Genomic DNA, 112,760 nt, shown 5'->3' with positions numbered 1-112,760 from the left:
GGGCGCGGCTGCGGTGCCGCCGTTGCGGGCGGGGACGGCGATGGTGCCGTACTCGAAGCCCGCCTTCTCAGCATTGGCCAGCTGCCAGGTGCCGTTCTCGGCGAAGGCGAAGTCACCGGTGGCGAACTCCTGCCAGCTGGTGGTCTGGGTGTTGTTGATCACCGAGTTCGGGGCGTAGCCCTTCTTGACCCAGCCGGTCCACAGCGACAGCGCGGAGGCGGCGTCGGAGGAGCCGAGGTCGGTGAGCTGGGCGCCGGAGCCCCAGAACCACGGCAGGAACTGGAAGCTGCCCTCCTCGGTGCCGATCGCGGAGAAGGTGATGCCCTTCTTGCCCGTCTTCTTGACCTTGGTCAGGGCGGCAGTGAGCGAGTTCCAGTCCTTGACGGAGGCGATGTCGACGCCGGCCTTCGTCAGGACCTGCTTGTTGTAGTACAGCGCGAGGGTGTTGGCGCCGATCGGCGTCCCGTACACCTTGCCGGAGGTGGTGCCGGCGGCGAGCAGGTTGGGCTCCACCGACGAGGTGTCGAGCTTGTTCTCCGCCGTGGTGGTGAGCACCCCGGCCTCCGCCAGGGTGGAGACCACCGGATTGTCGACGATCAGCACGTCCGGGGAGTTGCCCTGCTGGGCAGCGAGCAGTTCCTTGTTCGTCAGATCGGACGTGTCGAACGCGGTCCGCTTGATCGTGACCCCGGCCCTGCTGCCGCAGCTGTCGATCAGCTTCGCCCAGTCCGAGGTCTTGTCGAACTGCGGGTAGGGGTCCCAGACGGTGTACGTCCCGCCGCCGGCGGAAGAGCTGCTCGTGGGGGAGGCGCTGCACGAGGCGATGCCGCCCACGGCTGCCACAACGGACAGCGACACGGCGATCAGCCGCCGGGGGTACCGCCGCTTGCCGGGGAGGGTGGATCTGTTCATGGTGGATCCCTTCGGTCCCTGCACCGTCGCAGGGCGTGGAGCACACAGGCGCCGTGGACGCCGCTGTGTTGCCGTTCGGTGTCGAACCGGTTCCGCGAACCGGTTCGACAGGACGGTAGGTCCGTCGCCACGCCCGGTCAAGACATATGGCGCGGCAATTTTCCCCTTCTGCCCTGCCAGGGGGTGCCCCGGAGGAGATTCTGATCAGCATGCCGACGTCATCGGTGGGTAGTAGGATGGCGAACCGATTCGAAGCATCGGATACTGCGTACGGTGGTAGCCGGAGGTGTAGGGAGCACATGAACATCGGAGAGATCGCGCGCCGGGCCGGGGTGTCGCGCAGCACCGTCTCGTACACCCTCAGTGGCAAACGTGCCGTCTCCCCGCAGACCCGCAAGCGCATCCAGGACGTCATCGACGAACTCGGTTACCGCCCCAACGCCACGGCTCGCGCCCTCGCCGAGGGCCGCAGTCGCACCATCGGCCTGGTCATCCCCCCGGCCAGCCGGCAGCTCACCCACATGCAGCTCGACTTCGTGGCCAGCGTCGTGGAAGCCGCCGCTCTCGTGGACCTGGACGTACTGCTGTCGCCCTCAGGGGGCGATCACGACCGGTCGTTCGAACGCCTGCTGTCCGAGGGCCGCGTCGACGGGGTGATCCTGATGGAGATCCGCCTGGAGGACTCCCGGGTGAGCCGGCTCCAACAGGCCGGGCTGCCCTTCGTCGGCATCGGGCACACCGCCGCCGACGAGCAGATGTGCTGGATCGACGTGGACTACGCGGGCCTGATCCGCAGTGCCGTCCACCACCTGGCCGACCTGGGGCACACCCACCTGGCCCTCATCAACAGGTCTCCCGAACTCGTCGCCTCGGGCTACGGACCGGGCCACCGGGCCAAACAGGGCTTCACCGACGGGCTGCTGGAACGCGGCCTGCGCGGCGTGGACCAGCCGTGCGGCGACGACGCACGCTCCGGTCAGGCGTGCATGCGCGAACTGCTGCGCGACCAACCGGACATCACCGCGATCGTCACCATCAACGAGGCGGCCCTGCCCGGAATCCAGCACGCCCTGGGCGAGGCCGGCATCCGCGTACCGGAGGACTTCTCCATCACCGGCGTGGCCGCCCGCCGCTGGGCGGAGGACTTCAGACCCCCGCTCACCGCGGCCGACGTACCGGCACACGAGATGGGAGCCAAGGCCGTCACGCTCCTCGGCGAACGCATTCAGGCGCCTTCCACCGAACCCCGGCACATCCTGCTCGCCCCACCCATCTCACTCCGCTCCAGCACCACCCGCGCCCCCTTGCGCCCGCGAACCGGAGCGGGTCGCCCCGCCTCTGCCAGCGCTTCGGACTGAAGACGGCAGGCCCTTCGCGCTGTGCAGACGGACTCGTCATGCAGCAGACCCCCGCGATCGGTGCCGGCCCGCCTGCCTGTCTCGTGATCGATCGATACGGCAACGGACAAGGAATCCCCGAGCAATGACTCTCTACACCGAGCAGGACGGCGTCCTGGAACGGCGCACCCCGTATGAGGTCCTGGTCATTGAGCCGTGGGGGCCGCACGCGGTCCGGGTTCGTGCCCGTGCCCGTGCCCTGCAAGGCCTGGACGACGCGGTCGCCGGGCGCAGCCTCGAGGGCATCGACCCGGCGCTGCCGGGCGCGCTCGACGGCCCGCCGCCGGGCGCCGCCCCGACGGTGAGCGTTCACCCGGACGGGACCGCCCGGATCGTCAACGGGCGGCTCACGGTCGAGGCCGGCGCCGACGGCAGGCTGCGTTTCCTGCGCACCGCCACCGGCCGCGAACTGCTGGCGGACAAGCGCCCCTACACCTGGTATCCGTCGGCCCGCGTGCACGCGCCACTGGGGGAGAGGCGCTACCGGCTCGCGCAGAGCTTCGAGGCTTACCCGGGCGAGCGCTTGCACGGCCTGGGCCAGCACCTGCACGGCCGACTCGACCAGAAGGGACTCGTGGTCGACCTGGTCCAGGGCAACACCGTCGCCGCGATCCCCTTCCTCCACTCCTCCCGCGGCTACGGCCTGCTGTGGAACAACCCGGCCGTGGGCCGCGTCGAACTGGGCGCGGACGCCACCCGCTGGGTCGCCGACGAGGCCCGCCAGATCGACTACTGGATCACCGCGGGCGACACCCCCGCCGAGATCATGGCCTGCTACGCCGACGCGACCGGGCACCCGCCGCTGATCCCCGATTGGGCGTCCGGGTTCTGGCAGTCCAAGCTCCGCTACCGCACCCAGGACGAACTGCTCGCCGTCGCCCGCGAGTACAAGGAGCGGGGGCTGCCGCTCTCCGTCATCGTCTGCGACTTCTTCCACTGGACCCGGATGGGCGACTGGGACTTCGACCCCACCGACTGGCCCGACCCCGAGGCCATGGTCAAGGAACTCGGCGCGCTCGGCGTCCGGCTTGCCGTCTCCGTGTGGCCGACTGTGGAGCCCACCAGCACCAACTACCAGGCGCTGCACGACGCCGGGCACCTCGTAGCCGACAGCCGGGGCGGGCCGCTCACCTTCCCCTGGCCGGCCCGCGGGCACGGGGCCGACCACCAGCCCACCGCCTACCTCGACCCGTCCGTCCCCGCCGCCCGCCGGCACCTGTGGGAACAACTGCGCGCGCACTACCACGGGCTCGGCGTCGCCGCCTTCTGGCTGGACGCCAGCGAACCCGACCTGCCCCCGGAGCTGGCGGCCCGCGCGGTCTACGGCGCCGGCTCCGGCGTAGAGGTCGGCAACCTCTACGGGGTCTGGCAGGCCCGCGCCGTAGCCGAGGGACTGCGGGAGGCCGGAGAGGAGCGGCCGTTCAGCCTGACCCGCTCCGCGTGGGCCGGCAGCCAGCGGTACGGCGCCTCGCTCTGGTCGGGTGACATCGCAACCACCTTCGCGTCGCTGGCCCAGCAGATCCCGGCCGGGCTCAACGTTGCGATGTCCGGGATCCCGTGGTGGAACACCGACATCGGCGGCTTCCAGGGCGGCGACCCCGCCGACCCTCAGTATCAGGAACTGCTGGTCCGCTGGTTTCAGTACGGGACCTTCAGCCCGGTCATGCGCCTGCACGGCGACCGGGCGCCCAACCAGGCCTTCACGGCGGAGATCACCGGAGGCCCCAACGAGGTCTGGTCCTACGGCGAGCAGGCGTACCCGATCCTCAGCGAACACCTCAGGCTCCGCGAACGGCTGCGCCCCTACCTGCACGAGCTGGCGGAGCAGGCGCACCGCGAGGGCGCGCCGGCGATGCGGCCGCTCTTCTTCGGCTTCCCCGACGACGCGCGGGCCTGGGACGTCGAGGACCAGTTCCTGCTTGGCCCCGACGTGCTGGTCGCTCCGGTCACCGAGGCCGGAGCCCGTGCCCGCCCGGTCTACCTGCCAGGTCGCGCCCGCTGGACCGACACCGCCACCGGAGAGGTTCACCCGGGCGGCGTCGAACTCGCCGACGTTCCGGCGCCCTTGGAGCGCATCCCGGTCTTCGTCCGCGAAGGTGCGGCGGTCGCCGCCGCATTCCTGCCCTGACCCGGCGCGCCCGCCACGCTCCACCGTTGCCCCAGCCGACCGCGCGCCGGGACCCCGCGAAGTACGCCCGGCTGGAGCGGGCGAAGGCGACCTGGGACCCGCACAACCTGCTGCGCTCGTTTGTGCGATCAGGCCTGAGACCGTCGTGGGGGCACTTTCGCATCAGCCACACCCGGCTCCCCGGACCAGACCCACTCTGCCCGGCCCCTCAGGACCGCACCTCCTTCTTAAGGCTTTCGTATGCCTGGCTCCGGGGGGAGGCAGACGTCCTCTGATTGCCTCCGATCGCCTCTGCAACCCGTCCTAGCAGGTCACAGCCGGTCCGCCCCGCAGAAGCACAGGTCAGAAAGGTGCGTCAGACGTACCACTGGTTCCTGGCGAAGGCTGTCATGTTAGTCACCAGCGTTGAGTTCCGGCGGCGAAGAGCGGGCTCCGCCGCCGGAACCGGAGCCGGAACCGCTCAGTCGCTCATGGCCTCGCGGACGAGGGCGGTGTCGACGAACTGCTCGAAGCGCACGATGAGCCCGCCGCGTACGACGAAGTGGTGTGCGACGCGGACGTCGATCGGCTTGCCGGTGGCCTTGTTGGACGCGGTGTAGCGGGCGAGGACGACGACGTTCTCGCCGTCGACGACGTAAGTGTCGTCGTGGGCCGCCCAGCCCTCCCAGTCCTGCCCGAGCTTCTCCATGACGTTGGAGGTCACGCCGTCGGGGGTGCGGTAGGTGCCGGCCAGCGGGAAGCCGGCCATCTCCTTCCACTCCACGTCGGGGGCGAGAGTTGCGCGCAGGGCTTCCAGGTCGCCGGCCGCGGAGGCCAGGTACTGGCGTCGTACGACGTCGGCAGGGGCGGTGGAGGTCGCGAAGTCGGTCATGGTCAGCCCCACTTCATCTCGCCCTTGGCGACCTTCGCGCCGATCTGGGCGGCGATCAGCATGCCGTTGTCGGGGTAGCGCTTGACGAGGGCATCGGTCAGGGCGGCGCCGTCGGCGGCCTTGCCGAGTTCCTCCTCGAAGGCGAGGAGGTAGTCGCGGGTGGCGGTGATGGCGGAGGCGTCGGCCGCGGTGTCGGGCAGACGGTGGCCCGGCACGACGAGCTGCGGGTCGAGGGCGGCCATTTCGTCCAGCAGGTCGATCCACGCGGCGCGGTCGCCGGGGGTGGCGGTGTCGGCGACCCAGACGTGCTCCTGCTGGAAGAGCAGGACACCGCCGAGGAGGGCGCGGTGCTCGGCCTGCCACAGGTAGTGGCGGTCGGGCAGGCCGGCCGGGCCGCCCTTGAGCTCGAAGCGGTGGCCCTCCAGGGTGAGGTCGCCGGTCAGCGGCTGCAGGTCGACCAGGCGGGTCGGCAAGTTCGGGCCGAGCGCGGCCCATGCCTTGAGCTTGCCCTCGTAGGAGTGCTGGATGTGCTCGATGACGATCGGGGTGGCGACGAAGACGGCGTCCGGGAAGGCGTCGGCGATGACCTCGGCGCCGAAGTAGAAGTCGGGGTCGGCGTGGCTGACGAAGACGGTGGTGAGCTTCTTGCCCGAGTCGAGGATCTCGGCGGCGAGGCGGTGGCCGTCGGCGCGGGTGAAGGCGGCGTCGACCAGCAGGGCCTCGTTCTCGCCGGTGACGAGGGTGGCGGTCTTGTTCTTGCTGCCGGCCGGGAAGTCCAGGTCGAGGACCTTGAAGGAGAGGGTGCTCATGGATGACTCCTTGAGGGGAGAGGGGGTGGGGACGGGGGAAGTTCAGGGGGTACGAAGGGTCGCCAGCCGTCGGTCGACCTCGTCGGCGGTGGCGTGGCCGTGGGCCAGGGGAGTGACCGAGTGGCCGTCGATGGCCAACAGGGTGGGGAAGCCGGTGACACCCAGCGAGGCGGCCCGGTGGAAGTCGGCGCCCGCCGCCACCCGCACCTCGGACGCCTCGAAGGCGGCGACCACGGCGTCGGCGTCCAGTCCGGCCTGCTCGGCGACCTTCCGGTAGGTCGCCGGGTCGGAGAGGCTGAGGCCGTCCACGTAGAAGGCCCGCTGCAGCGTCGCGGCCAGCTCGGCCGCACGGGCCGGAGCGGCCTGGCGCAGGGCGGCGACACCGCGCGCGGCGGCCTCGGAGTCCATCACGAACGAGCCGTCGGCGATCAGCCGCTCGTACGCCTCGCCGAACTCGGCGCCGGTCAGCTCGGCGATCTTGGCGTTCGCGCCCTGGACGTAGCCGAACTCGCGGATCGGTACGCGACGCGACGCGGTGAACAGGCCGCCGGAGACGACCTCGACCTGCAGTTCGGGGTGGCGGGAGCCGACCTCGCTCAGTGTTTCGGAGAACCCGTGCGACCAGCCGCAGTAGGCGTCGAAGACGTAGACGAGCTTCATGGAAGACCTCGGCAGGGGAGTGGCGCCCGCCTCTTGCGAGCGATTCATCTGACAAAACAGTAACTGACGTGTCAGATATTTCTCCATGCTTGTGAGGTGGGACACACTCCCTGGTCCGCAGCTCAGGGCAGGCGGGGCAGCAGGTCCCGAGCCGTGTGGCTGAGGATCCGGAGATCCTCCGCGAACCGCTTCCGGTCCGCCGCGGGCAGGGGGTCCACGAGGTACCGCTTGATGTTCTCGAGATGCACCCGGGACGCGCGTACGACCGTCTCCTCGCCCACCGCGGTCAGCCGCACCAGCCGCCCGCGCCGGTCGTCCGGATCCTCCGCGCGCTCGACCAGCCCGGCCGCCTCCATGCGGTCCACCAGCCGCGTTGCGCCGCCCGTCGTCAGTACCTGCTCCTGGGCGACGGCTCGCATGGAGAGTCCCGGCTCGCCCGTCCGGCCCAGGATCAGCAGCACCTCGAACATCAGATGGCTGATGCCGCACTCCACCTCGAGGGCCCGGCCGAGGATGTACTCCAGCCGGTTGGCCGCGCCCTGCAGCCGGCCGAAGGCCAGGATGAGTTCGTGGCTTGCGGCTTCCTTCGCCGTCGTGATCTCCGTCTGCTCGCCCATGGTCGCGCCGCCCCTCTGGTCGTCCCGGTACCACCGTACCGATCATGCCTTGGAGGGCCGGTGCGACCGCGGACACAGCTGCTACGCCCCCGGGTGCAGCCCGAGCCAGCCGGGCGTGGGGTCGCCCTTGACCTCGCCGAAGTACAGGGCGAAGGTCTGCTTCCAGCGCTCGACCGCGGCACGGTCGGCCATGAAGCGGGGGAAGCCGTCCACGTGGGCGTTGGGGTACTCCCAGAGCGGCTTCAGGCCCGCCGGTGGGGTGATGTCCGTGCGGACGGACCAGCCGTTGAAGGATCCGTTCTGCATCTCCGTCGACAGTTGCCAGTTGAGGAAGAGCTTGGCGGCCGTGGAGTTCCTGGCCTGATCGAGGATCGCGGTGCGCTGTCCCCAGCCCATGAACGGGTGCCCGGCGCCGATGGCGAACGTGACGGGTGAAGAACCGACCGCGGACCCCGCGGTGCCGACGCCGATCGTCTTCTGTCCGCCGAAGACGGCGTCGCCCGGCGAGTTGCTGCCGCGCCCGAACTGCACGTCCTGCGCCGCGAACCTGGCCACCCAGTCCCAGCCGTACGTGCGGGCGTAGAGCGTGAACAGGTAGAGGACCGCGTCGTCGTCGTGCGGGTAGGCCGAGGCGATCCTGCCCTTCCACTTCGGGTCGACCAGGTCGAGCGGGGTGAGCGGCGTCTTCGAGCCGGCCGTCGCCGTGTCGTACAGGAAGCTGAAGGCGATCGCTCCGGTGGCCACCCAGGCGCCCTGCGGATCCTTGAAGGCGTCGTGGACCTTGGAGAAGCCGGCCGGCTTGTAGTGCAGCAGGCGGCCCTGCTGCTTCCAGCGGTCGAAGTCCTGAAGGGTCTGGAACTGGACGACGTCCGGGACGAGGGTGCCGGTGGCGAACTGGTTGTCGACGCGGACGTCGTGGTACTTGCTGTAGTCCACGATCAGCGTGAGGTCTATCTCCGGGAAGCGGGCCTTGAAGGCCGCCTTGGTGCCGTCCTGCTGGGTGGGGGTGTCGCCGCCGGCATAGACGACGAGCTTGCCGCCCTCCGCGAGTGCGGTCTTGTAGAGCTCGTCGAGCGTACGCGTCTCCTCACGTCCGCCCGCACCGCGGAAACCCGCCGGGGCGGCCGCGGCCGAAGGCGCCGTGGCGCCGAGGGCTCCGACGCCGAGGGCGGCGCCGGTGGCCAGGACATTTCGTCTGCTGAAGCTGGGCACGCTGAGGAGGCCTCTCCGGGTAGGGGGTGGTGGTGAAGCAGCCCGAAACCTGAGCACGGTCATGAGCATCGGGCGCCCCCATCCTGGCGCCGTCACCGTGGATGGGCAACGTTTTCCAAACCTGAAATCCAACATTCAATCGAATGGTTGAACGTCCCCTACGCAGCTCGGCGCTGACGCCTCACTCCGACGGCCGCGCCGTGGACCGGCGCGGCACCAGCGTGGGGGAGAGGATGACCTTGGTCGACGGGCGGCCGCGGTCGGCGATCCGTTCCAGGAGGAGTCGTACGGCGTTTTTGCCCATCTCGTGGCCCGCCTGGTCGACGCTGGTGAGGGAGATCGGGCCGAACGCGGCGAACGTGGTGTTGTCGTAGCCGGCCACCGAGAGGTCGCCGGGAACGGACAGCCCGGCCTCGGCGACCGCCTCGAGTACGCCCATGGCGACGATGTCCGCCCCGGCGAAGACGGCCGTGGGGCGGTCGGCAGCGGGACGGGCCAGCAGCTCGCGCGCGCCCCGGTAACCGCCCTCCTGCGTGTAGCTGGTGGAGATCACGTCGATCCACTCCTCCAGCCCGTGCGCCCGCATGGCCTGCCGATATCCGTCGGCGCGCAGGGCGTTGGGCATCTCCATGAGGCGTGTCGGGTCGGTCTCGTTGTGCTCGATGTGGGCGATCCGACGATGTCCGAGCCCGGCGAAGTGGGCGACGACCAGGGCCGCGCCCTCGATGTCGTCGTCGGCGATGGTGTCGTACACCGGAGAGGTGCCGTGCCGGCCGATGACGACGGTCGGCACCGCGGTGCCGACACTCTCCAGGTGGGCGCGCGACGACACCGGTGCGACCAGGATGATGGCGTCCATGCCGCGGTCGATCATCGCCTCGGTGACGCGGGCCTCCTCCTTCTCGCCGTTGCAGCCCGGCCCCAGGAAGACCTGGTACTCGGTGTTCTCCAGCGAGGCGGTGACGCCGTCGAGGATCTCGGGGAAGAACGGGTTGCGGATGTCGGGCAGCATCACGCCGATGGTGTACGTCTGCCCGCGCAGGCCCCGGGCACCCGCGTGCGGCCGGTAGCCCAGCTCGTCGATCGCACGTCGGACCTTCGTCTGCATCTCCGGGCTGGCTCCGTAGGCGTTGCGCAGCACCTTGGACACGGCGGTCGTCGAGACCCCGGCGTGCTTTGCGACGTCGATGATGGTGACGCGACGAGGCCGTGCCGACGATTCCATCCTGCTCCCTCCCCCTCCGGGAAACGTTGTCGTCGAGTGTACGGACGGACATCGCGGCCCAGCGGGCACTGTCGCAGCCGTGCTTCCCGCACCGTCGTAACAATCGGGCAGTGTGTGCGGCATCTTGACGTCACGCGGGCCGCTCTCTAGGGTCTGGCACACCCGTTGGGCAACGTTACCCACAGGCCATCCCGGGCCGCCCGGACTCGGCGTCGGACCACACCGCCCCATACGCGGAAGTCGGCGGACGGTTCGGCACCACGTCGGTCGAAGCTCTTGTTCAGCGATCTGTTTGAATCGTTTCAAGACAGGAGGCCCGTCGGTGACCCTCGCCCCGCACGAGCAACTCCCGGACCACGACCGGCCTCCGGATCCACAACCGGCGGCTGCACGGGTCCGGCGGGCGCGCACCACCCCGCCCTGGTGGTTCGCGCTGCCCGCGCTGCTGCTGTTCGCCTTCGTCGTCCTGGTGCCGAGCATTCGCGGCGTGTACTACGCGTTCACCGACTGGGACGGTCTGGATCCCCACTTCTCCTTTGTCGGCCTCGGCAACTTCTCGGACATGTTCCGCGACGCCGACGCGGTGCAGGCGGTCTGGCACACGCTGCTGATCGCCGTGTCGATCACGGTCGTCCAGAACGGGGTGGGCCTGTTGCTGGCCCTCGGGGTCAACTCGGCCATCAAGTCCCGCAACGTGCTCCGGGTGTTCCTCTTCGCCCCGGCCGTGATCACCCCGATCGTGACCGCCTACCTCTGGCGCAACCTGCTCGGCCCGGACGGTGCGGTCAACAGCCTGCTGGGCGCGGTTGGTCCGGACGCCTGGCGGCAGGACTGGCTGGGCAGTCCGCGGCTCGCTCTGTGGGCGGTGGTCGGAGTGATCGTCTGGCAGTTCGCGGGCTACTCGATGGTCATCTTCCTGGCCGGGCTGCAGTCGGTGCCCAAGGAGGTCCACGAGGCGGCTGCCATCGACGGTGCGGGTCCCGTACGGCGCTTCTGGTCGGTGACCCGGCCGCTGTTGGCGCCGGCCTTCACCATCAACCTCATGCTGTCGATCATCGGCGGGATCAAGCTGTTCGACCAGGTGTACGCGTTGACGGGAGGCGGGCCGGGGCACGCGACCGACACCCTCTCGACGCTGATCTACAAGGACGCTTTCACGCTCGGCGAGTTCGGCTACAGCATCGCGCTCGCGGTCGTCCTCACGATCGTCGTGGCGGTCTTCTCCACAGGCCAGTACCTCGTACTGTCCCGCAACGAGAGGGCCGCATCATGAACCGCTACCGCCGCCGTACCCTCGTGCTGGAACTGGCGATGATCGCTGTCGCCCTGTTCGTCGGCTTCCCGGTGTACATCCTGGTCAACCTGGCCGTACGGCCGGCGTCGGACACGTCGTCGCCGATCAGTCCGACCACCTCGCCGACTCTGCACAACTTCACCCAGGCCTGGCAACAGGGCGCGCTGGGCGGGGCGTTGGGCAACAGCGTGCTGGTGACGGTGTGCAGTGTCCTTGTCGTGCTGGCCGTCTCGTCGCTGGCGGCGTACCCGCTGGCGCGCGTCACGGCTCGCTGGTCGCGAGGAACATACCTGGGCTTCCTTCTCGGCCTCGTCCTCCCCTTCCAGCTCGCCTCGCTGCCGCTTTACCAGACCATGCGCGACCTCGGCCTGCTCGGCACCCCGTGGGCGCTGGTCCTCTTCTACTCCGGCCTGCAGGTGCCGTTCACCGTCTTCCTCTACGTCGGCTTCCTGCGCGCACTGCCCCGCGACTTCGAGGACGCGGCCCTGATCGACGGCTGCACACCGCTGCAGGGTTTCCGGTACGTGGTCCTGCCGATGCTCAAACCGGTCACGGTGACGGCCCTGGTGCTCAACGCGGTCGCCGTCTGGAACGACTTCTTCACCCCTCTGCTGTACCTCAGCGGCAGCGCCCAGCAGACCATGCCGGTCGCGATCGCCGGCTTCGTCGGCCAGTACGTCACCGACTGGAACCTCATCTTCGCCGCGCTGGTGATCAGCGTCCTGCCGGTCCTGCTCGTCTACTTCCTGCTGCAGCGCAGCATCATCAACGGCTTCGCGGGAGGGCTGCGCGGATGACACGCGAGGCTCACCCGTCCCTCATGCCCGGTGGCTCTTCCCCGAGGGGGACTTCATGAAGACACGCAAACTCCCGGTCCTGGTCGCCGCGGTGACGTCCGTAGCCGTGCTGGCCGCGTGCAGCGGCGGCACAAAGGCGGGCTCGGGCGGTGGCGGTGGCGGTGGCGGTGGCGGTTCCAGGACACTGACGCTGGCCTCGGTCGACCAGGGCTCGGTCGAGGACGTCGTGAAGGCGTTCGAGAAGGCCAACCCGGGTGTCAAGGTCCGCTACACCACCAGCGGTGCCGACCAGTACCAGCAGCAGATCCGCACCCAGTTGTCCTCGGGTACCGCGCCCGACGTGATGTCTGTCTGGCCCGGCAACGGCAACCCCGGCGCCACGTACGTCCTGGCCGGACCGGGGTACTTGCGAGACCTCTCGGATCAGCCCTGGGCTGCCAAAATGCCGGACGCCATCAAGAGCGTCGCCCAGTACGAGGGGAAGACGTACAACGCGATCTTCGGGCAGAACGGCATCGGCGCGGTCTACAACCAGCAGGCCATGGCGAAGGCCGGGCTCACCCCGCCGGACACCTGGACGAAGCTGCTGGCCTTCTGCAAGGCCGCGAAGGCCAAGGGAACCCCGGCCTTCGCGCTGGGCAACCAGGACAACTGGGTGACCCAGCTCGTCCTGTACGCGCTGGTCGCCACGACCGTCTACGGCCACGACCGCGACTTCGACAAGAAGATGCAGGCCGGCCAGGTCACCTTCGGGCAGTCGCCGTGGACCACTGCCCTGGACAAGTACCTGACGATGGAGAGGACAGGCTGCTTCCAGAAGAGCCCGCTGGGCACCAACTACGAAGCCAGCCAGGCACTCGCCGCCACCGGCAGGACGCTCGGCATCGTGCAGGGCAACTGGGTGATCGCCCTGCTCAAGCAGAAGAACCCGAAGGGCACGTTCACCCTCAAGGCGCTGCCCGCCACCGACACTCCGTCCGAGACGCTCATCCCGGCGGCAGCAGGCGCCGGCTACGGCGTCAACGCCAAGGCGAAGAACAAGGACCTGGCGCTGAAGTTCGTGAACTTCGTGATGTCGCCCCAGGGCATGAACCTGTTCGTCAAGAAGCAGGGCGGCCTGCCCTCCCTGCCCGACACGGGCTCTGTGGTGGACCCGTCGCTGGCAGAACTCTCGAAGTTCGTCGGCTCGGACCGCACCGTCCCGTTCATGGACCAGCTCTGGCCCAACGCCAAGGTCCAGCAGACCATGCTCAGCGGCCTCCAGGAGATCTTCAGCGGACAGTCCACGCCCAAGAAACTCCTCGACGAGATGGACGCCGACTACAAGGCCGGTTCCTGACCGCTGCTTGGAACACGTCCGACACCGAAGGGACGAAGGTGTGAGAAATGAGCAAGGCGACGCAGACGGCACGGCCCGCGACGTCCAGAACATTGGACGACCCGGCGGGCATGGCAGGGGAGTCCCCCGGCGCACCGTGGTCGCGGCGACGGCCGGCGCGGCCGTAGTGGCCGGCGCCGTGGGTGGTGGACCAACCGCGCAGGCGGCACCCGCCCGCCATACGGGAGGTGCTGCCGTGGCCGGGCTGACCGTGGAACACCGCACGGATCCCCTCGGTGTGGACGCCGCCCGGCCGCGCTTCGGCTGGCTCATGCGGTCAGCAGCCCGTGGCCGGAGCCAAGGGGCGTACCGGATCCTCGTGGCGAGCTCTCCGGACAGGCTGACCTCTGCCCGCGCGGACGTCTGGAACAGCGGCCTCGTCTCTTCCTCCGACTCGGTGGCCGTCCGCTACGCCGGCAGGCCGCTCGTAGCCTCGACCCGCTATCACTGGACCGTCACCGTCTGGGACGCCGATGGCCGTCCGTCCGGCACCGCATGGTCCTCCTCCTTCTTCGAGACCGGCCTCATGAGCACTGACGGCGTGGCCGGATGGGACGGCGCGCAGTGGATCGGGATGAAGGGGAAGACGCCCGACACGGCCGGGGCGCCGATGCTGCGGAAGGAGGCAGCACTCAAGAGCCGGCGCCAGATTCGCGAGGCGCGGCTGTACGTCTCGGCCCTCGGCGTCTACGAGGCCCACGTCAACGGATGCCGCGTGACCGTTCCGCAGGACGGCGGCACCACGATCGAGCTGCTGGCCCCTGGCTGGACGAACTACGACGCGCGCCTCAACTACCTGACCTACGACGTCACGGACCTGGTGACACGGCAGCCGGCCGTCACCCTTGCCGCAGTCCTGGGCAACGGCTGGTACAACGGCCGCATCTCCGACGGCAGTACCTACTACTCGGAGGACGGCAACGCCTTGGCGCTGAAGGCCAAGCTGCTGATCCGGTATGCCGACGGCACGTCGCAGACGGTCGTCACCAGGCCGGACGGTGGCTGGAAGGCCACCGACACAGGCCCGTACCGCGCCGACGACATCTACGACGGCCAGACCTACGACGCGCGCCAGGAACTCCCGGGCTGGACGGCGCACGGGTTCGACGATGCCGCCTGGTCGGACGTGGAGCGAGTCGCCTTCGAGGACAAGTACCCCGACGTACAACTCCTCGCCTACCCGGGCGAGACCGCACGCTTCATGCACCGCTGGGACCGCCGACCGCAGTCGATCACCGTGGCCACCGGAGTGACCGGACAGGAGGACAGCCCCAACGGCAAGGGCCGCATCGTCGTGGACCCCGCCCGGACGGTTACCGACCCGGCGAAGGCGGCCTCCGCCCCGGTCACGATCGGCAGTGGCGAGACGGCCGTCTTCGACCTCGGCCAGAACATGGTCGGCGTGGCCCGCTACAGCCTGCGCGGCCCGGCCGGCGCCCGGGTCGAGTTCAGGTTCGGCGAGATGCTCAACGACGACAGTGCCGGCGCGGACGGCCCGGTGGGCTCCGTCTACCGGGCCAACCTCCGCAGCGCCAAGGCCACCAGCACGTACATCCTCAAGGGAGACCGGCACGGCGAGACCCACCAGGACTCCCTGACCTTCTACGGCTTCCGCCATGTGTCCGTCACCGCGACGGACACCGTCACGATCACCGGCCTTACCGGAAAGGTCGCCACGTCCGCGATCCGCGAGATCGGCACCGTCACCACCGACGACCCCGACATCAACCAGCTGGCGAGCAACATACGGTGGGGCCAGCGCGGCAACTACCTCTGGGTACCCACCGACTGCCCGCAGCGAGACGAACGCCTCGGCTGGACCGGCGACACGCAGGTCTTCTCCGCGACCGGCCTCTACAACGCCGACGCCGGGGTCTTCCTCAGCCACTTCCAGGACAGTGTCGTCGATTCCCAGACCATCTACGGCATGGACAAAGGACAGTTCACGGGGCTCGCCCCCGGTGGACGGTTCAACTTCCCGGGCGGTGGCAGCGGTTGGGCGGACTGCGGGGTCGTCCTCCCGTGGACGCTGTGGCAGATGACCGGTGACACGACCGTCGTCGAGCGCAGCTGGCCCGCGCTGACCCGCTACCTGGACTGGATCCGGCAGCAGACCGGCGACACCTACGCCGGACAGGGCTCCCTCACCGGCGACTGGCTGGCCCCGCAGAAGACCAGCGCCCAGCTCATGAGCGACGTCTACTACGGCTATGTCGCCCGGCTGATGGCACAACTGGCCCGCGCGATCGGCCGGACCGCGGAGGGGGAGACGTACGACCGGCTCTTCGGACGCATCAAGCAGGCGTTCATCACCAAGTACCTGAGCGCCGACGGCGGCACGGTCACGGTCAAGTCCAGCCTCGGCGACGCCTCCCCGATCGAACCGGGCGCCGACCCGAACCAGAAGACGGAGGACAACAGCCAGACGGCCCTGCTGTGGGTCCTCAAGCTCGGCTTCTACGAGACGGAGGCCCAACGCCGCACACTCGTCGGGCTGTTGGCGGACAACATCGGCAACGACGCGGCCTACAAGGCGGCGCACCCGAACAGCAGCCGGGTCAGATACGCGGAGAACACGCTGTCCGTCGGCTTCCTCGGCGTCAACGTCCTCGCCCCCGTCCTCACCGACCAGGGCCGCGCGGACCTGGCGTACAAGCTGCTCCACCAGGACGCGCTGCCGTCCTGGCTCTTCTCCGTGAAGAACGGTGCCACCACCGTCTGGGAGCGCTGGAACTCGTACTCCAAGGACGCCGGCTTCGGCCCGGTCAGCATGAACTCCTTCAACCACTACGCCTACGGCGCGATCATGGAGTGGATGTACGCCTACATGGCCGGCATCGCCCGCGACCCGGAAAACCCCGGCTTCAAGCGCTTCGTCCTGCAACCCCACATCGATCCCACGGGCAGGATCACGCAGGTCTCGGGCGTCTACGAGTCGCCGTACGGCGAGATCCGAAGCGAGTGGGCACTCGACGAGGCGGGCCGGACCCTGGCGTACGACGCGGTCGTGCCCGCGAACAGCGAGGCGACGCTGCGCCTTCCGGCCGCCTCCGCCGATGCCGTCCGCGAAGGACGAACGCCCCTGTCAGGAGTGGACGGGGTGCGTTTCGTCGGCCACGCGGACGGGGTGTTCTCGTACCGGATCCCGTCCGGCCGGTACCACCTGACCACGCGGCTGCACTGAGCAGCGGGGCGCGATGCAGACGGAGTGACCGGTCTGCGGTACCACTACCGGCAGACCGGTCAGCCGACTCATGCTGCGTCGACCGTGGTTGGCCGCACATCGGCTGTGACGCCGAGTGCGTCGGCGTGCCGGTTTGCCGCTTCGCCATGCCACTTGTCGCCCCCCTGACGCGGGGCTCCGACGTGTCAGGCCTCTTGACGAGGTGCCGGCCGGCCGGTCCGCAGAGGCGCCACGCGCCCGACGGTCAACTCGGCCGGGTGGTAGGGGACGTACGCCGCCCCGTCCAGGCCGAGACCGAGGGCCGCCTTCTGCAGGGCGGCCGGCTGAGTGGCCCCGCCCCAGTGGCCGGTGGTCACGCGCCGCTCGACCGCGTGCAGGGCGGCGACCGTCTCGGCCGTGGTGAACGCGCAGTGGCCCTGCCGTTCGACGTATGCCTGCCGCAGCAGCGAGCCGTCGCCGGACGCCCGTACGCGGTCGGCGAACCGGTTCTCCTGCTCCACCGGTACGAGGTTGTCGGCGGTGGTGTGGATGTCGAGGAGCGGCACGCCGAGCCCCTGCCCGGCAGATGATGTGAGCTGCGCCGTGTGCACCGCCGCCGGGTCCGCGGTGATGTCGGCGCCGTGAGTGAGCACGCGCAGGTCGGCGTGGAGATCGAGCCCCGCGGCCCGGTACAGCGCGCGGACCTGCGGGGCGTGGACCGATTGCGCCAGCTGGGCGCCGTAGTCGATGCCCTGGTTCCAGGAGTTGTTGCCGCCCACGGACTGCTCGATGGCGTACCGGCCGCCTTCGACGAAGGACAGCAGGCCCTGGGCGAGCCACGCGTACTGCTGCTCCTCCTGCCCGGCCCAGTCGTCGGCGGCGGGACGGTCCTGGCCGGGGGCCCAGGTGGGGAGGTTGAGGAAGGCGGCGGCCAGGGCGACGCGGGCCCTGCCCTGCGCGGTGGCCTGGGCGGCGGTGACCGCAGCGGTGAGGCGGCCGGCGGTGGCTGCGGCCTCGGCCTGCGAGGCGAAGTTCACCAGCTTCAGGTCCTCGGCGGGCAGGAGCAGGCGGGCGATCGCGTACTCCGCGTCGAGCTGGTAGTTGTCCAGGTCGGTCGCACCGGCGACCAGGCCGCACAGGCCGAGCGCGCCGTCGACGCGGCCCGCGCCGTCCCGGGCGATCCGCGCGTTGACCAGGCCGCCCATTGACTGCCCGACGGAGTACGTGCGGCGGGGTTTGCCGATCTCAGCCTTGACGGCGTCGAGGGTGGCGAACTGGTCGCGCTCGGCGCTCTCCAGCGCCCACATGGACCCCTTCGGGTCGTACGAGGAACCGGCCAGCGCATAGCCCTCGGCGAGCAGTTCGGTGCGGGCGGCGGCCGAGGGCGCGTCCTGCGCGACGGTCGGGCCGAAGCCGTGGCTGAAGAGGAGCAGCGTGCCGTTCCAGTCGGCCGGGACGTCGGCGATCCAGGTGGCGCCGTCGGTGAGGGTGCCGGTCAGGTGCTGGGTGGTCGTCGTCTCCGCGTGGGCGGCGGGTGCGGTGACGGAGAGGACGACCGCCGCTCCGAGAGCGGCGGAGGTACGGGCCAGGCGGGTGCGTGCGGTCATGTGCTGGGGTTCCGATCTGCGGGCCGATGGGGAGCTCTGCGTACGGATGCTCAGTGCACTTGAACGCCACGGAATGTAGGGCGATTCTGTTACTGCCGTCAATGAATTGCACGACATCGGCTGAGGGTCGGCCTGAACGCGCCGATACGTGCCCCCTCATGAGTTCGACCGCGTCGAGAAGGACGGCGAGCCGTCGACGTGGACCCGGTTGTCTCCTGGATCGAGGCGGCGCGGGCGCACAACCCATCGGGTGTCTGGGATGTCCAACTCATGACCGAAGTTCCATGAGTTGCCGGACAAGGGGGAAAAAGATGCGAATACGACGATGGGGCATCGTGTCGGCCAGCGTGCTGATGGGCGGTGCGGTCCTGAGCGCGGCCGTGCCCGCCGCTGCCGTGGGCACGGCCGCCGGCGCCACGGCGTCCGTCACCGCCTGCCCGACCGGCTGGGGCAGTCTGCCTGAGTCCGCGTCGGCGACGGCGTACGGCGACTCGCTGACCGATATCCGTTCCGGCACCCACGAGTGCTACGACCGCCTGGTGTTCGACGTTCCCGGCGGGGGAACGTCGGTCGGCTACCAGGTGAGTTACGTCAGCAAACTGATCCAGGACGCGTCGGGCGACACGATCCCTGTCTCCGGCGGGGCGATCCTGGAGATCAGGCTGTCCGTTCCGTCCTACGACCCGAACACCGGGACGCCGACGTACCCGGGCGTGTCCGGTCAGCCGTTGCCGGGCATCACCCTGACCGGATACCCGACCTTCCGGGACACCCGGTTCGGATCGAGCTTCGAGGGCGTGACGCAGGTGGGCCTCGGTATAAGGGCCAGGCTGCCGTTCCGGGTGCTGCAGCTCTCCGACCGGGTCGTGGTCGACGTGGCACACACCTGGTGACGGAAGGCGGTGACGGGGGCGACCGGCGTCAGTGCGGCGGCTCGTCCGCGAGCGCGGCGCGGCAGCGGTTGAGGTAGTCCTCCAGGCTGACGCGTTCGCGCTCGCTGAGGGCGCCCAGCATCCGTTCCTCCAGGGCGCCCATGCTCTCGTCGTACGTGGTCAGGAGCTGATGCCCGTCGTCGGTGAGGCTGATCAGCAGCACCCGGCGGTTGTCCGGGTCGCGGCGGCGGGTGATCAGGCCGCGGCGCTCCAGTGTGGTGACCATGTCGGCCATGGACTGGGCGGTGACGAAGGAGTTGCGGGCCAGCTGCGCCGAGCTGAGCCCGTCCCGGCGGCGCAGTACCGTGAGAGCTGTGTACTGCAGGGCCGTGATACCGACCGGCTTGAGCAGCTCGTCCATGTGGGCGCGGGCGGCGAGCTCGACCTGCTTGACGGCGTACATCAACGACGGGTGCGGGGTCGTCCTCGCGGTGCGCGTCGCCACGCGTGGCCTCCGTTGTTCGACATTCAGACTTCCTGATTATGCCCACCCTCTTGCCATCGTGGCCATGGGGCGTAATCATCAGGAAACCTGTTGGTCGCAGTGGCGCGGCCGACATCAGCGCGGTGCGTGTGCCAACGTCGCACCGGGAAGGCGAGCGGGCCATGAGCGTCAGTCGGCCGCACCTCGAGCCTGGCAGGCTCTTCATCGACGGCGAGTGGCGAGAGGCCGGGGCCAAGGGCGTCCGGGACATCACCGACCCCTCCACCGGCAAGGTCGTCACCACGGTCGCCGAGGCGGACGCCTCCGATGTGGACGCGGCGGTCGCGGCCGCCCGCAAGGCCTTCGACGAGGGCCCCTGGTCGCAGACGCCCGGCCGTGAGCGGGCCCGGATCCTGCACCGGGCCGCCGACCTGATCCGCAAGCGCGCGGACGAACTGGTCGCGGTGGAGAGCGTCAACGTCGGCAAGCCCGTGTCCCTGGCCCGCGCCGTGGACGTGTCCACCGCCGCCGAGGAGTACGAGTACTACTCGGCGATGGCGCAGAGCGTCGACGGGTCCAGCCGGCAGATCCCGATCCCCTCGCACGCCTACACCCGCCGCGAGCCGCTCGGCGTCGTCGCCGCCATCACGCCCTTCAACTTCCCGCTCATCCTGAGCAGCTCCAAGCTCGCCCCGGCGCTCGCGGCCGGCAACACCGTGGTCCACAAGCCCGCCGAGGAGACCCCGCTCAGCGCCCTGCTGATGGCCGAGATCCTCGCCGAGGCCGGAGTCCCCGACGGCGTGCTCAACGTGGTCACCGGCGGCGGCGCGGTGGTCGGCGAGGCGCTGCTGACCCACCCCGGGGTCGACAAGATCGCCTTCACCGGCTCCACCGCGATCGGCCGGCACGCCGCCGCCACGGCGGGCGCGGCGCTGAAGCCCGTCACGATGGAACTGGGCGGCAACGCGGCCAACATCGTCTTCGAGGACGCCGACCTGGAGAAGGCGATCGGCGCCATCATCAAGGGCTTCGTCTTCAACACCGGCCAGTTCTGCATGGGCGGCCCCCGTCTGCTGGTCCACAGCTCCCTGCACGACACCGTCCTCGGGATCCTGGAGGGCGCGGTGCCCGGCGTCCCGCTCGGCGACCCCTTCGACCCGGCGACCGTCATCGGCCCGATGGCCGGCCTGCGGCACCTGGAGAAGGTCGAGGAGTACGTGGCCATCGCCAAGGCGGAGGGCGGCAGGATCGTCACCGGCGGCGAGCGGCTGGAGCTCGACGGCGGCTACTACTACAAGCCCACCGTCATCGCGGGGCTCGGCAACGACTCCCGCGCCGTCCAGGAGGAGATCTTCGGCCCCGTCCTCACCGTCCAGCCCTTCGACACCGAGGACGAGGCGATCGCGCTGGCCAACAGCACCCCGTACGGCCTCGCCTCCGGCCTGCAGACCCGGGACCTCGCCCGCGCCCACCGCGTCGCCGCCCGCCTCCAGGCCGGCATCGTCTGGGTCAACGACTGGGCGATGCTCGACCCGGCCATCCCCTTCGGCGGCGTCAAGAACTCCGGCTTCGGCCGCGAGTACGGCCCCGAGGCGCTGGAGTCGTACACCAAGGTCAAGTCCGTCGTCATCTCCCTGGCCTGACGCGGCCCTCGCGGGCGTTCCGGGCGGGGCCACGAGTGCCCGGCATACCCGCCGGAACCGTTCAAACCGCCCGGCGCCCGCCCCGCCTTCCCCCCGGCCGTACCGCCATCCCTCCGCAGGAGCTCGCATGTCTGTCACCACTGCCGCCGCCGTCGTCGAGTCGGCCGGCGCCGGGTTCACCCTGACCGAGGTCGAACTTGCCGACCCCCGCCCGGACGAGGTGGTCGTACGCATCGTCGCCGCAGGCGTCTGTCACACCGACCTCGGCGTCGCCGGCGGCCACCTCCCCTTCCCGCTGCCCGGGGTCCTCGGCCACGAGGGCGCGGGCGTGGTCGAGGCCGTCGGCTCCGCCGTCACCCGGGTCCAGCCCGGGGACCAGGTGCTGCTGTCCTTCACCTCCTGCGGCAAGTGCGCCAACTGCCGCGACGGCCACCCCGCCTACTGCGCCACCTGGCTGCCGCTCAACCTCATCGGCGGCACCCGCGCGGACGGCTCCGCCACGCTCAGCCGGGACGGCGAGAACCTCGGCGGGCACTTCTTCGGGCAGTCCTCCTTCGCCCGGCACGCCCTCGTGGACGAGCGCAGCCTGGTCAAGGTCCCCGCCGACGCCCCGCTCGAGCTGCTCGCCCCGCTGGGCTGCGGTGTCCAGACCGGCGTCGGCGCCGTCTGGAACGTCCTGGAGCCCCGCCCCGGCGACGCCATCGTCGTCACCGGCGCCGGAGCGGTCGGCCTGTCCGCCGTCATGGCCGCCCGTCTCACCCCGGCCACCCGCATCATCGCGGTCGACCGCGTCCCCGAGCGGCTCGCCCTCGCCCGTGAGCTCGGCGCCACCCACACCGTCGACACCACCGACACCGATCTCGCCGAGGCCATCGCCGACATCACCGGCGGCGCCGGCGCCAACGGCGTCGTCGAGACCACCGGCAACACCGGCGTCCTCGCCGCCGCCGTCGGCACCCTCGCCGCCCGTGGCACGGCCGTGATCGTCGGCGCCCCCGCCTTCGGCACCACCGTCCCCATCGACGTCAACTTCATGATCCCCGGCCGCAAGGTCGTCGGCCTCACCCTCGGTGACAGCGAGACCGAATCCCTCATCCCGGTGCTGGTCGACCTCGTCGCGTCCGGACGGCTGCCGGTCGACCGGCTCGTCAAGCACTACAAGTTCGAGGAGATCGGCCAGGCCGTCGCCGACGTCGTGTCGGGCGCCACCATCAAGCCGGTGCTCCGCTTCTGACCGGAGCACCGGAGCACCGGAGCACCGGAGCACCGGAGCACCGGAGCACCGGAGCGCGGTGGTCGTCAACGCGGCTGCAGGACGCCCCAGACGCCGGCGTGGTCCGAAGGCCACAGCCCCGACGGCGTGCGGTCGCCGGGCCGGGCCCCGACCCGGCCGGCGGCCAGGGCGGTGAGGCCACCGCGGAAGAGCAGGTAGTCGATGCGCTGGCGCAGGGTGGAGGCGGTGTTGTGCAGGGAGGCATCCTGACAGCACGTGAAACCGGGGTTGCCGCGGTGCCGGGCGGTCCACGCGTCGGTGAACCCGGCGGCCAGCAGGTCGCCGTAGGTGCGCGTGTCGGTCCTGCCCGGCTCCGCGCCCACGCCCCCGGCGGCGGAGTTGAGGTCGCCGACGAGCACGCTGGGCAGCCGCGTGTTCAGCGGGCCGTCGAGCAGTTCCCTGGCCTGCAGCACCTGGACGGCGGGGCTCAGGGTCTCCAGGTGCGTGCTCACTACGCGGGTGGTGCGGCCGCGTACGGTGGCGTCCACCGCGACCCAGCCGTGCGGGACGACGACGGTGCCGAGCACCGGACTGGTGAGCGTCACCCGCGCGGCGAAGCTCCCGGAGCGCGGCGCGCCGACGGAGAAGTACGCCCGGGGCAGATCCGTACGGGCCAGGAGGACGTCCCGGTCGGTGAGACGCACGTCCTGCAGACCGGACGGGGTGGCTCGCGGGGCCTCGTAGTCGCCGTCGGTGACCGAGGCCACCACCGCGTAGTGCCTGCCCCGGGCGGCCAGCGCACGCAGCAGGATGTCCACGAAGTCGTACTCCACATGGGTGGCGGCGCCCGGTCCCGACGGCGTCTGGCTGCGCCACAGCGCGGCCTCCTGGAGCCCCACCAGCTGCGGGTCCTTTCCTGCGATCTCGCCCGCCAGCGCCAGGGCGCGCTCGGGGAAGTCGGTGTCCTGGACGTTCTTGTACGCAGCCGTCACCGCCTGGACGAGTTCCGTGCCGCTCGTGGCCCTGAACACCGGTGTCAGATCGGCGCCGAAAGAGAGGTTGCGGGTCATCACCTTCAGCGGGGCGGCGGCGGGGCCGTCAGCGACCGCCGGCAGCGCGCCGGGCGCCGCCAGCAGGGCGGTGGCCAGGGCGGACGAGAAGACGGCCCTGGCCCTTCCGTGCCGTCGCCGGCGGCGGGGCGGAGCCGGAAGCTCTGCGGCGGTGGGGGTCTCGGGCATGGCGGTGCGGCCCCTTCGGCTCGGCGAGGACTGAGGGCGGGCGGAGGCCCGTCAGGCGTCAACCTAGGAGGAGCGGCCGGGCTCGGCGACCGGGCGGGGGCCAGGGTGCTGACGTGCCCTTCACGGGAGTCAGCCGCTTGCGGACGCCGGCCGCCAGCCCAGGGTGCGGGAGATGCCCCGCGCGGCGACGCGGACGGCGGGGACCAGGGCCTGGGTCTGGGCGCCGAGCACCGGGACGACGACCGAGACGGCGGCCATCACATCGCCGCGCGGCCCCCGTACGGGTGCGGCCACCGACAGGGCGTCGTCGGTGATCTGGCGGTCGCTGACCGCGCACCCGGTGCGCCGGACGTCCGCGAGCATCCGCCGCAGCCGTTCCGGGTCGGTCACGGTGAAGGGCGTGAAGGCGGTCAGGGTCTGCCCGCAGACCTGCTCCTGCAGGGCCGGGCTGCCGTGGGCGAGCAGGGCCAGCCCGACGCCGGTGGCGTGCAGCGGCCAGCGGGCCCCGACCTGGCTGCGGACGCCCACCGCCGAGCGCCCGGAGAGCCGTTCGATGTAGACGACCTCCAGGCCGTCGCGCACCGCGAGGTGGACGTTCTCGTGGGTGGCCTCGTACAGGTCCTCCAGGAACGGCATCGCGGCTTGCCGCAGCCCGATCCCGCGCGGGGCGAGCGCGGCGAGCTCGTACAGCCGCAGGCCGACGTGGTAGCCGCCGGAGTCGTCGCGCTCCAGGGCGCCCCAGGCGGTCAGGGTGGCGACGAGGCGGTGGGCGGTGGTGAGGGCCAGGTCGGCGCGGTGGGCGATCTCGGTGAGGGAGAGCGTGGGATGCCGGTGGTCGAAGGCGTCGAGTACGGCGAGCAGCCGGTCGGCGGCCGTGCGTACCGTCACGGCTCAGCCCTGGTCGGCGTCGGCCACCCGCTGGAGCAGCGCGTGGAGCGCGTCCCGGTCGGCGGCGTCGAGGGGCGCGAGGAGTTCGTCGGTGACGCGGCGGCCGGCCTTGTCGGTGTCGCGGAGCACGTCGCGGCCCCGGTCGGTGAGGACGACGATCCGGCTGCGGCGGTCGCCGGGGGAGGGGCGGCGCTCGACCAGGCCGAGGCCCTGGAGGTCGTCGACGAGGCTGACGATGGCGCTGGGGTCGTAGCCGAGCCGGGTGCTGAGCTCGCGCTGGAGCGCGCCCTCGACGGTGGCGAGGTAGCGCAGCAGCGCGTAGTGCCGCAGCCGGAGGCCGTACTCCTCAAGGCTGATGTTGAACAGGCGGCCGGACTGGAGTCCGAGCCGGTAGAGGAGATAGCCGGTGTCGGCGTGCAGACCGCGCATCCAGGGCGCGTCCACCTCGGTGTCAGCGATCGTGTGCTCCAGAGTCAGAGTCGGCGTCAGGTTCGGGTCAGATTCGGTGCTGTCTGCCCAAGCATGAGGCATGCCGAGGTCTCGGACAACTATTGACGACAACAATGATTGGTCTTAGCTTCTATTTCAGTCACCCTTCTTCGCCCCCTCTTCACCCCCTCCCGAAGGGACACAAAGTCGTGTCGAACGCCCCCATCGACCTCACCGGCAAGGTGGCCGTCGTCACCGGCAGCGGCCGCGGCCTCGGCCTCGCCTACGCCACCGCGCTGGCGAAGGCCGGCGCCGCCGTGGTCGTCAACGACCTCGACGAGGCCGTGGCCGAGCAGGCCGCCAAGACCATCAACGAGGCGGGCGGCCGCGCGGTCGCCGAGGCCGTCGCCGTGGGCACCACCGAGGCCGCCGAGCGCCTGGTCAACCGCGCCGTGGAGGCCTTCGGCCGGCTGGACATCCTGGTCACCAACGCCGGCATCCTGCGCGACAAGGTGCTGTGGAAGATGACCGACGAGGACTTCGACGCCGTCATCGGCGTCCACCTCAAGGGCACTTTCACGCTCGCCCGGGCCGCCGCCGTGCGGCTGCGCGAGCAGGGCGAAGGCGGCAGCCTGATCCTCGTGGGCTCCCCGGCCGGCCAGCGCGGCAACTTCGGCCAGACCAACTACGCCGCGGCCAAGGCGGGCATCGCGGCGATGACCCGCACGTGGTCCATGGAACTGGGCCGCGCGGGCATCACGGTCAACGCCATCGTGCCCGTCGCCGCCACCGCCATGACCGAGACCATCCCGGCCTTCGCCCCCTACATCGAGGCGCTGAACCGGGGCGAGTCCTTCCCCGACTTCCTCCGCAAGGGCGAGGGCTTCGGCACCCCCGAGGACTGCGCGGCGCTCATCCCCTTCCTCGCCTCCGACGCCGCCCGCGACGTCACCGGCCAGTGCATCGGCATCGGCGGTGACAAGCTCGCCCTGTGGTCGCACCCCCAGGAGGCCTCGGTGGCGTACGCCGACGGCGGCTGGACCCCCGAGACGATCGCCTCCACCTGGCACACCTCGGTCGGCCGCGAGCCGCAGTCCGTCGGCATCCCGGCGCCCAAGTTCCCGGAGGCCTGATCCGTATGACCGCCTCGCCGGCCATCAATGTCGATGAGCTCGTCGCGATCGACGTCCACACCCACGCCGAGGTGTCCTCCAAGGGCCACTCATCCCTGGACGACGACCTGCACGACGCCTCCAGCGCCTATTTCAAGGTCGAGGGCAAGCGCAAGCCCACCCTGGAGGAGACGGCCGCGTACTACCGCGAGCGGAAGATGGCCGCCGTCATCTTCACCGTGGACGCCGAGTCCGCCACCGGCACCGCGCCCGTCCCCAACGAGGAGGTCGCCGAGGCCGCCGCCGCCAACGCCGACGTCCTCATCCCCTTCGCCTCCATCGACCCCTTCCGGGGCCGGGCCGGGGTCAAGCAGGCCCGCCGCCTGGTGGAGGAGTACGGAGTCAAGGGCTTCAAGTTCCACCCCAGCATCCAGGGCTTCTTCCCCAACGACCGTGCGGTGGCATACGAGTTGTACGAGGTCATCGAGGAGACCGGCTGCATCGCGCTGTTCCACACCGGCCAGACCGGCATCGGCGCGGGCGTCCCGGGCGGCGGCGGCATCCGGCTGAAGTACAGCAACCCGCTGCACATCGACGACGTCTCCGCCGACTTCCCGCATATGAAGATCATCCTGGCGCACCCCTCCTTCCCCTGGCAGGACGAGGCGCTGGCGGTGGCCACCCACAAGCCGGGCGTCCACATCGACCTGTCCGGCTGGTCGCCCAAGTACTTCCCGCCGCAGCTGGTGCAGTACGCGAACACGCTGCTCAAGGACAAGGTCCTCTTCGGCTCCGACTACCCCGTCCTCACCCCCGACCGCTGGCTCGCCGACTTCGACAAGCTGCCGATCAAGGACGAGGTCAAGCCGAAGATCCTCAAGGAGAACGCCGCCCGCCTGCTCGGACTCACGAAGGCATAGGGGGCCCCGCTCATGCGCAACGAGGGACTGGGGTCGTGGCCCGCACGCCGGGCCCGCAAGACCCCGCACCGCACGGCCCTGGTCCACCGGTCCACGGCCGTCACCTACGCCGAGCTCCACGCCCGCGTCAACCGGCTCGCGCACTCCCTGCGCGCCGCCGGCATCCGGCGCGGCGACCGGGTCGCCTACCTCGGCCCCAATCACCCCACCTACCTGGAGACGCTCTTCGCCTCCGGTGTCCTCGGGGCCGTCTTCGTCCCCCTGAACACCCGCCTGGCCGGTCCCGAGATCGCCTACCAGCTCAAGGACTCCGGAGCGAAGGCGCTGATCCGCTCCTCCTCGCACGACGCCCTGGTGGACGAACTGCGGGGCACGACCGACATACGGGTGCACGTCACCGTCGGCCCGGAGTACGAGAACCTGCTCGCGGCCGCCTCCGAGGAGCCGATCGACGAGCCGGTCACGCTCGACGACGTCTGCATCATCATGTACACCTCCGGGACCACCGGCCGCCCCAAGGGCGCGATGCTCACCCACGGCAACCTCACCTGGAACGCCTTCAACGTCCTGGTCGACCAGGACCTGATCGCCGACGAGGTCGCCCTGGTCTCCGCGCCGCTGTTCCACACGGCCGGGCTCAACATGCTGACGCTCCCCGTGCTGCTCAAGGGCGGCACCTGCGTGCTCGTCGAGGCCTTCGACCCCGCCGGGTCCTTCGACCTCATCGCGCGGCACCGGATCACCTTCATGTTCGGCGTCCCCGCGATGTTCGACCAGATGGCCCGCCAGCCCGGCTGGGCGGACGCCGACCTGTCGAGCCTGCGCATGCTGTCCTGCGGCGGATCCCCGGTGCCGACCCCGCTGATCGAGACGTACCAGGCCCGGGGCCTGACCTTCCTTCAGGGCTACGGCATGACCGAGGCCTCGCCGGGCGTCCTCTTCCTGGACGCCGAGCACGCGGTGAGCAAGGCCGGCTCGGCCGGGGTGCCGCACTTCTTCAGCGACGTACGCGTCGTGCGCCCCGACCTCACCGCGGTCGCGCCCGGCGAGGCCGGCGAGATCCTGGTGCGCGGGCCGCACGTCATGCCGGGCTACTGGGGGCTGCCGGACGAGAGCGCGGCGGTCTTCGCGGACGGCTGGTTCCGTACCGGGGACGCCGCCCGGACCGACGAGGACGGGTACGTCACCATCGTCGACCGCCTGAAGGACATGATCATCTCGGGCGGCGAGAACGTCTACCCCGCCGAGGTCGAGGACATCCTGCTCGCCCACCCCGACATCGTCGAGGCCGCCGTCATCGGCGTCCCCGACGACAAGTGGGGCGAGGTCGGCCGCGCGGTCGTGGTCCCCCGCGAGGGCGCAGAGCTCGACCCGGACGAGGTGCTGGCCTCGCTGGCCGGGCGGCTCGCCAAGTACAAGATCCCCAAGTCCGTCGTGGTGGTGGACACCCTGCCCCGCACCGCCTCCGGGAAGCTGCTCAAAGCCCGGGTGCGCAAGCTGCACGGCGCCTCCTGACATCCCGTACACCGCAACACAACTGGAGTGGAACCTCATGGGCATTACCGTCAACGGCCTGGACGAGCTGAAGAAGCTGGCCGGCAGCGACCTGGGCACCAGCGGCTGGATCGAGATCACCCAGGAGCGGATCAACACCTTCGCCGACGCCACCGGTGACCACCAGTGGATCCACGTGGACCCCGAGAAGGCCAAGGACGGCCCCTTCGGCGCGCCCATCGCCCACGGTTATCTGACGCTGTCGCTGTTCATCCCCCTCTTCACCGAGCTGCTGGACGTCGAGGGCGTCACCACCAAGGTCAACTACGGCCTGAACAAGGTGCGCTTCCCCTCGCCCGTGAAGGTCGGCGCCCGCATCCGGCTGGTGGCCAAGCTCGCCGAGGTCGAGGAAGTGCCGGGCGGGGTCCAGGTCACCGTCGACGGCGCCATCGAGATCGAGGGCGGCGCCAAGCCGGCCGCCGTGCTGCAGAGCGTCTCGCGCTTCTACGCGTAGTCCGCGCGCCGGCCCCTGACCGCCGCGCTCAGCTCTCCCGGGGCCCGGCGGTCAGGTATGCCACGACCATGTCGGCGAGCATCCGCCGGTAGTGCTCGCGCGTCCCGGCGGCGATCAGGTCGCGGCCGAACAGGGTCCCGAAGGTGTGCCGGTTGGCGACCCGGAAGAAGCAGAACGAGCTGATCATCAGGTGGAGGTCCACGGCGTCCACGTCCGCCGTGAAGACGCCGTCCGCCCGGCCCGCCTCCAGGATCCGGCTGATGACGTCGATCGCCGGGGTGTTGAGCTTGCTGAGCGTGGGGGAGGCCGCCATGTGTGTGGCCTCGTGGATGTTCTCGATGCTGACCAGCCTGATGAAGTCCGGGTGCGCCTCGTGGTGGTCGAAGGTCAGCTCGGCCAGCCGGCGGATCGCGGCGACCGGGTCCAGATGCTCGACGTCGAGCTGCTGCTCCTGGCGGCGGATCTCGGCGTAGGCCCGCTCCAGCACCGCCGTGAAGAGCTGCTCCTTGCCGCCGAAGTAGTAGTAGATCATCCGCTTGGTGGTGCGGGTGCGGGCCGCGATCTCGTCCACCCGCGCTCCCGCGTAACCCTGCCGGGCGAATTCCTCGGTCGCGGCGTCGAGGATCTCGGTCTGCGTCCGTGCCGCGTCGCGCATGCGTCCGGCGGGGCGCGTCGGCGGGGGGACGGCTGACATGCGGCTCCTCGGGTGCGGCTGTTGTGTACGGTCCAGTTTAGGGTGGCGGCGGAGGCTCTCGGCAATCGGGGCTTCACAGAGCGCACTCCGATGGCGTATGACTAACGGACCAGTTCGTACATTACGTGGATGTGAACGATGCCGAACAAGCCTGTGCTCGTCCTCAACGGCCCCAACCTCAACCTGCTGGGTCAGCGCCAGCCCGAGATCTACGGCTCCGACACCCTCGCCGACGTCGAGAAACTCGTCGCCGACGCCGCCGCGCGGCACGGCTTCACCGTGGACTGCCGGCAGAGCAACCACGAGGGGCAGCTCATCGACTGGATCCACGAGGCCCGGCTGAGCCACTGCGCCGTCGTCATCAACCCCGGCGGCTACACCCACACCTCCGTCGCGCTGCGCGACGCGCTCGCCGCCTGCGACGGACTGGCCGTCCTGGAGATCCACATCTCCAACGTCCACAAGCGCGAGGAGTTCCGGCACCACTCCTACGTCTCCGGGGTCGCCGACGGCGTCATCGCAGGCTGCGGGATCCAGGGCTATGCCTTCGCGGTGGACCGCGCGTGCACGCTCGTGAAGGAGCGCGGCTGAGCGACGCGTAATGCGGCGTTTACCGGTTCTGTCAGAAGTATTGACGCGAACATGACCCACGCTTACTTTCTGACCGAAGTTCCGAACTTGGTTCGAGATTTCGGACAGGAGCCGCTTTTCATGGTCCGTTCCCGCAGCACCCGCACCCGCCTCTGGCTGCTCGTCGCCATTGCCCTGCTCACCGCGCTGGTCGCCGCCACCGCACAGCCCGCGACCGCCGCCGACGGCCGGCCGTACACCAACCCCGTCAAGTCGGTGAAGGGCGCCGACCCGTGGCTGGAGTACTACGAGGGCAACTACTACCTCGTCACCACGACCTTCACCGGCATCCTCGCCATCCGTAAGTCCCCCACCCTGGCCGGGCTGTCCACCGCCCCCAGCGTGCAGGTCTGGTCCGACACCACCTCCACCCGCAACACCAACATCTGGGCCCCGGAGCTCCACTTCCTCAACGGGCACTGGTACCTCTACTACTCCGCCGGCGCGAGCGGCGTCGCCTGCTGCGACTCCCAGCGCACCCACGTCCTGGAGAGCGCCGGCACCGATCCGCTGGGCCCGTACACGTACAAGAACAGCCTCACCGGCTCCAACCTCACCCCCAGCGGCTGGCTCATCGACGCCAGCGTCCTCCAGCTGAACGGGCAGCTCTACCTGCTGGGCAGCGGCTTCGTCAACGGCAGCGCCCAGAGCCTGGTCATCGCGCCCATGAGCAATCCGTACACGCTGAGCAGCACCACCTTCAGCGTCATCTCCTCGCCCACCTACAGCTGGGAGACCTCCGGCGCCCCGGTCAACGAGGGGCCGGTCGCACTCCAGCGGAACGGCACCACCTTCATCGTCTACTCCGCCAGCTACTGCCAGACCGCCGACTACAAGCTCGGCATGCTCACCTACACCGGCACCGATCCGCTCAGCGCCTCCTCCTGGACCAAGAAGTCCACCCCCGTCTTCGAGCGCAGCGACGCCAACGGCGTCTACGGCCCCGGCCACAACGGCTTCTTCACCTCGCCCGACGGCACCGAGAGCTGGATCGTCTACCACGCCAACAGCTCCTCCTCCGGCGGCTGCGGCAACGGCCGCACCACCCGCGCCCAGAAGTTCACCTGGAACTCCGACGGCACCCCGAACCTCGGCACCCCCGTCGCCACCGGCACCTCCCTCGCCGGCCCCTCCGGCGAGACCGCGGCCACCCCGACCGCCTACACCATCACCAACCGCAACAGCGGCAAGTGCCTCGACGTCAGCGGCAGCTCGACCGCCGACGGAGCCGACGTCATCCAGTACACCTGCAACGGCGGCGCCAACCAGAAATGGCGCATCGAGGACCAGGCCAACGACACCAGCCGCCTCGTCAACGTCGCCACCGGCAAGGTCCTGGACACCGCGAACTGCGGCACCGCCGACGGCACCAACCTCCAGCAGTGGTCCTGGCTCAACAACAACTGCCAGAAATTCCGGCTCATCTACACCGCCACCGGCGGCTGGGTCCGCATCGTCAACGAGAACAGCGGCAAGGTCGCCGACGTCGCGAACTGCGGCACCGCCGACGGCACCGACGTACGCCAGTGGTCCTGGCTGAGCAACGCCTGCCAGCAGTGGCAGCTCACCCCGGTCGCCTGACTCCACCCTGACCGCCGGGGGCTGCGCCCCCGGGCCCCCGAACGCCCTTCGGGCGTGTCCTCAAGCGCCGGACGGGCTGGGTCGGCCGGTGTGCGCCTGCTGTTGTCGTGGGGTCGGGGCCGCCTGCCGGGACTGCGTCCTCAGCGCTCGCGACTTGGGTCGGCCTGGTTGGTGCCCGGGATCCTCGCTCGTCGCTTCCGGGCGCATCCCTCCACCGTCCCCTTCGGCCGGTTGGCGGCCACCGGCCGGTGAGGGTACGGGTCCTCAGGCCCGGACGGGCTGAGGATGCCCTTCCGGCCGGGCGGGGGCGGTGGAGGGGTTCTCCCGCAGGCGACGAGCGAGGGCCCCGGGCAAGGACAAGGCCGACCAGAGTCGCGAGCGCCGAGGAGAGAGACCCCGGCAGGCGCCCCCGACCCCACGGCCAACCCAGCCCGTCCGGCGATTGAGGACGGAACCACCAACCCCGACCGGGGGCACCCAAACCGCACCGGCGCAGGCGGCACCGTCCGCGACGCCCGTCCGGCGATTGAGGACGGAACCAGCAGCCCCGACCGACGGCACCGCAAGAACGCCGGGCACTCGGTCCGCTCACGTACCGACGGCGAACCGCTCCCCGGCATGCCGGGCCACCTCGACCTCATCCACCACCGCGACCGCGAAGTCCTCCGCCGTGATGAAGCTCGCGCCGTCCGCCCCCACGACGAGGTCGTCCAGCGCGGTGCGGTACGCACCCGTCCGCTCACCCGGCTCGACGGCGGCGGCGGGGCTGACGACGGTCCACCCAACGTCCCGCACCGTGCGGTAGTAGTCGAGCGCGTCGCCGTGAGCGTGCATCATCTGCAGCACGAACTCCGGCAGTCCGGGGGAGTCCCACACCCGCTTGCCGTCCGGCATGCGCAGCGAGCCCGCGCCGCCAACGGCGATAAGGCGCGGCGCCGCGCTGCCCAGCGAGCGCAGCGCCCGTACCAGGGAGCGCGCGGCGGGCTCGATCGTGGCGAGGTGGCCGGGGCCGTCGCCGCCGCCGACCGCGCTGAGGAGTACGTCATGGCCTCGGGCGGCGGCCGCGACCGACCCGGGGTCGAGGACGTCACCGGCGACGACGGCCAGGTTGGCGTGCGGGCCGGCGATGAGCTTGCCGGGGTCGCGGACGACGGCGGTGACGCGGTGGCCGCGGTCCAGCGCCTCGCGCAGAACGCGGCTGCCGATGGTGCCGTTGGCACCGAACAGGGCGATCTCGGCCATGGGGCCCATCCGACACGACCGTGCCGGGCCGCGCCACGCGAGCGCCCCCGGACGGGGCGCCGTACGAACCGGTGCGGAACCGGTACGCTCCGGCCATGCCCACAGCTCTCGTCACCGGCGCGACTGCCGGAATCGGCGCGGCGTTCGCGCGCAGGCTCGCCGCCGACGGCTTCGACCTCGTCCTGCTGGCCCGTGACGCCGCCCGGCTGGCGAAGGCCGCCGAGGAGTACCGCGCTGCGCACGGGGTGACCGTGGAGATCCTCCCGGCGGACCTCGCGACGGAGGAGGGGATCACCGCCGCCGAGATCCGGGCGGCGGAGGGCGTCGACCTGTTGGTGAACAACGCGGGGTTCGGCCAGCACGGCAAGTTCCTGGAGACGGCGCTGGCCGACGAGCTGGACATGCTCAAGGTGCACTGCGAGGCGGTGCTGCGGCTCACCCACGCCGCGCTGCCCGGCATGATCGAACGGGACCGGGGCGGGGTGATCAACGTCGCGTCGGTCGCCGCCTTCTTCTCGCGGGGCACGTACAGCGCGACCAAGATCTGGGTCGTCAACTTCAGCGAGAGCGTCCAGCAGGACATCGCGGGCCGAAGCGGGGGCGTCCACGTCATGGCCCTGTGCCCCGGCTGGGTGCACACCGAGTTCCACGAGCGCTCGAAGATGGACAAGGCCGCCGTGCCGGACTTCATGTGGCTCGACGCGGACACGCTGGTCGCCGCCGCGGTCCGGGACTTCCGGCGCGGCGTCGGGGTCAGCGTGCCCGACGTCAAGTACAAGGCGCTGGTGGGCCTGAGCAAGGCCATCCCGCGCGGGCTGTCCAACCGGATCTCGGCCCGCTCGGGACGGCGCTACAACCAGTAGGCGGGAACGCCTACGGGATCTCGACCCCGCCGGCTTCCGAGATGCGGTCGATCTCCGCGAGCTCGCCCGCGGTGAGCGGCGCGGACTCGATCGCGGCGAGGTTCTGGTCCAGCTGGGACACGCTGCTCGCGCCGATCAGGACCGACACCACCCGGGGGTCGCGCAGCACCCAGGCCAGGGCGAGCTGGGCGAGGGTCTGGCCGCGCTGCTCGGCGATCTTGTTGAGGTCGCGGAGCATGGTGAGCCGCTGCTCGCTGAGGGCGTCGCGCTTGAGGAAGTGGCCGACCGCCATCCGTGAGTCGGCAGGCACCTCGCCACGCAGATAACGGTCCGTCAGCAGTCCCTGGGCGAGCGGGGAGAAGGCGATCAGGCTGGTGCCGGTCTCGCCGATGGCGTCCAGGACGCCGGCCTCCAGGCCGCGGTTGAGCATGCTGTACGCGGACTGGTGGATCAGCAGCGGGGTGCCCAGCTCGCGCAGGATCTCCGCGGCCCGGCGGTGCTGGTCGGCGGGGTAGTTGGAGATTCCGGCGTACAGGGCCTTGCCCTGGCGTACGGCGGTGTCCAGGGCGCCCATGGTCTCTTCGAGCGGGGTGTCCGGGTCGAAGCGGTGGGAGTAGAAGACGTCGACGTAGTCCAGGCCCATGCGGCCGAGCGACTGGTCGAGGCTGGCGAGCAGGTACTTGCGGGATCCCCATTCGCCGTACGGGCCCGGCCACATGTCGTAGCCTGCCTTGGTGGCGATGAACAGCTCGTCGCGGTAGGGGCGCAGGTCGTCGCGGAACAGGGTGCCGAAGTTGGCCTCGGCGGAGCCGTAGGGCGGGCCGTAGTTGTTGGCGAGGTCGAGGTGGACCACGCCCCGGTCGACGGCGCGGCGCAGGACGGCGCGCTGGGTCTCCAGGGGAGCGGTGTCGCCGAAGTTGTGCCAGAGGCCGAGCGATACGGCCGGGAGGCGGACGCCGCTGAGGCCGCAGCGGCGGTATTCCATGGAGTCGTATCGGTCTTCGGCCGCGAGGTAGCTCACGCGAGGGCTCCTGGGTACGTGCTGTGAAAGAAAATGTGCGGGATTGGGAGGCTACAGGCCGCGCCCGGCTGAATCCATCACGTAGCGCAGCCCGCCCAGCAGGTGACGGCGGAAGTCCGGATCGGCGTACGACTGCCGGGAGTGGCCCAGCGCGGTGTAGAAGACCCGGCCGCCGCCGGGGGTGTCGCTCTCGCGGCACCACACCAGGGGGTGGTCGGCGCCCATGCCGCCGCCCTGGTAGGAGGATTCGTCGGCGGACGCGAGCACCCGCACCGAACCCCGGGGGCTGGCCCGGAAGTCGTACCACTCGTCGGTGAACGGCCAGCGCGGGCCCAGGTGCTCGGTGGCGGGGTGGGCGTGGTCCTCGACGGTGACCACGCCCGGCTGGAGGTCGGGGTGGCGGGCGAAGCGGGCGCCGAGCAGGTCGCCGTAGTACGGCCAGTCGTACTCGGTGCAGGCGGCGGCGTGCACCCCCATGAAGCCGCCGCCCGAACCGGTGTACTCCGTCAGGACCTTGCGGCCCGCGGGCGTGAGGACGTCGCCGCTGGTGGAGAGGAAGACCACGGTCCGGTACACGTCCGGGCCCGCCGCGAGGCCGTCGGCGAGGACGTCGGGGTCCTCGGTGGCCTCGACGGCGAAGCCGTTCGCGTCGCCGAGGGAGCGCAGCGCCGCGATCCCGTCGGGGATGGAGTCGTGGCGGTAGGCGGTTGTCCGCGTGAAGACCATGATCCGGGCTGAAGGCGGAGAGATCATGGCCCACACAGTAGAAGACGCTTTCTATCGTGGCCAGACGCAGGGCAGCGCGCGGTGGCCGTGGGAGATGAAGGAGCTGACCGGCTCCAGTTCCTCCGGCGGGACGGCCAGGGCGAGGCCGGGGAACCGCTCGAACAGGGCCGGCAGTGCGATCTCCGCCTCCAGCCGGGCCAGCGGCGCGCCGAGGCAGAAGTGCACGCCGTGGCCGAAGGCCAGGTGCTCCTTGCCGGGCCGGGTGACGTCGAAGCTGTCGGCGTCCTCGCCGTGTCGTCGCGGGTCGCGCCCGGCGGCGGCGTACGAGGCGAGGATCGGGTCGCCCCTGGCGATCGTGACCCCGCCCGCCTCGATGTCCTCCACCGCGTAGCGCAGCGGCAGGTGGGCCAGCGGTGCCTCGGTGCGCAGGGTCTCCTCGATGACGTCGCCCCAGGTGACCCGGCCGGAGCGGACCAGCTCCAGCTGTGCGGGGTGGGTGAGCAGGGCGTGGACGGCGTTGTCGATGAGATTGACGGTGGTCTCGTGCCCGGCGGCGATGATCAGCAGCATGGTGTCGAGCAGCTCGGACTCGCTCAGCGCGGAGCCGTCCGCCCCGTCTTCGGTGTCGCGCGCGGCGATCAGCGCGCTGGTCATGTCGTCGCCGGGCTCGGCCCGCCGCAGGGCCGCCAGCTCGTTGAGGATCGCGTACATCCGGTGGTAGTTCGCCAGTGACTCCTCGGGGGTGATCGAGGTGTCGAAGCCCCGGTCCACGCAGGTGCGCAGGCCCGGGCGCAGGTTCTCCGGGACGCCCATCAGCTCGCTGATCACCTGGATCGGGATCGGATAGGCGTATCCGGCCCGCAGGTCGGCCGGCTGTCCGTCGGGGGTGGCGGCCAGCTCGTCCAGGAGCCCGCCCGCGATCGCCTCGATCCGGGGCCGCAGGGCGGCGGTACGGCGGGCGGTGAAAGCCGGGGCGACCAGCCTGCGCAGCCTGCGGTGGCTGCTGCCGTAGGCGGTGAGCATGCTGGTGACCGCGACCCAGACGAACAGCGGCCAGTCCTGCGGGATCTCGCCCTTGATAAAGGCCGGCCAGTGCTGCCGGGCGTCCTTGGAGACGCGGGGGTCGGTCAGCAACTGCTTGAGTTCCTCCTGGCCGGTCACCGACCAGGCTTGGATCGCGCCGGGCAGTTCGACGCGGGTGACGGGGCCACGTTCCCGTAAACGGCTGCCTTCCGCGTGAATGTCGGTTCCGGCGGGGTCGAGAATCAGCGGAGGTTGCGAAATCGTCATGCACAAAACATGCACCGCGGAGCCGCTTTCCATGCGGCATCGGAGCAGTTAGGGACAAATCGCCCATGCGTGACGGGCGTCACTGGTGAAATACCGTGCGGAGTTCCGCTGTCACCGTGCGTCCATTTCGAGCCCGCCGGGTGACTCCATAAAACGGACAAGTTACGGACAGTCAGTGTTTTGTGTACGCAGAGCGGACACGTCTCACCGAAAGTCATCGAATTCTCATCCCCAGTTGCGGCTTTCTTGATCCTATGTTTGAGCGCCTTGCTCATGCGCGACACCGTCGTTTAGCTTCACAGTCCCGCAGGTCAAATACCCGCGGGATTCTGTCGGGCGGAACGCCTAATCCTGCCGCCGTCCGAGAGCCGGAACCTTTAGCACTTACGGCAGGAGCGGGGGACCCAGGTAATCGCCGTTCCATGAGGTCATGGCACGGCTAGGGGTTAAGTCGCTGCGCACCGACGGTAATTCGGTGTGCCCGCGGCCGGGCATCTCCAGCCCGAACCCGACAGCTTACCTCGCAGGCGTCGGAGAGGAATTCTGCATGCCCGCAAAGGGAAAGCACCGTCGCGTCCGTTCAAGCCGTCTCACCCGATTCGGCGTCGCCGCCGGCACGACCGGTGCGGCCATCGCGCTGCCGATGGTCGGCGCCACCGGCGCCCACGCGGCCTCTGTGAGCACCTGGGACAAGGTCGCCGCGTGCGAGAGCACCAATAACTGGAGTATCAACACGGGCAATGGCTTCTACGGCGGCCTGCAGTTCACGCAGAGCACCTGGGCCGAGTTCGGCGGCCTGAAGTACGCGGCACGCGCCGACCTCGCCACCAAGGCGCAGCAGATCGCCATCGCCGAGAAGGTCCTGGCCGTCCAGGGCCCGGGCGCCTGGCCCGTGTGCGGCCCCAAGGCCGGTCTGACCAAGGCCATGGCCGACACGTCGGGTTCCGCGGCCGCCGCCACGAAGACCACCACCACGACCACCGCGAAGAGCACGCCGAAGGCCACCACCAAGACCTCGTCGTCCGCGGCCTCTTCCTCGAAGAGCACGGGTGCGACCTACAAGGTGGTCAGCGGTGACACCCTCGCCGGGATCGCCGACGACCACGACGTCACCGGTGGCTGGCAGAAGCTGTACGCCGCCAACAAGAGCGTCATCGGCGGCAACCCGAACCTGATCTACCCGAACCAGGTGCTGACCCTCGGTCAGAAGGCCGCGGCGCAGAAGAAGGCGGCCTCCTCGGCCGCGAAGTCCTCCACCTCGACGACTTCGACCACGAAGTCCTCCGCCTCCGCCCAGAGCACCTCCTCCGGCTACACTCGTCCGGTCGACGGCGCCGTCCTGGGCACCGCCTACCACACCGCCGGCTCCATGTGGGCCAGCGGTTACCACACCGGCCAGGACTTCGTCGTCGGCACCGGCACCAAGGTCAAGGCCGTCGCCAACGCCACCGTCGTCTCCGCAGGCTGGGGCGGCGCGTACGGCAACCAGGTCGTCATCAAGCTCGCCGACGGCAAGTACGCGCAGTACGCGCACCTGTCCGTGATCTCGGTCTCGGCCGGCCAGAGCGTGTCCGTGGGCCAGCAGCTCGGTCTGTCGGGCGCGACCGGCAACGTCACCGGCCCGCACCTGCACTTCGAGATCCGCACCACCCCGAACTACGGCTCGGACATCGACCCGCTGGCGTACCTGCGCGCCCACGGCGTCAGCATCTGACACAAGCTGACCTGAGCCGATCTCAGAACGGCAGTCCCAAGGCAAGTGCCTGTCACCGCGGCGGCGGAGACAGGCACTTGCCTTTGTCCTGTGACCGAAACGGACCTCATATTTCCGGTTGTTGTTCCTTCTCGAACTGGCGATCAGTAGCCTCATCACATCAACTGCCGCCGTACGCCTGACGAGCTGGAGACACAGATGGTGGAGCGTCCCGCCTGGGCCCCGCAAGGCATCGACATCTCGGTGCCGAGCGTGTCCCGCATCTACGACTACTACCTGGGCGGTTCGCACAACTTCGAGGTCGACCGCGAGGCGGGGCGGCAGGCGATAGAGGTCTTTCCGGGACTGCCGAAAATCATGCAGGCCAACCGGGCGTTCATGCGCCGCGCCGTCAGATACGCGGTGGACCAGGGCGTCACCCAGTTCCTCGACATCGGCTCCGGCATTCCCACCTTCGGCAACGTCCACGAGGTCGCGCAGGCCGCCAGCCCCGGCGCCCATGTCGTCTACGTCGACCACGACCCGGTCGCCGTCGCGCACAGCCGGGCGGTCCTTGGGGGCAACGGCAGCGCCGACATCCTCGCCGCCGATCTGCGCAAGCCCCGCGACATCCTCGGCAGTGAGCCGGTGGGCCGCCTGCTCGACCTCGGCCGGCCGGTGGCCCTGCTGCTCATCGCCGTACTGCACTTCCTGGAGGACGCCGACGAGCCGCGCAAGGCAGTCGCCGAACTGCGCGACGCGCTGGCCCCCGGCAGCCTGCTGATCCTCACCCACGCCTCCGTCGACGGCGGCCCCCGCCGGCCGGAGCAGGGCGACCGGGTGGAGGGCGTCTACCGCAACATCGGCTCACCGCTGATCATGCGCTCGCGGGCCGAGGTGGAACGGTTCTTCGACGGCTTCGAGATGGTCGACCCGGGACTGGGCCCGATGCCGCTGTGGCGCCCGGACCCCGCGGACGGCGGCGACGAGGAAGCCGATCCTGCCATCTACACCGGTTTCGCGGGCGTCGGGCGCAAGGCGTGAGAGCCGGACAGGCCGACGACGGAGCCGACGGCCTCCGCCGCTTCGCGGCCATCTGGAGCCGCGCGATCTACCCGGCCACCGCCACCTCGATGACCCGCGCGGAGTTCGAGCAGTACCTGGTCCCGCTCGCCCAGGACCTCAGTGACGCGCTGCGGGCCCGCCCCTTCGACCCCAGACCCGCCGTCGGGGTCGGAGCCGCGCTGGTCGCCGCGCACTGCACCGACCCCGAGGCGCTGCCCCGGATCCTCGGCGTCATCGACGCGTACCTGCTGCTCTACTGCCCGCCGGGCGACACCGTCCCCACCGACGAGGCCCGCGCCCACTGCGCCCGCCTCCAGCACTGGACGGCCGCCGGCTTCGCGAGCGCCCTGCGCGAGCGCACCCTCTTCGAGCAGGAGGCCATCTCCCGCGCGGCCATGGCCGCCCGCACCGAGGCCGAGCAGGCGCTGTACGAGAGCGAGGCCCGCTTCCGGGCGGTCTTCGAGGGAGCCTCGATCGGCATCGGCATCGCCGACATGGACGGCAACATACTTGAGGTCAACGACGCCCTCACCCAGATGTTCGGCGGGCTGGAGCAGACCGTGCGCAGCCGCAACGTCAACGAATGGGTCCACCCCGACGACGGTCCCGGCACCTGGGAGATGCAGGGCCGGGTGGCCCGCGGCGAACTCGACCACTACAGCATCGAGAAGCCCTATCTGCGCCCCGACGGCACGGTGCTGTGGACCAACCTCACGGTCTCGCTGCTGCGCGACGCCGCCGGTGCCCCGCGGTACATGCTGGCCCTGATAGAGGACATCACCGAGCAGCGCCTGCTGCGCGAACGGCTGCGCTACGAGGCCACCCACGACGCGCTCACCGGCCTCGCCAACCGCACCCTGTTCTTCGAGCGCCTGGAGGAGGCCCTCGACCCCGCCGACGGGAGCGGCTCCGGCGCCGTCCGGCTCGGCCTGTGCTATCTCGACCTCGACGGCTTCAAGGACGTCAACGACAGCCTCGGCCACGCCACCGGCGACCTGCTGCTGGTGGCCGTCGCGGAACGGCTGCAGGCCTGCGTCACCTCGCCCGGTCAGCTGGTGGCCCGGATCGGCGGCGACGAGTTCGTCGCGCTGATCGTCGACCCGGCGGACCGCAACGAGGTCGCCGCACTGGCGGAGCTCATCCACACCGCGCTAGCCGAGCCGATCAGCGTCGACGGCCGGGATCTGTCCGTACGCTGCAGCATCGGCATCGTCGAGGGCCCGGCCGGCGCGCTCGGCCCGGCCGAGGTGCTGCGCAGCGCCGACATCACCATGTACCGCGCCAAGGCCGCCGGCGGAAACCGCTCCGCGCTGGCCGACCCGGACGCCGACGCCCGCGCCATCACCCGGCACGGGCTCACCAACCGGCTGCCGACCGCCCTGGAGCGCGGCGAGTTCTTCGTCGAGTACCAGCCCCTGGTCCGGCTCTCCGACGGCAGCGTACGAGGCGCCGAGGCCCTGGTCCGATGGCACCACCCGGTGCACGGCAGGCTCGGCCCGGACCGCTTCATCCCGCTGGCCGAGAGCACCGGCCTGATCGTGCCGCTGGGCCGCTGGGTGCTGGCCCAGGCCGCCCAGCAGGCCCACGACTGGCAGCTGCTGCACGCCGACGGCCCCCCGCTGCGGGTCAACGTCAACCTCTCGCCCTCCCAGCTGCACCATCCCGCCCTGGTCCGCGAGACCGTGGCGGCACTGGCCGAGGCCGGGCTCGAACCCTCCGCCATCTGCCTGGAGATCACCGAGAGCGCCCTGATCGGCGCCGACGAGGAACTGCTGCGCCCGCTGCGGCAGTTCGCCGAACTCGGCATGGACATCGCGCTGGACGACTTCGGCACCGGCTACTCCAACCTCGCCTCGCTGCGCCAACTCCCCATCACCACCCTGAAGCTGGACCGCTCCTTCACCCTCGGCATGCAGCACCAGCCGGTCGACCCCGTCGACGTCAAGATCGTCGACGGCATCGTCCAGCTCGCCCACACCCTCGGCCTGTCCGTCACCGTCGAGGGCGTCGAGACCGGGCTCCAGGCCGAGCACCTGCGCGTCCTCGGCTGCGACACCGCCCAGGGCTGGTACTACGCCCGCCCCGGCCCGCCCGACCGGCTGCACGCGCTGTCCCTGGTCGACGCGGGCAGCGCCTGAGCGGCCGTCGGCCGACTGGTTCGTCCCGAAGTTCCCCATTCCTCCGGTTCCGGCCGTGCCGAACGGGAAGGATGGGGAACAGGGTGAACGCCAATGAACAACCGCAACGACGCGACCGGCGGCGTCCCGCCGGACGACCTCGTCGACGAGGCGCGCACGGCCCGCGTCACCGTCGACGACGACGGCACGGTCACCGGCTGGAGCGAGGGGGCCCGGCTCCTGCTGGGCCACCGGGCCGAGGACGTGGTCGGCCTCCCGGCCGCCGCGCTCCTCGCCGGGACATCGACCGAAACCGGGATCGGGGACGTACGCAGCGCCCTCGCCGGCCTCCAGCGCTGGAACGGCACCGTGGGGCTGCTGCACCGCGACGGCCGCCGCCTTCAGGTCCGCCTCCTGGCCCACCACCACATCGGGGACGGCGACGGTGACGGCGGCACCGGCGAGTGGCTGCTGCTGTCGCCGCTCGACGGCGCCGACCCCCGCCCCGGGGACGAGGACCTGGCCCGCCTGGCCTTCGTCCAGTCCCCGTGCTGCGCCATGGCCCTGTACGACACCGGCCTGCGGCTGCGGCGGGCCAACCAGGGCATGGAGCGCGCCATGGCCCTGACCGAGGACGACATGCGCGGCCTGCGGGTCTCCGAGATCGTGGACCACCCCCACAGCGTCCGGACCGAGCGCGCCATGGCCGGCGTGCTCGCCGACGGCGAGCCCCGCTACGTCGAGAACCAGCGGCGCAGGCCCGGCGACAGCGGCGAACGAGCCTGGAACGTCTTCCTTGGCCCGCTCAGGGACCCCGACGGCGCCCTGCGCGGCGTATGCCTGTCCGCCCACGACATGACCGAGCAGTACTGGGCCAGGAAACGACTCCAGCTGCTCAACGACGCCGGGCTGCGCATCGGGACCGCCCTGGACGTCGAGCGGACCGCGCAGGAGGTCGTCGAGGTCGTCGTGCCCACCCTGGCCGACTACGCCAGCGTCGACCTGCTGGAGAGCGTCTACCGGGGCGCGGAACCCAACCTCGGGACGCAGCCGGAATCGGTGCTGCTGCGCAGGCTCGCCCACCACTCGGTGTACGAGGGCACCCCCGAGGCGACGGTCGCCGTGGCCAGTGTCGCGGCCCGCCCGCCCCACTCCCCGCCCGCCGTCGCCCTGGCCACCGGCCGGCCCGTCGTGCAGCGGCTCGACGACCCGGCCGTGCAGAGCTGGATCTCCTCCGAGATCGTCGGCGGGCGGCAGCGGGTCGAGGGATTCGGGACGCACTCGGTGATGGCCGTGCCGATGCGGGCCCGCGGCACCCTGCTCGGCGTACTCGTCCTCGCCCGGCACCGCAGTCCCGAGCCCTTCGGGCAGGACGACATCGTGCTCGCCTCGGAGATCGCCGCCCGGGCCGCCCTGTGCATCGACAACGCCTGCCGCTACACCCGCGAGCGGGCCACCGCCCTGACCCTCCAGCGCAGCCTGCTCCCGCAGGGCACGCCCCGGCAGATGGCCGTCGAGGTGGCCTCCCGCTACCTTCCGGCCGGTTCGGCCGCCGGCGTCGGCGGAGACTGGTTCGACGTGATCGCGCTGTCCGGTGCCCGGGTCGGCCTGGTCGCCGGGGACATCGTCGGCCACGGCATCCAGGCCGCCGCCGCCATGGGCCGGCTGCGCACCGCCGTGCGCACCCTGGCCGACGTCGACCTGCCGCCCGACGAGCTGCTCACCCACCTCGACGACCTGGTCGCCAAGGCCGCCACCGAGGAGGAGGACGGGGACGGGACCGTCGCCGGCATGGGCGGCGCCACCTGTCTGTACGCGGTCTACGACCCGGTGTCCGGCACCTGCACCGCCGCCCGCGCCGGGCATCCCGTACCGGTGGTGGTCAGTCCCGGCGGGGCCGGGCGCGAAGTGCGGTTCCTGGACCTGCCGGCCGGGCCGCCGCTCGGCCTGGGCGGCCTGCCGTTCGAGTCCACCGAGGTGGAGGTGGCGGAGGGCAGCCTGCTGGTGCTCTACACCAATGGACTGGTCGAGGCCCGGGACCGGGACCTCGACCAGGGGCTCGCCGTGCTGAGCGACGTCCTCGGGCGCCCGGACCCGACCCTGGAGGCGACCGTCGAGCGGATCCTGGCCTCCCTGCTGCCGGACCGTCCCACCGACGACGTCGCCCTGCTGGTGGCCCGTACCCGGGTGCTCGACCGCTCCCAGGTGGCCACCTGGGACCTGCCCGCCGAGCCCTCCGTCGTCGCCGACGCCCGCAAGGCGGCCGCCGGGCAGTTGGCCGCCTGGGGCCTTGAGGAGGCCCAGTTCACCACGGAGCTGGTGGTCAGCGAGCTGGTCACCAACGCCATCCGCTACGGCGAGGCTCCCATCCAGCTGCGGCTCATCCACGACCGCACCCTCATCTGCGAGGTCTCCGACGGCAGCAACACCGCCCCCCACCTGCGCCGGGCCAGGGCCTTCGACGAAGGCGGACGCGGGCTGCTCCTGGTCGCCCAGCTCTGCCGGGCCTGGGGGACCCGGCAGTCCTCCCGGGGCAAGACCATCTGGGCCGAACAGGAACTTCCCGTCGTCCTGTGAGCGGCGACGGGAAGTTCCCCGGGTCCAGGCGCTGTCAGCGCTGCGCGCCGAGCAGCGCGTGCAGCGAGGTCGTGCCCGCCGCCTTGGCGGTCCTCGCGGCCGCCGTGGCCGTCAGCGGCTCCGGATCGGGCAGCTTCTGGCAGGTGGCGTCCGCCGCTCGACGACCAGGCTGGAGCGCTTGAGCAGCCTGTGCACGGTGACGCCGCCGCTGTACGGGGTGGCCGCGTCGTCGGTGGCCTGGAAGAGCAGCACCGGCGGCAGCTTGCTGTTGGACACGTCGACCGGCTTGAGCGAGCTGGTCGGCCAGAAGGCGCACGGCGCGTTGTGCCAGGCGTTGTTCCAGGCCAGGAACGGCGCCTTCGCGTACACCTTCTCGGTGTCCCGGTGCCAGGTCTTCCAGTCCCGGGGCCACTTGGCGTCCCGGCACTGGACGGTGGCGTAGATGCTGAAGCCGTTGTCGCCGCCGGCGTCGACGGCCGCGAAGTCCTCGTACAGCGAGACCAGCGCGGCCTCGTCGCCGCTGTTGACGTACGCGGCGAAACCCGCCGCCAGATAGGGCCAGTAGCCGTTGTAGTAGCCTCGCCGCCGGCCGGGTGGGTCCGCAGCTTCTCGTGGACCGCGTACCAGACGTTCTCGATCTTCGCCGGGTCGGTGCCGAGGTGATACGTGGAGTCGTACTTGGCGACCCAGGCCATGAACGCCTTGTGGCGGGCGTCGAACGCGTAGTCCTGGTCGATGTTGTCGTCGTACCAGACCCCCGTCGGATCGACGATGCTGTCCAGCACCAACCGCCGTACGCGCTCGGGGAAGAGCTTGGCGTAGACCGCCCCGAGGTAGGTCCCGTACGAGTAACCGAGGTAGTTGAGCTTCTTCGCGCCCAGCGCAGCGCGGATCGACGATGTCCCGCAGCGCGCTGACGGTGTCGATGTACTTCAGCAGGGACTTGTACTTCGTGCCGAAGGCCTTGGCGAAGGAGGCCGCGCGCTTGACGCTGACCGCCTCCTCGGCCTTGGAGTGCGGTACGGGGTCCGGGCGGACCGGGTCGAAGTATCCGGGCACGCAGTCGAGCGCGGGAGTGCTCTTGCCGACCCCGCGCGGGTCGAAGCCGATGACGTCGTACTGCGCGGCGACCGCCGCCGGCAGCGAGGAGGCCACGACTCCGGCGAGCGTCAGCCCGTTGCCCCCGGGGCCGCCGGGGTTGACCACCAGCGGGCCCTGGTGCGACGTGGTGCTGCAGGCCGTCCAGGCGACGGACGGGCGCGCGGCCGCCGTGGACTGCGCCGTGGTCGGAACGCTGCAGATCCTTCCGCAAATGGCTGACCGGAAGGGGGAGTTCCTGTCGATTGACTGTGTGCCGCGCGGAGCATAGTGCAGAACTGGGCACGTGACGGGGGAAATTGCCACAAGTGCCTCGGACCGGCGCCCCGTTGCTAACGTTCTGTGCCAGCCAACCTACCGAACGTGGTGGCGAAGGGGATATCCGCGTGCCCGGAATTGACGAGTGCCTGACCGAGGCCATGGCCATCCCCGGCGTGCGCGGAGCGAGCCTGGTCGACTGGACCAGCGGGCTCGTCCTGGGCACCGCGGGGGAGGGCCCGGACGGCGACCACGAGGTCGCGGCCGTGGAGACCACCGAAGTGGTCCGGGCGGTGGTGGACGGCGGGTCGTTCACCACGACACAGACCGGCAAGGTCCCCGTCGAGGACATCATCATCACCGGAAGCGGCGGCTACCACCTCATGCGGTTCGTCGACACCTCCTTCGAGAGCAGCGTGTTCCTGTACCTCTGGCTGGACCGGGGTGAGGCCAACCTCGCGGTCGCCCGGTTCCGTCTCCAGGCCCTGGCCGACCGGCTGGTGCTGGTATGACCGCCCCAGGCGTGAGAGATATGACGGCCCGTCGCTTCGACACGGCCCTGGTGGAGCTTGCCGACGACCACGCCACCGGCGCCCTGTACGGCCGGGCGGGCGTGGTCTACCTCTGTGACGGCGTCGTGGTCCATGTCGAGAGCCCCTCGGCGCCCGATCTCGGCGTCCGGCTCATCGCCTGCGGACGACTGGACCCGGAGGTGTGGCGCCGGGCCGTCGCCGAGGCCGGACGCGACCGGCGGGTGGGCGGGTTCCTCGTCGAGCACGGCTGCCTGACCCGCGGCGAGCTCGAACTGTGCCACCTGGGAGCGGTGTTCGACGCCGGCTACTTCACCCTGCTCCCGGAGTCCCGGCCGACCCGCTTCCTCAGCGGCGCCTCCCACTGGCTCGGCCCCGTCAGACCCGTGCGGGCCGAGGTCCTGCGGCGCGAGGCCGGCCGCAGACGGGCGCTGCTCGACCGGGTCTGGCCATGGCCCGCCTCCGACGAGGAGCCGGTGGTGCCCCGCCCGGGCGGCGACGCGCACAGCGGGCACGGCACCGGTCCGACCCGCAGCCAGCGCGACGTACTGGAACTGGCCGACGGCTCGCGGACCCCGGCCCAGATCGCCTGGCTGCTCGGCCGCTCGGCCTTCACCACCGTGCTCGACGTACGCCGCCTGGCCGCGGCCGGTCTCATCGAGACGCCCCGGCAGCGCACCGCCGTACCGACCGCCCAGCGGTCCGCGCAGGACCGGCTGCCGCAGACGACGGCCCCCGACATCTCCCTGCTGATCCGGCTCCGCGACGCACTGGAGGCACTGTGAGCGTGCGGCGGACTCTCAGACAGCTTGCCGGAAGGAGACTGCCCATGACCACCGTGGAGCCCGAGGTGCTCGCCGAGCTCCGCAGCCTGCGCGCCAGAGTGCCGCATCTCACCGGCGGCCTCGTGGCCAGCACCGACGGGCTGGTGATCGCCCATGACACCAGCGGCATCGAACCGGACGGCGTCGCGGCGCTCACCGCCGCGGCGCTGGGCGTCGGTACCCGGCTCACCGACGCCACCGGCCAGGGCGGCTTCCGCGAGCTGATGGCCCGCGGCGACCTCGGTTACGTGGCGACGTACGCGGCGGGCCGGACCGCCACCCTGACCGTCGTGGCGGGCCCCGACACCAACGTGGGCCGCCTCCATTTGGAGGCCCGACGATCCAGCGGGCGCATCGGCGACCTGGTCGACGCCGCGCCCGACCAACAGGAGCGGAAATGACTCCACAACCACCAAGCACCGGACGCGGCCGCGGAACGGCCGGCGCCCGGCAACCAGCAAGGCAACGGAAAGGAAGCGAGACCCTGATGGCCAACACCGAAACCGCGCTCAAGGACCTGATGACCTCTATCGAGGGAGTCATCGGCTGCGCCCTGGTCGACTACAGCAGCGGCATGGCGCTCGGCACCCTCGGCGGCACCAAGGACCTCGACCTCACGGTCGCGGCCGCGGGCAACACCGACGTGGTCAGGGCCAAGATGCGGACCATGGAGATGCTCAACATCAAGGAGGGCATCGAGGACATCCTCATCACCCTCGGCTCCCAGTACCACCTGATCCGGCTCATCACCGGACGGGCGGGCAAGGGCCTCTTCCTGTATCTCGCCCTGGACAGGGAGCGGTCCAACCTGGCGATGGCACGCCACCAGCTCAAGCGCATCGAGGCGGAACTGGACGTCTGAGGCATCTGACCCACCGACCGGTTCGCGCGTGTGGGGCGTGCGTGCCGGACGGGGAGCGGCCGGACGGGGAGCGGTCAGCGGTGTCAGTGCCCGGTGTGGTCCTCCCCGGACTCCACCGATCCGCCGAGTTCCTTCTGCACCGGCGTCAGGGCCTCCGGGTCCGCCTCGACCACCCAGCGGGTGCCGACCAGATACGAGCCGCCGTACGGCTTCGCGTCCGTGAGCCAGGCACGCTGGCCGGACTGGGTGGTGAAGGTGAGCAGGATGTAGGTCGCCTTCGCCGTGGTGCAACTGGCCTGCCGCAGTTCCTCGCTGTCCGTCTGCAGCGACGCCGTGCAGCCGATGGCGCCCGCCATCTTCTTCAGGCCCACCGGTCCGCCGGTCGGGGCTTTCGCGTCCGACCCGGACCCGGATCCGCAGCCGGCCAGCGCGAGCAGGGCCACGGCCGTCGTTGCGGCCAGTCGTACGGTCCGTACGGTCATCGATCGCCCTGTCGAGGCTCCAAGGGTCTGCACCCGGCCGAGGCTAGCCGCTCAGCGGCCCGCGCCGCCGGGCCTGCGGATTTCCCGGTCCTGGGAGCGCACATATGCCAGAATGCGCCCCCGCGCGAGCAGAGACCGCCGATCGGGCACAGTCGTCACGCCGCAGCCCCGGTCAGGCCGCGCCGAGACCCGGCGGGAGAGACCATGGGCAGACGGTGACGACCCACGGCACGCCCGCCCACACCCTGGACGGACGCCGCCGCAGCGCCCGACAGGGAGGAGAGCGCCGCCATGCCCCAGGACGGCCGGCCACCGGTGGACCGACAGCTGCCCGGCGAGGAGGCCCGCGACCTGCTCACGCTCGTACGCGAGCTGGTCCGGCGGGAGATCAGGCCGAGGGCGGCCGAGGAGGAGGACGCGGGCACCTTCCCGCGCGGGCTCTTCGCCCTGATCGGCGAGGCCGGGCTGCTGGGCCTGCCCTATCCGCAGGACCACGGTGGTGGGGGACAGCCCTACGAGGTCTACCTCCAGGTCCTCGAAGAGCTCGCCGCCGCCCGGCTCACCGTCGGACTGGGCGTCAGTGTCCACACCCTCGCCTGCCACGCCGTGGCCCACTTCGGGAGCAAGGAGCAGCAGGCCGAGCACCTGCCCGCGATGCTCGGCGGCGCCCTGCTGGGCGCGTACTGCCTCTCCGAGCCCGCTGCCGGCTCCGACGCCGCCTCCCTGCGCACCCGGGCCGTCCACGAGGGCGGGAACTGGCGCATCGACGGCACAAAGGCGTGGATCACCCACGGCGGCGTCGCCGACTTCTACACCGTGCTCGCCCGCACCGGAGCCGAAGGGCCGCGCGGCATCACCGCGTTCCTCGTCCCCGGGGACGCGCAGGGCCTGCTCGCCGCCCCGCCCGAGAAGAAGATGGGCATGAAGGGCTCGCCCACCGCCCAGGTCCACTTCGACGGCGTCACCGTCCCCGACGACCGGCGCGTCGGGGAGGAGGGCCAGGGCTTCACCATCGCCCTGTCCGCCCTCGACTCCGGCCGGCTCGGCATCGCCGCCTGCGCCATCGGCCTCGCCCAGGGCGCCCTCGACGAGGCGCTCGAATACACCCTCACCCGGCGGCAGTTCGGCCGCCCGCTGGTGGACTTCCAGGGCCTGCGCTTCATGCTCGCCGACATGGCCACCAGGATCGAGGCCGGCCGCGCCCTCTACCTCGCCGCCGCCCGGCTGCGCGATACGGGCCTGGACTTCTCCCGGCAGGCCGCCATGGCCAAGCTCTTCTGCACCGACGCCGCCATGCAGGTGACCACCGACGCCGTGCAACTCCTCGGCGGGTACGGCTACACGGCCGACTTCCCCGTCGAGCGGTACATGCGCGAGGCCAAGGTCCTGCAGATCGTCGAGGGCACCAACCAGATCCAGCGGATGGTGATCGCCCGTCACCTGGCGGGGCCCGAGAGCAAACCGTAGGGCCTCACAGCCCGTCCGGCGATTGAGGACAACCGCCGGACGGGTCCGTACGTACGGTCTACGCGGCCCGCTGCAGCGGCACCCGCAGCGGCCGCGAGCCCGCGCCGCCCACGTGCGAGAAGGGCTGGGTGCGCCAGTCCAGGCCGGCCGGGAGCGTCAGCAGCGAGGCGAGGTCGGACTCGTCGTCGCCGTCGGCCGCACCGGTGGCGGGCGTCGCGTCATGCGCGGCACGGCCGGACCCGGGGCAGACCGTCAGGCCGAAGGGGTTCCACGGCGTCGGGCACAGCGCGTGCTCCGGCAGCACGTCCTCGTCACCGAGGAGCGCGATGGGACGGGCGCAGTCGGGGCAGGCGACCCGGAAGATGTCCAGGTCCTGCGCGTCGTCGTCAAAGCCGTCCTCGGCGTCCTCCGCCTCCGCCGTGACCAGCTCGAACGCCGGGGTGCGTTCGTGCTCCTCCTCGACCGCGGCCAGACCTCGTTCGCCGCCGCGGCTGGACCGTGCATGGGTGCGCATAGATGCATTCCCCCTCAGGATGGGCGCCCTCAGCGGGGCCGGCCGGGCATCTCGGCCCCGGCCATAGCGAGCACTTCCCGCCCGCCGCCCCGGGTAATCACCGGCGTACCTGTGAGCGGGAACACGGGGTGTGGCCTTCGTCACACCGCCCGCCGGGCGGGCCTTTCGCGCCCCCGCGGGCGCCTGTTCGCGCTGTTTGCGCCCTACGTTCCCCGCCCCTACGGCCCGCCCCAACGGGCCAGCGTGCGGGCGGTGTCGGCGCCGAGCGGGGCGGCCGGCCGTGCGGCCCGGCGGGCACGGGGAGCGAGCACCGGGAAGACGCCGCCGGCCGTCTCCACCTCCCAGCCGCCCGGGGACCGGCGCCGCACGGTGTGCGGCTCGGCCGGGCCGAGCGCGGCCAGCGCGGTGACCTCGCGCATCGAGACGTCCAGCAGACACGCCCGCTCGCCGCGCAGCGCCGCCGCGGCGGCCACCGCGGCGTGCACCCCGGTCAGGGGATCGGCCAGGGCGTCGCCGCACGGCAGCACGGCGTCGGCCCCGGCGTCGGCCCCGGCCTCGGCGTCCCGGACGACCAGGCCCGCGGCGGCCGCGACGTCGTCGCCGAAGCCCACGCGGCCTGCCCAGGGACCGGTGCGGCCGTACGCGGTGATGCTCAGCCAGGCGGTGCCCGCCGCGACGGCCTCCTCGGCGTCGATGCCGAGCTGACGAAGCGCCCGGGGACGCGAGGACTCCAGGACGAGATCCGCCTGCCCGATGAGCCGCAGCAGCGCGTCCCGGCCCCCGGGAGACGCGAGATCGAGCGCCACCGAGGCATGGCCGGAGTGCAGCAGGTCGTAGAAGGCGGGCGCTCCGGCCCGGGCGCCGTCCGGCCGGCCGGGGCTCTCGACCTTGATCACCTCGGCCCCGGCCAGGCCCAGCAGCGACGCGCACAGCGGGCCCGCCCACAGCGCCGTCAGATCCACCACGAGCGGGCGTGCCCGGCGGTGCCGGCGCGGCCCGCCGGGGGTGCTCACCAGCCAGCCCGGCCGCTGCTCGGCCTGCTCGTCCCCGGCCTGCTCGTCCCCGGCCGCGCCCGGTGCGGGGGGCACGGCGGCGGCGGGGATGCCGAGCAGCTGCGCCCTGCCGGCCACCGCGGCGGAGGACCGGCCGAGCGCCCAGAAGGCCAGGGCCGTCCATTCCTGGCCCTCCCCGACGGCGCCCTCCACCAGCGCCGGGACGCTCTCGCGGTCGTCCGGGCGGGCCAGCGACACCCCCGCCCAGCCGTCCCGCGTGCGCAGCGCCCGGAAGGAGCCGCCGGCCGACCACGGCCCCTGCCGGGCCAGGCCCATCAGGGCCGCACGCTCACCCAGCAGCCCCGCACCGGGCAGCGCGCGGGCGCCGCTCAGCACACCGAACGCCGCCAGCGCACCGCGCACCGCGCTCGCCGGCGCCCCCGGCGCGGCCAGCGGAGGGCCGCCGGGCCGGCCGGTGAGCGCCATCGCCCCCGACGCCGCCCAGTCCGCCAGCGCACTGCCACCGCCCGGTGCCAGGCCGGGCAGCCGGTCCGGGACCGCCTCGCCCAGCGTGGTGAGCAGCCGCGCCGCGTGCCGCGCCGCCGGACCGTCAGAGATCGGCACAGGCGTCGACCAGACCCCACCGCAGCGCGGTCCGCACATCGACCCGTTCACCGCTCAGCACGAGATACGCCGTCCGCCATCGCCCGATGCGCCGCGTGACGCTCACCGTCCCGCCGGCCCCAGGCACGAGCCCCATGCGCAGCTCGGGAAGCTGGAAGTACGCGTCGCCCCGCGCCTCCACCCGCCCGGCGAACGCGGGGATCTCGATACCCGCGCCGATGCAGGCACCGTGCACCCGGACCCGTACGCGCTCCGCGCAGCGGTGCACCGAGTGCCCGGCGCTGCGCCGCAGCCGGATCAGATGCGCGGCGGTCACGTCCGGGGTGGTCCCGAACTCGTCGAGGTCGCCACCGCTGCAGAAGGACGGACCGTTCCCGCTCACCTCCACGCGCGCCACCGTCGGATCCAGGCGGGCCAGCTCCAGCGCCTCCACGAGCCCGTCGCGCACCCCCCGGCTGAAGGCGTTGTGGCGGGCGGGGCGGTTCAGGGCGACCCGCAGAACCGGGCCCTCCCGGTCCAGCAGCACCGGCTCCTGCCCGGCACCGGCACCGTCATCCGCCGGGCGCCGGGGCGTGCGGGCGCGCCACCGGGCGAACTCGGGACCGGCCAGCAGCATCGAGTAGGCCGTCGACTCCGCGACCAGGCCGTCCGGCACGTCGAGCCGCTCGGTCAGCCGGAGCAGCCCGGTCAGTGTCACGGCCGCGACCGGCGAGGCGTTCGCGTACGCCGCCACGGCGCCGGCGGCCGCCGCAGGGTTCTCCACGCCGACCAGGGCAGCGGAGCGGTCCTCCTCGGCGAGAGGGACAAGAGTGAAGGCCAGAGCTTCGGCGACCGGTGCCAGGGCGGGATCCAGCGGTCCCTTGCCGACTCCGATCAGCACGCGCTGCGCCGTGGTAGCGGCCTGCGCCGCGGCGAGGGCAGCGGCAGGGCTCCCGGGCCCGTCCAGGTCCACGAGGGCCAGCGGCTCCACGGGCTGTCCCACCGGGGACAACTCCAGAGTCCCGGCCCCGTCGGCGAGCTCTTCGAGGGTGATCATGCGTCCTGCCAGACTGCTGAGTTCCCGTACAGTACCCCGGCACTCCCGGACCGGCGCGGAAGGGGCATCGGTGAACCGGATCCTCCTGCGCGACGTCGGGCTACGGGACCGCCGCGCCGATGTGGCCGTCTCCGCCGACGGGCGCATCGCCGCGATCGGCGCCCTCCGCCCCCGCCCCGGCGACCGGGTCGTCGACGGGCACGGAGGCGCGCTGCTGCCCGGCCTGGCCGACCGGCACGTACACCTGATGGCCCTGGCCGCGTCACTGGACTCGGTGGACTGCGGGCCGCCCGCGGTCCGCACGGCCGACCGGCTCGCGGCGGCCCTGCGCGCGCCCACGAACCGGGCGTGGATCCGGGGGGTGGGCTACCACGAGTCGGTGGCCGGCCCGCTGGACCGCGACCGCCTCGACGCCTTCGTGGCCGCCCGCCCGGTCCGCGTCCAGCACCGCAGCGGCGCCCTGTGGACGGTGAACAGCGCCGGCGCCCGCTTCCTCGGCCTCGACGACCCCGGCCCGCCGCTGCCCGCCGGCGTCGAGCGTGATGCCACCGGCCGCGCCACGGGCCGGCTCTGGCGGCTCGACGGCTGGCTGCGCGAGCGCCTGGGCCCCGCCGAGGTCCCCGACCTGGCGGCGGTGGGGCGGCTGTACGCCTCGTACGGCGTGACCGCCCTCCACGACGCCACCCCCGATCTGCCCGACGACACGGCGGCCGAGCTGACCTGCGCCGCCCGCGACGGCCGCCTGCCGCAGCACCTCACGCTGCTCGGCGCCCCGGGCCCGGGGCCGCAGCCGTACAAGCTGCTGCCGTCCGATCACGACCTGTGGCCCTACGACGAACTGCTGCACCGCGTCCGAACGGCCCGGGGGAGCGGCGGCCGCCCGGTCGCCGTGCACTGCGTGACCCGCGAGGCGCTGATCCTGACCCTGGTCGCCCTGCACGAAGCGGGTCCCGTCCCCGGCGACCGGATCGAGCACGCGGCCGTCGTACCCCCCGAACTCCACGCGGACATGCGGGAGCTCGGCGTCCACGTGGTCACCCAGCCGGTCTTCGTCGCCGAGCGCGGCGACACCTATCTCGCCGAGGTGGACCCCGCCGACCTGCCGCACCTCTACCCGTACGCCTCCCTGCTCGCCGCCGGCATCCCGGTCTCCGCCTCCAGCGACGCGCCCTACGGCAGCCCCGACCCCTGGGCCGCCGTACGGGCGGCGCGCGACCGGCGCACCCCCGCCGGCCGGGTGCTTGCGCCCGCCGAGCGGGTCGCGGCGGCGACCGCCCTGACCGGGCTGCTCGCCCGCCCGGCCGTCCGGCCCGGCGACGACGCGGACCTGTGCCTGCTGCACGTGCCCTGGCAGGCGGCTTGCGAGGCCCCCGACGCGGCCCTGGTCCGCATGACACTGCGCCGGGGCGAGACGGCGTACGGCGAAGCCCCTGAGTGACGCATACGACCATGAACCCTGTAGGTTCTTGCGCTGTGGAGGAGCTGGACCGGCACATCGTGGAACTTCTCGTCGCCGACGGGCGCATGAGCTACACCGACCTGGGCAAGGCCACCGGCCTGTCCACCTCGGCGGTGCATCAGCGCGTACGCCGCCTGGAACAGCGCGGGGTGATCCGCGGCTATGCCGCCATCGTCGACCCCGAAGCCGTCGGGCTGTCGCTGACGGCCTTCATCTCCGTAGCGCCCTTCGACCCCAGCGCCCCCGACGACATCGCCGACCGGCTCGCCGAGGTCCCCGAGATCGAGGCCTGCCACAGCGTCGCCGGCGAGGAGAACTACATCCTCAAGGTCCGCGTCTCCACCCCCGGCGAACTCGAGCACCTGCTCGCCAGAATCCGCACCCTCGCCGGAGTCTCCACGAGGACGACGGTCGTCCTGTCGACCCCGTACGAGTCCCGTCCCCCACGCATCTGACGCCCTCCGGTTTGTGGGAAGGCCTTCCGCATGGCGGAACGGGTTGGCACAAACCGGCCACCGGCCCGCAGCCGACAAACAAGGCAGAACCCCATGAGCCAGACCACGTTGCTCCGCAACGGCTTCGTCTACAGCCCCACCGACCCCTTCGCCACCGCGATGGTCGTCGACGGCGACACCGTCGCCTGGATCGGCTCCGAGGGCGCGGCCGACTCCTTCGCCGCCGGGGTGGACGAGGTGACCGACCTCGACGGCGCACTGGTCACCCCCGCCTTCACCGACGCGCACGTCCACACCACCGCCACCGGCCTGGCCCTCACCGGCCTCGACCTGAGCACGGCCGCCTCGCTGCCCGACGCTCTGGCCCGGATCCGCGCCCACGTGGCCGCGCACCCGGGGCAGGAGGTGCTCCTCGGCCACGGCTGGGACGAGACCCGCTGGCCGCAGGGCCGTCCGCCCACCCGCGCGGAACTGGACGAGGCGGCGGGGAACCGCCCGCTGTACCTGAGCCGCACCGACGTGCACTCGGCGCTGGCCACCACCGCCCTCCAGCAGCGGGTCTCGGGCGGCGAACCCACCGACGCCCCCCTCACCGGCGACGCCCACCACGCCGTACGCCGCGCCGCGCACGCCGCCGTGACGCCCGCCCAGCGCGAGGCCGCCCAGCGCGCCGCCCGCCGGCACGCCGCCTCGCTGGGCATCGGCTCCCTCCACGAGTGCGCGGGCCCCGACATCTCCTCCGAGGCCGACCTGACCGCCCTGCTCGCGCTCGCCGCCGCCGAGCCCGGCCCCCGCGTCTTCGGCTACTGGGCCGAGGCCGTGACCGACGCCGCCGGCCTCGACCGCATCCGCGACCTGGGCGCCACCGGCGCCGGGGGAGACCTCTTCGTCGACGGCTCCCTCGGCTCCCACACCGCCTGCCTGCACCAGCCTTATGCCGACTCTTCCCCTGGCTTCGCCGGGGGTACCCCCACCCACTCCGGCACCGCCTACCTGGACGCCGCCGCGATCGCCGACCACGTCGCCCTGTGCACCGAGGCCGGCATCCAGGCCGGCTTCCACGCCATCGGGGACGCCGCCATCACCGCCGTCGCGCAAGGCGTGCGCAAGGCCGCCGAGCGCACGGGCCTCGCCCGGGTCCGCGCCCTACGCCACCGCGTCGAGCACGCCGAGATGATGACGCCCGCCACCATCGCCGACTTCGCCGACCTCGGCCTCGTTGCCTCCGTACAGCCCGCCTTCGACGCCACCTGGGGCGGCGAGGACGGCATGTACGCCCAGCGCCTGGGCGTACGCCGGGCCCGCACCCTCAACCCGTACGCCGCCCTGCTCCGGGCCGGAGTACCGCTCGCCCTCGGCTCCGACAGCCCGGTCACCCCCCTCGACCCCTGGGGCGCGGTGCGGGCCGCCGCCTTCCACCGCACCCCCGCCCACAGCGTCTCCGTACGCGCCGCCTTCACCGCCCACACCCGCGGCGGCTGGCGCGCCGCCGGCCGCGACGACGCGGGCGTCCTGGTCCCCGGCGCCCCGGCCGACTACGCGGTCTGGCGCACCGGCGACCTGGTCGTCCAGGTCCCCGACGAGCGGGTCTCCAACTGGTCCACCGACCCCCGCTCCGGCACCCCCGGCCTGCCCGACCTGACCCCCGGCACCGACGCCCCGACCGCGCTGCGCACCGTCGTGGCCGGACGTACGGTCTTCGCACGGCCGAACGAGTGAGCCGTGCCCCCCGCCATGCGCCCGAACGGTGCGCACTGCGCCGTCCGAACCGGCACCCGCGGCCCCGCACTGACCTGCTGATTCCGGTAATCGGCGCAGGTCAGACGGCTGTTGACAGGCTACGGTCCGGGGCGAGTAGGTTCTGGCGAGTCCACCGCGCAACGTCCGACCGCTGATCCTCCGCCCACCGCCGCGGCGAGGTGCCGCCGGTCGGCAGGTGAGACCCGGGGAGGGACCCGGCGCCCAGTAGACAACGGCCTTGTCGCCGGCCCGCAGCCAGCGGGCCCCAGGTCGGCCCGAAGGGCGTTCCCGGGCCCTCCCCGCAGATGTGGATCACCCCCCACCCCCAGCGCCGCTGCACCCATCCGAGGTACGGTCACCTACATCTGAAAACGTCACCACCTGCAAGGAAGGCCGCGACCGTGCGCGTGCGCGAAACCGTACCGGCCCCGGCGGAAACACCGGAGCCGGACCCAGGGCCGGAGCCGACGCCGGCCGAAGGCCCGAGCCCGGGGCGGCTCCGCCGCATACGCACCGCGGCCCGCGCGGCAGCGCCCCGCACCGCCGTGGCCGCCGTGCTGGGCCTCGCCCTGGCCGCCGCCTTCCCGCCGTACGACCTCTGGCCGCTGTCCCTGGTCTCCGTGGCCGGGCTCGCCCTCCTCGCCCGCGGCCGCACCGCCCGCCAGGGCGCCTGGCTGGGCTTCGCCTTCGGGTTCCCCTTCTTCGTATGGCTGCTGCAGTGGTTGCACGTCGTCGGCTGGGACGCCGTCATCGGCCTGTCCGCCATCGAGGCGGCGTTCATCGCCGTGCTCGGCGCGGGCCTGGCCGTCACCGCCCGCCTCCGCGCCTGGCCGCTGTGGGGCGCCTGCCTGTGGGTCGCCGAGGAACTCGCCCGTGACCGGCTGCCGTTCGGCGGCTTCCCGTGGGGCCGCCTCGCCTTCGCCAACACCGGCTCGCCGTTCACCCCGCTCGCCGCACTCGGCGGCGCCCCCCTGGTGACCTTCGCGGTCGCCCTGTCCGGCGGCCTGCTCGCCGCCGCGGCGCTCGGGGCGTACGGCCTGCGCCAGGGCCCCCGTACGGACCTGCGTACGGCCCTCACCGCCCGCAAGGCGCTGCCGGCCGCCGCGGCCGCCGCCCTGTCCGGCGCGGTGCTCGCCTCCGGCTACGCCGTGCCCGTCCCCACGGACGCCGCCGACTCCGTCCAGGTGGCCGTCGTCCAGGGCAATGTCCAGCAGCCCGGCATGCACTTCCTGGGCCGCCCGATGAAGATCCTCGACAACCATGTCAAGGCCACCCTCAAGCTCGCCGCCGACGTCAAGGCGGGCAAGGTCCCCAAGCCCGACCTGGTCATCTGGCCGGAGAACTCCTCCGACCTCGACCCGTTCAGCTACCCCGAGGCGTACGAGAAGATCACCGGGGCCGTCCAGGCCATCGGCGTCCCCGTCCTCGTCGGCGCCCTCGTCGACGGCCCGGACGCGAAGCACGTACAGAACGAGGGCATCGTCTGGGACCCGGTGACCGGCCCCGGCGCCTCCTACACCAAGCAGCACCCGGTGCCCTTCGGCGAGTACGTGCCCTTCCGCGCGGAGCTCACCAAGGTCATCAGCCGGCTGGACCAGATCCCGCGCGACTTCTACATGGGCAAGAGCACCGGAGTGCTCAAGATCGCCGGTGCGAGGCTGGGCGACGTGATCTGCTTCGAGGTGGCCTACGACGAGATCGTGCGCGACACCGTCAACGCCGGCGCCCGCGCCCTGGTCGTGCAGACCAACAACGCCACCTACGGCCGCACCGGCCAGCCCGAGCAGCAGCTCGCCATGTACCGGCTGCGGGCCGTCGAGCACGGCCGCGCCGTCGTCGCCGCCGCCACCAGCGGGATCAGCGCGGTGATCGCGCCGGACGGCACGGTCGAGCAGAGCAGCAAGGAGTTCACGCAGGACGTCATCAGCGCGAAACTGCCGCTCCGCGACGAGAAGACGGTCGCCGACGGAGTCGGTGACATTCCCGAGTGGACCCTCGCTATGGTTGGCCTTCTGTCCTGCGCTGCGGCCGTCGTGCTCGGCAGGCGGGGGCGGGAACGTACAGTTGCGAAGGGGCAGCAGTGAGCGATGAGGGGCAGCGGGCCTACGGCCCGCTCGGCACGGTGTTGGTGATCATCCCCACCTACAACGAGGCCGACAACATCAAGCCGATCGTCGCCAGGGTCCGGTCGGCCGTGCCCGACGCGCACATCCTGGTGGCCGACGACAACAGCCCGGACGGCACCGGCAAACTCGCCGACGAGATCGCCATCGGCGACGACACCGTGCACGTCCTGCACCGCAAGGGCAAGGAAGGCCTGGGCGCCGCCTACCTGGCGGGCTTCCGCTGGGGCATCGAGCACGGCTACGGCGTACTGGTCGAGATGGACGCCGACGGCTCCCACCAGCCCGAGGAACTGCCCCGGCTGCTCACCGCGCTCAAGGGCGCCGACCTCGTCCTCGGCTCACGCTGGATCCCGGGCGGCCGGGTGGTCAACTGGCCCAAGTCCCGCGAGTTCATCTCCCGGGGCGGCAGCACCTACTCCCGCATCCTCCTGGACGTGCCCATCCGCGACGTCACCGGCGGCTACCGGGCCTTCCGCAAGGAGACCCTGGAAGGCCTGGGCATGGACGAGGTGGCCTCCGCGGGCTACTGCTTCCAGGTCGATCTCGCCTGGCGCGCGGTCAAGGCCGGTTTCCATGTCGTCGAGGTCCCGATCACCTTCGTGGAGCGCGAGCGCGGCGACAGCAAGATGAGCCGCAACATCATCGTCGAGGCCCTGTGGCGGGTCACCGGCTGGGGCATCACCTCCCGCGCCGCCAAGGTCGGCAGGGCCGTCGGCGGAGCCCGCCGCACCTGAGGGCCTGTGTCGGGGTTCGTCGGCGGCACCCGGCACAATTGACCGTATGACGACTTCAGCCATGCCCCCGCAGGCCCCCCAGCAGCGACGCTCGCGCCTCCGCACGATCGTGCCGCTGGCGGTTGCCGCCTGGGCGCTGCTGGAGATATGGCTGCTGACCGTGGTGGCCCGGGCCACCACGGGCCTCACCGTCGTCCTGCTGCTGATAGCGGGCTTCGTCCTCGGCGGGCTCGCGGTCAAACGCGCCGGGCGCAGCGCCTGGCAGAGCCTGGCGGCCTCCTTGCAGGCCCAGCAGCCCGGCGCGGCGCCCACGGCCCCCCAGCCCGCCGAAAACAAGGGCACCGGCCTGGCGATGCTCGGCGGCCTTCTGCTGATGGTGCCCGGCTTCGTCTCCGACGCCGCCGGGCTGCTGCTGCTCTTCCCGCCCACCCGGACGCTGCTGCGCAAGGCCACCGCCCGCTCGCTGGACCGCCGCCGGGCCGCGTACGAGCCGGGGTCGATCGGCGACCTGTTCCAGCAGGCCCGCACCGCCGACGAGCAGCTGCGCATCCACCGCCCGGACGGAAAGGTCATCCAGGGCGAGGTCGTCGTCGACAAGAACGTCGCCCAGGACATCTCTGGGGACGACGAAAACCCCGGGCCGCGGCGCTAGTCAGCGCCCCTTCCCGGGGTCGGGTTACGGAGCCGGGCCCGCCCCTCACGGGCCCGTGCCACGCGTCAGGCGGACTTGCGGTTGTCGCGCGGATGCACCGCGATGTTCATCGCCCCGGAGCGCAGGACAGCGAGGCGCTCGGCCAGCACTTCCTCCAGCTCCTCAAGCGTCCGGCGCTCCATGAGCATGTCCCAGTGCGTTCGCGCGGGCTTGGTCTCTTTCTTCTCCGGGCCCTCTCCGTCCACCAGCAGAGCGATCTGGCCGCAAGCGCGGCATTCCCACTCCGGCGGAATCTCGGCCTCAACCGAGAACGGCATCTCGAATCGATGTCCGTTCCGGCATGCGTACTCAACGGTCTGGCGCGGTGCCAGATCGATGCCGCGGTCGGTCTCGTAGCTTGTCGCCCCGAGTCGCGTGCCGCGGAGAGCTCGCTCACTCATGAATCGTGCCTCCCGGGCTTTGTCGCCCACAGGACAGGTGTCGCTGTCGTCGTCATCCGGTCAACGTCCGGTCGGCGGTGAAGATTCCCGTTTCGGGACATGCGCCCGCCCGTCACCCACCGCCACCCTTAACAGGAGACGCTGTGCGCCGCGCTTTTTCCTTTCGTCGTGCCGCCCCTTTTTGTACCCACCAGCGCCCGTTTTGTCACATCTAACGAGAGATGTCACCCTGCGCCTCCCAGTCCTGGACGCGCAGTAACGGTCCGCCCGGCGGGCCAACGGCGTACACTACCGCTCCGCGGCCCGCACGGCTAAATCGTCTCGGGGACCGGATTGCCCGCCGCCGCCACCGCCCGGCGCACCGGCACCCTCGCCAGCAGGACGAAACCGGCCGCGAAGAACACCACCAGCGAGATGATCGCGTCACGGTAGCTCCCCGTCAGCTGGTACGTCAGGCCGAACATCAGCGGCCCCAGCCAGCTTGTGCCCCGGTCGCTCACCTCGTACACCGAGAAGTACTCGGCCTCCTTGCCGCGCGGCACCATGTGCGAGAACAGCGACCGCGACAGCGCCTGGCTGCCGCCCAGCACCATCCCGATCGCCGCCGCCAGCACGAAGAACCACGCCGGCTCACCCGCCGGCAGGAAGTAACCCGCCCCGATCGTCACCGTCCACGCCACCAGCGAGCCCAAAACGGTGCGCTGCGCCCCGTACCGCGCCGCCAGCCGCCCCAGCAGCAGCGCCCCGGCCACCGCCAGCACCTGCACCAGGAGGATCGCCGCGATCAGCGTCGACTGGCCCAGGCCCAGCTCCTCCGAGCCGTACACCGAGGCCTGCGAGATCACCGTCTGCACGCCGTCGTTGTAGACCAGATACGCCAGCAGGAAGGCCAGCGTCAGCGGATACCGCCGCATGTCCCGGACGGTCTCCGCCAGCTGCCGGAAGCCCTGCCCCAGTGACCCGGACGCCCCGGCTCCGGCTTCCCTCGGGGCCCCGCGCTCGCGCAGCCGCAGCAGCGGCACCACCGTGAAGGCGCCCCACCACAGCCCCGCCGAGGCCAGGCAGATCCGTACCGCCATCCCCTCGGAGACCCCGAACGCGTCGTGCTGCAAAAACAGCACGAGGTTCGCCACCAGCACCACCGAACCGCCCGCATAGCCGAACGCCCAGCCGCGCGAGGACACCGCGTCCCGCTCCTGCGGCTCGGCGATCTGCGGCAGGAACGAGTTGTAGATCACCACCGACGCCGCATACGCGACATTCGCCGTCACCAGCAGCGCCCCGCCCAGCAGATACCGGTCCCCGGACAGGAAGAACATCCCCGTCGTCGCCGCGGCCCCGATGTACGCGAACACGCCCATCAGCGGCTTCTTGCGCCCCGTACGGTCCGCCACCGCACCGGCCAGCGGCATCACCAGCACGGAGAGCAGGACCGAGGCGGAGATCGCGTACGCGAAGTACGACCCGGCCCGGACCGGGATCCCCAGCGGGTGCACATAGCCGTCCGCGTCGGCGGCGGCCTTCGCCACGGTGGTCAGGTACGGCCCGAGGAAGACCGTGATCACGCTGGAGGAGAAGACCGAGTTGGCCCAGTCGTAGAAGTACCAGCCGCGCTGTTCCCTGCGCCGCTCCCGGACCGCGTCGGCGGCCTCCGCCACCTCCGGCCCGTCGGTTGTGCCCTGTGCCTCGCTCGTGCCCAAGGTGCCGCTCCGCTGTTACGCGTGCCGATGTGACCGGCCATGATGCCATCGCCCGCTGTCGGCGCACATGACTGCCCCCGGGCGCCTTGCGGCACCCGGGGGCAGGGCGGGGTCACACCTGATCGCGGAGGTCCGCAACGATCAGGCCTGGCCGCCGTTCATGCGGCGACGGCGCACCATGTAGATGCCGCCACCGGCCACCGCCGCGAGCAGCCCGGTGCCGATCGCCGTCTCGGTGGTGTTCAGGCCGCCGACCGAACCGCCGACACCCGTGTGCGGGCTGCCGGCCGGCCGAGCGGCCAACGTGTCGCAGTCGTCGTTGCCGTTGTTGTTCCAGCTGTTGTTGTCGCCGCGGCCGTGGTCGCCGCCCCAGCCGTCGTCGTCACCCTTGTCGTGCTTCCAGCCGCCACCGTTCTGGCCGCCGTCCCACGAGTCGTCGGTGTTCTTGCCGTCGGCGCCGTCCGCGCTGCCGAAGCCCTCGCTCTCATCCAGGCCGTAGTCCTGCTTGTCCTGCGACTCCTGGCGGCCGCTCTCCCCGCGGTCACCGCGCGGGCGGTCCCCACGGCCGTTCTCACGGTCGTCGTCGCCCTTGTTCCAGCCGCTGTCGCCCCGGCCGCTGTCGCCCCGGCCGCTGTCGCCCCGGCCGTGGTCGCCCCGGCCGTTGTCGCCGCCCCAGCTGTCGTCGTCGCCCCAGCCACTGTCATCGCACGGGTCGAAGCCGCCGCCGTGGTGGTCGCCCCGGCCGTGGTCACCGCGGCCGTTGTCGCCCCGGCCGTTGTCGCCCCGGCCGTGGTCGCCCCGACCGTTGTCACCGCGGCCGTTGTCACCGCGGCCGTGGTCGTCACGCCCGTCGTTGCCGTCATTGCCGCCGTCATTGCCGCCGTCGCCGCCGCCGTTGCGAGGAGGCAGAACCGTGTAGGGCTTGACGCTGGGCGTCAGGTTCCCCGTGTCACAGGCCACCGTGATGCTGTAGGCCCCCGCCATCGTGCCGAAGGGGATCCGAAAGCGTCCTGTCGCTGACGGTGTATTTCCTGAGCCTTCCAGTGTGAGGCTGCCACCGGGGATGATGGGGGAAGTGGCGGTTGCCTTGTTGGCGGGGCAACCGGTGGCGGTGATATCCACGGACTCCCCGGCTCGAGCCTGGGTGGGGGGATCGAGCGTCACGACCGGGGAGTCGGCGAAAGCGCTGGCCGCCGGCATCATCACGGCGGTCGTGGTGAGCACCGCCCCTGCCAGAATGCGTGAAACACGCATGGGTTGAACCTCCTTGCGGACGGGGCAGGCGGGATTGCTTCCCTCGAGTCGAACTGCGACCGCGTCCTTGTGATCAATTGCGCGGGTGCTCCGCCCGTCCCGCATTTCGGGAAGATCTCCTCAGGTCCCCCGAACGGGCCATCAGATCCGCCGCAGTCACCACATACATGCAGGTCAGGCCAGTGGGGGAGCGCCGTAGGAAACTTCTAAAGATCGCGATCGAACGGGTGACGAGCCATCAGCGGGTGTCCGACGGACCGTCAGGAAATCGCGCCCCGCAACGCCCGCGCGATGACCTCCGCGTACAGCCGCGCACCCGACGGCCGGGGGTGCGTGCCGTCGCCCCACAACCTGTCCGGGAAGCGGGAGATGGCCGCGTCCCAGTCCGCCAGCGCAACGCCCCGATGCCGCCGAACGCCCGCCGTGAGCGTTGCGTTGACGTGGGATGCCCAGCTCCGGCGCACATGGACATTGACGAAGATGACGGTCCGTCCGGGACCGGCGATGCGCAGGATCCGCTCGATGGCGGCGTCACCGAAGTCACCGTTCGTGCCGAGCCCCACCACTACGGCCCGCCGCAGTTGTCCGCTCGCCTCAAGTGCCGCCAACACCTCTGGTGCCGACGACATCTGACGCCCCACCACCGCGTCGACGTCAATGCCGGGGAACCGCCGCTCCAGCTCACCCGCCGAGGCCAGCATCACCGAATCGCCGACCGCGGTGATCTCACTCCCGCCCGCCACCCGACGAACGGCATCGTGCCGCACCGCGACGGCCCGCTGCCCGGCGGCGATCTGGGCCGTCAGCCCGCCACCTCCGGAAGGGGCCCGCGATACGCCGACGTACGCCGTGCCGAGCACGGCCGCGCAGGCCAGCGCGATGCCCAGCGCGACCCGGGGCTGACGGACCGCCAGGCTCCTGGCGTGCGCGCTCACGGCCTCGGCCCAGCCGCGCCAGCCGAGTCGCAGCAGCGGCTCCTCGACCAGGCGGTAGGACGCCGCCGCCAGGCCCACCGGAAGCACGAGCTCGACGATCCGGCCCGTCGCCGACCCGGCCGCGAGGCAGGCGTGGACCGGCCAGTGCCACAGGTAGATGCCGTACGAACGCCGACCGAGCCACACCAGCGGCGCCCACCCCAGGGCCCGGCCCATGCGCCCCGGTGAGCAGGCCGCCAAGGTCAGCGCGGCGGCGGCAAGGCATACGCCCGCCAGGCCGCCCCGGTAAAGGAAGGCGCCGGTGCCGCTGACGAGTACCGCGCCGAGGGCAAGCCCTGCCAGACCGGCAGCGCCCAGCGCGTCGATGGCTCGTACGTACCGGGCGCGCCGCAGCGTCCCGGCGCGGGACAGTGGGAGCGTCAGCGCGACGGCGGCGCCGAGCAGCAGGCCGCCGCCGTGGGTGTCGGTGCCGTAGTACACCCGGGAAGGGTCCGAGCCCGGCTCGTAGAGGACCGCCATCGCCACGAACGAGGCGGCGGCCAGGGCGAGGGCGCAAGCGGTCTGCCGCCGCTGCCGCCGCAGCACGGACATGAGGACCCACAGCAGCAGCGGCCAGCCCAGGTAGAACTGCTCCTCGACGGAGAGCGACCACAGGTGCTGGAGCACGGGCAGGGCGAGGCCGTCGAACTGCGTGAAGTACATGTCGTGTTGGGACAGCTGCCACCAGTTGCTGCGGTAGGTGAGGGCCGCGGCGACCGCCCCGCGCAGGCCCCGGTGTGCCTCCCCGCCGGTCAGCGTGGCCGCGCAGGCGGTCACCGCGAGCACGAGCCACAGCAGGGGGAGCAGCCGAAGGGCGCGGCGTTTCCAGAAGGCGCCGAGCCGGATCCGGCCGGATCGCCAGTGGTCGGCGGCGAGCAGACTGGTGATCAGGTAGCCGCTGATGACGAAGAAGAGATCGACTCCGAGGAAGCCGCCCGGCAGCCACGACGCGTGCACGTGATAGACGACGACGCATGCCACGGCCAGTGCCCGCAGCCCGTCCAGGCCTCGGGCGCGCCGGAAGTCCGATCTCATCGGTCCACGGTCGGCCCGGACCGTGGGCGGCGCATCCGGGCCTGCGCCGATTGCCGGACGCCGGGCGGCTGAGCTACCCGATCGGGTGATGCCCCGTTCGCCCGCCTGCGATCGCGGACTGCCGCGGCCGGGCCTACCGTCGGATATGACGGGCCATCACCTGCCGTCGGACCGGCTGTAGCTGAAGGACAGCAAGCACAGTAAGGACAGTGATGCTGCATTCTCCCGGGGACCGCTCTCCCGTACCGGCACGCACCGCAGCCGCCCGTCCTCCCCGCCGCACGGCGGGGGCGCCGCCGCAGCGGCCCCAGGTGCGGCTCACCAAGCGGGGTCGGCGGGTCGTGGTGACGGCGGTGGGTTCGGTGGTGCTGACCGGTCTGGTGATGATGGCCGACGGGCTGGAAGGCACCGACGGCCCGCCCCAGCCGACCGCAGCCTCGGCCGCGCTCCCCGGGGCCGGCGGGGCGGGCGGCGCGCAGGGGGCCGTGGCAGCGCTGCCGGAGTCCCAGCCGCTGCGTATCAAGATCCCCAAGGTCAGCATCGACGCGCCCCTGATGAATGTCGCGCTCGACAAGCAGAAGACCATCGAGACCCCGCCGCCCCAGTACAAGAACCTGGCCGCCTGGTACAAGGGCTCCGTCTCACCGGGCGCCGACGGCACCTCGGTCATCGTCGGCCATGTGGACAACGCGAGCGGCCCCGCCGTCTTCTACGGCCTGGGGGCCCTGAAGAAGGACGCCCGGATCGAGGTGGCCCGCGCCGACGGCACCACCGCGATCTTCACGATCTACGGCATCGAGGTCTTCTCCAAGAAGGACTTCCCCGCCAAGCGGGTCTATGGCGACACCGCCCGCCCCGAGCTGCGGGTCATCACCTGCGGCGGCACCTACACCAAGGCCAACGGCTACTCCGGCAACGTCGTCGTCTTCGCCCGTATGACCGGCCGGAAGTGACGGACCGTCGAACGCGAACAGACGCAGGAAGAACTGCGCCAGCGGCCCGATGGCCAGCGCGTACGCCACCGTGCCCACCCCCACCGACCCGCCGAGCGCGAAGCCGACCGCCAGCACGGTGACCTCGATCCCGGTGCGCACCAGCCTGATGGACCGCCTGGTGCGCGCGTGCAGCCCGGTCATCAGCCCGTCGCGCGGGCCGGGCCCGAACCGCGCGGTGATGTAGAGGCCGGTGGCCACGCCGCTGAGCACGATCCCGGCGGCCAGCAGCGGGACGCGTACGCCGAGGCCGTGCGGCTGCGGCAGCAGCCACAGGGTGGCGTCCATGGACAGCCCGACGATGAAGACGTTCGACACCGTGCCCAGGCCCGGACGCTGACGCAGCGGCCACCACAGCAGCAGTACCAGCGCGCCCACCACGATGGAGACGGTGCCGATGCTCAGCCCGGTGTGCTCCGAGACGCCCTGGTGGAACACGTCCCACGGATCCAGTCCCAGCCCGGACCGGACCTGCAGAGCTGCACTGGCACCGTAGAGCGCCAGCCCGGTGTAGAGATGAACGATCCTTCTGCGGAATTGGCCCTGCACCTGAACCCCCACTGGTCATCACCGCAATGTTCGTGCCACTCTGTGGCCTGAAGGTACGATCGAAACATGGCCAATACGCGGAAGGTGGACTGGAAACGATGTCCCAGTGGACCGCATCCGTAGGAGCACCCCATCTGGCCCGGCTGCTCGACCCCAGGCCGCAGCGGGCGGGCGGCCGCCGGGTTCCCGCCTACCGGGGGCTGGCCGACGGCATCCGGGTGCTTGTCCTGGAGGGCCGGATCCCCGTCGCGGCCCGGCTGCCCGCCGAGCGCGAACTGGCGCTGGCGCTCGGCATCAGCCGCACCACCGCGGCCGCCGCGTACGAGGCGCTGCGCGCCGAGGGCTTCGCCCGCTCCCGTCGCGGCGCCGGCACCTGGACCGCCGTGCCCGAGGGCGACGCCCTGCCCACCCGGGGCCTGGAACCGCTGCCCCCGGACGCCGCCAGCAGCGTCATCGACCTCGGCTGCGCCGCCCTCCCGGCCCCCGAGCCCTGGCTCTCGCGCGCCGTCCAGGGCGCCCTGGCCGACCTGCCCGCCTACGCCGCCACCCACGGCGACTTCCCGGCCGGCCTGCCCGTGCTCCGCGAGGCCATCGCCGAGCGCTACACCGCCCGGGGCATCCCCACCCGCCCCGAGCAGATCATGGTCACCACCGGTGCGATGGGTGCCATCGCCGCCGCGGCCCGCCGCCTCACCACCCCCGGCGAGCGCGTCGCCGTCGAGTCACCCAGCTACGCCAACGTCCTGGACCTCTTCCGCGACAGCGGCTCCCGGCTCGTCCCCGTCGCCATGCGCGAGGCCCTCGCCGGCTGGGACCTCGACGCCTGGAAACGCGTCCTGCGCGACGCCGCGCCCCGCATGGCCTACGTCATGCCCGACTACCACAACCCCACCGGCACCCTCGTCGACGACGACCAGCGCCGCGCCCTCGTCGACACCGCCCGCGCCGCCGGCACCGTCATCGTCGCCGACGAGTCCATGGCCGAACTCACCCTCGAACCCCACCCGCAGGACGCCCCGCCCCGCCCCATGGCCGCCTTCGACCGCGGCGGCAGCGTCATCAGCGTCGGTTCCGCCAGCAAGGCCATCTGGGCCGGGCTGCGCATCGGCTGGGTCCGCGCCGCCCCCGACGTCGTACGCCGTCTGGTCACCGCCCGCGCCTACCTCGACATCGGCTCCCCGGTCGTCGACCAGCTCGCCGTCGCCTGGCTGCTGCGCACCGGCGGCTGGGACGAGGCCGTCGCCACCCGCCGCGAACGCGCCCGCGAATACCGCGACGACCTCGTCGCCGCCCTGCGCGACCAGCTCCCCGACTGGGAGTTCGCCGTCCCCTCCGGCGGCATGACCATGTGGGTGCGCACCGCCGACGTCTCCGGCTCCCGCCTCGCCGTCGCCGGCGAACGCCTCGGCGTCCGCGTCCCCTCCGGCCCCCGCTTCGGCATCGACGGCGCCTTCGAGTCCTACGTACGACTGCCCTTCACCGTCGGCGGAGCCGTCGCCCGCGACGCGGTCGCCCGCCTCGCGGCGGCTGCGCAGGCCGTGCGGCACGGGGGGGGATCGGAAGGCGAGGGCGCGGGCCTGTTCGTGGCGTGATCTTGTGATCCCCGGCCCCGTCAGTGCTCCAGCTCGAGGTCGGCCTTGTGCATGTGCAGCTTCTCGGCCTCCGGCGCCTCCGCCATCGGGAGCAGCGAAAGCACCGCCCGCCGCTGCGCCTCCGGCGTCTCCTCGTCATACGGGTCCGGCGTCGCGGGCACCTGCAGCCGCAGCACCGGCCCGGCGCCCAGGCGCACATACCCGCGCCCCGGCGGCACCACGGCAGCCGGCGTCGCGCACTGCGGAGCGCCCAGCACCAGCCGGGTCTCCTCGCCCGAGACCGCGCCGAGCACGACGCGCGCCCGGGTGTGCGCGACCACCACACCGGCCAGGGCCTCGGCCGAGTCGAGCGAGTCCGCCACCGCCACCGTGACCCCGGCTGCCCGGCCGTGCCGCAGCGGCACGTCGAGGAGCTCCTGCGGGTCCTGGCGGCCCTCGGCGTGGGCGAGCTGCGTGAGGGCGGTCGGGCGGTCCGCCAGGACCCACAAGGGCCGCCGGGTGTCCTCGGGCGCGGGCCGGCCCGCCTGGCGGGCGCGGTTGACGGCGATGAGCCGCCGCTCCGTCTCGTGCGCCGCCCACTCCAGCGTGGCCAGCGTCCCGGCGAGCCCGCTCTCCACGGCCAGCACGCCGGGGCGGCCGGACAGGCACGCGTACTCACCTGTGCCGCCGCCGTCGATCACGACCACGTCGCCGTGGGCCAGGGCCTGCAGGGCGAGGGAGCGCAGCAGCGTGGTCGTGCCTGTTCCCGGCCGGCCCAGCGCCAGCAGATGCGGCTCCGCCGAGCGCGGTCCGGTGCGCCACACGACCGGCGGGGCGTCCCGGAGCTCCTCGCCGTCGGCGACGGGCACGGTGCGCTGCACGGCGTCGGGGTCGGTGAAGCCGAGTACCGTCTCGCCGGGGGCGGTGACGAAGCGCTGGGCGGCGATGCCGGTGGGCAGTGCGGGCAGAGCCGTGAGACCGAGCAGGTTCTCCTCCTCGTCCCAGTCGAAGCGGTACTCCCGGCCCCGGCCGGTCTTGGCGTGCAGTACCTGCTCCACGCGCATCCGTGACTCGGCCTCGCCGTCGGTGAAGTACGCCGGGTAGCGCAGGTGCAGCCGGACCAGCCGGCCGTCCTCGAACTCGTACGCGCCGAAGGCCTCCGTCCAGTCGCCCTCGTACGCGTAGAGCGGGCTCGGGTCGCCGGGGTCGGACAGATACGGCACCAGCGCGTCGTACAGCGATTTGAGCCGGGCGCTCTCGGCGTCACTGGGCCCGGCCGGCGCCGGGGTGCTGCGGTCGCGGCCCATCCAGGCGGCCGAGCCCATCAGCGCGGTCAGCGCCAGGTAGGGACCGTAGGGGAACATCACGACGACCAGGCCGATCGCGGCCACCAGGAGCAGCGCGGGACCGCGGCGGTCCTTGGGGGTGTGCGCCCACCAGGCGTGCAGCCAGCCGGTCTGGCGGCGCAGCCCGCGCAGGATCACCAGCAGGGGATGGAGCACATCGGCGGCGCCGTCGGCCGCCGTCCGCGCGAAATCGCGCCCTCGGGCCAGCGAGGGGCTCAGCGACGAGCCCAGCGATGGACGGCTGCCGTTCAGGATGCCGGGGAGAGGACGCCTGGCCACGTGGTGCTCCAGAGGATCGTGCGACGGGACGCGATGAGCGAAACGGGACGGGCCCGGAGCGGCAGGAGCGCGCCGGGCCCACGGGGGAAGGCCGTGCGGGACGGCCGGGCTAGAACTTGATCCCGCCCAGCAGGCTCGCCAGGCTGGCTCCGCCGGCCTTGATGCTCGGGGCGATGGCGGTGCCCGCGAGATAGAAGCCGAAGAGTGCGCAGACGAGCGCGTGGGATGCCTTCAGTCCGTCCTTGCGGAAGAACAGGAAGACGATGATGCCGAGCAGGACGACGCCTGAAATGGACAGGATCATGGGGTTACTCCTGTGTGATGGGGACTGTCACCATGAGTTCTTCCATGCTCACAGAAAGTAATAGATAATGGAAAGCGGCAAATGGGTGATTTATCGATAATTTCGCCCAAGCGGGCGCTTTTCGATGTTCTGTCGGCGCGATCCTTGCCGCCCTGGGCCCGCACCATGCGCAGCGCCCCGCCATCGGCCGGAAAATACGCCCGTACGGGTGATCGCCGCGGCTGATCCGAGGCCATGGCTTCTCCCGTGGTGCACGATCTCGCGGGGGTGTGGCGGCGGCTGACGCTACGTAGGGTGGTGACCGGCACCCCACCGGCGACCGGAGTGAGGACAACCATGAGCGAGCCGACGATCCCCGACACCGGCACCGAGCCCGCCCATGACCCCGAACTGCTCCAGCTCGCCACCCGGGCCTTCGACCTCGCCCGCCACGGCGACACCGACACCCTCGCCGCCTACGTCGACGCCGGAGTGCCGGTCAACCTCACCAACGACAGCGGCGACTCACTCCTGATGCTCGCCGCCTACCACGGCCACGCCGACGCCGTCACCGCCCTCCTGCGCCGCCACGCCGACCCCGACCGCGCCAACGGCAAGGGCCAGACCCCGCTCGCCGGCGCCGTCTTCAAGGGCGCGGACGCCGTCGTCCGCGCACTCCTCGACGCCGGCGCGGACCCCCGGCGCGGTACGCCGTCGGCCGTAGACACCGCGCGGATGTTCGGCAAGGACGACCTGCTCAAGCTGTTCGGTCTTTAGCGGGAGTCAGAAACCGCCCCCGTCGCCGAATCCTCCGTCGAAGCCCCCGCCGTCGCCCATGCCCCCGCCGAACCCGCCGTCGAAGCCGTCCCCTCCCGCGTCGGCGCCGTCATAGCCCCCGTATCCGCCGCCCAGCGACCCGCCGAGCAGCGTGCCCGCCAGCAGCCCCGGCAGGAACATCGAGCCGTACGCCCCGAAATAGCCGCCCGCCCAGGGCCCGTACGCCGGACCCGCATCCCAGTACGGGCGGCGCTCCTCGCCCACCCGCACCGTACGCACCGCCGGGTCCGCGCCGTCCGCCAGCCGCGCCGCGTCCGCCGCGCACACCGGCACCGTGCGCACCGCACCGTCCTCGGGCGCCCACTCGGCGTCCTGGACCGAGGGGCCGTGGCGGGGATCGAAGAAGCACGGCGGGCGACGCTCGGGCAGCGGCAGGCCCCGGCGGCGGGCATCGAGCACTGCCAGCGCGAACCGGCCCCCTTCGAGGGCCTCGGTCACCGCCCGTACATCCTCGGGGCGGCCGGCGGCGGCCATCCTGTCCTTCGCGGTCTCGTACGCGTCCAGGGCCCTGCCGTAGTCCTCCAGCATCTCGGGCGTCGCCGCCGGATCGGATGGCGCGAAATCCAGCCGGTCCAGGGTCTCGCCGTATGCCGTGATGTCCTCCTCCACCACCCCGCGCACCTGCTCCAGCTCCGCCCGCTCCCGCTCCCGGCGGCGCCGGCCGTTCCTCCGTACGAGCAGCAGAGCGCCCCCGGCGAGCACCGCGAGGATGACCCCCAGTGTCACCAGAGCGCCGACGCCCGACGTGCGCGCCGTGCCGCCGCCCTGGTCCGCCCTGCCGGAGGCGGCCGCCGACGCGACATCGGCCACGAAGCCGTCCAGCACCGCCGACGCGTCACCCGCGTGCTCCCGCAGATTCCGCTGCGCCAGTGACCTCGCCGTGCTCCCGGGGATCACCGACCCGTCCGACGCCGCACCGAACCGGGAACCCAGCGCCACCGCGTACACCCCTGGCCGTCCCACGGCCGCCCGCAGCCGGTCGAAGACCTGATCGCCGCCGTAGGCCGGGTCGTCCGGCAGCACTGCCACGTACACCGGCACCCCCGAATCCCGGATGCGCTGCGCGAGCCCGCGCGCGTCGGCGTCCGACAGCTTTCCCGAAACCGCCGGGTCGACATAGACCGGGCTGCTGCGCAGCGCCTTCGCCGCCGTCTCGATGCCGGTGTCCGCGTGGGCAGCGCCTGCGGTGGCGAGCGCCAGCACGGCAGCGAGGACCACGGCAGCTCTCTGTGCAAACCGCGCTATTCCAGCCATACCGCCCATATACCCGCGTGCGACTCTTTCACCGTTGTGCCTGCCGACCTGGGGCTGAATTCAGCCCGTCCGGGGAACGAGGACAAAGCGCAGCCGGCTGCCGCGCAACCCGGCGAACCTTCGCGGTCACCGCGCGAGCGGCCGGACAGGCCCTAAGCCGAACCGAGCCCCAGAAGCCCCGGCACATCAGCAAAGGAATCCACGACCCTGTCGGGTACGCCCCCGGCCCGCCGCACCGCCTCCGGCACATACTTGCCCGTCCTGACCAATACCCCCGCAATCCCCGCCCTCTGGGCGGCCAGCACATCCGCCTCGACGTCGTCGCCCACCATCACCGCCTCCGCCGCGCCGACCCCGAGCCGCGTCAGCGCTGCGGCGAAGAACGCCCCGGACGGCTTGCCCACCACCTCCGCCTCGACTCCGGCCGCCCGCTCCAGGCCCAGCAGAAAGGCCCCGGCGTCCAACTGCAGACCCGCATCCGTGCGCCAGTACAGATTGCGGTGCATGGCGACCAGCCGGGCGCCGCGCTGCAGACAGCGGAACGCCTCGTCGAGAGCCGGGTAGTCGAACTCGGGACCGGCGCCGCCCACCACAACCACATCGGGCCCCTCGTCCTCGCCCACCAAGGTCACCCCACCGAGGTCCTCCACGATGTCGCCGCTGTTCAGCAACAGGCATCGGGCACCCGGGTACCGCTCGGCCAGATACGCGGCCGTGATGGCCGGCGCGGTGAGAATGTCGTCGGCGCCGATGGGGAAGCCCGCGCCGGCCAGGGTCCGCGCGATCGAGGAACGGCTGCGCGAAGTGGTGTTCGTGAGCAGGGCCAGCGGCAGCCCCTGCTCGCGCAGTGACACGAGTGCGGCGACCGTGCCAGGCAGCGGTTTCCAGGAGACCGTGAGGACGCCGTCGATGTCGATCAGGGCGCCGCGCACGCCTCGCAGTCGTTCCATGGCATCCGACGGTAGCCCGCCGACCCGTAGGCTGCTCGAATAGCTGTCCGCCAGCTGTCCGCCAGACGCCGCAGACCGGGAAGGCCCGCAATGTTCGCCCTGCACGCCGTGTGGAGAGCGGACCGGCGCCTCGCGCTGTGGGCGGAGGCGGAGGCATCCCTCCTGCCGCCGCCGCAGGTCGCGGAGCTGATCGGCGGCACGGGGCCCGGCCTGGAGTGGCTGATGACCAAGGCCGCCGCGGGCGAGACCACGCTGCTCCTGCCGACGCAGAACGGCGCCCTGCTGCCGTCGCCCGAGCTCGGCCGTACCGCCGACGGACCGCGCCGGGCGGTGACGCTCGCGCCGTGGCAGGTGCCGTCGCTGCTGCTCGAACCCGGGGAGGCGGCGCAGCTGCTGGGCGAGCTGTACGCACCGGGGAAGCCGTTCCTGCCGACGCAGCTGCCCGCGCAGGGGCCGGTGGACGTGCCGTACGGGGCTTCGCTGCGCTGGCTGACCGCCGTCCACGACCTGGCGTGGCGCATGGTGGGGCGCGGTCAGGTGCTGCCGGGGCTGACCACGCAGGACGGGCGGCCGTACGCGCGCTGGCGGCCGGCGCCGGATGCCGACGGGTGGCGGGAGACGCGGGAGCTGACGGCGGCGACCCCGCCGGTGGCCCGGGCCGAGCGCAGTGGTGGCCACCCGGACGGTAGGGCTGCCGGGGAGCTGGTGGCGGATCTGCTGGACGTGCTGGTGGACTGCGAGGCCCGCGCGGTCCTGGAGGACGAGCCGCCGCTGCTGCGCCCGGGCAGGGCGCGGCGCCCGGACGGCGCGGCGGAGGCCTGGGTGAGCGCGCTGGGCACGGCCGACGGAAGGGTCGGGGCCGAGGTCGCCGGACTGGTCGCCGGACTGGGGGAGCGGCTCACCGCCTGGCACCGGTCCGAGTCGTCGCCCGGCGAGGGCGAGCCGCTGCGCGTCTGCTTCCGGCTCCGCGAGCCGCAGGGCCCCGAACTGGACGACTGGAGGCTGGAGTTCCTGCTCCAGGCCGCCGACGAGCCGTCCCTGATGGTCACCGCCGATGCCCTGTGGGAGCCCGGGCCCGCGCTGAGCACCCTGGAGCGCAAGGCCCCGCGCCCGGCGGACGCCCTCCACGACGGCCTCGTACGCGCGGCCCGCCTGTGGCCGCCGCTGCGCGAGGCCCTGCGCTCCTCCCGCCCGGCCGCTCTGGGCCTGGACCGGGCCGGGGCGCTGGCCTTCCTGCGCGACGCCGGTCCGGCCCTGACCGCCGCCGGGTACGCGCTGCTGCTGCCGGCCTGGTGGCAGCGCCCGGCCCGGTTCGGCCTGACCCTGACCGCACGGGCGGTCCAGCCGGGCCTGGTACACGACCGGAGCCTGCTGGACCGGGACCGGATCGTCGACTTCCGCTGGCGGGCCGCCATCGGCGACGCCCCGCTGACCGAGGCGGAGCTGACCGAACTGGCCGCGGCCAAGCAGCCGTTGGTGCGGCTGCGCGGACAGTGGACCGAGGTCGACCCGGCCCGGATCGCCGCCGCGCTGGCCTTCCTGGAACGCCGGGGGAGCGGCACCATGGCCGCCGGCGAGGTGCTGCGCGTCGCCCTGGAGCCCGACGCGACGGCGGGCGGCCTCCCGGTGGCCGGGGTCAGTGCGGACGGCCTGCTCGGCGGCCTGCTCTCGGGCTCCGCCGAGCCGCAGCCGGTGCCGCTGCCCGCCGGATTCGGCGCCGCTCTGCGCCCCTACCAGGAACGCGGCCTGGCCTGGCTGGCGTTCATGACCCGGCTCGGCCTCGGCGCCGTCCTGGCCGACGACATGGGGCTCGGCAAGACCGTGCAGACCCTCGCCCTGCTCGCCGCCGAGCACGCCGAAGGCGCCACCGCCCCCAACCTGCTGGTCTGCCCGATGTCGGTGGTCGGCAACTGGCAGCGGGAGGCCGCGCGATTCGCGCCGATGCTGCGCGTGTACGTCCACCACGGGCCGCAGCGCCTTGCCGGGGACGCGCTGAGGCAGGCCGCGCCGGCCGCCGACCTGGTCATCACCACGTACGGACTCGCCGAGCGCGACGCCGAGGCCCTGCGCGCCATCCACTGGCGGCGGGTCGTCGCCGACGAGGCCCAGCACATCAAGAACTCCGCCACCCGCCAGGCCAGGGCCGTCCGCTCGCTGCCCGCCGCCCACCGGATCGCGCTGACCGGCACCCCGGTGGAGAACCGGCTCGCCGAACTGCACGCCGTCCTGGACTTCGCCAACCCCGGCCTGTTCGGCTCGGCCGCCCGCTTCAAGGAACGCCACTCCATCCCCATCGAGCGCGACGGCGACAGCGCGGCCGCCGCCGCCCTGCAGCGCCGCACCCGCCCCTTCGTGCTGCGCCGCCTCAAGAACGATCCCGCCATCGCCCGCGACCTGCCCGAGAAGCTGGAGATGACCGTCCTGTGCGGCCTCACCACCGAACAGGCCGGCCTCTACCGGGCCGCCGTCGCCGACATGCTCGCCCGCATCGCCGAGAGCCGGGGCATCGAGCGCAAGGGCATCGTGCTGTCCACGCTCACCAAGCTCAAGCAGATCTGCAACCACCCGGCGCAGTTCCTGCACGAGCGGTACGACGAGGGTGCCGGGGCGGCGCGGCTCACCGGGCGCTCCGGCAAGCTGGAACGCCTGGAGGAGATCCTCGCCGAAGCCCTCGCCGAGGGCGACAAGGTGCTGTGCTTCACCCAGTACGCGGAGTTCGGCCGCCTCCTGCAGGGCCACCTCGCGCGGCGGCTCGGCCGCGAGGTGCTCTTCCTGCACGGCGGCGTCCCCAAGGCCGCCCGCGACGCGATGACCGCCCGCTTCCAGGAGAGCGCCGGGCCACCGGTCTTCCTGCTCTCCCTCAAGGCGGGCGGCACCGGCCTCAACCTCACCGCCGCCGCCCATGTCATCCACCTCGACCGCTGGTGGAACCCGGCCGTCGAGGACCAGGCCACCGACCGCGCCTTCCGGATCGGCCAGCGAAGGAACGTACAGGTTCGCAAATTCGTGTGCGCGGGCACCATCGAGGAGCGGATCGACGTGATGATCGAGGCCAAGCGCAACCTCGCCGGCGCGGTCGTCGGCGAGGGCGAGCAGTGGCTGACCGAGCTGTCCACCGAGGAACTGCGCGAACTGGTGGAGCTGTCGGCTGACGAAGACGAGGAGCCCGCGCTGTGACGGAACCGCACCTCCGGCCGCTCGCCGACTGCCTGGACGACTTCTGGACCTGCGCCGCCGACCTCCCGCCCGACCGGGACCCCGGCCCCCCGGATCCCGCCCCGCGCCGCCTCGGCCCCTCCGGCATCACGGTGCGGGGCCGGGACCTGGCGGCCGTGCTGCGCCCGGCGTACGACGCCTTCACACGACAAGCGGACGGTCCTGAGGGCTGATCGGCACCGGAAGCTCGGTGGCGCCCATCAGCCAGCGGTCCACGGCAGCCGCGGCCGAGCGGCCCTCCGCGATCGCCCAGACGACGAGGGACTGCCCCCGCCCCGCGTCGCCCGCCACGAACACCCCGTCGGTGCCGGTGGCGAAGTCCGCGTCGCGTGCGATCGTGCCTCGCGCGCTCAGCCGGATCCCGAGCCCGCCGATCAGGTCCCCGCCCCGCTCCACGCCGTCGAACCCCAGCGCCAGCAGCACCAGCTGGGCCGGGATCACCCGCTCGGTCCCCGGCAGGGGCGTGCGCCCGCGCGCCTCGACCTCGGACAGCCGCAGCGCGCTCACCCGCCCGGCGGCGTCGCCGGTGAAGTGCAGCGTGGACGCCGAGAACATCCGTATGTCGGTTCCCGCCCCGCCCAGCTCCCGGGCCTCCTCGTGCGCCGGGGACACCCGGTAGACCTTGGGATACACCGGCCACGGCTCGTGCTCCGCCCGGTCCTCGCCGGGACGGGGGTTGATGTCCAGCTGGACGACCGAGGCCGCGTGCTGCCGCAGTACGGTGCCCAGGCAGTCGGCGCCGGTGTCGCCGCCGCCGACGATCACCACGTCCTTGCCCTCGGCGGTGACCGGGGACGCGGCTAGGTCGCCGTCGCACACCCGGTTGGCCAGCGGGAGGTACTCCATCGCCTGGTGAATGCCCGTCAGGTCACGTCCGGGAACGGGGAGTTCACGCATCGAGTGGGCGCCGATCGCGACCACCAGGGCGTCGTGGCGCAGCCGGAGCGCGGCAGCGTCGACGGTGCCTCCCACGTCTGCGTTCGTACGGAACCGGGTGCCCTCAGCGCGCATCTGCCCCAGCCGGCGGTCCAGATGGTGCTTCTCCATCTTGAACTCCGGTATCCCGTAGCGCAGCAGCCCGCCGAGCCGGTCCGCCCGTTCGTACACCGTCACCGTGTGCCCGGCCCGGGTCAGCTGCTGCGCGCAGGCCAGCCCGGCAGGGCCCGATCCGATGACCGCCACCGTCCGCCCCGACATGCGTTCGGGGGGCCGGGGCGGGACGAAGCCGCGCTGCCAGGCGGCGTCGGCGATCGCCGCCTCGACATTCTTGATCGTCACCGGATCCGCGTTGATCGCCAGTACGCAGCCCGACTCGCAGGGCGCCGGGCACAGCCGCCCGGTGAACTCCGGGAAGTTGTTGGTGGCGTGCAGCCGGTGGCTGGCCGCCTCCCAGTCGTCCCGGGACACCAGGTCGTTCCACTCCGGGATCAGATTCCCCAGCGGGCACGCGTCGTGGCAGAACGGGATGCCGCAGTCCATGCACCGGTCCGCCTGCGCACCGATGATCGGCAGCAGCGCCTGCCCCTCGTACACCTCGTTCCAGTCCCACACCCGGTCCTGGACCGGGCGGCGGGGCCAGGTGCGGCGGGGGGTCTTGAGAAAGCCCTTCGGGTCGGCCACGGCGGCCTCCAGCACTGGCGGCATCTCCTTGCCACGATACGTCGCAGATGGCCGGATTTCGACGGGCGGGGGCACGGTCAGTCCCGGCCCCGCCCGGGCCGCCACAGGGCAGCCGCCACGACCACGTACGGCACCGCGGCCAGCGCGAACAGCGGGCCCGGACCCGACCACCGGGAGCCGGCGGCGTAGCCCGCGAAGATCACGACGGCCACCACCTCCGTACCCAAACCGGCCATGGAGGTCACCGTCGCCCGCGAGCCGTCCGCGATCCGGCCCTGCAGGCGCGCGTCGGCCGCCGCGATCGCCCACTGGAAGATGCCGAACGCCACCGCCACCAGCACCATCCCCGCCGGCCGGCCGCTCACCGCCCCCGCCGCGAGGCAGCCCGCGGCCAGCGCCAGCAACGGCCCCGCCCGCCCCTGGCCGCGCCCGGCCAGCAGACCGCCCGCCGTCACCCCCGAGGTGACCAGCAGCACCAGCACCGGCACCACGGCCTCCCCGACCCCGGTGGAGCGGGCCAGCAGCGGAACGTACTCGTCCATCGCGTCGAACCCCGACAGCGCCGCCACCAGTAGCAGACCCCGCCACACGCCCGGCGTGCCCCGCACCTCGCCGAGCCCCTCCCGCAGCACCGCCCCGTAACCCCGGCCCGGATCGCGCCTTCCGGCGCCCCGGGACTCCGGCAGTGCCAGCGCCACCGGCACCCCGAGCAGCGCCACGGCCGCACTGGCCACGCCCAGTGTCCGGTAGCCGCCCGCCGCCAGCACGGGAGCGGCCAGCGCGGTCGCCGCCAGGACCGCCGTCGTACCGGCGGCCTGCGAGCGCCCGATCAGACGGGCGTACGAGTCCTGGGCGCCGGTGCGCGACAGCTCCTCGTACACCAGGGCCTGCAGGGTGCCCGAGCGCAGCGCGCTGCCCGCACCCCAGAGCACGAAGCCGGCGGCGAAGGACGGATACGACGGCAGGAAGGTCCACAGCGCGTATCCGGCGGCGGGCAGCACGGGCGCGACGGCCAGCAGCCGCCTGCGCGAGTAGATGTCGGCCCACAGCCCGGACGGCACCTCAAGTGCGAAGCCGGTGACCGACCAGATGGCGAAGAGCGAGGAGATCTCGGCGGGGGAGAGCCCGGTCTCGGCGAAGAGCACCGCGTAGACCGGGTAGAGCAGCACGAAGTCGTCGAGGAACGCGTACGCGTACAGCCTGCGCGCGAGCCGTGACCCGGGCCGGGGGGAAGGTCAATGTCGCCATGTCATACGGGAAGCGTACGGCGTCATCCCGGCCGTTGTCAGTCCCCTCCGGTAGCGTCGGGGGAAGGTGAAGGGACGGTCCTCGATGAGCGAGCTCACGGCGGAAAACGACACAGCGCTCCGGCTGGAGCGGCACCGGGTGGAGCTGACCGCCTACTGCTACCGGATGCTGGGCTCGGCCTTCGAGGCCGAGGACGCCGTCCAGGAGACGCTGGTGCGGGCCTGGCGCGGCTTCGACCGCTTCGAGGGGCGGGCGAGCGTGCGGTCGTGGCTGTACCGCATCGCGACCAACGTCTGCCTGGACATGGCCAAGAGCAGCCAGCGCCGCGCCCGCCCCATGGACCTGGCCTCCCCCTCGACGGCCGCCACGCCCATCGACGCCGGGCTCCCCGAGGCCACCTGGATCGGCCCCGTCCCCGACGGCCGCGTCCTGGAGTCCGGCGGCGACCCGGCCGACCAGGCCGTCGCCCGCGAGTCCGTACGCCTGGCCCTCATCGCCGCGCTGCAGCGGCTCGCGCCCCGGCAGCGCGCGGTGCTGATCCTGCGCGAGGTCCTGGCCTGGAAGGCGAGCGAGGTCGCCGAGCTCCTCGACACCTCGGTGGCCTCCGTCAACAGCGCCCTGCAGCGCGCCCGCGCGACGCTCTCGGCCGGCGGCGAGGTCCCCGTCAGCGACCCCGTGCGGCCGATGGACGAAGCGCAGCGCTCGCTGCTGGCCCGCTATGTCGACGCCTTCGAGCGCTACGACCTGGACGCCCTCACCGCGCTCCTCCACGAGGACGCCACCTTGTCCATGCCCCCCTACGAGCTGTGGCTGCGCGGCCCCGAGGAGATACGCGCCTGGTTCCTGGGCACCGGCATCGGCTGCCGCGGCTCCCGCCTGCTCCCGCTCACCGCCAACGGCGCGCCCGCCTTCGCCCAGTACCGGCCCGGCGGCGTGCCCTGGGCAGTGCAGGTCATCGACATCTCAGACGGCCGCATCACCGGGCTCAACGCCTTCCTCGACACCGACCGCCTCTTCCCCCTCTTCGGCCTCCCCGCCCGGCTCGCCCCCTAGGGCCCTTCTGATGGATCTCCGTGGCGTCGCGTGCCCTGGCACCAGCGCTCGCGGCGTTGCCGAAACGCCCACAGGAAACCACCCTGTGGGCGCTCCGGCGCCTTGCGATCGCAGGCACCAGACCCCGCTCCTTCCCCACGGAGATCCATCAGAAGGGCCCTGGCGGCAGCACCCCCTCCAGCCCCGTCAGCGCCAGCAGCTCCCGCAGCCGCGCCGACGCCCCGCGCAGTACCACCCGGTGCCCGCCCCGGCCCGCCGCGAGCCGCAGCCTGGCCAGCGCCTCCACGGCGGCGAGATCCGGCTCGGTCAGCGCGCTCACGTCGCACACCACCACCGTGCCGCGCGGCAGGGCGCGCAGCCGCGCGCCGAGCCGCGCCGCGTCGGCGGGCGCGAGCGAGGGACCGATGGCCAGCACGAGTGTGTCCACGAAAAGAGGACGGCCCGGCGGCCCGGAACTCATCGCCGGGCCTGCGAGCACCGCGCCCCGGACAGGCCCTACACGTCGTAGACGACGGTCACCGGTGCGTGGTCGGACCAGCGCTCCTCGTGGCTCGCCGCCCGCTCGACCACCGCGGAGACGGCGCGCCCGGCCAGCCCGGGGGTGGCCACCTGCAGGTCGATCCGCCAGCCGGCGTCGTTGTCGAAGGCCCGGCCCCGGTACGACCACCACGAGTACGGGCCCGCGACCTCGGGGTGCAGCCGGCGCATCACGTCGACGTAGCCCGCCTCGTCGTAGACCCGGGAGAGCCAGGCCCGCTCCTCGGGGAGGAATCCGGCTTTCTTGGTGTTGGACTTCCAGTTCTTCAGGTCGGCTTCGCGGTGGGCGATGTTCCAGTCGCCGCACACCACCGCCTCACGGCTGCCGGTCTCCGCCTGGGCGCGCAGCGAACTGAGATAGGCCAGGAACTCCTTGCAAAAGCGTTCCTTCTCCGACTGCCGCTCCGTTCCTACCTCTCCCGAGGGCAGATAGAGGCTGGCGACCGTCACACCCGGCAGGTCGACCTCCACATACCGCCCGGAGGCGTCGAACTCGTCCGAGCCGAAGCCGATCCGCACCCGCTCGAACTCCCGCCGGGAGTACACCGAGACACCCGCGCGGCCCTTCGCGGCGGCCGGGGCGTGCACCACGTGCCAGCCGTCGGGCTCCCGCACCTCACCGGGCAGTTGCCCGGGCTCGGCCCGCACCTCCTGCAGGCACACCACATCGGCTGCGGTCGCCTCCAGCCAGGGCACGAAGCCCTTCTTGGCCGCGGCGCGCAGCCCGTTCACGTTCACGGTGGTCACGGTGAGCATGCCGGGGACGATACCGGCCCCCCGGACCGTGCCCGACGACCGGCCCCCGACCAGGGCCTATGCATACATCCGTACCATGTGACGGTGGAAATCCGACTGACTCCCTACGACCATCCCGACGCGATCAAGCTCACCGAGCAGGTGCAGCTGGAGTACGTCGAGCGCTACGGCGACCCCGATGCGACCCCCATGGACCCCGCCGACTTCGACCGGCCGCGTGGCGCGTTCCTCGTCGGCTACCTCGACGGCGACCCGGTCGCCACCGGCGGCTGGCGTGCCCAGGACGCCTCCCCGGAGGGTTTCAGCGACGGCGACGCCGAGCTCAAGCGGATGTACGTGGTGTCCCGCGCCCGCGGGCGGGGCTTCGCCCGCCGGATCCTGGCCGGCCTGGAGGAGGACGCCGCGGCGGCCGGCCGGTCCCGCATGGTGCTGGAGACCGGCGCGCTGCAGCCCGAGGCGATCGCCCTCTACCTGTCCTGCGGCTACGACCACATCACCAAGTTCGGCCACTACCGCGACTACCCGGACAGCGTCTGCCTCGGCAAGGCGCTCCCGTAGTCTGACGCCATGACGGATGACCACAGTGAGCTGGAACGGCTCGCCTCGGGCAAGTACCTGCTGATCACGACCTTCCGGCGGGACGGCCGCACCGTGCCGACCCCGGTGTGGGCGGTCCGTGACGGCGACAGCCTCGGCGTCTGGACGGTCGCGGACTCCGGCAAGGTCAAGCGGATCCGCAACCGCGCGGACGTCCTGGTCAGCGCCTGCGACGTGCGCGGCAATCCGTCGGGGGAGCAGTCGCAGGGCCGTGCCGAGATCCTGACCACGGAGCAGACCGCCCACTACCGCGAGCTGCTCGCCCGCAAGTACGGCCTGCTCGGCCGGATCACCCTGCTCGGCAGCCGGATCCGGCGCGGCAAGGACGGCACGGTCGGCATACGGATCACCCTCACGTGAGCCGTCGCGTCCCCGCACAGACCTCCGGGTGCACCGTGAGCGTCTGCCGTGGCTGCTGCTGCGGCACGCCCAAAATCCCCGGCGTCGACCACGCGGCCCAGCTGGCCCGCCTCAAGCAGGCCCTGGCGGGCGCCTCCCGGGTCAGGGCCACCGAGTGCCTGGACGTCTGCGAGCACGGCAACGTCATCGTCGTACAGCCGTCCGCCGAGGGCCGCGCCGCGGGCGGCCGCCCCGTCTGGCTCGGCCTGGTCAACGACGCCGACGCCATCGAGGACATCGCCGCCTGGGTGGGCGCCGGGGGACCGGGCCTCGCGGACCCGCCCGGGATCCTCGACCTGTACGCCTTCAGCCCCTCGCGACGCGTGCGGCAGGCACTCCCCGGCGGCGGCGCGGAACGAGGGTAACGAGCGGGGCCGTACGGGTGCTCGCACCCGTACGGCCCCGGTCAGCGATCAGTCCACGCTGCGCAGGATGTGCGACTCGGTCGGGTCGTCCTCGTAACCGGCCAGGCGGATCGGCGCGGACCGCGCCCACACGTCGAGGTTGCGAACGTCCCGCTGCGGGGACGGATGTTCGGCGGATTCGGGCGGGAGCTGCTTGCGCTCGGTCTTCTCGGGTGTCACCGCGAACTCCTCATGTCGGGTGAGCCGGACGCCCGACGCGGCCGCTACCGGGGCGTCGAACAGCCCGGTGGGGCAAGGGAAAGGGCTGTGCTGACGCGGTGGCGCCGGAAGCGGAACGGGCAGGCGGCCATGGTGGCTGGCGCTTCCCGGGACGGGCCGAGGGGTTTCGGTGGTTCCCTGAGAGGCGTTCCGTCACCACCCAGCGTAAGCCCGTCACGCATCCGCCACCAGCCAATTACAGATCAGCCCGCGCGCCGCGCGCCCTTCTGGAGGGGTACGCCGCCGCAGGCCAGCGCCGCCCACACGGTCCGGCCCGCTCCGGAACCGGGATGCACCACGCCCCACTGTTGCGCCAGATGGCTGACGAGGACGAGCCCGCGCCCGTTCTCCTCGCCGTCCCCAGCGCGGCGCATGGCCGGCCCGGCGGCCCGGTCCCCCTGGTCGGTGACCTCGATGTGCAGCAGCCCCTCGCCGGTCCACAGCGCGCACGTCACGTGGTCGCTGCCGCTGTGCAGCACGGCGTTGGTGAACAGCTCGGTGACCACCAGGCAGGCGTCGTCGCCCACCCGGTCCAGTGCCCAGCGGCTCAGTGTCGCCCGGACCTGCCGCCTGACGACGCCCACGGACGCGGCCTGGGCCGGAAGCCGGAGGACATCCCGGCGGCTGTCCGTGAGCGGGAGCAGTCGCTCTCGCGCTGTCGGCAGCATCATGGGACGTTCCAGACATCGTCGGAGGTTCGGCAGGTTCGGTACAGCCGCGTCACACAGGCCACTATGGCCACGCAAGCGACGCTAGGCAAGAGGCATTCTGCAAATTGCACATTTCTCTGTACAGGCTGTCCGCTGCACACGGCGCGTGGCAGACTGCTGGCATGCGAGAGGAGTGCCGTGTCTGAGCCGCGGTCGGGCGGAGCCCCGACCGTGCTGCGCGTCATCCTCGGCAGGCGGCTCCAGCACCTGCGCGAGAAGGCCGGCCTGACCTACGAGGAAGCCGCCCGCGCCCTCGACGTCACCCACGCCACCGTCCGCCGCATGGAGAAGGCCGAGACCGGCCTCAAGATCCCGTACGTCGAGAAGCTGCTGCGCCTGTACGCGGTCGGCCCCGAGGAGATCGGCGCCTTCCTCGCCCTCGCCCGCCAGGGCAACCGGCCCGGCTGGTGGCACCGCTACCGCGACGTCCTCCCGGGCTGGTTCAGCGCCTTCGTCAGCCTCGAAGGCGAGGCGGCCGTCATCCGCGCCTACGAGCCGCACTACGTCCCCGGCCTGCTCCAGACCGAGGACTACGCCCGCGCCGTCCTGCGCGCAGGCCGCCCCCACCTGCCCGAACCGGACATCGAGCGCTGCGTCGCCCTGCGCCTGGAGCGCCAGACCCTGCTCAGCCGGCCCGATGCCCCCGTCCTGTGGGCCGTCATCGACGAGACCGTGCTGCGCCGCCCCATCGGCGGCCCCGGCGTCATGCGCGCCCAGCTGGACCGCCTCATCCAGGCCTGCGCCCTGCCCCATGTCCACCTGCAGGTCATGCCCTTCGCCGCCGGCCCGCACCCCGCCATGTACGGCCCGTTCCACATCTTCAGGTTCCAGACCGGGGAACTGCCAGATGTCGTCTTCACCGAGAGCCTGGTCGGCGCCGCCTACCTGGACGAACGGGACGACGTGACGGTCTTCCTCGAAGCCCTCGACCGGATGTGCGCGCAGGCCGCGCCCGTACACAGCACAGCAGCCATCCTCGATGGCGTTCGCAAGGAGATCTGACCGCACATGCAGGACATATACAACGGCATGCGTGCCGGAGACCTCGGCACCGAGGGCTGGTACAAGCCCTGGAGCGGCGGCAACGGAGGCTCCTGCGTGGAGGCCATGAAGCTCGCCGACGGCCGGATCGCCCTGCGGCAGTCCACCGACCCCGACGGGCCCGCCCTGATCTACACCAACCACGAGATCACCACGTTCATCCAGGGCGCCAAGGCCGGCCAGGCCGACTTCCTGCTGTCCTGACCACCCCACGACCAGGGGAGCCCCATGCCCGAACACGCCGAACACCCCGGACCACCGCACGAGTCCGGCGTCGCCCACGTGCGCATCTGCGCCACCGACGCCGCCACCGCCCACCGTGTCGCCGACGTCATCGCCTCCCGCTACCCCCGCACCCGTCCGCCGAGCGTCAGCACCACCGCGGACGGCCTCGTGGAGTTCGTCCTCTACACCGACACCCTCGACGTGGACTGACCCTCCCTCGACGGCCGGCAGCCGCAGGCGCACCGCAACCACTACCGTGGCCCCCGTGCGCCTGCTCCTGATCTCCGACACGCACCTGCCCAAGCGCGCGCGGCAGCTGCCGGCCGAACTCCTCGACCGGATCCCGCTCGCCGATGCCGTGATCCACGCCGGGGACTGGGTCGATGAGGCAACCCTCGACCTGGTCCAGGCACGCGCCAAGCGCCTGATCGCCGTCCACGGCAACAACGACGGCCCCGCACTGCGTGCCCGTCTGCCGGAGGTGGCCCGGGCCGAACTGGGCGGACTGCGGTTCGGCGTCGTCCACGAGACCGGCCCCGCCGCCGGACGGGAGGACCGCTGCGCCGAGCGCTTCCCCGACCTGGACGTCCTTGTCTTCGGGCACAGCCACATCCCCTGGGACTCCACCGCGCCCGGCGGCCTGCGGCTGCTCAACCCCGGGTCGCCCACCGACCGCAGGCGGCAGCCGTACTGCACCTACCTGACCGCGCAGGCCTCGGGCGGCGCCCTCACCGAGGTCCGGCTGCACCGCCTGCCGCCCCGCCGGCCCTAGCCCAGGCCGGTGAGGCGCAGCCGTACGTCCAGCTCCTGGTCGCCGGACACGCTGGTGCGCTCCTGGACGCGGAAGGATTCGGCGAGGGCGTGCTCGACCTCCCGGACATGGTGCGGGTCGCCCGACAGGTCCGCCGTCACCGGCGCGCCGAGCGGTACCGGGCCGGTCCCGGCGCCGTGGGTGGAGGCGTCGACGTCCAGGGACCACACGGTGGGGTGGCCGTACAGGGCGGCGTCGGGGGTACGGATCTTGGTGGGGCCGTGCCCGGCCGCGGTGTCCGGGAAGACGGTCTCCAGCGTGCCGAACACGGCATCGGCGTCCTTGCGGTCGCAGGCCGAGAGCAGGACGTCGACGTGGGTGTGTGCATGCGGAGTGCTCATCAGCTGTACTCCTTTGCGGGGCATTCAGCCCTGGTAACTGATCTCCTGCGGCACCGGCTCCCGGCCCGGCCCGTCGAACCGCCAGCGCGTCATCGTCTCCGGGAAGGCACCCTCGAACCAGCTGTGCCCGGTGGCCGGCGTGACGGCGTAGACCGGCGAGCCGCCCATGCCGATCGAGCCGGGCCCGCCGCTGCGGGGCAGCACGTACTTCGCGGCGTACGCGGCGTCCACCGCCGCAGGCCGCTCCCCGTCCGGCACCGCCGAGGCGGTGCCGCGCAGCGCCACCAGCTCCGCGGCGCTCTCCAGGTGCACCGCGACCCGGGGATCCGCCGCGAGATCGCGGGCCTTCACGGTGCCGGCGCCGGTGCTGAACCACAGCCGGCCGTCCACCCACACACCCCACACCGGCATCGCGTGCGGGCCGCCGAGCGGGGAGGCGGTGCAGATCCAGTAGTTGTGCGCCAGCTCAAGACGGCGGTCGACCTCGGCCCAGGTGATGGTGATACGTCCGCTCATATCCCCAGTGTGCGCCGCGTCACGGCAGAGCGGGAACGGCCCACCGTGCCGCAGTCGCGGTCGGCGGGCGCATACTGGTCCTGATGACGAAGCCAGCCGCAACCCGGCGCATCCTGCCCACCAGTCCCTTCAAGCCCCCGGCCACGCCGACTCCCAAGGAGTTCGCGGTAGGTAACCGGGTCACTCACGATGAGCACGGCCTCGGCCTGGTCATCGGTATCGAGGACGAGATCGCAGTGCTCGTGAACTTCGGTTCGCGGCAGATGAGGATCACCAGTCCCTACAGCAAGATGACCAAGCTTTGACACAGGACGGACAACCCATCGAAACGACTGCGGCCGCGAACACGACCTCGCTGTTCTCGGCGCCCGAACCGGCGCTCCGCCACGCCAAGCAGACGTCGCGGCCTCCGGCCACCAATCCCTTCCAGGCTCCGGACTTCGGCGAGCCCGAGCCCGCAGCCACCGGGGCCGTGGACGCCGAAGCGGACGAGGAACCGGCGTAGGGGGGAGCGGCCGGGCCGATCACGCGTAGCCGGACGCCCGGATTCGGGCGTCCGGCTTGCGACTGACAGAAGCTGAACGGAGACTGACCGGACATGGCCGGTGCCGTTGACGCGGGAACCCCGGCCGGCGGCCTGACCCTCGCGCAGCCCGCCGGGCGCTGGGTGCTGGCTGCCGTGGTGCTGGGCTCCGGGATGACCTTCCTGGACGGCACCGTCGTCAACGTCGCCCTCCCGACCATCGGCCGGGACCTGGGCGCCTCGCTGGCCGGGCTGCAGTGGACGGTCAACGCCTACACCCTCTCCCTGGCCGCGCTGATCCTGCTGGGCGGCTCGCTGGGCGACCGCTACGGCCGCCGCAAGGTCTTCGTGGCCGGCGCCGTGTGGTTCGCCACCGCATCCCTGCTGTGCGGGCTGGCCCCGAACATCGGCACACTGATCGCCGCCCGGGCCCTGCAGGGCGTCGGCGGAGCCCTGCTCACCCCCGGGTCACTCGCCCTGATCCAGGCCTCCTTCGCCCCCGCCGACCGGGCGCGCGCCATCGGTGTGTGGTCCGGCCTGGGAGGCATCGCCGGCGCCCTGGGGCCACTGTTGGGCGGCTGGCTGGTGGATTCCGTGAGCTGGCGCTGGGTGTTCTTCATCAACATCCCGCTGGCCGTGGTCGTCGTCGCGATCGCCGCCGCCCATGTGCCGGAAAGCCGTGACGACACCGCCACCGGCCGCTTCGACTGGCCCGGCTCGGTCCTGGGCGCCGCAGGCCTGTCCGCGGTGACCTACGCCCTCATCGCCGCACCCGAGGACTCCGCCGGCGGGGGTGTGACCGCGCTGGCAGCCGTCCTCGGGGTCGCGGCACTGGCCGCCTTCGTGACCGTCGAGCGGCGCAGCCGCCACCCCATGCTGCCGCCGGGGCTGTTCGCCTCCCGGCAGTTCACCGCGGCCAACCTGGTCACCTTCGCCGTCTACGCGGCGATCGGCGGGGTCTTCTTCTTCCTGGTGGTGGAGCTGCAGACCGAGGCGGGATTCTCCGCCCTGCAGGCCGGCTCGGCGCTGCTGCCCATCACCGTCATCATGCTTGTGCTGTCCGAGCGCTCCGGCCGGCTGTCCGCCCGCATCGGCCCCCGCATCCCCATGACGGTCGGGCCCGCCGTCTGCGCCGTCGGCCTGCTGCTGATGACCCGGATCGGCGCCGGAGCCTCCTACGCCGCCGACGTACTGCCCGGCGTGTTCGTGTTCGGCCTCGGCCTGGCCACCACCGTCGCCCCGCTCACCGCCACTGTCCTGGCCTCCGCTGACACCCGCCACGCCGGCGCTGCCTCCGGCGTCAACAACGCGGTGGCCCGGGCAGCCGGACTCATCGCGGTGGCCGCACTGCCGCTGCTCGTGGGACTGTCCGGCGACGACTACGAGAGCCCGTCGGCCTTCGGCTCCGGCTTCCGGGCCGCCCTGCTGATCTGCGCCGGGCTGCTGGCGGCCGGCGCCGTCCTGGCCTGGACCACCATCAGCTCCGACGTCCTGCTCGACGAACCCGAAGGGCAGCCCAGGCCCGAACCGCCGTGCCACCATCACTGCGCGATCTGCGCCCCGCCCCTGCAGGACACGGACGTGCACGGCACGGACCTGCACAGCACGGAGCTCACGGCACCACCAGGATCTTCCGCCCCAGGCCCGCACGGAAGCGGTCGATCGCCTGCGGATACCGATCCAGAGGCAGACGGTCGCTGATCCGGATCACACGCGGATGACCTGGGGACCCAGCAGCGAGTAGCGGTGGGCCTCGGACAGCGGCAGTCCGGTGTCGGTGATGATCGTCTCGAAGTCGGGCACCCCGGCGAAGCGGCAGAAGCTCGCCGCCCCGAACTTGGTGTGCACCCCCGCGAAGACCCGGCGCCGCGACACCCGCAGCACCTGCGCCTTGACCTCGCTGACGGCCGGGTCGGGGGTGGTCAGCCCGTACTCGCGCGAGATGCCGTTGGCGCCGACGAAGGCCAGGTCGATGACGAACCCGGCCAGCATGTGCGTCACCCAGTGGCCGACCGTGGCCATGGTGCCGGCGCGCAGCCGCCCGCCGAGCAGCAGGACGGTGGTGTGTTCCCGGGTGGCCAGTACCCCGGCCGTGGCCAGCGAGGCGGTGACGACGGTGAGCGGGCGGTCGCGGGGCAGCGCCTGGGCGATCAGCTGGGGAGTGAAGCCCTCGTCGATGAAAACCGTCTCCGCGTCACCGGCCAGCTCGCCCGCGGCGGCGGCGATCCGGGACTTCTCCGGGACGTGCATGGTCTCGCGGAATGCCAGGGTCGTCTCGAAGCCCGCGCTCTCCACCGGGTACGCGCCCCCGTGCGTACGCCGCACCAGCCCGTGCTCCTCCAGGACCCGCAGATCACGCCGTACGGTCTCCTTGGCCACCCCGAAATCGGCGGAGAGCTTGCCGACATCGACCGCCCCCGTCCGCCGGGCAAGCTCCAGAATGCTCCGGCGGCGTTCGTCGGCGTCCATGGGCGCACCTCCTGTCCGTTCGGGCTTCTGCAGGAGTTGTACAAGCGCCCGGTGGCCGCGACCAGGCTCGTCACCACACGGATCGTGACCGAATGCGCCCGTTGCCCCCGTCCCCCCGGCGGAGTCCGCGCTGCCCGGCGGGGCCGGACCGCCGCATTGGGCGTACGGCCCGTGCCCGGTTCAGGGCTGGGGTGTGCCCGTTTGCTGCCCGTTTCCGCTCCTGGGCTCGGTGCCACCGGCCTGGGCGCGGATGCGGTCGCGCAGTTCACGGAGCTCGTCGGCGGGCGCGCCCAGCCCGTTGAGGTGCAGCCGGGCGGCCTCGGTCCGGGTGGTCGGATTGGAGGTGAAGGCCAGGTTCAGCGACTGCTGGACCATCCAGTGCTGGTAGTCCAGCAGCCGCGAGGCACGCTCGCGGGCCTCGGCCAGGTCGCCGCACAGCGTCAGCTCGCGCAGCCGCCGCCCGAGGCGGGCGCACAGGACGGCCTGCCGTCCGCCCTGTCTGGCGACCGAGTCCGGCACCGGACCGGGGCCGGGGTCGCCGCAGGCGGCGACCACTTGGTCCGACAGCGGCTGCGCGGCGGCGATCTCGTCCAGCACCTCCGCCAGGGCGCGCAACTGCTCCGGGCGGGAGGGCGGCGGCGCTACGGCGCGCCGGGGCGCGGCGGACACGGCGCTTTCGGTCCGGGGCGGATCAGAACTGCCCGGAGTCCGGGACCACGTGCACCGCCGCCTCCTCCGCCGAGGCGGCGGCCCCGTCGACGCCGACATCACTGGCAACCAGGCCCGCGGTCTCGTAGTGGGCGCCCTCGTCGGGCGCGACCAGCCGGCCGGCCCGGGCGTCGCCGACCTCGTCGTCGAGCAGCTCGCCGTCGGTGTCCCAGGTGTCGCCCAGGTCATCGCCCTCGGGGGAGCCGATGTCGGGCAGCTCCTCGGACAGCCGCTGGTCCAGGCTCTCGCCGCGCCGCTGGCCCTCGGCGGTGACGCCCGACTTGTTGACCGCCCAGGGGCGCTCGGGCGGTGAGTATCCCTCGTCGAGGATCTGCCCCACGCCGTGCTGGTCGAGGGTGTCCTCGGGATCCAGGAGACCGGCGTCGTCCTGCACCTCGGAGCCGTCGGGCTGGTAGACGTCGTCGCCCATTGCGCTGTCGCTCATGGCTGTCTCCTCGGTCGGGCGCACCCTCTTACCACGAGGGTGCCAGTCCTGGCGCCGATCGGCACGTGTTACGCCATGCCCGGAGTGTCAGGCCTGCTGAACGCGGGCGCGGTGCCGTCCGTAGTTACCGTCGGCGGGCGGCACCGGCCCCCGCAGCTCAGGGGAGGCACCACCATGGCCCGACGGCGCACCGCACGGCGCGCGCTCCTCATCGCCGCGGCCGCGGCGCTGTTCACCGCCCCCGCGGTGACCCCGGCCGCCGCCCACGGCGCCCCGGTGGCCCCGGTTAGCCGGGTGGCGGCCTGCTCCTCCCTGAGCGGCATGTACGCCTCCACGGCGGCCTGCCGGGCGGCCATCGCCCAGCACGGCGGCCAGACCTTCGACGACTGGGACAACCTGCGCATCGCAGGCGTCGCCGGCCGGGACCGGCAGCGCATTCCCGACGGCAAGCTGTGCAGCGCCGGCCTGGACGAATACCGCGGCCTCGACCTCCCCCGCGCCGACTGGCCCGCCACCCGGCTCACCGCCGGCGCCCGGTTCACCCTCACCTACCGCACGACGATCCCGCACTCCGGAAACTTCGAGCTGTACCTGACGACCTCCGGCTACGACCCGGCCAAGCCCCTGACCTGGTCGGAGATCAGCACCCAGCCCTTCCTGACGGTCACCGACCCCCAGGTCACCAACGGCGCCTACCACCTCACCGGCCGCCTGCCCTCCGACCGGACCGGCCGCCACCTGCTCTACACGGTCTGGCGCAACACCAGCACCTCGGACACGTACTACTCCTGCTCCGACGTCGTCCTGTCCGCGCCCAAGGCCGCCCAGCAGCCCACCGCGACCGCCACGCCCACCCGCTCCCGCACCGCCACACCGTCGCCCACACCCACAGCCGCCCCGACATCCGCCACACCGAGCCCGGCGGACCGGTCCTCCGCACCGGCCGCCGACACCGCCGCCAACGCCGCCGCCACCGAGCCCGCGACGCAGCCGGTCGCCGCCTCCGGCACCGACAGCCGCACCCGCCTGGTGGCCGCCGCGGGCGGGACCGCGGTCCTGGGCGGCGGGGCCGTCGCCGCCCTCACCCTGCGCCGCAGGCGCCGCTGACGGGCCGCTGACCGGCCGGGGGCGGCTCAGCCGGCGGCCGGGGGCTTGCGGAGCAGCAGCAGGGCCGCGTCGTCGTGGAGCCGGCCGCCCACGTGCGAGAGCAGATCGGCGTGCAGGGCGTCGAGGGTGTGCGAGGGGTCGTCCGACAGATGCCGGGCGACCCGCTCGCTCAGCGGATAGAACTCCCGGCCGTGGTTGCGGGCCTCCGTGACCCCGTCGGTGTACAGAAGCAGCTGGTCGCCCTCCGCGAAGGGCAGCACCTGGCAGCTCGGCGTCTCGCCGGTGAGGGGGAACAGCCCCAGGGGCGGCGCCGGGCTGGCGGGCTCGACGGGCTCGACGCGGCCCGCGCGGAGCAGCAGGGGCGGAGCGTGCCCGCAGTTGACCACCTCCAGGTGCCCGGGGCGCGGGTACCCGGCGACGATCGCGGTCACGAAGTCGTCGGAGCCCAGGTTCCGGGCCAGGCTCCGCTCGATCCTGCCGACCACGTCGAGCAGGTCCGGCTCGTCGTAAGCGGCCTCGCGGAAGATGCCGAGGACGAGGGCCGCGGTGCCGACGGCGGGCAGGCCCTTGCCCCGTACATCGCCGACGATCAGCCGCACACCGTACGGGGTGGACACCACCGCGTACAGGTCCCCGCCGATCCTGGCCTCCGCGGCGGCCGCGCTGTACCGCACGGCCACCTGGAAGTTCCCCACGGTCGCGGGCACCGGCGCGAGCAGCGCCTGCTGGGCGGCCTCGGCGACCGAGCGGACGGCCTCCAGGAGCCGTTCGCGGCGCCTGCGCAGCGCGCTGGCCAGGCTGCTGGCCACGGTGACCGCGATCAGTGCGGTCAGCACCACCACCTGCTTGTGCAGGCCCGCCGCCCCGCTCCCGGCGCCCAGCGCGGCGCTCAGCACCACCGCGAGCAGGCCCACGCGCAGGACGCCCCAGGGCCCGCTGGTGACCGAGGCCAGAGCGGGCCCGACGGCGAGCAGCGGCAGCCAGTACAGGGTCGCTCCGCTGACCAGGCCGAGGAGCGCGACGGCGGAGACGACGAGCGCCGGCAGTCCCTCGACGAGATGGCCGGGCAGCGCGATGGCCGCGCGGGCACCGGTCCCGGTGTCCTGGAACTGCTGTGGCCGGCTGTAGTCGCGCTGGGGGTTCCGGATCTGGCTCATGGGTGAGTCTGTGTTTTCCCTGGTCGCGGTGGCGGCTTCGCGGGATGGGAGCCGCCCGGGCTCTCGCATCCAGGGAACAGGTGCGGACCAGGCCTCACAAGGGCCGTTTTTTCAGATGGTGAGCGAAAGGGCCCGGGTCACGCGCTCCGCGGTCGTGATCAGCGAAGGCCCGGCCTGCTGGAGCGGTGAGCCGCGCCCGGCCCTGAAGGACACGCCGAGCGAGCCGATCGTGACGCCGTCGGAGACCGGCACGGCGGCGCACACCGTGCCCAGCGCGTACTCCTCCAGATCCGTGACGACCGGCGCTGTGGGGGAGGAGTCCAGGCGGCGCAGCAGCTCGTCGGCGTGGGTGATGGTCCGGGGTGTGAGGTCGGCGAGGGGGTGCCGCGACAGGTAGTCGTTGCGGGACTCCTCGTCCAGCATCGACAGGACGCTCTTGCCCAGCGCGGTGGCGTGCCCCGCGTCCTCGAAACCCACCCAGAGGTCCACCCGCGGCGCGCGGGGGCTGTCGACGATCTCGGCGATGCGGATTTCGCCGTCCTCGTAGAACGTCAGGTACGCGGCCGCCGACAGCCCGTCCCGCAGCGCGGCCAGCACGGGGCGCACGCGCGTCACCAGCGCCTGCCCGCGGCCCCCGGCGTGCAGGGCGTCCAGCCGGTCGCCGAGTACGTACCCGCCGTCCTCCAGTTTTCGTACGTAGCCGTCGTGGACCAGGGTCCGCAGCAGGTGGTAGGTCGTGGCGAGGGGCATCCCGGCTTCGCGCGCCAGTTGCTTCGCCGGCGCGCCACCGGCATGCACACCCACTGCCTCCATCAGGCGGAACGCCCGCTGCACCGAGGTGATCAGCGTGGGGCCGCCTTGAGCGCCCATGTCCCCAGCTTGCGGCAGGTCAGCCGCCCGGGCAAGGAGAGACCAGCCACCGCCAGCGCCTGCGCTCCGTGACGAGGGTGGCGGCGGCCAGCACGCTCACGCAGACCGCCGCCCACACCGGCCAGACCACCCAGGACGCGGTCACCGCCGCAGCGAGCTGGAGCAGCACCAGCAGGACCGTGGCCCAGCCCGGGACCGCGATGATCACATTGTTCTTGTCCCCGGGGGTGGACAACAGCGTCGGCAGCCCGATCAGGACCACCACGGACACAGCGGCGAGCAGCCAGGAACGGCCGGCCAGCGCCCAGGGGGTGGCCACCCAGGCGATGAGTTCCGTGGCGAAGCGCAGCACGGACGCGGCGCGGTCCTCCGGTCGTTCGGGGGCCGGCTCGAGGGCGGTGGCATCGGTCACCTGCGGACGGTCTCACGGCATGCGGCCGGATTCCAGAGGGCGTCGGTTTCCGGCCGATGTGGGGACGGTGTGCCGGTGGGCGCGGATGTCCTCATGGGTGGTGACGGGCCGCTGAGTCCTTTCAATCGGAGCGCCGAGCTCACCGAAAGCGGGACACAGAGGACGGCGCGCAGTGTGAACACGCGCTGACCGAAAGTCGCGGAGCGGGGTGACGGTGGCGCCGTGGATGCACAAGACTCCTCAACGTCCGATAGTCGGTGCGGCGGTCGGAGAAATGTTCACTATGCGGTCCCTTGCCTGACGCCTGAGGCGTCGTCATGGACCACGGGGTTCGCCGTGGGGGAGAGCCCCGTGTGGGGGCGGTCGATGCGTGAGTCCGCGTCGGCCGCCCCTTGTGCGTCACCGGACGGCGCGCCGGGTCTGCCAGGGGCGGGCGCCCAGCCGCTCGACCAGCAGGTAGTGCAGGAGCAGCGAGAGCAACCAGGTCACCGTGCCGCCGACCAGCAGCAGGGCGTAGTCGGTGATGCGCGGCTGCCCGTGGCGCAGCAGCCAGTACACGGGAACATGCAGCAGGTAGACGCTGTACGACATCCGGCCGAGTTCCGCGAGCAGGCTCGCCGACAGCAGCCGCACCAGCGGACCGTGTTCGGTGGACAGCGCGGCCGTGAGCAGCGCGGCGCACAGTGCGACCGGGACCTGCGAGGCCACGGCACCGGCCATCGTCAGGGCGGCCAGGGCGGCCAGGGCCGCGAAGCCGGTGACCGACAGCAGCACGGTCGCCGGAGCGTGACCCCGGCCGTCGCGGCGCCCGGTGCGGTGCGCGACCGCCCGATGAGCGAGGTGAACGGCACACGCGGCGGCGGCTCCCGCGAGAAGTGCGACGCTGTGGCTCCGGGTGACGGCGTGGGCGAACCCGTCGGGAAGCGGCAGCAGGGGCGCGGCGGCGAAGGCGGCGAGGAGCAGCACCACCACCGTGGTCACCGCGGCGATCCGGCGGCGCAGGAAGAAGCAGAGCAGGCCGAGCAGCAGCGGCCAGACCAGGCAGAACTGCGCGGTGACGCTCACCGGCCACAGCGCGGCGGGGATCTGCCGGGACAGGTCGCGCACTGTGCGGGGTGAGCCGAATGCGTGGACCAGCGCCGGCGTCGTGGTGAGGACCACCACCAGGGCGGGGAACAGCCGTTTGAAGCGCCGGGCCAGGAACGGTCCGGCGTCCGTCCGTCCTGTCGCGTCCGCCCGGCGGACCAGCGGCAGGGTGACCAGGAAGCCGGACAGCACCAGCAGGACGTCGATGCCCAGGCGGGCGCCCGCGAACCAGCCGGTGTCGTACAGCAGCACCGCCAGGACCGCCAGGCCGCGCAGACCGTCGACGCCCGTGAAGCGGGGGCTGCCGGGCGGCTCGGTCCCGTGGTCCGGCTGCGGTTCTGGGGCCGGCTGCGGTTCGGGAGCCGGCGTGGCCTTGGCCTTGGGCGGCAGTGCGGCGACGGAGCCCCTGACCCAGTCGTCGTCGGCGTACCGGCCGTACCCCTCGTCGTGCCTCATGGGGTTGTCCTTGCCGTGTGAGGGCGGTGAGCGGCGGCCCAGTCCCGGAAGCAGGAGGCGATGGCGGATGCGGCGGGACGGCCGAGGAAGGAGGAATGGACGTCGGTGCGCGGGTCGGCGGCGGCCGGGTCGGCGTGGAAGTCGATGTTCCACCAGTACAGGCCGGCCATGCCGCGGGCGCGGGCGACGCGGCAGGCGGCGGCGAACCAGTTCTTCTGCACCGTGAGGTTGAGCGGTTTCCCCGTTCCCCGCCATACGCCGGGGTGGCGGTAGGCACCGTCCTCCGCCGGGGCGCCCACCTCGGACAGGACGACCCCGGGCAGCTTGCCCGTGCTCTTGCGGTCGAGCCACTTCTGCCAGCCGGCCACGATGTCGCTGACGGAGGCGTCGTCGCGAAGCGCGGTGAGCGGGAAGTAGGCGTCCACGCCGAGGTGGTTCACGGGCAGGCGGATCCGCCGGGAGACGTAGTCGTCCCAGTTGGCGTCGTAGGAGATCTCCCCGCCGAAGAGCTTGTGCGCGGCCGTCACCACGCCCCGCCAGCGGGGGTCCTGCTCCAGGGACGTCAGCTCCGCGCCGATCACGAAGGTACGCGCGTGATGGCGGGCCGCCAGCGACAGGTACGGGGCGAGGAACCTTGCGTACGACCGGAACCAGGCGTCCCGGTCGGCCGGGGTCAGCGAGCCCCGCCAGGCCAGCGGGTCCTTGGCCAGCAGCGTCTTCTCGTCGAGCAGGGGCCGCAGCGTGATGCGCAGGCCGGCTGCCGCGGCCGTGTCCATCAGGATGGCGAGGTGCCGGACGGAGGGGGTCGAGGCGGTGGCGGACACCTTGTCCGCGTAGGGCCCCGGGGTGCCGAACGGGAACGACAGCGACATGGAGTTCATGTTCTTGCCGACCACGTAGCCGACCACCCGCAGCGCCTTGGCCCGCACCATCGCGTCCGTTTCGTTCTGCGAGGCGTACCAGAGCACCTGCGCGCCCAGCTGAGGATCGCCGGGCCGCCAGAGGGCGGCGTGGTTCGCCCGGGCGGTCGCGGTCGGGCTCCCGGCGGATGCGGAAGGGCTGTGGGCGGCGTCCGGCTGCACGCTCCCGCCCGCGCCGCCTCTGGGGGCAGCGCAGGCGGCGAGCAGCACGGCCGTCAGGCAGGCGGCGAGGCGGAGCGCGAAGCCGCCGGGCGCAATGTGTCGCATGCCGGTCCGTCAGGCCGGCTTGGCGATGACGACGAACTGGTTCTCCGTACGGCGCAGGTAGCGCAGCAGCCCCTTGAACGAGCCGGCCGCCTCCCACAGGGCGAAGAACGGCATGAGCACGACCAGGGCGACCGGCTCCCACCACAGCCGCCGGCCGCCGGCCGACACCGTGGCGTTGATCCTGAGTCCTTCCCAGTACATCCAGAGCGCGTACCCCATGGTCACGGCCCACAGCGGCAGGATCCAGGGCGTGACCGGGGACGTGTTGAGGTCGCCCAGCAACGCGCCCGCGGCCAGGATCACGGCCACATGCTGGAACGGGCCGATCACCCAGGTGATGACGCTGTACATCAGCAGGGCGCGCGAGCGCCGGGGCAGGGTCGGGTTGAAGGCGAGGCCGATCAGGCCCCAGGACCACCGTTCGCGCTGCTTGAGGAAGTCACGCCAGGTGGCCGGGGAGGCGCCGTAGCTGCGGCCGGAGAACCAGTCGCTGCGCCCCCTGTAGCGGCTGGAGAAGATCAGGGCGAAGTGCGCGTCCTCGCAGATCGAGTCCGGACCGAAGTCCCAGCCGATGGTCGCCTCGACGGAGGCGCGGAGCAGCAGCAGCTCGCCGTGAAGCCCGACCAGCGGAGTCCCGCCGCCCGTCAGCACGGCGAAGCGGGCGATGTCGTCGGCGGGGCGGATGGCGTCGGCCAGCCAGATCAGGCGGTTGACGGCGTTCTCACGCGGATACGTGAGCATGCCCTGGGCCAGGTGCTTCGCCTCGGCGCCCGCCCGGCGCTGGGCGTTGACGAACCGGGCGACCTGCTGGGCGGTGTCCGGGCCGACGCCGGTGTCGTCGTCCATGTGCAGCACCCACACGTCGTCCACCGCCTCGCCCTCCGCGATCCGCAGCTCGTGCGAGTAGTGGTTGGCGCGGGCCTTGAACCGGGTGCCATTGGGTGTCCGGTACGCCTTCGGCACCGTCACCACCCGGATCAGCGGACTGAGCGCGGCCAGGGCGTCGATGCGCTGCCCGGCCTCACAGCCCTCCTCGGTGAGGATCTCGATGCGCAGGTCGGGAAACCAGGCTGGCATGAATTCGCAGTACGACAGCACCGACCGTTCCAGGGCCGGATAGGTGTCGTGCCGTCCGATGGTCGGCACCAGCACGATCAGCCGGTCGTGCAGCGCCGGCTCGGCGGGGACCCAGTCGCGCTGCCGTCCGATGCGGCGCCGGGTGAGCAGCGCGCCGGTGATGCCGACGACCGAGCTGACGATCGGCAGCGTCCACAGCACGGACACCACCCAGCCCATCAGCGTCGTTCTGGCGTAGTACAGCGAGGAGGAGAGGGCGTACGCCAGCAGCGCGGTCACCACGAACGGCATGAACGCCGGCTTCCAGGCGGCCTGGCGCTTGGCCAGCCTGGCGGCACGCCGGGATCCGGGTATGCCGAAATCGCCTGACGATACGGTCATGGCCCCCCACAAAGAGTTCATAAAGTCTGCACAATGAGTGGCTGATCCACTTCGGGAGCGCTGCGAATCAGGGCCCTCCACTCTTCGTGCGTGAATGTGTTCCTTTTATCATGCTCGTGGTTTTTTTGTGAAGACCGGACGATTTCCACGGTGAGGCCTCCGCTCTTCTGTGGCCGACCTCGCAGGTGGCTCCCGGGTCGGCGGGGCTGTCCGGCCCGGCAGGTCCACCGGTATTTGTTCGGTGCTGTCGGCATCTTCTGGTATTCGATATGACTCCGCATCAGTCCTCATGCATTCATGGATTTTTCTCCAGTAATTCTCTGCCGGTGCGGGCCGACGGGCCGTCATGTGTCATGGGAAATCCGCGAGGAGAGGTAATCCGGACGGGCCGTCGTCCGCCGATGGGCGACGGCCGGGCCGTCCGGCGGCTACCCCGGCTGTGAGTGCGCTATGGACAAGCGAATGTCATGTGCACTTAAATCTGACTTCGTCTCACCTCCGTCCCCGTGATCCGAGGAGCCCGATGCAGCCCAGCACGAGACGAGCCCTGACCGCCCTGTCCGGGGCGGTCGCCGCGACCGCCCTCGCCACCGCCTTGCTGACGCCGTCCGCGGCGACGGCAGGCGGCCGCGATCTCCCCTCCCGTGCCACCGCCATCGCCCGCGCCGACGCCGCCGTCGCCGCCCACGCGCACCAACTCGCCGTCACCGGCGCCCAAGGGCGTACCGTCCGGGACGTCATCACCGACGCCGACGGATCCCAGCACGTGCGCTACGACCGCACCTACCGAGGCCTGCCCGTGCTCGGCGGCGACCTGGTCATCCACCTCGCGCCCGGCGGCGCCTACACCGGCGCCGACCGCGCCACCCGCTCCGGCCTCGCCGTGCCCACGACCACCCCCGCCGTACGCGCCGCCACCGCCGCCACCAACGGCGTCGCCGCGCTGCGCTCCGCCCACCACGGCACCACCTTCCGGCAGGCCAAGGCCAGGCCGCAGCTCGTCGTGGACGCCCTGCACGGCACGCCCCGCCTGGCCTGGCGCACCACCGCCGTCGGCGTGGACACACTCGGCAACCCCGCAGCCCGGGTCCTGCTCAGCGACGCCCGCACCGGCGCCCGGATCGACGCCTGGGACGCCCTGGAGACCGCGACCGGCGACGGCGCCTCGCTCTACGGCGGAACGGTGCCCCTGGAGACGACCGTCAGCGGAACCACCTACCAGCTGAAGGACCCCACCCGCGGCAGCACCTACACCGGCGACGCCCAGAACAAGACCGACCTGTGCATCTTCGGTATCTGCATATCCCGCGCCCCCGCCGTGCTGTTCACCGACGCCGACAACCACTGGGGCACCGGCACCACCGCCGACCGCGCCACGGCCGCCGTCGACGCCCAGTACGGCACCGACGAGACCTGGGACTACTACAAGAACATCCACGGCCGCACCGGCATAGCCGGCGACGGCAAGGGCTCGTACAACCGCGTCCACTACGGCAGCAGTTACAACAACGCCTTCTGGGACGACAGCTGCTTCTGCATGACCTACGGCGACGGCGACGGCACCACCTTCGGACCCCTGGTCTCCCTCGACGTCGCCGGCCACGAGATGTCCCACGGAGTCACCTCACGCACCGCCGCCCTCACCTACTCCGGGGAGTCCGGCGGCCTCAACGAGGCCACCTCCGACATCATGGGCACCCTGGTCGAGTGGTACGCCGCCAACACCACCGACACCGGTGACTACCTCATCGGCGAACGCATCGTGAAATCCGGATTCGGCGCCGCCGCCCTGCGCTTCATGGACCAGCCCTCCAAGGACGGCAGCTCCGCCGACTGCTGGAGCTCGGGCGTCGGCAACCTCGACGTCCACTACTCCTCCGGCGTCGCCAACCACTTCGCCTACCTCCTCGCCGAGGGCAGCGGCAGCAAGACCATCAACGGCGTCACCTACAACAGCCCCACCTGCAACAACTCCACCGTCACCGGCATCGGCCGGGACAAGCTCGGCGCCATCTGGTACCGCGCCCTGACCGTCTACATGACCTCCTCCACCACCTACGCCGGTGCCCGCACCGCCACCCTCAAGGCCGCCACCGACCTCTACGGCGCCTCCGGCACCGAGTACGCGGCCGTGGCCGCCGCCTGGTCCGCCGTCAGCGTCGCCTGACCCTCCACAGCCCGCGGGCCCGGTTCCGCCATCGCGGAACCGGGCCCGTAGTGCTCGTCGGTGTCAGCGGGCGCCGCGGATGATGTTCTCCGCCTGCGGACCCTTCTGCCCCTGGGTGACATCGAAGGTGACGGCCTCACCTTCGGTGAGTTCGCGGTAGCCGTTGCCCTGGATGTTGGAGTAATGGGCGAACACGTCGGGTCCGCCGCCCTCCTGCGCTATGAATCCGAAGCCCTTCTCGGAGTTGAACCACTTCACTGTGCCACTGGCCATGCGTGCCTGTCCTTCGTCAGCAACGGCGAGCCGCAGGAGCACTGCGGCTGCGGGCACCCACCCGGTGGCACCCGAAGCCGTACGTACCCCACCCCGCCGCCGGGTATTCACGCACCCGGCACAGGACCCGACGACGGCCGGTAACCGGCACCGATCACTACAGGGCGTCGGGGTCGCGCAGATCCGGCCGGACGTGCGGGAACACGGCTCGCAGGCGGTCGGTGGTCGGTCCGTCGAGGACGGTGTACCGCAGGTCGACCGCTTCGAGGTGCCGGAGCCGGAAGAAGGATTCGGGCAGGGTGGTGAGATCGTTGAAGGCAAGGCCCAGCCGCCGCAGCCCCGGCATGCGGGCGAAGGCGTCGTCGGGCAGTGCGGTGAAGGCGGTGCGGATGACCTGGCCGCCGGCCGTCTTCTCGCCCCAGCTGTCGATTTCCAGGTGTTCCAGGGTGGTGATGGGCCAGATGCCGGCGAGCAGTTCGTGGCTGGGCTCGGGCTGGAAGGACCAGGGGGTGCTGCCGTTCATCCGCAGCACCCGCAGGCGGGGCAGCGCCGCCAGGTCGGGCAGGCGCGGGAGCAGGGCGGACAGGGAACCGCGCAGGTCCAGTTCCTCCAGGGCGGTCAGGCCGAGCAGCTCGTCGGGAACGGTCTCCAGGAATATGTGGGAGAGGTTGAGGGATCGCAGGGCGGGCAGCCCGGTCACGGGGTGCGGGAAGGCGACCAGGGAGTTGTACTCGCCTGGTTGCAGGTTGGACAGGTCCAGTTCGCGCAGCGTGCTCAGCCGTGCGATGGCGTCGGGGACCGGGCAGGTCAGACGGGCGGCGCGGAGCACTTCGAGCCGGGGCAGGTCGCCGAGCTGTCCGGGCAGTGCCGTGAAGTTGTTGCCGGAGATGTCCAGGACGCGGAGGTTGTTCAGCCGTCCGATGGCCTCCGGCAGCGCGGTCAGCCGGGTCTTGGCGAGGTTGAGTTCTTCCAGGGCGGTCAGTTCGCCGATGCGTTCGTCGAGGCTGCCGATGGCGTCGTTGCCGGCCAGGGAGAGCACCCGCAGGTTGCGGAAGGCGTAGAGCTGCTGGGGGAGTCGGCGGAGCTTGCGGTCGGACAGGTCGAGCTCGGTGGTCTCCTCGGCGCGCGGCAGCAGGGCGTCGAGTTCGTCCAGCGCCACCAGGTGGCTGGGCCGGATACCGGGCCGCAGGACCGGCTGTCCCTCGCGCAGCGCGGCGCTGATGCTGCGCTCGTCCGCGGTGTCGTCCTTGCCGAGGAGCTCGGGCAGTACGAGGTCGTCCAGTTCCTCGTCGGTGAAGTCGACGGGCTGGTTGGTGCGGCTGGGGTCGGCGATGAGCAGGGCTTCGGGCTGCCCGGCGAAGTACATGTTGAAGTACAGGGTGCTGATGACGGCCCCGGCCTCGGTCCGGCCGCCGACGGTCAGGTATCCGCCGTCGTCGCCGTAGCTGCCCTGGACGGTACCGGACGCGGTCAGGTCGCCCCGGACCACGACGTCGGGGCAGCCGGACAGCAGCACGCTGCGGGCCCGTAGATCGCCGGTGACCAGCAGGAAGTTGCCGCTCGCCGAATCCCACCACTCCAGGTCGCGCCGACCGTCAGATCACCGTCCACGATGGTGTTGTACGGCACCCAGTCGTCGTCGGACTCCGCCTCCCATCCGCCGGCGACCTGCAGGCCGCCCTCGTAGAGGCGTATCTCCTGCTCGTCGGCGAAGTCCTGGTACGGATGGCTGACGTCGGCGGAGACACCGAAGCGTTCCTCCGCCTCTTCCGCGGTGATGACGCGATAGCCCGTCGGCGAATCCGGTGAATCAGGCGAAGTCCCTGTGCTCATGCTCCGGGATGTTAACGGGGGCCACGGACAGTCCCTCAGCGAAGAGCCGGGCGGCCAAGGTCCGCCGGGGGCCACTCCTTCACGCGCCCGTCACGGTGGCATGCTGGCAGGGTGCGCGGACCGGAGATCACCATCAGTTTCGCCCCTGGGCTGCGGCTTTTCGCCGCGCCGGAGCGGCGCGAGGGGCGGACCACCGTAGTCACCGACGGGGCGTCCACCCTCGGCCATGTTGTGGAGTCGCTGGGCGTTCCGCTCACAGAGGTCGGCCGGCTGCTGGTTGACGGCCGGGAGGTCCCGGTGTCGCATGTACCGGGCGCGGGGGAGACCGTGGAGGTGGGCGCCGTCGCCAGGCCGCAGCCGGTGCCGGGGGCAGAGCTGCGGTTCCTGCTCGACGTACATCTGGGGACGCTCGCCCGGCGGCTGCGGCTGCTGGGGGTCGATGCCGCGTACGAGAGCGAGGACATCGGCGACCCGGCGCTGGCCGCGCTGTCGGCGGCCGAGCGGCGGGTGATGCTCTCCCGGGACAGGGGTCTGCTGCGGCGCCGGGAGCTGTGGGCGGGCGCGTACGTCTACAGCGACCGGCCGGACGAGCAACTGCGCGACGTGCTGGGCCGGTTCGCGCCCGCGCTCGCGCCCTGGACGCGGTGCACGGCCTGCAACGGGCGGCTCGAGGACGCCGACAAACGGGCGGTCGGGGAGCGGCTGGAGCACGGCACCCGGCGTTCCTACGATGTCTTCGCGCAGTGCACCGTCTGCGACCGCCTGTACTGGCGCGGCGCGCACCACGCACGGCTGGAGGCGATCGTCGAGGGCGCGGTCGCCGAATTCGGCGGGGCGGCGGGCCCGCCCGCGTAGTCGTGCGCGCGCGGTCCGGGCCGGCCGGGACGTGGACGTCGCCGCACTGTCAGGCGGCGAAGACCTGGGAGTCGTCGGCGAATGCCTTGAACTCCATGGCGTTGCCCGCCGGGTCGAGCAGGAACATCGTCCACTGCTCGCCGGTCCGACCCTCGAAGCGCACATAGGGCTCGATGACGAACGCGGTGCCCACGGCGCGCAGCCGGTCGGCGAGCTTGTGGAATTGCGGGATCGTCAGGATCAGGCCGAAGTGCGGCACCGGGACGTCGTGGCCGTCGACCGGGTTGTGGACGTGCTGGGCGCGGGCCGGGGCGAGGTGTGTGACGAACTGGTGGCCGTGCAGGTTCCAGTCCACCCATGTATCCGCACTGCGGCCTTGCTCCAGGCCGAGCACCTGGCCGTAGAAGTGACGTGCGACGGTCAGGTCGTCGACCGGCACCGCCAGGTGGAACCGGGGGATCGGGGAGTCGAGAACGGTCATGGGCGTGGGCTGCCTTCCTGCAACGTGGGCCCGGCAGGTCGCTGGACCGGTGAAGATTGTAGTGATGTTAACATTACGACAAAGAGGTGGAGCGATGGAGAACGAAGAGCACAGGGTGGCCCCCGCCCGCCGCAGAGGGCTGGCCGACGAGGTCGCGGACCGCGTCCGGGAGGCGATCTTCGGCGGGGCCTACGCACCCGGGGCGCAGCTGCGCGAGGTGGAGCTGTCAGCCGCGCTGGGCGTCAGCCGTGGTCCGGTGCGCGAGGCGCTGCTCCGGCTGGAACGCGAGGGCCTGGTCCACAGCGCGTGGCACCGCGGCACCACGGTGACCACCCTGACTCCCCAGGACATTGCCGAACTCGACAGCCTGCGCGGCGCGCTGGAGCACCTCGCCGTCCAGCAGGTGGTCGCCCACGCCTCGGACGAGGACCTCGCAGCCGTCGAGAAGGCGGTCGGCCTCATGGAGCGCGCTGCGGACGAGTACGAGATGGCGCACTGTGACATCGCCTTCCACGACGCCGTCTACGCCGCCGCCCGGCACAAGCGCCTGCAGGAGGCGTGGCAGTCGATCCGCTCCCAGGTCCACCTGTTCCTGCTGACCCGGATCGGAGCCAACTCCCAGGGCTACCTCGCCCACATCCCGGACGAGCACCGCGCACTGGCCGCCGCCCTGAGCGCCCGCGACACCCGGACCGCCCTCGGCCTCTTCGCCGCCCACCGCCGCCACGCCTTCGACGTGCTCACCGGAACGCCCGTCCCGGACTGAAGGCGGGCGCCGGTCATTCAGCCGCGCCGGCCGTCCCTGTGGGGACGTTCGTTGGAGTTCACAAGCGGTGTGCGGATGGGCGCGGCTGCTTTGAGGGTCCGCAGGACAGGCGCGGTCTCGATACGGGTGATCGCATCGAGGGCAAGCCGGGTGGTCAGGTAGTGGTGCAGCGCTTCGGGGTCCGGGCACAGGACGTTTGCCAGCAGGTTGGTCGGGCCGGTCGTGGACGCGACGATCGCGAGTTCCTGATGGCCGACCAAGGTGGTGGCCACGTGGTCGAGGTGGGCCGGAGCGACGGACATCCACAGCAGCGCCGAGGTGGTGATCCCGAACAGGTTGGCGTCGATCTCGACGTCGAAGAACAGCGCGCCGCTGCGCCGGAGCTGGTCGAGGCGGCGGGTGACGGTGGATGCCGTCCAGCCGGTGATCGCGGCGAGGTCGGTGTAGCTCGTGCGGCCGTCGTGCAGCAGGGCGGCCAGCAACCGGTGGTCGGGGTCGGTGAGGGGCATCGGCTGGTCAGTGGGGTCGTCGGGCGCCGGCGGCCGGAGCTGGTGCTGTTGCGCCTCGGTGAGTGCGTTGACGCGACCGCGCCAGGCTGTGGGGCCGCCCAGATAGGTGTGGAGGAGGTAGTGCGCCGAGACCGCGGTGATGCTGGAGGTCCGGGGGATATCGCGCAGTAGCAGCGCGTGGGAGTCCGCACCGCCCGGCGTGGTCGTGATGATCGCGACGATCTCGGTACCGCCGGAGGTGAGCCTGACCCAGGAGGTGTCCTGACGCCGGGCCAGGGCGCGGGCGACGTCATGGGCGGTGTTGGCGGTCGCGGTGAGCCGGACGATCCACTGCTGGCGCCGCGCGCTGTGCGGATCGGGCAGCGCGATGACCCGAAGCCCCGCGTCGGCGCGCAACCGTCCGTAGCGCCGTACGACGGTCTGGGTCGAGGTGCCGAGCACGGCGGCGATCTTCGTGAACGGAGCGCGCGCGTCGACGTGCAGTGCGTGGATCAGAGCGCGGTCGGTGTCGTCCAGCACGAGCATATTCAGCATTGTAGGCGTTACAGATGAGAGATTCCCGCAATCCCTGCTGCGTACATGGAAGCTGACAGGTCCGGGATCCCACCCTTGTGCTCGGCCGGGTCGAGGCGTCCCTGAAAGGACGGCAGACCGGCATTCGCAGTCGAGCTGGATGGGAGTTCCGATGTCGGAGAGCACGTCGCAGTCCGCGCCGGCGGTCTACCGATGGCGGTGGGTGGGGCTGACGGCCCTGCTGGTCGCCGAGGCGATGAACCTGCTGGATTCGACCATCGTGCAGGTCGCCGGTCCGGCGATCCATGCGGACCTGGGTGGGCCGGTGTCGGACATCCAGTGGTTCAGCGCCGCCTACACCCTCGCCTTCGCGCTGCTGTTGATCACCGGTGGCCGCCTCGGTGACATCGCCGGGCGCAGGCGGGTCTTCCGTATCGGTGTCACGGGCTTCATGCTCGCGTCCCTGGCCTGCGCGCTGGCACCCTCGGCCGGGATGCTGATCGGGTTCCGGGTGGTGCAAGGGGCTGCGGCCGCAGTGGTCATCCCGCAGACGTTCGGCCTGATCCGGGCGATGTTCGACGGGGACGAGACAGCCAAGGCCCTGGGCAGCATCGGCCCGGTGATGGGCCTGGCCGCGATCTGCGGACCTGTCCTCGGCGGAGTACTGACCCATGCCGATCTGTTCGGGTCGTCCTGGCGTGCGGTGTTCCTGGTCAACGTGCCCCTCGCCGCCGCCGTCCTGGCCGTCGCACCGACCCTGGCCGAGGATCGCGCGCCGCAGCGTCCCGGTCTGGACCCGGCCGGCACCGCCCTGGCCATGGTGGGCACCGGTCTGGTCGTCTACCCGCTGATCGAGGCGGACCCCGGACACCGGCCGCCCTGGAACTGGGCCGCGATCGCGCTCGGTCTGGTCGTCCTGCTCGGCTTCGGCGCGCACCAGCGGCACAGCGCCCGGACCGGACGCCGGCCACTGGTGGAACCCAGCCTGTTCGCAAGCCGGATGTTCCCTGCCGCGCTGGTCACGTCCACACTGTTCTTCGCCGTCATGAACGGGCTGATGCTGACCGTCGTCCTGCACATGCAACTCGGGCTCGGCGCCAGCACCCTCACCGCAGGACTCACCCTGCTGCCCTGGTCGGTGGGCCTCGGGCTGTCCTCCTTGATCGCCGGCGCGTACCTGGTCCCGCGGTACGGACCACGGGTGATGTACGCCGGGCTCTCCCTGCTGCTGCTCGGAGTCCTGGCGGCGATCGCTGCCTACCACGCGAGCGACCCGACGGCCTATCCCCGGCCGCTGCGCGCAGCGCTCGCCATCGCCGGCCTCGGCACCGGCCTGTTCACCACCCCGTTCTTCACGGCCGCCCTGCGCCCGGTGAGCCCGCAGGAGACCGGCTCTGCCGCCGGGCTGCTCAACGCCGTCCAGCAACTCGGCGGCACGCTTGGCGTCGCCGTCCTCGGGAGCGTCTACCTCGCCGGTGCCCGATCAGGCGTGTACGCCGACGCGCGCAGCGCCGTCCAGCACGCATTCTGGGTAGCCGCCGCCCTGCTCGTCGCCACCGCTCTCTCCGCCGCCCTCATGGCCGCCCCCCGTCGGCACATCGGCAGCACCCCTCTCAACAACACGACGCCGCCGACCACCGCCGCTCAAGCCACCAACCGTCAGTAGCGGCCCGGCGGCCCGGAGTCCCGGTGCTGGTGGCAGGATGCCGGGATGGAATCGATCGTGCATGCCGCCGGCGAAGTGCTGGGTATCGAGCTGTCCGATCCGGTCGACCTGGGCGGCAGCGCGCGTAGCACCGTCCTGCGTTGTGGGACGGCCGCCGGCGGCAGCGTGATCGTCAAAGCCTTCACCGGCGGGCCGGAGTCCCTGCGGGCCTTCACGGCGGAGGCCGCCGGGCTCTCTCTCGGGCTGGCCGGTCCCGAGGTGCTGGGCGTGGACGCCGAGTGGCCCTTGCTGGTGATGACGGACCTCGGGGCCGTACCGACCCTCGCGGACGTTCTGCTCGGGGACGATCCGCAGGCCGCCGAGGACGGATTGCTCGCCTGGGCCCACGGGCTCGGCCGGCTGGCCGCCGAATCGGTCCACCGGCGTGCCGACCTCACGCGGTTGTGGGCCCGCTACGACAAGGGCATGCCGTCCTGGGGCGACGAGCCGTGGATGGCGCAGAACGCCACCGCCCTGCTCGCGCTGCTGGAGGGGGCCGCAATCGCGGCTCCGCCCACACTGGCCGATGAACTGGCCCGCATCGGGACAGCGGGTGCGGAGGAGTACCCGGCCTTCACCCCGGGCGACACCTGTCCCGACAACAACCTGCTCACCTCGGAAGGCCTGCGGCTGATCGACTTCGAGGCCGCCTGCTACCAGTCGGTGTTCATGACAGCCGCCTACTGCCGGATGCCGTTCTCCAGTTGCTGGTGTGTCTTCACCCTGCCTGAGGGGATGGCCGCACAGATCGAGCAGACCTACCGCGCGGAGGTCGTCACGGTGTACCCGGCGCTGGCCGATGACGCGGTATGGCAGGCCGGCATGCGGCAGGCCATAGCGGCCTGGACAGTGGACGCAACGGTGCGCATGCTGCCGCGCACCGCGGAGGACGGGCCTCTCCACCGGACCCGACGGCCCGCCCCGACGAGGCGCCAGGTGCTGAGGCACCGCTGGGAAATGGCGAGCACGATGGAGCAGTTCCCGGCGCTCGCGGAGACCATGCGGCTGCTGCTGCGTGAGGTCGCGGCAGGCTGGGAGGTGGCCCGGCTGCCCGGGTATCCCGCCTTCGGGCACCGAGGGTAGAACGGACGCCTCCGGTTGTGCAGGCGATCCCGAACGACTCCGGGGCCTTTCTGCCGCGCCTGGGGAGTGACGACGATGCGGAACGTCGACTCCATCGTCTGCCGGGCCCACCAGCACGCCGCTGGGGCGGCCCAAAGGGGGACCTGCAGAAGGAGCCGCCCGGACTGACCAAGCGACGAAGGTCGATCTCGAAGGTCTCCCCGTTGAGCTTGACCGCCTTGATCCGTTCAACGACGGTTCGGGCCGGCACGGTGCTTACCCGCGCCGGTGGAGAGGGCAACAATCAAGGCTTCGGGGAGCCCACCCATCTGACCAGCCGTAATTTCCTCGGCGAGGACCTCGGCGGGCCCGGCCCCACCCCGAAGTGGGGGTGGGGCCGGGCTGGAGTAGGCCGTGCGGCGGGAACGGGCAGGTCAGAAGGTGTAGACGCCTCCGTTCAGGAGGGCGGGAGCCGTCCCGGCGACGGGGGAGAGGACGGTGAGCGTGCCGGCGGTGGCGGAGATGTGGCCGGCGCCGTCGCCGGGCCACCAGTGGGCGGCTCCGGAGGAGTCGACGGCCGCGAAGTCGGTGTGGCCGTCGGAGTTCACGTCGCCCGTGAAGAAGCGGCTGTACGCGGCGAAGGATGTGCCGGACGCCAGGTTCTGGGCGGCGGACAGGCCGCCCTTGCCGTCGCCCGCCCACCACGAGAGGGTGCCACTGGAGTCGACGGCGGCGACATCGGTTTTGCCGTCGTCGTTGAAGTCGCCGGTGGGGACGCCGGAGTAGCCGGAGAAGGACGTGTCGGGCCACAGGTTCTGGCGGGCGCCGAAGGTACGGTCGCCGTTTCCGGGCCACCACCACAGGTGGCCGTCGAAGCCGAGGCCGACGATGTCGGTGAGGCCGTCGGCGTTGAAGTCGCCGCCGGAGACCGCCTTGACGGTGCTGAACGAGGTGCCGGACATCAGGACCACGGGGGCGGACAGGATGCCGTCGCCCTGTCCCAGCCAGAAGTTCAGCTGGCCCTGGTCGTTGATGGCGATGAGGTCGCCGATGCCGTCGTTGTTGAAGTCGCCGCGGGCCGGGTGGAAGGACGAGCCGAAGGTGCCGCCGATCAGGGTGTGGTTCTCCAGGTGCCGTTCGCCGGTGGTGGCGTCGCCGAAGCCCGCGAAGTACCAGATGTTGCCGTCGCTGGTGCGGTTGAAGACATCCATCTGGCCGTCGCCGTCGGTGTCGTCCCAGGAGCGGGTGTCGGCCTCGCCGGTCTCGAAGGGCAGGTGGAGCAGCAGGCCGGTACCGGAGTACGTGTCAGCGGTCGCCGCGGCGGAGATCTCCTGGGCGCTCAGCGCCCGGCCGTAGAGCACCACGCTGTCGATCGAACCCGCGAAGGGCTGCGCGCCGTCCAGCCGGTTGCCGACCTGGAGCGGCTGGGGGCGGGCCGGCGAGACCGCGCCGCTCGGCGCGGTGCCGGTGGCGACCTTTGTGCCGTCGATCCACAGGCTCAGCTCCTGGCCGGTGGATATGGTGGCGCGTTCCAGGGCCACGTGGTGCCAGGCGTTGTCGTTGTAGCTCGACTTGGAGTACAGCGTCGTGCTGCCGGAAGCCGTGGTGGCGTTGGCCGCGATCCGGTTGTTGGCGGGATCCGCCCGGATCCACAGTTGCGGCAGCCCCGCGCCGACGCCGAAGCCCCAGAGGATGCCCCGCAGCCCGGTGGTGGAGCTGTACTTGAAGTCGGCGGCGGCCGTGAAGTCCCCGCTGAGCTGGGCGTACGCGGGGCTCGGTGCGACGTCGACAAAGCCGGCGGAGGTGTCCGGGGCCAGCGTCACCGCGCGGCCGAACTTGCCGTCGGTCAGCCGGGCACTGCCGCGCAGGGTGGCCGCATTGCCCCCGGCGGTGTCCGGGGTACGGGCGCCGGTCACCGGTCCGGTGAGAACGGTCTGGCCGGCGGAGACGATGGTGAAGCGGACCGAGGTGTGGTCGTACGTGGTGTCGGTGTCCTGCCACGGGTCGGGCCCGGCCTCGTAGATCACTCCGAGACCGCCGGACGCGGTGCGGGTGAGGTCGGAGTAGCCGGCGCCCGCCTTGGCGATGGTCAGGCCCTCGGCGGGCGTCTGCCAGGTGGCGCCGTCGTCGAAGGAGGAGCGGAGCTTGAGTGTGCCCTGCAGCGACGGACTCGCGGAGTCGTGGTAGACGGGCTCGGTGATCACCAACTGGTTGAAGTTGTCACCGCGCGGGACGCTGTCGAGGGACAGCACCGGGGCGAAGACCCGCGCGCCGGGCAGGTTGGCCGGGGTCACCGTGCCCCAGGTCTGGCCGCGGTCGGTGCTGATGGCCTTGTTGCGGTTGGTGCCCGCGGTGGCGTCGGCGTCGGTGCCGGCCTGATTGTTGCGGGAGGTCATGTAGAGGCTGCCGTCGGCCAGTTGCGCGATGCTGGCCTCGCCCGCGAACAGGGGCGTGGCGTTGGTGGTGATGTCGCCGCGGTGCCAGCTCGTTCCGTGGTCGTCGGTGTAGATGGCGGAGGCGTGGTGGCCGTCGTTCACCCACGTTCCGTCGGTCGCCGGGCGGCCGTTCTGGTACGCGGGCGCCAGCAGCCGGCCCTCGTCGTCGGCCGCGATCGGACGCAACTGGATGCCGTGTCCCGGGCCGGGCTGGAGGAAGCGGACGCCCTGCTGCTCGGTGGCGGGCTGCGCGTCCAGCCTGGGGTTCACCTGGCTGGTGATGTCTTTCCGGCCGACCCAGGTCTGGCCGTTGTCATGGCTGTACATGGCGAACGTCTGGATACGGTTCGGCTGGCCGTCCGTGCCGGTGACGCCCCCGTTGGTGAGCAGTCGCACGCTGTAGAGCAGCACCACCTGGCCCTCGACCTGACCCGTGTCCGGGTCCTTGTACGTGGCGTCGACGATCGGTGTGGGCTGGGCGTCGATGGCCGGCACGCCCAGGTTGGCGGGGTCGCTCGACAGACTGCGGGCGATGATCTGCGGCGCGCTCCAGGTGGCGCCGCCGTCCGTCGACGCCCGGCTGACGATGTCCATCTCTTTGGTGTCCTCGCACGCGCTGCCCGTCCGGGCCTCGGCGAAGGCAACCAGCGTCCCGTTGCCGGTGCGGACCACCGAGGGGACCCGGAAGCACGCGTAGGTCCGGCCGCTGACGGTCGTGTTCGAGGTGAACAGAGTTGACTGGCTGGGCAGTTGCGGTGGCTGCGCGGTGATGACGGGCGCTGCTGTCGCGGGTGCCGGGGCCACCAGTGCGGCGCCAGCGATCAGCGGCAGCAGCAGAGCCCGGACGACGGCGGAGAGATTCATGTGAGGAAGCTATGACAATGTCATGTAACGGTT

The 112,760-nt window shown here is 71.9% G+C and carries 105 protein-coding genes, 2 pseudogenes and 1 riboswitch (1 of these 108 only partly in view); of the genes and pseudogenes, 53 read left to right on the top strand and 54 right to left on the bottom strand.

Going from position 1 to position 112,760, the window contains the following annotated elements:
- Nucleotides 1-912: the 5' portion of an extracellular solute-binding protein gene (locus OG607_RS02305; RefSeq protein WP_405718036.1), read on the bottom strand. 354 nt of this gene lie to the left of the window's left edge; 912 of the gene's 1,266 nt are visible here — the first part of the coding sequence; the start codon lies at nt 910-912; the stop codon falls past the left edge of the window.
- A gap of 299 nt (nt 913-1,211) precedes the next feature.
- On the opposite strand from OG607_RS02305, the gene OG607_RS02300 reads away from it, so the two are divergent.
- Together OG607_RS02300 and OG607_RS02295 are read left to right on the top strand one after the other, a co-directional pair.
- Nucleotides 1,212-2,270, top strand: coding sequence for a LacI family DNA-binding transcriptional regulator (locus OG607_RS02300; protein WP_405718033.1), 1,059 nt, complete (start codon nt 1,212-1,214; stop codon nt 2,268-2,270).
- Between the two features lie 124 nt (nt 2,271-2,394).
- Nucleotides 2,395-4,437, top strand: a complete 2,043-nt coding sequence (locus OG607_RS02295; RefSeq protein WP_405718031.1) for a TIM-barrel domain-containing protein — start codon at nt 2,395-2,397, stop codon at nt 4,435-4,437.
- 460 nt (nt 4,438-4,897) lie between these two features.
- On the opposite strand, the gene OG607_RS02290 is transcribed toward OG607_RS02295, so the two are convergent.
- From OG607_RS02290 to OG607_RS02265, 6 genes are all read right to left on the bottom strand, one after another.
- Nucleotides 4,898-5,308 carry a nuclear transport factor 2 family protein gene (locus OG607_RS02290; protein WP_405718029.1) on the bottom strand — a complete coding sequence of 137 codons (411 nt, stop codon included), beginning with the start codon at nt 5,306-5,308 and terminating at the stop codon, nt 4,898-4,900.
- A 2-nt stretch (nt 5,309-5,310) separates the two neighbouring features.
- The gene (locus OG607_RS02285) at nt 5,311-6,117 is read right to left on the bottom strand and encodes an MBL fold metallo-hydrolase (RefSeq protein ID WP_405718026.1); all 807 of its coding nucleotides are present in this window, start codon (nt 6,115-6,117) and stop codon (nt 5,311-5,313) included.
- 42 nt (nt 6,118-6,159) lie between these two features.
- Nucleotides 6,160-6,777: a DsbA family protein gene (locus OG607_RS02280; protein WP_405736491.1), complete on the bottom strand. Its 618-nt coding sequence runs from the start codon at nt 6,775-6,777 to the stop codon at nt 6,160-6,162.
- Between the two features lie 122 nt (nt 6,778-6,899).
- Nucleotides 6,900-7,394, bottom strand: a complete 495-nt coding sequence (locus tag OG607_RS02275; protein ID WP_405718023.1) for a MarR family winged helix-turn-helix transcriptional regulator — start codon at nt 7,392-7,394, stop codon at nt 6,900-6,902.
- Nucleotides 7,395-7,475: 81 nt separating this feature from the next.
- Nucleotides 7,476-8,606, bottom strand: a complete 1,131-nt coding sequence (locus tag OG607_RS02270) for an ABC transporter substrate-binding protein (RefSeq protein WP_405718021.1) — start codon at nt 8,604-8,606, stop codon at nt 7,476-7,478.
- A 181-nt stretch (nt 8,607-8,787) separates the two neighbouring features.
- Nucleotides 8,788-9,831 carry a LacI family DNA-binding transcriptional regulator gene (locus tag OG607_RS02265; protein ID WP_405718018.1) on the bottom strand — a complete coding sequence of 348 codons (1,044 nt, stop codon included), beginning with the start codon at nt 9,829-9,831 and terminating at the stop codon, nt 8,788-8,790.
- Between the two features lie 322 nt (nt 9,832-10,153).
- On the opposite strand from OG607_RS02265, the gene OG607_RS02260 reads away from it, so the two are divergent.
- The 4 genes from OG607_RS02260 to OG607_RS02245 all read left to right on the top strand — a co-directional run bounded on the left by OG607_RS02260 (nt 10,154) and on the right by OG607_RS02245 (nt 16,484).
- Entirely contained in the window at nt 10,154-11,104 is a 951-nt protein-coding gene (locus tag OG607_RS02260; protein WP_405718016.1) for a carbohydrate ABC transporter permease, read from the top strand.
- The gene (locus tag OG607_RS02255) at nt 11,101-11,922 is read left to right on the top strand and encodes a carbohydrate ABC transporter permease (RefSeq protein WP_405718013.1); all 822 of its coding nucleotides are present in this window, start codon (nt 11,101-11,103) and stop codon (nt 11,920-11,922) included. Before OG607_RS02260 ends, OG607_RS02255 begins: the two co-directional genes overlap by 4 nt.
- Before the next feature lie 55 nt (nt 11,923-11,977).
- Entirely contained in the window at nt 11,978-13,261 is a 1,284-nt protein-coding gene (locus OG607_RS02250) for an ABC transporter substrate-binding protein (RefSeq protein WP_405718010.1), read from the top strand.
- 136 nt (nt 13,262-13,397) lie between these two features.
- Nucleotides 13,398-16,484, top strand: coding sequence for a family 78 glycoside hydrolase catalytic domain (locus OG607_RS02245; protein ID WP_405736488.1), 3,087 nt, complete (start codon nt 13,398-13,400; stop codon nt 16,482-16,484).
- A 185-nt stretch (nt 16,485-16,669) separates the two neighbouring features.
- On the opposite strand, the gene OG607_RS02240 is transcribed toward OG607_RS02245, so the two are convergent.
- Nucleotides 16,670-18,070: an alpha/beta hydrolase gene (locus OG607_RS02240; RefSeq protein ID WP_405718007.1), complete on the bottom strand. Its 1,401-nt coding sequence runs from the start codon at nt 18,068-18,070 to the stop codon at nt 16,670-16,672.
- A gap of 311 nt (nt 18,071-18,381) precedes the next feature.
- On the opposite strand from OG607_RS02240, the gene OG607_RS02235 reads away from it, so the two are divergent.
- A complete protein-coding gene (locus OG607_RS02235) occupies nt 18,382-18,963 on the top strand; it encodes a hypothetical protein (protein ID WP_405718004.1) in 582 nt (193 codons plus the stop codon).
- Nucleotides 18,964-18,991: 28 nt separating this feature from the next.
- Here the strand turns inward: OG607_RS02235 and OG607_RS02230 are convergent, their stop codons facing one another.
- A complete protein-coding gene (locus OG607_RS02230) occupies nt 18,992-19,405 on the bottom strand; it encodes a MarR family winged helix-turn-helix transcriptional regulator (RefSeq protein WP_405736485.1) in 414 nt (137 codons plus the stop codon).
- A gap of 203 nt (nt 19,406-19,608) precedes the next feature.
- On the opposite strand from OG607_RS02230, the gene OG607_RS02225 reads away from it, so the two are divergent.
- Both OG607_RS02225 and OG607_RS02220 read left to right on the top strand, forming a co-directional pair.
- Nucleotides 19,609-21,069, top strand: coding sequence for an aldehyde dehydrogenase family protein (locus OG607_RS02225; RefSeq protein ID WP_405718002.1), 1,461 nt, complete (start codon nt 19,609-19,611; stop codon nt 21,067-21,069).
- 127 nt (nt 21,070-21,196) lie between these two features.
- A complete protein-coding gene (locus OG607_RS02220; protein WP_405717999.1) occupies nt 21,197-22,303 on the top strand; it encodes an NAD(P)-dependent alcohol dehydrogenase in 1,107 nt (368 codons plus the stop codon).
- A gap of 65 nt (nt 22,304-22,368) precedes the next feature.
- Here the strand turns inward: OG607_RS02220 and OG607_RS02215 are convergent, their stop codons facing one another.
- From OG607_RS02215 to OG607_RS02205, 3 genes are all read right to left on the bottom strand, one after another.
- Nucleotides 22,369-23,520, bottom strand: coding sequence for an endonuclease/exonuclease/phosphatase family protein (locus tag OG607_RS02215; protein ID WP_405717997.1), 1,152 nt, complete (start codon nt 23,518-23,520; stop codon nt 22,369-22,371).
- 129 nt (nt 23,521-23,649) lie between these two features.
- Entirely contained in the window at nt 23,650-24,408 is a 759-nt protein-coding gene (locus tag OG607_RS02210; RefSeq protein ID WP_405717995.1) for an IclR family transcriptional regulator, read from the bottom strand.
- Nucleotides 24,409-24,411: 3 nt separating this feature from the next.
- Nucleotides 24,412-24,837: a MarR family winged helix-turn-helix transcriptional regulator gene (locus tag OG607_RS02205; RefSeq protein ID WP_405736483.1), complete on the bottom strand. Its 426-nt coding sequence runs from the start codon at nt 24,835-24,837 to the stop codon at nt 24,412-24,414.
- A 209-nt stretch (nt 24,838-25,046) separates the two neighbouring features.
- On the opposite strand from OG607_RS02205, the gene OG607_RS02200 reads away from it, so the two are divergent.
- From OG607_RS02200 to OG607_RS02185, 4 genes are read left to right on the top strand one after another with little or no spacing between them, the layout of a single operon-like run.
- On the top strand, nt 25,047-25,970 hold the full coding sequence (locus OG607_RS02200) for an SDR family NAD(P)-dependent oxidoreductase (RefSeq protein WP_405717993.1): 924 nt from the start codon (nt 25,047-25,049) through the stop codon (nt 25,968-25,970).
- Between the two features lie 5 nt (nt 25,971-25,975).
- Nucleotides 25,976-26,869: an amidohydrolase family protein gene (locus tag OG607_RS02195; RefSeq protein ID WP_405717990.1), complete on the top strand. Its 894-nt coding sequence runs from the start codon at nt 25,976-25,978 to the stop codon at nt 26,867-26,869.
- Between the two features lie 12 nt (nt 26,870-26,881).
- Entirely contained in the window at nt 26,882-28,384 is a 1,503-nt protein-coding gene (menE, locus tag OG607_RS02190) for an o-succinylbenzoate--CoA ligase (RefSeq protein WP_405717988.1), read from the top strand.
- Nucleotides 28,385-28,421: 37 nt separating this feature from the next.
- Nucleotides 28,422-28,877 (top strand): MaoC family dehydratase, encoded by a 456-nt coding sequence (locus OG607_RS02185; protein WP_405717986.1) that lies wholly within the window; start codon nt 28,422-28,424, stop codon nt 28,875-28,877.
- 28 nt (nt 28,878-28,905) lie between these two features.
- On the opposite strand, the gene OG607_RS02180 is transcribed toward OG607_RS02185, so the two are convergent.
- Nucleotides 28,906-29,571 (bottom strand): TetR/AcrR family transcriptional regulator, encoded by a 666-nt coding sequence (locus tag OG607_RS02180; protein WP_405717984.1) that lies wholly within the window; start codon nt 29,569-29,571, stop codon nt 28,906-28,908.
- Between the two features lie 138 nt (nt 29,572-29,709).
- Between OG607_RS02180 and aroQ the strand changes: the two genes are divergently transcribed.
- Nucleotides 29,710-30,162 (top strand): type II 3-dehydroquinate dehydratase, encoded by a 453-nt coding sequence (gene aroQ, locus OG607_RS02175; protein ID WP_405717982.1) that lies wholly within the window; start codon nt 29,710-29,712, stop codon nt 30,160-30,162.
- Between the two features lie 120 nt (nt 30,163-30,282).
- The gene (locus tag OG607_RS02170) at nt 30,283-31,782 is read left to right on the top strand and encodes a family 43 glycosylhydrolase (protein ID WP_405717980.1); all 1,500 of its coding nucleotides are present in this window, start codon (nt 30,283-30,285) and stop codon (nt 31,780-31,782) included.
- A gap of 588 nt (nt 31,783-32,370) precedes the next feature.
- Here OG607_RS02170 and OG607_RS02165 read toward each other — a convergent pair.
- Complete coding sequence (locus tag OG607_RS02165; RefSeq protein WP_405717978.1) at nt 32,371-33,024, bottom strand: NAD(P)-dependent oxidoreductase; 654 nt, start codon at nt 33,022-33,024, stop codon at nt 32,371-32,373.
- Nucleotides 33,025-33,119: 95 nt separating this feature from the next.
- Here OG607_RS02165 and OG607_RS02160 point away from each other — a divergent pair, with 95 nt between their 5' ends.
- Nucleotides 33,120-33,887 carry an SDR family NAD(P)-dependent oxidoreductase gene (locus OG607_RS02160; RefSeq protein WP_405717975.1) on the top strand — a complete coding sequence of 256 codons (768 nt, stop codon included), beginning with the start codon at nt 33,120-33,122 and terminating at the stop codon, nt 33,885-33,887.
- 10 nt (nt 33,888-33,897) lie between these two features.
- Here OG607_RS02160 and OG607_RS02155 read toward each other — a convergent pair whose 3' ends face one another.
- From OG607_RS02155 to OG607_RS02145, 3 genes are read right to left on the bottom strand one after another with little or no spacing between them, the layout of a single operon-like run.
- A complete protein-coding gene (locus OG607_RS02155) occupies nt 33,898-34,908 on the bottom strand; it encodes an aldo/keto reductase (RefSeq protein WP_405717974.1) in 1,011 nt (336 codons plus the stop codon).
- A 51-nt stretch (nt 34,909-34,959) separates the two neighbouring features.
- Nucleotides 34,960-35,661, bottom strand: a complete 702-nt coding sequence (locus tag OG607_RS02150) for a ThuA domain-containing protein (protein ID WP_405717972.1) — start codon at nt 35,659-35,661, stop codon at nt 34,960-34,962.
- A 24-nt stretch (nt 35,662-35,685) separates the two neighbouring features.
- Nucleotides 35,686-36,924, bottom strand: coding sequence for a cytochrome P450 (locus tag OG607_RS02145; protein WP_405717969.1), 1,239 nt, complete (start codon nt 36,922-36,924; stop codon nt 35,686-35,688).
- A 356-nt stretch (nt 36,925-37,280) separates the two neighbouring features.
- Nucleotides 37,281-37,467, top strand: a riboswitch (cyclic di-AMP (ydaO/yuaA leader).
- 4 nt (nt 37,468-37,471) lie between these two features.
- Here OG607_RS02145 and OG607_RS02140 point away from each other — a divergent pair.
- From OG607_RS02140 to OG607_RS02125, 4 genes are all read left to right on the top strand, one after another.
- Nucleotides 37,472-38,638 carry a transglycosylase family protein gene (locus tag OG607_RS02140; RefSeq protein ID WP_405717966.1) on the top strand — a complete coding sequence of 389 codons (1,167 nt, stop codon included), beginning with the start codon at nt 37,472-37,474 and terminating at the stop codon, nt 38,636-38,638.
- 201 nt (nt 38,639-38,839) lie between these two features.
- Nucleotides 38,840-39,661: an SAM-dependent methyltransferase gene (locus tag OG607_RS02135; protein ID WP_405736480.1), complete on the top strand. Its 822-nt coding sequence runs from the start codon at nt 38,840-38,842 to the stop codon at nt 39,659-39,661.
- The gene (locus tag OG607_RS02130; protein WP_405717964.1) at nt 39,658-41,820 is read left to right on the top strand and encodes a putative bifunctional diguanylate cyclase/phosphodiesterase; all 2,163 of its coding nucleotides are present in this window, start codon (nt 39,658-39,660) and stop codon (nt 41,818-41,820) included. The genes OG607_RS02135 and OG607_RS02130 overlap by 4 nt, the downstream gene beginning before the upstream one ends.
- A 93-nt stretch (nt 41,821-41,913) precedes the next feature.
- Nucleotides 41,914-44,376 (top strand): SpoIIE family protein phosphatase, encoded by a 2,463-nt coding sequence (locus tag OG607_RS02125; protein ID WP_405717962.1) that lies wholly within the window; start codon nt 41,914-41,916, stop codon nt 44,374-44,376.
- A 34-nt stretch (nt 44,377-44,410) separates the two neighbouring features.
- On the opposite strand, the pseudogene OG607_RS02120 reads toward OG607_RS02125, so the two are convergent.
- Nucleotides 44,411-45,750, bottom strand: a pseudogene (locus tag OG607_RS02120) (alpha/beta fold hydrolase).
- Nucleotides 45,751-45,860: 110 nt separating this feature from the next.
- On the opposite strand from OG607_RS02120, the gene OG607_RS02115 reads away from it, so the two are divergent.
- The 4 genes from OG607_RS02115 to OG607_RS02100 all read left to right on the top strand — a co-directional run bounded on the left by OG607_RS02115 (nt 45,861) and on the right by OG607_RS02100 (nt 47,948).
- Nucleotides 45,861-46,244, top strand: a complete 384-nt coding sequence (locus OG607_RS02115) for a hypothetical protein (RefSeq protein WP_405717960.1) — start codon at nt 45,861-45,863, stop codon at nt 46,242-46,244.
- A 20-nt stretch (nt 46,245-46,264) separates the two neighbouring features.
- The gene (locus OG607_RS02110) at nt 46,265-47,047 is read left to right on the top strand and encodes a transcriptional regulator (RefSeq protein ID WP_405717958.1); all 783 of its coding nucleotides are present in this window, start codon (nt 46,265-46,267) and stop codon (nt 47,045-47,047) included.
- A 44-nt stretch (nt 47,048-47,091) separates the two neighbouring features.
- Entirely contained in the window at nt 47,092-47,487 is a 396-nt protein-coding gene (locus tag OG607_RS02105; protein WP_405717956.1) for a roadblock/LC7 domain-containing protein, read from the top strand.
- An 86-nt stretch (nt 47,488-47,573) separates the two neighbouring features.
- On the top strand, nt 47,574-47,948 hold the full coding sequence (locus OG607_RS02100) for a hypothetical protein (protein WP_405717953.1): 375 nt from the start codon (nt 47,574-47,576) through the stop codon (nt 47,946-47,948).
- Nucleotides 47,949-48,031: 83 nt separating this feature from the next.
- Here OG607_RS02100 and OG607_RS02095 read toward each other — a convergent pair whose 3' ends face one another.
- Nucleotides 48,032-48,430, bottom strand: coding sequence for a hypothetical protein (locus OG607_RS02095; RefSeq protein WP_405717950.1), 399 nt, complete (start codon nt 48,428-48,430; stop codon nt 48,032-48,034).
- Between the two features lie 291 nt (nt 48,431-48,721).
- Between OG607_RS02095 and OG607_RS02090 the strand changes: the two genes are divergently transcribed.
- Nucleotides 48,722-49,897: an acyl-CoA dehydrogenase family protein gene (locus OG607_RS02090; RefSeq protein ID WP_405717947.1), complete on the top strand. Its 1,176-nt coding sequence runs from the start codon at nt 48,722-48,724 to the stop codon at nt 49,895-49,897.
- Nucleotides 49,898-49,955: 58 nt separating this feature from the next.
- Here the strand turns inward: OG607_RS02090 and OG607_RS02085 are convergent, their stop codons facing one another.
- The 3 genes from OG607_RS02085 to OG607_RS02075 all read right to left on the bottom strand — a co-directional run bounded on the left by OG607_RS02085 (nt 49,956) and on the right by OG607_RS02075 (nt 53,063).
- A complete protein-coding gene (locus tag OG607_RS02085; RefSeq protein WP_405717945.1) occupies nt 49,956-50,411 on the bottom strand; it encodes a hypothetical protein in 456 nt (151 codons plus the stop codon).
- 218 nt (nt 50,412-50,629) lie between these two features.
- Nucleotides 50,630-52,027, bottom strand: coding sequence for a CoA transferase (locus tag OG607_RS02080; protein ID WP_405717943.1), 1,398 nt, complete (start codon nt 52,025-52,027; stop codon nt 50,630-50,632).
- Nucleotides 52,014-53,063, bottom strand: a complete 1,050-nt coding sequence (locus OG607_RS02075; RefSeq protein ID WP_405717941.1) for an enoyl-CoA hydratase/isomerase family protein — start codon at nt 53,061-53,063, stop codon at nt 52,014-52,016. Before OG607_RS02075 ends, OG607_RS02080 begins: the two co-directional genes overlap by 14 nt.
- A 70-nt stretch (nt 53,064-53,133) precedes the next feature.
- Here OG607_RS02075 and OG607_RS02070 point away from each other — a divergent pair, with 70 nt between their 5' ends.
- The 6 genes from OG607_RS02070 to fxsA all read left to right on the top strand — a co-directional run bounded on the left by OG607_RS02070 (nt 53,134) and on the right by fxsA (nt 60,229).
- Entirely contained in the window at nt 53,134-54,501 is a 1,368-nt protein-coding gene (locus OG607_RS02070) for an amidohydrolase family protein (protein WP_405717938.1), read from the top strand.
- A 35-nt stretch (nt 54,502-54,536) separates the two neighbouring features.
- The gene (locus OG607_RS02065) at nt 54,537-54,977 is read left to right on the top strand and encodes an Lrp/AsnC family transcriptional regulator (protein WP_329309891.1); all 441 of its coding nucleotides are present in this window, start codon (nt 54,537-54,539) and stop codon (nt 54,975-54,977) included.
- Nucleotides 54,978-55,070: 93 nt separating this feature from the next.
- Nucleotides 55,071-56,696 (top strand): amidohydrolase, encoded by a 1,626-nt coding sequence (locus tag OG607_RS02060; protein ID WP_405717935.1) that lies wholly within the window; start codon nt 55,071-55,073, stop codon nt 56,694-56,696.
- 326 nt (nt 56,697-57,022) lie between these two features.
- On the top strand, nt 57,023-58,801 hold the full coding sequence (lnt, locus tag OG607_RS02055) for an apolipoprotein N-acyltransferase (RefSeq protein ID WP_405717932.1): 1,779 nt from the start codon (nt 57,023-57,025) through the stop codon (nt 58,799-58,801).
- The gene (locus tag OG607_RS02050) at nt 58,798-59,577 is read left to right on the top strand and encodes a polyprenol monophosphomannose synthase (protein WP_405717929.1); all 780 of its coding nucleotides are present in this window, start codon (nt 58,798-58,800) and stop codon (nt 59,575-59,577) included. Before lnt ends, OG607_RS02050 begins: the two co-directional genes overlap by 4 nt.
- A gap of 46 nt (nt 59,578-59,623) precedes the next feature.
- Nucleotides 59,624-60,229: an FxsA family membrane protein gene (gene fxsA, locus OG607_RS02045; RefSeq protein ID WP_405717926.1), complete on the top strand. Its 606-nt coding sequence runs from the start codon at nt 59,624-59,626 to the stop codon at nt 60,227-60,229.
- A gap of 65 nt (nt 60,230-60,294) precedes the next feature.
- Here fxsA and OG607_RS02040 read toward each other — a convergent pair whose 3' ends face one another.
- The 4 genes from OG607_RS02040 to OG607_RS02025 all read right to left on the bottom strand — a co-directional run bounded on the left by OG607_RS02040 (nt 60,295) and on the right by OG607_RS02025 (nt 65,632).
- Entirely contained in the window at nt 60,295-60,669 is a 375-nt protein-coding gene (locus OG607_RS02040; RefSeq protein ID WP_329309887.1) for an RNA polymerase-binding protein RbpA, read from the bottom strand.
- 311 nt (nt 60,670-60,980) lie between these two features.
- Nucleotides 60,981-62,327 carry an MFS transporter gene (locus OG607_RS02035; protein WP_405736478.1) on the bottom strand — a complete coding sequence of 449 codons (1,347 nt, stop codon included), beginning with the start codon at nt 62,325-62,327 and terminating at the stop codon, nt 60,981-60,983.
- A 183-nt stretch (nt 62,328-62,510) separates the two neighbouring features.
- Nucleotides 62,511-63,623, bottom strand: coding sequence for a hypothetical protein (locus OG607_RS02030; protein ID WP_405717924.1), 1,113 nt, complete (start codon nt 63,621-63,623; stop codon nt 62,511-62,513).
- 260 nt (nt 63,624-63,883) lie between these two features.
- Nucleotides 63,884-65,632: an acyltransferase family protein gene (locus OG607_RS02025; protein ID WP_405717921.1), complete on the bottom strand. Its 1,749-nt coding sequence runs from the start codon at nt 65,630-65,632 to the stop codon at nt 63,884-63,886.
- 212 nt (nt 65,633-65,844) lie between these two features.
- Between OG607_RS02025 and OG607_RS02020 the strand changes: the two genes are divergently transcribed.
- A complete protein-coding gene (locus OG607_RS02020; protein WP_405717919.1) occupies nt 65,845-66,585 on the top strand; it encodes a class F sortase in 741 nt (246 codons plus the stop codon).
- Here the strand turns inward: OG607_RS02020 and OG607_RS02015 are convergent.
- A pseudogene (locus OG607_RS02015) lies at nt 66,586-67,173 on the bottom strand (YitT family protein); the annotation flags it as partial.
- Nucleotides 67,174-67,271: 98 nt separating this feature from the next.
- Here OG607_RS02015 and OG607_RS02010 point away from each other — a divergent pair.
- Entirely contained in the window at nt 67,272-68,765 is a 1,494-nt protein-coding gene (locus tag OG607_RS02010; protein ID WP_405717917.1) for a PLP-dependent aminotransferase family protein, read from the top strand.
- A gap of 20 nt (nt 68,766-68,785) precedes the next feature.
- On the opposite strand, the gene OG607_RS02005 is transcribed toward OG607_RS02010, so the two are convergent.
- The gene (locus OG607_RS02005; protein WP_405717914.1) at nt 68,786-70,369 is read right to left on the bottom strand and encodes a hypothetical protein; all 1,584 of its coding nucleotides are present in this window, start codon (nt 70,367-70,369) and stop codon (nt 68,786-68,788) included.
- Between the two features lie 109 nt (nt 70,370-70,478).
- Nucleotides 70,479-70,673, bottom strand: a complete 195-nt coding sequence (locus OG607_RS02000; RefSeq protein ID WP_018534760.1) for a hypothetical protein — start codon at nt 70,671-70,673, stop codon at nt 70,479-70,481.
- A gap of 336 nt (nt 70,674-71,009) precedes the next feature.
- Between OG607_RS02000 and OG607_RS01995 the strand changes: the two genes are divergently transcribed.
- Complete coding sequence (locus OG607_RS01995; protein ID WP_405717911.1) at nt 71,010-71,429, top strand: ankyrin repeat domain-containing protein; 420 nt, start codon at nt 71,010-71,012, stop codon at nt 71,427-71,429.
- 6 nt (nt 71,430-71,435) lie between these two features.
- Here OG607_RS01995 and OG607_RS01990 read toward each other — a convergent pair whose 3' ends face one another.
- Together OG607_RS01990 and OG607_RS01985 are read right to left on the bottom strand one after the other, a co-directional pair.
- Entirely contained in the window at nt 71,436-72,743 is a 1,308-nt protein-coding gene (locus OG607_RS01990) for a hypothetical protein (RefSeq protein WP_405717908.1), read from the bottom strand.
- A gap of 152 nt (nt 72,744-72,895) precedes the next feature.
- Nucleotides 72,896-73,693, bottom strand: a complete 798-nt coding sequence (locus tag OG607_RS01985) for an HAD-IIA family hydrolase (protein ID WP_405717905.1) — start codon at nt 73,691-73,693, stop codon at nt 72,896-72,898.
- Nucleotides 73,694-73,783: 90 nt separating this feature from the next.
- Here OG607_RS01985 and OG607_RS01980 point away from each other — a divergent pair, with 90 nt between their 5' ends.
- Nucleotides 73,784-76,870: a DEAD/DEAH box helicase gene (locus tag OG607_RS01980; protein ID WP_405717902.1), complete on the top strand. Its 3,087-nt coding sequence runs from the start codon at nt 73,784-73,786 to the stop codon at nt 76,868-76,870.
- A complete protein-coding gene (locus OG607_RS01975) occupies nt 76,867-77,082 on the top strand; it encodes a hypothetical protein (protein ID WP_405717899.1) in 216 nt (71 codons plus the stop codon). Before OG607_RS01980 ends, OG607_RS01975 begins: the two co-directional genes overlap by 4 nt.
- On the opposite strand, the gene OG607_RS01970 is transcribed toward OG607_RS01975, so the two are convergent.
- The gene (locus tag OG607_RS01970; protein WP_405736476.1) at nt 77,051-78,529 is read right to left on the bottom strand and encodes a glutamate synthase subunit beta; all 1,479 of its coding nucleotides are present in this window, start codon (nt 78,527-78,529) and stop codon (nt 77,051-77,053) included. The two genes, OG607_RS01975 and OG607_RS01970, sit on opposite strands and share 32 nt — an antisense overlap.
- 77 nt (nt 78,530-78,606) lie before the next feature.
- Complete coding sequence (locus tag OG607_RS01965) at nt 78,607-79,698, bottom strand: MFS transporter (protein WP_405717897.1); 1,092 nt, start codon at nt 79,696-79,698, stop codon at nt 78,607-78,609.
- 163 nt (nt 79,699-79,861) lie between these two features.
- Between OG607_RS01965 and OG607_RS01960 the strand changes: the two genes are divergently transcribed.
- Nucleotides 79,862-80,830, top strand: coding sequence for a sigma-70 family RNA polymerase sigma factor (locus OG607_RS01960; RefSeq protein WP_405717894.1), 969 nt, complete (start codon nt 79,862-79,864; stop codon nt 80,828-80,830).
- A 148-nt stretch (nt 80,831-80,978) separates the two neighbouring features.
- Here OG607_RS01960 and OG607_RS01955 read toward each other — a convergent pair whose 3' ends face one another.
- Both OG607_RS01955 and OG607_RS01950 read right to left on the bottom strand, forming a co-directional pair.
- Nucleotides 80,979-81,257, bottom strand: coding sequence for an STAS domain-containing protein (locus OG607_RS01955; RefSeq protein ID WP_405717892.1), 279 nt, complete (start codon nt 81,255-81,257; stop codon nt 80,979-80,981).
- 68 nt (nt 81,258-81,325) lie between these two features.
- Entirely contained in the window at nt 81,326-82,123 is a 798-nt protein-coding gene (locus OG607_RS01950; RefSeq protein ID WP_405717889.1) for an exodeoxyribonuclease III, read from the bottom strand.
- An 84-nt stretch (nt 82,124-82,207) separates the two neighbouring features.
- Here OG607_RS01950 and OG607_RS01945 point away from each other — a divergent pair, with 84 nt between their 5' ends.
- The 3 genes from OG607_RS01945 to OG607_RS01935 are packed head-to-tail and all read left to right on the top strand — an operon-like array spanning nt 82,208 to nt 83,484.
- Nucleotides 82,208-82,681, top strand: a complete 474-nt coding sequence (locus OG607_RS01945) for a GNAT family N-acetyltransferase (protein WP_405717887.1) — start codon at nt 82,208-82,210, stop codon at nt 82,679-82,681.
- A 9-nt stretch (nt 82,682-82,690) separates the two neighbouring features.
- A complete protein-coding gene (locus tag OG607_RS01940) occupies nt 82,691-83,080 on the top strand; it encodes a PPOX class F420-dependent oxidoreductase (RefSeq protein ID WP_405717884.1) in 390 nt (129 codons plus the stop codon).
- The gene (locus OG607_RS01935; RefSeq protein WP_405717881.1) at nt 83,077-83,484 is read left to right on the top strand and encodes a (2Fe-2S) ferredoxin domain-containing protein; all 408 of its coding nucleotides are present in this window, start codon (nt 83,077-83,079) and stop codon (nt 83,482-83,484) included. The genes OG607_RS01940 and OG607_RS01935 overlap by 4 nt, the downstream gene beginning before the upstream one ends.
- Before the next feature lie 48 nt (nt 83,485-83,532).
- Here OG607_RS01935 and OG607_RS01930 read toward each other — a convergent pair whose 3' ends face one another.
- Nucleotides 83,533-83,703 carry a hypothetical protein gene (locus tag OG607_RS01930; RefSeq protein WP_405717878.1) on the bottom strand — a complete coding sequence of 57 codons (171 nt, stop codon included), beginning with the start codon at nt 83,701-83,703 and terminating at the stop codon, nt 83,533-83,535.
- A 242-nt stretch (nt 83,704-83,945) separates the two neighbouring features.
- Nucleotides 83,946-84,413 (bottom strand): ATP-binding protein, encoded by a 468-nt coding sequence (locus tag OG607_RS01925; protein ID WP_405717875.1) that lies wholly within the window; start codon nt 84,411-84,413, stop codon nt 83,946-83,948.
- 177 nt (nt 84,414-84,590) lie between these two features.
- Between OG607_RS01925 and OG607_RS01920 the strand changes: the two genes are divergently transcribed.
- The 4 genes from OG607_RS01920 to OG607_RS01905 are packed head-to-tail and all read left to right on the top strand — an operon-like array spanning nt 84,591 to nt 86,490.
- Nucleotides 84,591-85,454, top strand: coding sequence for a helix-turn-helix domain-containing protein (locus OG607_RS01920; protein ID WP_405717873.1), 864 nt, complete (start codon nt 84,591-84,593; stop codon nt 85,452-85,454).
- Nucleotides 85,455-85,460: 6 nt separating this feature from the next.
- A complete protein-coding gene (locus OG607_RS01915) occupies nt 85,461-85,697 on the top strand; it encodes a DUF397 domain-containing protein (RefSeq protein WP_405717870.1) in 237 nt (78 codons plus the stop codon).
- 24 nt (nt 85,698-85,721) lie between these two features.
- Nucleotides 85,722-85,928, top strand: a complete 207-nt coding sequence (locus tag OG607_RS01910) for a hypothetical protein (protein WP_405717868.1) — start codon at nt 85,722-85,724, stop codon at nt 85,926-85,928.
- A gap of 55 nt (nt 85,929-85,983) precedes the next feature.
- The gene (locus OG607_RS01905; RefSeq protein WP_405717865.1) at nt 85,984-86,490 is read left to right on the top strand and encodes a metallophosphoesterase family protein; all 507 of its coding nucleotides are present in this window, start codon (nt 85,984-85,986) and stop codon (nt 86,488-86,490) included.
- Here the strand turns inward: OG607_RS01905 and OG607_RS01900 are convergent.
- Nucleotides 86,487-86,870 carry a hypothetical protein gene (locus tag OG607_RS01900; protein ID WP_405717862.1) on the bottom strand — a complete coding sequence of 128 codons (384 nt, stop codon included), beginning with the start codon at nt 86,868-86,870 and terminating at the stop codon, nt 86,487-86,489. The two genes, OG607_RS01905 and OG607_RS01900, sit on opposite strands and share 4 nt — an antisense overlap.
- A gap of 24 nt (nt 86,871-86,894) precedes the next feature.
- Nucleotides 86,895-87,386, bottom strand: coding sequence for a pyridoxamine 5'-phosphate oxidase family protein (locus OG607_RS01895; protein WP_405717859.1), 492 nt, complete (start codon nt 87,384-87,386; stop codon nt 86,895-86,897).
- Nucleotides 87,387-87,469: 83 nt separating this feature from the next.
- Here OG607_RS01895 and OG607_RS01890 point away from each other — a divergent pair, with 83 nt between their 5' ends.
- The 3 genes from OG607_RS01890 to OG607_RS01880 all read left to right on the top strand — a co-directional run bounded on the left by OG607_RS01890 (nt 87,470) and on the right by OG607_RS01880 (nt 89,610).
- Nucleotides 87,470-87,691: a hypothetical protein gene (locus OG607_RS01890; RefSeq protein WP_329309861.1), complete on the top strand. Its 222-nt coding sequence runs from the start codon at nt 87,470-87,472 to the stop codon at nt 87,689-87,691.
- On the top strand, nt 87,688-87,891 hold the full coding sequence (locus tag OG607_RS01885) for a hypothetical protein (RefSeq protein WP_405717856.1): 204 nt from the start codon (nt 87,688-87,690) through the stop codon (nt 87,889-87,891). Before OG607_RS01890 ends, OG607_RS01885 begins: the two co-directional genes overlap by 4 nt.
- Before the next feature lie 93 nt (nt 87,892-87,984).
- Nucleotides 87,985-89,610 carry an MFS transporter gene (locus OG607_RS01880; RefSeq protein ID WP_405717854.1) on the top strand — a complete coding sequence of 542 codons (1,626 nt, stop codon included), beginning with the start codon at nt 87,985-87,987 and terminating at the stop codon, nt 89,608-89,610.
- 6 nt (nt 89,611-89,616) lie between these two features.
- Here the strand turns inward: OG607_RS01880 and OG607_RS01875 are convergent, their stop codons facing one another.
- The 3 genes from OG607_RS01875 to OG607_RS01865 all read right to left on the bottom strand — a co-directional run bounded on the left by OG607_RS01875 (nt 89,617) and on the right by OG607_RS01865 (nt 91,531).
- Complete coding sequence (locus OG607_RS01875) at nt 89,617-90,378, bottom strand: DeoR/GlpR family DNA-binding transcription regulator (protein ID WP_405717851.1); 762 nt, start codon at nt 90,376-90,378, stop codon at nt 89,617-89,619.
- 180 nt (nt 90,379-90,558) lie between these two features.
- Nucleotides 90,559-91,047: a hypothetical protein gene (locus OG607_RS01870; protein WP_405717848.1), complete on the bottom strand. Its 489-nt coding sequence runs from the start codon at nt 91,045-91,047 to the stop codon at nt 90,559-90,561.
- A gap of 22 nt (nt 91,048-91,069) precedes the next feature.
- Nucleotides 91,070-91,531, bottom strand: coding sequence for a DUF5709 domain-containing protein (locus OG607_RS01865; protein WP_405717846.1), 462 nt, complete (start codon nt 91,529-91,531; stop codon nt 91,070-91,072).
- Between the two features lie 174 nt (nt 91,532-91,705).
- On the opposite strand from OG607_RS01865, the gene OG607_RS01860 reads away from it, so the two are divergent.
- On the top strand, nt 91,706-92,638 hold the full coding sequence (locus tag OG607_RS01860; protein WP_405717844.1) for a lytic polysaccharide monooxygenase: 933 nt from the start codon (nt 91,706-91,708) through the stop codon (nt 92,636-92,638).
- 26 nt (nt 92,639-92,664) lie between these two features.
- Here OG607_RS01860 and OG607_RS01855 read toward each other — a convergent pair whose 3' ends face one another.
- The 6 genes from OG607_RS01855 to OG607_RS01830 all read right to left on the bottom strand — a co-directional run bounded on the left by OG607_RS01855 (nt 92,665) and on the right by OG607_RS01830 (nt 99,264).
- Nucleotides 92,665-93,795, bottom strand: coding sequence for a PP2C family protein-serine/threonine phosphatase (locus OG607_RS01855; RefSeq protein WP_405717842.1), 1,131 nt, complete (start codon nt 93,793-93,795; stop codon nt 92,665-92,667).
- Between the two features lie 111 nt (nt 93,796-93,906).
- A complete protein-coding gene (locus tag OG607_RS01850; protein ID WP_405717839.1) occupies nt 93,907-94,665 on the bottom strand; it encodes an IclR family transcriptional regulator in 759 nt (252 codons plus the stop codon).
- Nucleotides 94,666-94,684: 19 nt separating this feature from the next.
- Nucleotides 94,685-95,077: a hypothetical protein gene (locus OG607_RS01845; protein WP_405717836.1), complete on the bottom strand. Its 393-nt coding sequence runs from the start codon at nt 95,075-95,077 to the stop codon at nt 94,685-94,687.
- A 399-nt stretch (nt 95,078-95,476) separates the two neighbouring features.
- On the bottom strand, nt 95,477-96,619 hold the full coding sequence (locus OG607_RS01840; RefSeq protein ID WP_405717834.1) for an acyltransferase family protein: 1,143 nt from the start codon (nt 96,617-96,619) through the stop codon (nt 95,477-95,479).
- Nucleotides 96,616-97,806, bottom strand: coding sequence for a glycoside hydrolase family 113 (locus OG607_RS01835; RefSeq protein WP_405717832.1), 1,191 nt, complete (start codon nt 97,804-97,806; stop codon nt 96,616-96,618). The genes OG607_RS01840 and OG607_RS01835 overlap by 4 nt, the downstream gene beginning before the upstream one ends.
- Nucleotides 97,807-97,815: 9 nt before the next feature.
- Nucleotides 97,816-99,264: a glycosyltransferase family 2 protein gene (locus OG607_RS01830; protein ID WP_405717830.1), complete on the bottom strand. Its 1,449-nt coding sequence runs from the start codon at nt 99,262-99,264 to the stop codon at nt 97,816-97,818.
- 523 nt (nt 99,265-99,787) lie between these two features.
- Here OG607_RS01830 and OG607_RS01825 point away from each other — a divergent pair.
- Nucleotides 99,788-101,431, top strand: a complete 1,644-nt coding sequence (locus OG607_RS01825; RefSeq protein ID WP_405717827.1) for a M4 family metallopeptidase — start codon at nt 99,788-99,790, stop codon at nt 101,429-101,431.
- Nucleotides 101,432-101,494: 63 nt separating this feature from the next.
- On the opposite strand, the gene OG607_RS01820 is transcribed toward OG607_RS01825, so the two are convergent.
- The 3 genes from OG607_RS01820 to OG607_RS01810 form a co-directional block, all read right to left on the bottom strand.
- On the bottom strand, nt 101,495-101,704 hold the full coding sequence (locus OG607_RS01820; protein ID WP_405717825.1) for a cold-shock protein: 210 nt from the start codon (nt 101,702-101,704) through the stop codon (nt 101,495-101,497).
- Between the two features lie 157 nt (nt 101,705-101,861).
- Nucleotides 101,862-103,220: a leucine-rich repeat domain-containing protein gene (locus OG607_RS01815; protein ID WP_405717822.1), complete on the bottom strand. Its 1,359-nt coding sequence runs from the start codon at nt 103,218-103,220 to the stop codon at nt 101,862-101,864.
- Nucleotides 103,175-103,537, bottom strand: a complete 363-nt coding sequence (locus tag OG607_RS01810; RefSeq protein ID WP_405717820.1) for a hypothetical protein — start codon at nt 103,535-103,537, stop codon at nt 103,175-103,177. The genes OG607_RS01815 and OG607_RS01810 overlap by 46 nt, the downstream gene beginning before the upstream one ends.
- Nucleotides 103,538-103,648: 111 nt before the next feature.
- On the opposite strand from OG607_RS01810, the gene OG607_RS01805 reads away from it, so the two are divergent.
- Entirely contained in the window at nt 103,649-104,392 is a 744-nt protein-coding gene (locus OG607_RS01805; protein WP_405717818.1) for a Mut7-C RNAse domain-containing protein, read from the top strand.
- A 49-nt stretch (nt 104,393-104,441) separates the two neighbouring features.
- On the opposite strand, the gene OG607_RS01800 is transcribed toward OG607_RS01805, so the two are convergent.
- Complete coding sequence (locus tag OG607_RS01800; protein WP_405717815.1) at nt 104,442-104,873, bottom strand: VOC family protein; 432 nt, start codon at nt 104,871-104,873, stop codon at nt 104,442-104,444.
- 94 nt (nt 104,874-104,967) lie between these two features.
- Here OG607_RS01800 and OG607_RS01795 point away from each other — a divergent pair, with 94 nt between their 5' ends.
- Nucleotides 104,968-105,639 (top strand): GntR family transcriptional regulator, encoded by a 672-nt coding sequence (locus tag OG607_RS01795; RefSeq protein ID WP_405717813.1) that lies wholly within the window; start codon nt 104,968-104,970, stop codon nt 105,637-105,639.
- Between the two features lie 17 nt (nt 105,640-105,656).
- Here the strand turns inward: OG607_RS01795 and OG607_RS01790 are convergent, their stop codons facing one another.
- Nucleotides 105,657-106,673 (bottom strand): Lrp/AsnC family transcriptional regulator, encoded by a 1,017-nt coding sequence (locus tag OG607_RS01790; RefSeq protein WP_405717811.1) that lies wholly within the window; start codon nt 106,671-106,673, stop codon nt 105,657-105,659.
- 160 nt (nt 106,674-106,833) lie between these two features.
- On the opposite strand from OG607_RS01790, the gene OG607_RS01785 reads away from it, so the two are divergent.
- Together OG607_RS01785 and OG607_RS01780 are read left to right on the top strand one after the other, a co-directional pair.
- Nucleotides 106,834-108,327 carry an MFS transporter gene (locus OG607_RS01785; protein ID WP_405717809.1) on the top strand — a complete coding sequence of 498 codons (1,494 nt, stop codon included), beginning with the start codon at nt 106,834-106,836 and terminating at the stop codon, nt 108,325-108,327.
- A 45-nt stretch (nt 108,328-108,372) separates the two neighbouring features.
- Nucleotides 108,373-109,449: a hypothetical protein gene (locus tag OG607_RS01780; protein WP_405717806.1), complete on the top strand. Its 1,077-nt coding sequence runs from the start codon at nt 108,373-108,375 to the stop codon at nt 109,447-109,449.
- A 413-nt stretch (nt 109,450-109,862) separates the two neighbouring features.
- Here OG607_RS01780 and OG607_RS01775 read toward each other — a convergent pair whose 3' ends face one another.
- Nucleotides 109,863-112,727 (bottom strand): FG-GAP-like repeat-containing protein, encoded by a 2,865-nt coding sequence (locus OG607_RS01775; protein ID WP_405717804.1) that lies wholly within the window; start codon nt 112,725-112,727, stop codon nt 109,863-109,865.
- Nucleotides 112,728-112,760: the final 33 nt, after the last annotated feature.

This window comes from Streptomyces sp. NBC_01537 (assembly GCF_045040445.1).
Classification (GTDB): domain Bacteria; phylum Actinomycetota; class Actinomycetes; order Streptomycetales; family Streptomycetaceae; genus Actinacidiphila.
The sequence above is the reverse complement of the archived record's forward strand: the minus strand, read 5'-3'. Positions and strand labels throughout refer to the sequence as shown.

Bases quoted from the DNA above. Each gene is read 5' to 3' on its own strand.
- OG607_RS02300 (WP_405718033.1), top strand. From the start codon at position 1,212: ATGAACATCGGAGAGATCGCGCGCCGGGCCGGGGTGTCGCGCAGCACC.
- OG607_RS02295 (WP_405718031.1), top strand. From the start codon at position 2,395: ATGACTCTCTACACCGAGCAGGACGGCGTCCTGGAACGGCGCACCCCG.
- OG607_RS02290 (WP_405718029.1), bottom strand. From the start codon at position 5,308: ATGACCGACTTCGCGACCTCCACCGCCCCTGCCGACGTCGTACGACGC.
- OG607_RS02285 (WP_405718026.1), bottom strand. From the start codon at position 6,117: ATGAGCACCCTCTCCTTCAAGGTCCTCGACCTGGACTTCCCGGCCGGC.
- OG607_RS02280 (WP_405736491.1), bottom strand. From the start codon at position 6,777: ATGAAGCTCGTCTACGTCTTCGACGCCTACTGCGGCTGGTCGCACGGG.
- OG607_RS02275 (WP_405718023.1), bottom strand. From the start codon at position 7,394: ATGGGCGAGCAGACGGAGATCACGACGGCGAAGGAAGCCGCAAGCCAC.
- OG607_RS02265 (WP_405718018.1), bottom strand. From the start codon at position 9,831: ATGGAATCGTCGGCACGGCCTCGTCGCGTCACCATCATCGACGTCGCA.
- OG607_RS02255 (WP_405718013.1), top strand. From the start codon at position 11,101: ATGAACCGCTACCGCCGCCGTACCCTCGTGCTGGAACTGGCGATGATC.
- OG607_RS02250 (WP_405718010.1), top strand. From the start codon at position 11,978: ATGAAGACACGCAAACTCCCGGTCCTGGTCGCCGCGGTGACGTCCGTA.
- OG607_RS02240 (WP_405718007.1), bottom strand. From the start codon at position 18,070: ATGACCGCACGCACCCGCCTGGCCCGTACCTCCGCCGCTCTCGGAGCG.
- OG607_RS02235 (WP_405718004.1), top strand. From the start codon at position 18,382: ATGCGAATACGACGATGGGGCATCGTGTCGGCCAGCGTGCTGATGGGC.
- OG607_RS02230 (WP_405736485.1), bottom strand. From the start codon at position 19,405: ATGTACGCCGTCAAGCAGGTCGAGCTCGCCGCCCGCGCCCACATGGAC.
- OG607_RS02225 (WP_405718002.1), top strand. From the start codon at position 19,609: ATGAGCGTCAGTCGGCCGCACCTCGAGCCTGGCAGGCTCTTCATCGAC.
- OG607_RS02220 (WP_405717999.1), top strand. From the start codon at position 21,197: ATGTCTGTCACCACTGCCGCCGCCGTCGTCGAGTCGGCCGGCGCCGGG.
- OG607_RS02215 (WP_405717997.1), bottom strand. From the start codon at position 23,520: ATGCCCGAGACCCCCACCGCCGCAGAGCTTCCGGCTCCGCCCCGCCGC.
- OG607_RS02205 (WP_405736483.1), bottom strand. From the start codon at position 24,837: ATGCGCGGTCTGCACGCCGACACCGGCTATCTCCTCTACCGGCTCGGA.
- OG607_RS02195 (WP_405717990.1), top strand. From the start codon at position 25,976: ATGACCGCCTCGCCGGCCATCAATGTCGATGAGCTCGTCGCGATCGAC.
- menE (WP_405717988.1), top strand. From the start codon at position 26,882: ATGCGCAACGAGGGACTGGGGTCGTGGCCCGCACGCCGGGCCCGCAAG.
- OG607_RS02185 (WP_405717986.1), top strand. From the start codon at position 28,422: ATGGGCATTACCGTCAACGGCCTGGACGAGCTGAAGAAGCTGGCCGGC.
- OG607_RS02180 (WP_405717984.1), bottom strand. From the start codon at position 29,571: ATGTCAGCCGTCCCCCCGCCGACGCGCCCCGCCGGACGCATGCGCGAC.
- aroQ (WP_405717982.1), top strand. From the start codon at position 29,710: ATGCCGAACAAGCCTGTGCTCGTCCTCAACGGCCCCAACCTCAACCTG.
- OG607_RS02170 (WP_405717980.1), top strand. From the start codon at position 30,283: ATGGTCCGTTCCCGCAGCACCCGCACCCGCCTCTGGCTGCTCGTCGCC.
- OG607_RS02165 (WP_405717978.1), bottom strand. From the start codon at position 33,024: ATGGCCGAGATCGCCCTGTTCGGTGCCAACGGCACCATCGGCAGCCGC.
- OG607_RS02160 (WP_405717975.1), top strand. From the start codon at position 33,120: ATGCCCACAGCTCTCGTCACCGGCGCGACTGCCGGAATCGGCGCGGCG.
- OG607_RS02150 (WP_405717972.1), bottom strand. From the start codon at position 35,661: ATGATCTCTCCGCCTTCAGCCCGGATCATGGTCTTCACGCGGACAACC.
- OG607_RS02145 (WP_405717969.1), bottom strand. From the start codon at position 36,924: ATGACGATTTCGCAACCTCCGCTGATTCTCGACCCCGCCGGAACCGAC.
- OG607_RS02140 (WP_405717966.1), top strand. From the start codon at position 37,472: ATGCCCGCAAAGGGAAAGCACCGTCGCGTCCGTTCAAGCCGTCTCACC.
- OG607_RS02125 (WP_405717962.1), top strand. From the start codon at position 41,914: ATGAACAACCGCAACGACGCGACCGGCGGCGTCCCGCCGGACGACCTC.
- OG607_RS02110 (WP_405717958.1), top strand. From the start codon at position 46,265: ATGACGGCCCGTCGCTTCGACACGGCCCTGGTGGAGCTTGCCGACGAC.
- OG607_RS02105 (WP_405717956.1), top strand. From the start codon at position 47,092: ATGACCACCGTGGAGCCCGAGGTGCTCGCCGAGCTCCGCAGCCTGCGC.
- OG607_RS02100 (WP_405717953.1), top strand. From the start codon at position 47,574: ATGGCCAACACCGAAACCGCGCTCAAGGACCTGATGACCTCTATCGAG.
- OG607_RS02095 (WP_405717950.1), bottom strand. From the start codon at position 48,430: ATGACCGTACGGACCGTACGACTGGCCGCAACGACGGCCGTGGCCCTG.
- OG607_RS02090 (WP_405717947.1), top strand. From the start codon at position 48,722: ATGCCCCAGGACGGCCGGCCACCGGTGGACCGACAGCTGCCCGGCGAG.
- OG607_RS02085 (WP_405717945.1), bottom strand. From the start codon at position 50,411: ATGCGCACCCATGCACGGTCCAGCCGCGGCGGCGAACGAGGTCTGGCC.
- OG607_RS02075 (WP_405717941.1), bottom strand. From the start codon at position 53,063: ATGATCACCCTCGAAGAGCTCGCCGACGGGGCCGGGACTCTGGAGTTG.
- OG607_RS02060 (WP_405717935.1), top strand. From the start codon at position 55,071: ATGAGCCAGACCACGTTGCTCCGCAACGGCTTCGTCTACAGCCCCACC.
- lnt (WP_405717932.1), top strand. From the start codon at position 57,023: ATGTGGATCACCCCCCACCCCCAGCGCCGCTGCACCCATCCGAGGTAC.
- fxsA (WP_405717926.1), top strand. From the start codon at position 59,624: ATGACGACTTCAGCCATGCCCCCGCAGGCCCCCCAGCAGCGACGCTCG.
- OG607_RS02040 (WP_329309887.1), bottom strand. From the start codon at position 60,669: ATGAGTGAGCGAGCTCTCCGCGGCACGCGACTCGGGGCGACAAGCTAC.
- OG607_RS02030 (WP_405717924.1), bottom strand. From the start codon at position 63,623: ATGCGTGTTTCACGCATTCTGGCAGGGGCGGTGCTCACCACGACCGCC.
- OG607_RS02025 (WP_405717921.1), bottom strand. From the start codon at position 65,632: ATGAGATCGGACTTCCGGCGCGCCCGAGGCCTGGACGGGCTGCGGGCA.
- OG607_RS02020 (WP_405717919.1), top strand. From the start codon at position 65,845: ATGCTGCATTCTCCCGGGGACCGCTCTCCCGTACCGGCACGCACCGCA.
- OG607_RS02010 (WP_405717917.1), top strand. From the start codon at position 67,272: ATGTCCCAGTGGACCGCATCCGTAGGAGCACCCCATCTGGCCCGGCTG.
- OG607_RS02000 (WP_018534760.1), bottom strand. From the start codon at position 70,673: ATGATCCTGTCCATTTCAGGCGTCGTCCTGCTCGGCATCATCGTCTTC.
- OG607_RS01995 (WP_405717911.1), top strand. From the start codon at position 71,010: ATGAGCGAGCCGACGATCCCCGACACCGGCACCGAGCCCGCCCATGAC.
- OG607_RS01990 (WP_405717908.1), bottom strand. From the start codon at position 72,743: ATGGCTGGAATAGCGCGGTTTGCACAGAGAGCTGCCGTGGTCCTCGCT.
- OG607_RS01985 (WP_405717905.1), bottom strand. From the start codon at position 73,693: ATGGAACGACTGCGAGGCGTGCGCGGCGCCCTGATCGACATCGACGGC.
- OG607_RS01980 (WP_405717902.1), top strand. From the start codon at position 73,784: ATGTTCGCCCTGCACGCCGTGTGGAGAGCGGACCGGCGCCTCGCGCTG.
- OG607_RS01960 (WP_405717894.1), top strand. From the start codon at position 79,862: ATGAGCGAGCTCACGGCGGAAAACGACACAGCGCTCCGGCTGGAGCGG.
- OG607_RS01950 (WP_405717889.1), bottom strand. From the start codon at position 82,123: ATGCTCACCGTGACCACCGTGAACGTGAACGGGCTGCGCGCCGCGGCC.
- OG607_RS01940 (WP_405717884.1), top strand. From the start codon at position 82,691: ATGACGGATGACCACAGTGAGCTGGAACGGCTCGCCTCGGGCAAGTAC.
- OG607_RS01925 (WP_405717875.1), bottom strand. From the start codon at position 84,413: ATGATGCTGCCGACAGCGCGAGAGCGACTGCTCCCGCTCACGGACAGC.
- OG607_RS01915 (WP_405717870.1), top strand. From the start codon at position 85,461: ATGCAGGACATATACAACGGCATGCGTGCCGGAGACCTCGGCACCGAG.
- OG607_RS01910 (WP_405717868.1), top strand. From the start codon at position 85,722: ATGCCCGAACACGCCGAACACCCCGGACCACCGCACGAGTCCGGCGTC.
- OG607_RS01900 (WP_405717862.1), bottom strand. From the start codon at position 86,870: ATGAGCACTCCGCATGCACACACCCACGTCGACGTCCTGCTCTCGGCC.
- OG607_RS01895 (WP_405717859.1), bottom strand. From the start codon at position 87,386: ATGAGCGGACGTATCACCATCACCTGGGCCGAGGTCGACCGCCGTCTT.
- OG607_RS01890 (WP_329309861.1), top strand. From the start codon at position 87,470: ATGACGAAGCCAGCCGCAACCCGGCGCATCCTGCCCACCAGTCCCTTC.
- OG607_RS01880 (WP_405717854.1), top strand. From the start codon at position 87,985: ATGGCCGGTGCCGTTGACGCGGGAACCCCGGCCGGCGGCCTGACCCTC.
- OG607_RS01875 (WP_405717851.1), bottom strand. From the start codon at position 90,378: ATGGACGCCGACGAACGCCGCCGGAGCATTCTGGAGCTTGCCCGGCGG.
- OG607_RS01865 (WP_405717846.1), bottom strand. From the start codon at position 91,531: ATGAGCGACAGCGCAATGGGCGACGACGTCTACCAGCCCGACGGCTCC.
- OG607_RS01860 (WP_405717844.1), top strand. From the start codon at position 91,706: ATGGCCCGACGGCGCACCGCACGGCGCGCGCTCCTCATCGCCGCGGCC.
- OG607_RS01855 (WP_405717842.1), bottom strand. From the start codon at position 93,795: ATGAGCCAGATCCGGAACCCCCAGCGCGACTACAGCCGGCCACAGCAG.
- OG607_RS01850 (WP_405717839.1), bottom strand. From the start codon at position 94,665: ATGGGCGCTCAAGGCGGCCCCACGCTGATCACCTCGGTGCAGCGGGCG.
- OG607_RS01840 (WP_405717834.1), bottom strand. From the start codon at position 96,619: ATGAGGCACGACGAGGGGTACGGCCGGTACGCCGACGACGACTGGGTC.
- OG607_RS01835 (WP_405717832.1), bottom strand. From the start codon at position 97,806: ATGCGACACATTGCGCCCGGCGGCTTCGCGCTCCGCCTCGCCGCCTGC.
- OG607_RS01830 (WP_405717830.1), bottom strand. From the start codon at position 99,264: ATGACCGTATCGTCAGGCGATTTCGGCATACCCGGATCCCGGCGTGCC.
- OG607_RS01825 (WP_405717827.1), top strand. From the start codon at position 99,788: ATGCAGCCCAGCACGAGACGAGCCCTGACCGCCCTGTCCGGGGCGGTC.
- OG607_RS01820 (WP_405717825.1), bottom strand. From the start codon at position 101,704: ATGGCCAGTGGCACAGTGAAGTGGTTCAACTCCGAGAAGGGCTTCGGA.
- OG607_RS01810 (WP_405717820.1), bottom strand. From the start codon at position 103,537: ATGAGCACAGGGACTTCGCCTGATTCACCGGATTCGCCGACGGGCTAT.
- OG607_RS01800 (WP_405717815.1), bottom strand. From the start codon at position 104,873: ATGACCGTTCTCGACTCCCCGATCCCCCGGTTCCACCTGGCGGTGCCG.
- OG607_RS01795 (WP_405717813.1), top strand. From the start codon at position 104,968: ATGGAGAACGAAGAGCACAGGGTGGCCCCCGCCCGCCGCAGAGGGCTG.
- OG607_RS01790 (WP_405717811.1), bottom strand. From the start codon at position 106,673: ATGCTCGTGCTGGACGACACCGACCGCGCTCTGATCCACGCACTGCAC.
- OG607_RS01785 (WP_405717809.1), top strand. From the start codon at position 106,834: ATGTCGGAGAGCACGTCGCAGTCCGCGCCGGCGGTCTACCGATGGCGG.
- OG607_RS01780 (WP_405717806.1), top strand. From the start codon at position 108,373: ATGGAATCGATCGTGCATGCCGCCGGCGAAGTGCTGGGTATCGAGCTG.
- OG607_RS01775 (WP_405717804.1), bottom strand. From the start codon at position 112,727: ATGAATCTCTCCGCCGTCGTCCGGGCTCTGCTGCTGCCGCTGATCGCT.